Origin of the sequence: Pseudoalteromonas sp. MMG013 (assembly GCF_018100885.1) — a bacterium.
Lineage (GTDB): Bacteria > Pseudomonadota > Gammaproteobacteria > Enterobacterales > Alteromonadaceae > Pseudoalteromonas > Pseudoalteromonas aurantia.
On record NZ_JAGJEE010000003.1, the window covers coordinates 57672 to 173014 of the forward strand.

The following is a 115343-nucleotide window of genomic DNA, read 5'->3' on the forward strand; positions in this document are numbered from 1 at the left end:
CGTGCCATGCCTAAGCTTGAAAAGCCAGAAAATATCTTAGGTATGCAAGGGCAAGTGTGGAGCGAAACCATTCGAACTGAAGAGCAGGTATTAGCGATGATTTTCCCGCGTATTTTATCTGTAGCAGAGCGCGCTTGGCATAAAGCTAAATGGGAAGGGGATGAAATTGCAATTAAACCTTTTTCAAACGATTGGCAAAGTTTTTCCGCAGCATTGGCTATAAAGGAACTGCCTAAGTTGGTTGCGTCTGGTGTAAATGTGAATTTACCAGTACCAGGTGCAGTTAAAAAAGGAGCACTTGTTTATGCCAACAGCGCTTTCCCTTATTTAGATATCGAATATAGCTTAGATCGAGGAAAAACTTGGCTGCTTTATTCAGATCCGATCAGTCATAATGACGGTCAATCGGTTCAACTAAGGACGCGTGTAGGAGATAAAAATACGAGCCGTATCACAGAGTTAAAGTAATATTTTTGAGATGTTTGCTAAAAAGGGACCGTAAGGTCCTTTTTTAGTAAATTAACTGGTTAAATTCTAGCTAGTCAAAAGTTAAATTTTAACGTAAAGTTAAATGTCAGCGCTGTCATTTTTGAGTGATAGCCCTAACACTACATCAATACGCTTAAAAATGAGCGTGGGTGTCTAATAATTATACAGAAGTTATTCTGAATTTAGTCCTAGATCTGTGCAATCTACAGATCTTTAGTATATTAATTAGCAACAAGAAGAAACTTATGGAAGCGACAGTGGAAATTGAAGATAATGTAAAGCAGAGTATCTGGCTCCCTATGGTGCTCGCTGGGTCGATGTTTTTTATTTTAGGGTGTATTACTTGGCTCAACGGGGCTATTACACCTTTTTTACAACAAATGCTTGAATTAACGCCGTTGCAAGCGTCGTTCATCATATCCTCGTTTTATATTGCCGTGACAGTCGCAGGAATACCTTCGGCTATGCTAATTAAGCGTGTTGGCTATAAGAATGGCATGGCATTAGGGTGTGTCGTGATGGCTGCATCTGCGTTAATGTATATTCCTGCTGCAAAAATGCAGATGATTGAGATATTTTTGTTTGCGCAGCTAATGATAGGCGTTGGTCAAACGATATTACAAACAGCGGTTAACCCATACGTTGTTAAAATGGGATCTGAAAAGTCAGCAGCGGTCCGTGTGTGTATTATGGGGCTATTGAATAAGTCTGCTGGTGTGATTGTACCAATCATATTTGCAGCGGTCGTCGTCAGTGGTGTTGTAGAGCCGGGGTCACAATTATCACAAGAACAAAAAGATGCAATGGCGAACAGTCTAATTATGCCTTACATTGGGGTAGCTGGCCTTATTTTCTTGTTTGCTGTTTTCGCAAAAATCGCACCATTACCAGATCTGGTTTTTGAAGAGTCAGGTGGTAACGGTAAGGGTGAATTAAAAGAAGCATTGAGCCATCCTCACTTGGTACTGGGTGTTATTGGTATTGCATTGTATGTTGCCGTCGAGGTTATTGCAGCTGATACTATTGGTTCTTATGCATTACAGCTAGGCATAGCGGATTATTCCGTGATGACGTCTTACACTATGGCGTGTATGCTGATTGGCTATGCTATTGGTATTGCATTGATCCCGCGTTTTATGTCTCAACAAAATGCATTAGTGATGTCTGGTATTGCTGGTATCATTACAGTTTTAGCGGTTGTAATGGGTAGTAACGACTCATTTACGATATCTAACATTTTACTTGTTCCATTTGGTGGACCTCAATTACCAGATCCGCTATTGTGTATAGCATTACTTGGTTTTGCTAACGCTATGGTATGGCCAGCTATTTGGCCATTGGCATTAAATGGCCTCGGTCGCTTGACTGGTACTGCTTCGGGACTACTTATTATGGGTATTGCGGGCGGTGCGTTAGGGCCCTTACTGATTGGCCTTGGAAATGTAGCTGGCCTTGGTGCTCAAGGGGCGTATAGCTTAATGATACCAAGTTACCTATTTATTTTGTTCTATGCTCTGAAAGGTCACAAGATGACGAGCTGGAAGTAACTGAATTTCTATCTGTAAATAGAAATAATCCCGTGTGTAATGCCACCTTTAAGGTGGCATTTTTTTGTCTGCCATAAATAAGCTATGAGAGTGTAACGCCCTGTAAAGCGGCTTTTTTAAAAATCGATGAAGGCATGGTGGTTATCAATTTTAATGAGATTAATACAAGAATGATTCTCAAAAGAGAACATTCTAATTAAGTTTTTATAGCACAAATTGGATCAGTATTCTGAGAGCATGTAATGTACTTACTAGCATGATTTTGATAAATAAATTCGCTAAGTTTAGGCGTTCGAAAAGATGCTTTTCAGAAATAGTATTTTTGAAGGGATATTAAAGAGTTTTTCAACAATATAATGTTGGCATTGCATAAGAATACATAAAAGAAAGATGGGGCGACTGATGGGGCTCGAACCCACGACAACCGGAATCACAATCCAGGGCTCTACCAACTGAGCTACAGCCGCCACAACACACCTCGTTTGGTGTGGCGCGGATAATACATAATAATTCACGTCTTGCAAAGTAAAAAATGCAAATTTTTCTAAAAAAGGAAAAAAGTAAAAAAGTCATCCCATACAGCAAATATTCATATAACCTATGTAAGATCCAACAAAACTATTATAAGCGCTCACTAGGAGGCTCTATGGAAACCATCATCAATTGGGTAAACGATAATTCAGATATGTTACTGCGTTATGGGATTCAAGTTATTCTGGCAGTTGTGATTCTGTTGTTAGGAATTAAGGTTGCTAAACTCTGTAGTGGATTGACCGAAAAAGCATTCTCAAAGCGAAAAGTGGATAAAGCAGTTGGCGGGTTTGTTGCAAATATTATTTATGCACTTGTGTTTGCTGCAACGGTATTGATGGCGCTGTCGCAAGTCGGTATTGAAACAACATCGTTCATCGCTATTCTCGGTGCAGCAGGTTTAGCTGTGGGTTTAGCCTTGCAGGGGTCATTATCAAATTTTGCATCAGGCGTGTTGATTATTATGCTAAGGCCTTTCAAGTCGGGTGATTTCATTGAAGCTGGCGGGAAGTCAGGTAGTGTTGAGAAAATAGAGATATTTTCTACAGAGTTACGTACGCCTGATAACAAAGTTATTATTATGCCTAATTCGGCTATTATGTCTGGTGCAATCGTCAATTACTCAAGAGAGAAAACCCGCCGTATCGATTTGGTGATTGGTGTAAGTTATGACGCAGATTTAAAGCAAGCGAAGCAAGTATTGCAAAATGTATTAGACAAAGAAACACGACTTTTAACAGATCCAGCTTACACCGTTGCCGTATCTGAACTTGCTGACTCAAGTGTTAATTTTGTCGTGAGACCTTGGGTAAACACATCCGATTATTGGCCAACTTACTTTAGTTTGGTAGAAAATATAAAGATTTCTCTTGATGAAGCAGGAATTGGTATTCCATTTCCTCAAATGGATGTCCACCTTCATAAAGACTCTTAACAGAAAGGTTATAAAAGTAATGAAAGTTAAATTGTTATCTATGTGTGTATGTGCTGCTGTGATGTCAAATGCCTATGCTGAGGATATAAAAAGTGAACAAACATGGGAAGTGACCAGTGAAGTGGGCGCTATCATTACCAGCGGTAATACAGAAACAACGACTCTAAAAGGTAATTTGAAAGCAAAGCATCGGCTAGAAAATTGGCACAATGAATATAAAGTGAGTGGCATTTTCAAAGAAGATGAAATTGAAAATGACGATGGAAATAAAGTAAAAGAGCGTACTAACGAAAAATATTCTTTATCGATGCAAGGTAATTATAAGCTTGATAGCGATAGCAGTCACTTATTCGTGCTTGGTTCATATGTATCAGACTCTTTTGGCGCTTATCGTTCCGAAGCGGTTGCATCGGTTGGTTATGGTTTAAGATTATTAAAAAGTGATGACATGGAGTTGAGTTTTGAAGTTGGCCCAGGTATTAAGCGCTTTGAATATCAAGATGATAGTACAGAGGTCGATAACGGAATGCCTTTGGCCGGGACGTCAGAAAATGAATTCATCGGCGTTGCAAAAATGGATTACAGTTGGCAAATATCTGAAAATGCCAAGTTTACACAGCTTTTTTCTGTCGAAACCGGTAGCACAAATACGAAGAGTACGTCAGAGTCTGCTTTGTTAACTAAAATTAACGGTTCGCTGCAAATGAAAGTTGCTTACAATATTATAAACAATTCAGAAGTAGATGATGGCAAAGAAAGTACAGATACTGAAACGTCATTGACGTTAGTATATAGCTTTTAGTTATTACAATTTTCAACAAAAATGGGGCCTTTGGTCCCATTTTTTTTATGTTGAAAATACGATACAATACGCCGGTTAACTCACGCACTTAATTGATAAGGGTATATTTGTGAAGTTCAGTAAATTGGCGGTCATTGCGGCTTTATTATGTTTATTTTTCAGTGTGCTTATGGAACGTGCTATTGCAGCCACTCCATCCGCTCAGCAGATGGAGCAATTCAAAAAGCTGCCAAAAGCCCAGCAAGAGGCACTTGCAAAAAAATATGGCTTGAATCTAAAGGATTTGAAAGGAAAACAAAGCGATGATAAAAATACTGAGCTTCCTGAGTCTACAATTGAGCCGCGAAGTAAAGAAGAGATTGAAGCGGATGAATTAGAAGAAAAGTTTAAGCCAAAAGAAGATGAATTAAAACCATTTGGTTATGAGCTTTTTGAAGGTGAGCCGACCACGTTTATTCCGACTGAGCTTGCCGCGATCCCAGATACTTATTTAATTGGGGTTGGTGATGAAGTTAAAATTAATTTGTATGGTAAAACCAGTGAAGAGCATGAGGTTCAAGTCGATCGCGAAGGGCGTTTAGCTATTCCTAATTTATCGCCTGTACATGTAATTGGTTTATCATTTCGTGAGTTAAAAGAACTCGTAAAGAGCAAAATATCTGAAGAAATGATAGGTGTTAGAGCCTTTGTTAGTATGGGGCAGCTTAACGCCATGCGCATAATGGTTGTGGGTGAAGCATATAAGCCTGGCAGTTATACAGTATCTCCTTTGGCAACGGTAACTCATGCGTTGTTTGTCGCCGGTGGCGTTAATGAATTGGGTTCTTTGCGAAAGATTCAGGTTAAGCGTGCGGGCAAAGAGATCACGACATTTGATCTATATGATTTATTGTTGTTTGGGGATAGTTCAAAAGACGTAAGCTTGAAACCAGGGGATGTGGTATTTATCCCACCTGCTGCAAAAAAAATTAAGATCAAGGGAGAGGTAACGCGTAAAGCTATTTTCGAGCTTGTTGAGACGGATGACGCACAAAGTGTCATTGCGATGTCGGGCGGTTTTAAAGCGAGTGCAAACAGAAATAAAGTTGTTGTATCGCGTTTTAATGGGTTTGGCTCTCGAGTTACATTGAATGTGAACTTTAATAATGCAACACAGTATAAGCCAATGAATGGTGATGAGATTGTTGTTAATCCAGCTTCACAACGGATGAAAAATACCATCACGTTAATTGGTGCAGTAACAAGCCCTGGTAATTATGAGTGGCATAAAGGTAAAACAGTACGTGATGTATTTACCAGTCCAAGAGATGACATTTTACCGATAGCAGACTTCTCGTATGCGTTGGTTATTCGTGAAGTAAACCTTGAAGGGAATGTTGAGGTTTTACAGTTTTCCCCAGAAAGTGTATTGGTGAATAATGACTCTAATCTTGAGCTGAAAAGTAACGATACGATCATTGTATTTAGCCGATATGATCTAAAAGTCGATGAAGAAGCCACGTTGAAAAGTTTGGCTTATAGTCAAGAACAGCTAAAGCTAAAAGAAAATATAGAGTTATGGGAGCAATACGAACGTGACGAGTTCCTTAAGTTCATTGGCGTAAAAGAGGATGATAAATTTGACTTTTCCGAAGAGGAAGAAGAAGTCATAAGCAGTATAAATGCGTTGTTTGAAGAAGATGACGAAGTCAAAGAAGAAGAGTATGCCGTTTTTAGTCGTCATAACCTTTTAAAGCCTATTATTGCGAAGTTGCAAAAGCAAGCTACAGCTTCAGACCCTGCAAAATTGTTTGCAGTAAATGGCAGGGTTAAATTTCCTGGTGTGTATCCTTTACCAAATAATGCCAACTTTACCATGGCTGTTGCAGCCGGCGGTGGCTTTTTAGAATCAGCTTACTTAGAAAAGGTAGAGCTTACACGGGTTCACGCAAATGATCTGAAGCAAGTTGAGCATATCCAATTTAATGCACGTGCTGAGCTTAGTGCTGCCAATCACACATTACAAAGCAAAGATACTGTTAATATATTCCCTAAGCCAAATTGGCATGAGCGATTAGAAGTAGAAGTAGTTGGTGAAGTGATGTTCCCTGGTACTTACACAATTCAAAGAGGGGAAACGTTAGACAGCTTAGTCAAGCGTGCTGGCGGTTTCAGTGAATTTGCCCATAAAGAAGCGGCAATTTTTACGCGTGAATCAATCAAGCGTAAAGAGAAGTCACAAATCCAGAGATTAACTCAAGAGCTAAGACGAGATATTGTCACCAATAGCTTTCAACGTCAAAGTAGGACAGCTAGTGCAGAATTACCTTACGAAGATTTAGATCAAATTTTGAAAGATTTATCAAAACTAGAAGCCGTAGGACGACTGGTTATTGATTTAGATAATCCTTCGTCGCAAAGCTTACAGCTTGAAGGTCAAGATGCGCTTTATATTCCTGCTATTCAAGACTCGGTCAGCGTGATTGGTGAAGTTAACCTCGCATCAACTCATATTTTTGATGCGAATAAAGATGTGAGTGGCTATATCAAGGCCAGCGGTGGATTTAAGCAAAAAGCAGATGAAGAGCGCATTTATATCATTAAAGCCAATGGCTCTGTTGAGCTTCCAAATGATAGTGATTCATGGTTTGCGGTAAATCAAGCAGGAAGCCAGCTTTCACCAGGTGATACCATTGTTGTGCCGCTTGATTCTCAACATTTAGATAGCTTGACCTTGTGGAGTACGGCAACACAAATCATTTATCAGCTAGGTTTGGCCGCAGCATCAATTGCAACTCTGAATAAGTAAAAGGCGTATTTGTGGAAATTAAAGAGTCAGATATTGTGAAAAGCCATGAAGTGGATCTAACAGAGATTTTACGTGCTTTATGGCAAGGGAAAGTATGGATTGTGTTGCTGTCGGCAGTATTTTCAATTGGGGGCGTTTTTTACGCATTGTCGTTACCTAACGAGTATAAAGCCACGGTTATTTTATCACCAGTGGAAGATGGCCAAGGTGGGTTGTTAGGCGGGTTAAAGTCAGATCTGGGAGGCTTGGCTGCTATGGCAGGTGTTAACTTAGGCGGAGGCGGTGGAAATAAATCTGTGTTAGCGTTACAAATATTACAAAGTCGGGGCTTTTTAAACGAGTTTGTTGCGAAGTACGATTTAAAACCAATATTAATGGGAACGAAGGGTTGGGACCTCCCATCAAATACTTTGCTTTATGATAATAATATGTACGATATTGAAAATGAGAAGTGGGTACGTGAAGTCGATTTACCGATTAAACCAGAGCCTAGCTTACAAGAAGTTTATGAACATATATTAGAAGTTAACCTAAGCGTAATAGAGGATAAAAAAGATGGGTTAGTTTGGCTTTCTATTTCACACTATTCGCCGCATATCGCGAAAGATTTAGTTGAGAAATTAGTAGTTGAGATTAATGCAAGAATTCAAAATGACGATATTCAGCAAGCCACAACTAAAATAGAGTATTTGAAGAAAACGTTAGCTGAAACAAATGTTGCAGATATGCAGAAAATCTTTTATCAATTGATAGAACAACAAGAGCAAACTAAGATGCTGGCACTCACACAATCACAATATGTATTTAGAACCATTGACCCTGCAATTTTGCCTGAAATTAAAGATAGACCTAAGCGAGCGTTAATTTGTATTGGCTTTGCATTTGTGGGTCTTGTCCTTTCATTTGGTTTTGTTTTATTTCGCTATTTTGTAATAACAAAAAAAGCTTGAAGCTATCGCACAAGCAAAAGTGTTATTAAGTGTTACAAGTAATTTTTTTTGCATCGCAATTGCTATACAATAGCGTGTTTATAATTGTTAGCTGACGGAAATATGTGGATCTTTATGGTCATCTTTTTTGCTTTTATAGCATCTTATTGCTCTATTTTTATGATAAAGCCAGTGGCCGAAAAAGTAGGCTTAGTTGATACGCCTTGTAATAGGAAGCAGCATGTTGGAGCGATTCCTTTAATTGGCGGCGTATCTATATTTTTTGCTGTGTTGATTTCTATCATCGTCTTCCTACCCATGGAAAAGCGCTTGGTGGTGTACTTGGTGTGTGCGGCAGCTATTGTGCTTCTTGGCGTAATTGATGACTACCGTCAGCTCGGTGTTAAAATTCGTTTGTGTGTGCAGTCACTGGTTGCACTTTTAATGATGTGGGGCTCAGATACCTACATTCATAACTTGGGTAACGTATTTGGTTTAGGTGTAATAGACCTTGGTTTATGGGGAATTCCATTTACTGTAATTGCTGTTATAGCCGCAATTAATGCGTTCAATATGATCGATGGCATTGATGGTTTGGCGGGCGCTATGAGTATTATTACATTTACCGCTATTCTAATGTTGATGATGGTCAATGGCGCTGAATTAAGTGTTTTACCTTTGATTATTATTGCGACAATCGTCCCGTATTTGGCATTTAATCTGGGAGTGCTTGGCCATAAAAACCGTAAGATTTTTATGGGAGATGCAGGTTCAATGTTCATCGGCCTAAGTGTGATTTGGTTATTAATGATTGCAACTCAGTCAGATGGTAATAATGCCTTTAGTGCGGTAACTGCACTGTGGATCATCGCAGTGCCTTTGATGGATATGATGGCAATCATTATACGCCGTGTTAAAAAGCGTCAATCTCCTTTTATGGCTGATAGAGATCATTTACATCACGTGTTCATGCGTATCGGCTTTAGCTCTCGAAAAGCGCTAGCAAGCATCAGTGTATTTGCAATTTTCTTTGCATCAGTGGGTATTTTAGGGGAACTTTTAGAGGTACCAGAATCTCTGATGTTTACTCTGTTCGTTATTGTGTTTATTAGCTACTCAGCATGTATTCAACATGCTTGGAAAGTCGCTCGTTTTCTTCGCAAGAATATTTTAAAAAAGCAGGTTAAAAGGGTTTAATTGTATGCCACAGAGAAAGAATGAAAATAAAAATTGCCAGTTAGGCTTTACTATGATGGAACTGCTTATTGTTATTGTTATTTTAGGGTTGTTGATGTCTTTGGTTGCTCCTGATTTTTTTAAGCGTCTTGGATCATCTCAGAAGAAAATTGCTTCAGTTCAAATGTCGTCATTGGAAACTGCGATTGACACATATCGCTTAGATGTAGGCATTTACCCTAAATCTCTAGAAGAATTACGTAGTAGTGAAGTGCCTAGGTGGGATGGCCCTTATTTACCTAAAGCAGTGCCGTTAGACCCTTGGGATTCTCCATACTTCTATAAAACGCCAGGTGAAAATGGCGCGCCTTATATTTTATTGTCGTATGGGGCTGATAAAAAGGAAGGTGGTGAAGGGGATAATGCAGATATAGTGCATCAGTAATCATGACATTAGATGAGCTTATTACTACACGTTACAACGTATCTGATATTGACTTCGATAAGGCGAAATCTTACCAAGTTAAATTTGGTGGCCGATTAGAGCAAATATTAGTAAATATGGGAAGTTTACCTGAGGATCAGGTGCAACTTTTATTTTCTGAATATCTCGAGTTGCCACTCATTAATATAGAGAATGCGCTCGAAACTGTTACAAAAAATGAGTTTCCTAGCGAGGTTTTAAAAGTCTGCTTAGACAATAAATGGATCCCTATTGACTGCATTAGTGACACTTGGCACTTCGCTGTTGAAGACCCTCTTAATAGTATGATAGGTGAATGTTTATATAAAAATAATATAACCCCTTCATTGTTTATAGCGAGTCCGAGTGAAGTTCAGCTATTATCATCAAAGTTTGAATCAACCTCTGAGTCAATATTTGAAGCATCTTCAAGTGAAGAGGAAAGCAAGTTAAGGGAGTTGGCTTCAGAAGCGCCCATTGTTAACCTTTTAAACTCATTAATTAGCCGCGCGTTGCGACAAGGGGCTTCTGACATGCACTTGGAACCATTCGAAGGCCGTTATCGCGCGCGTTTTCGAGTTGATGGTGTGCTACATGAAGCTGAGTTACTAGCAGCATCAGTTCAATTGCCAATAGTGACCCGATTGAAAATTTTATCAGGCATGGATATCGCTGAAAAGCGCAGGCCTCAAGATGGTAAAATTGAAATGAAGATCGCCAATCAAGAAATTGATATACGTGTATCTGCCCTGCCTCTGAATGATGGTGAATCAATTGTCATGCGCTTTTTACGTAAAGAAAGCGTTCGCTACGATATGAATGTGCTAGGCCTTTCAGATGATATTCACACCTGTATTCAAGAAGATATAAAGAAAACCGCAGGGGTTGTATTGTTAACAGGACCGACAGGTTCTGGTAAAACAACGACTTTATACACGTTCTTGAATGCATTAAACAATGATGATGTAAAAATAGTAACATTAGAAGACCCTGTAGAATATCAGTTAGAAGGCATTAACCAAGTACAAGTTAACAGTGAAATAGGGTTTGATTTTTCAGCTGGTCTACGTTCAATAGTACGACAAGATCCCGATATTATTATGCTCGGTGAGATCAGAGATAAAGAAACCGCGCAAATTGCGTTGCAGTCAGCCTTAACTGGGCACTTAGTTTTCTCTACTGTACATACGAATGATGCAGCAAGTGCTTATACGCGTTTACTGGATTTAGGTGTTGATGAATTTTTGTTGAATGCAGCATTGATATCTGTTGTCGCACAACGTTTAGCGCGTAAGGTTTGTACTTCGTGTGCACAGCCTCGTTCGGACGCCAGTGAATTAATTGAAAAATATAACTTACATACTTTGAGTCAGGAGTTCTCGATTGACAAGGTAAACTTAGTCAAAGGTGTGGGCTGTGAACAATGCGGGTTTACTGGATACAAAGGACGTTTGGCCATTACAGAGTATCTTGCATGTGATGATGAGATCAAAGCGATACCTAAAGATGCTGACTTTATTACAAAAGCTAAATCTCATAGTAAGCAACAACGTAGACGAACTTTACTTGAGGATGGCTTTTATAAAGCAATTAAAGGTGAGACAACCATTGAAGAAGCTATTAGAGTTGCAGGATAATGCCCAGTTATCAATATAAAGCATATGATTCGTCTGGTGGTAAGAGTGATGGGGTGATTGAAGCGTTATCTAGCTCTGCTGCCCAAGCTGCGTTAGAGAGTGATGCTTTAATCCCTTATGAATTAAAAGAAGTAAAAAAAGAGGGTCACTTTTGGAAGTTTGAAAGTAATAAAGTATCACTTTCAGATTTGGAGTTTTTTACCTCTGAGCTTAGTTTATTACTAGCTACTGGCGTGAGAATAGATCGCGGCTTAGATATCATTAAACGAACTAAGGCAAAACCAGTACTGGCGCAGTTATTAGGCGATATAAGTGGATCGCTTAAGGCGGGAATGAGCTTGTCATCTGCGTGTAGAGCGCACCCAAAAGTGTTTGATGCCTTGTATTGTAATTTAGTTGAGCAAGGTGAAGCGACTGGTGATTTGACAAGTATATTTGAAGGCTTGGCGCTTGATTTAAAGTTTAAACGCGATCTAAGAACTAAGATTATTAGTGCATTGACCTATCCTCTAGTGATTTTATTCGTCTGTTTACTCAGTATATTCTTTATTTTTAATGTCATTATTCCAAAAATGGCTGATATGTTTAGTCAGGCACAAAACTTGCCTTGGTATACAGAACTCATGCTTAACACCAGCCGTTGGATGAATGATAATCAAGTATTGCTTTTACTTGCATTAGTCAGCTTTGTGGGCGGTATACTGTATTTAAGAAAAAAAGCGGTGTTTATCGTATGGTGGCAAAAAGTACTTTTACAATTACCTGTAACCTCAAATGCAGTAAAAACAGTTGAACGGATCCGTTTCAACACGGGCTTAACATTAATGCTAAAAGCGGGCTTAGCCATAGATAAAGCGCTTGAGCTGGCTACAGGGAATGTTGTCAATAAGGTTTTAAGGGATGAGATTAAAGTTGCTCAAAAGAAAGTCAAGCGAGGTGAGCAATTAACGCCTGCCTTAAAGCAAACATCTATTTACCCAGATTTTTATATTTCTCTACTTGAAGTCGGAGAAGAAACCGGAAACTTGGAGAAAGTATTTGAAGAAATAGCGGCCCGCTCCAAGCAAGACTTTGAATCATGGACAGACAGAATGACGTCCTTACTTGAGCCTTTAATGATTTTGTTCATGGGGGTATTTGTTGGCGGAGTTGTTGTTATTATGATGCTCAGCATGATGTCTCTGAATGATGTTGGGTTTTAATTAAACCTATGCTTAATTATCGTGGTGAAAATGGCTTTAGTTTAATGGAACTATTAATTGTAATGACAATTATGGGTTTATTAATGTCAATTGTTGCACCTTTATCACTAAGTGCAATATCTAAGTCAGAGGCCAGGGTTGAGTTGCAAGAGACAAAAAATTGGTTGAGAGTATTAAGAAACAAAGCGTTCCTTACTCAGACTGAATATAAAATTCAGGTTGCTAGAAACAATGCGATACTGATTGAGAGTGAAAGTGTAAAGTTAAATAAAACATTTGAACACCTTAATTTTGAACCTGTCGTGATTAAAATTAATAGTTTTGGCATCGCTACTCCTAGCACAATAATGGCGTTAAATGATGAGCAAGTTATGTCAATACAGCTTAGGTAATGACAATGAATAAAAACTCAGGCTTTACGCTCATTGAGATACTAATATCAGTTATTATTTTAGTTGTTGTGGTGACATCTGTTTCACTTGTTTATAGAGGTGCTTACATCAGTAGTGAGAAAGCGGCTACATATGTTCGATTATCATCAAGTATGCCAGGTGTTTTAGCTACAGTTCGAGAAAAAATCCGCAATAGTCAATTTAGTAATACTTCATTAAGTAATACAGGTATGAATGGAGAGGTTGAGTATGTTTGGAATGCCTCGGTTGTTTCTAGTAAAAATGTTAAAAGCTCGGTGCTGGATGGAGAAAGGGTCGGCTTAGGCTTTGGAAATGCATATAACCTGTGGGATGTATCTTTAACGTTAAGCTATAAGGGGATATCAAATACTTATCAATATCGCGAGGTGAGTTGGCGTGACAGGTAAACTGCGAGGCTTTACTTTAATTGAATTATTGATATCGCTAACTTTATTGAGCCTTATTGTTGTTACTGGTAGTTACACTTATGTGCAATTAGCGAGTCGTTGGGATAAGGAGCTTGGTGGGTTTCATAGTGAGATACTAAAATCTCAAAGACTCTATCAATTAGATAGGGTGATATCAGGCATTATACCGTATGTAATTAGAAGCAGCTCAAATAAGCCAACCTTTTTTTTTGTTGGAAGTGAAAGTAGTTTACTCGCTGTAACTTCTCAAGGGTTACAAAGTGGGCAGAGTGAGGTGTTTAAGCTTTCGATTATTAAGAATGAAAGCGCAAAGCTTGATCTTGTTTACCAATCAACGTCTTTGAATCACATGGTCTTAACCTCTGCGGAGCAGGTTATTGACTTTCAAGATACTATCATTTTATTGAAAGACATTAATACTGCAAAATTTGATTACTTTGGTTGGCCTGATCTGTCGACAAAAATAGCCAGGGTATCTAAAACTGGCCCTAGATGGTTTAGCGTTTATTCATCGTTAGAAAAAAGACTAACCCCTACAAAGCTTCGGTTTTCTATAGAGGATACGGCGATTTTAATTACTTTAGACCATAATGCAAACAGATGGTTGAGCTATTTTAAGAGTGGTATATGAAACAACGTGGGATCGCATTACTACAGGTTCTATTAATAGCCTCGATACTGAGTACTCTTGCTCTTTTTCTTACTCAAACCGCTCAACAACAAGTATATATTGCAACGCAATTTAACAACAAAACAGAGGCTTTAGTGAAAAATTACGATCTTGAAGCTAATGTGCTTTTTGGCTTACTCACTGAGAAAAAAGGTTTTCACTCAACATTGGGTAATAGTGTCAGAGAGAATATTTATTTACAGAATTTTCATGGTGATGAATTTCAGGTAAGTAAAGAACAGTATATTAGATTACAAGACCTTAGGGGGTTGTTAAGCATCCACTTTCCTAACGAGTCGCGTTGGTTCAAGGTTTTACAGCACATAGGAACTTCTGAGTATAATGCCATGAATTTTTTACGTAAAACCCAAGATTGGCAAGATGTTAATACGGTTTCCAGTTATAATTTACAAGAGAAAAGCTTTAAAAATGGCCCTATCCAAAGTTTAAATGAATGGGAGCATCTGGAGTATACAGCTGAACAGAAAAAACTATTAGCAAAAGTGGCGACTATTTATAAAGGAAGCACTTTTAATCCAATAACAGCCCCCTCAGTTTTGATCAAAGCGTTGTATAGCAAAGTGATTTCTGAACAAATACTCACCAGTAGAGAGAAAAACTTGCTATCACCATCATTATTTACTTCGATAACAGGTGAATTGGAACAGAATAAAGTGTACTTTTATCCATCAAATGATTATAAAATTGAGCTTAAAACTCAAGTGGGCGAAGCGAAAATAAAGCGAGTGTTATATTATCAATTAAACCCGAGAAAAGCGTCCCCTGTAAACTTAATGGCAACAGAAGGCTAGGTTGTGATAAATAAAGAAAAGCGTATTGATTTTAAAAAAAAGTTATTTGTTAGGTTTGTCAGTTACTATAGAGACAATCAACATTATGGCTTTATTGAGTCGAATGGTGAATTACAACTAGAAAAAGTTGACTCCACGAAATTAATACAAATTGTTGCTGCATGTCACTGTGAAGAAAGTATAAAAAAATTACCTACTGCAAATAAAACGGCACTAAAAGGTATAATCAAATTATTGCGTCTCAAAAGTGAAACTGCTAGTTCAGTTACTTCGGTTCGTCACCAGAGTGACTCTTCTACATTTGTTAATATTTGGCAACTTCAAAATAAGGGAGCATTCATTCAGATCCCAGAAAACATGCTATTGGCTGAGCAATTACAGGAAAAACAGGTTGCGATTATAAGAAATAAGTATTTTTTGGCCATGCATAATAATGTGATTTATTCGGCTTTGAAATTAGGCGTAATTAATAAGCCAGAGCGCTTTGCTAATAGTGTGGGAATTGCATTTGAAAAAACACTGAATGTGGAACATGATGCTCAATTAGCGAATGCATTTTTTACAGGTTATTGGTTCACGTTAGTCAATAATTTATCTCAATTATTACAACCTAAAGCTTTAAATAGCTATAAACATAGCATATCTCGCGGAGTTAAAGTTCTAGGTTTAACATTGTCAGGTTATTTGCTTGCTACGAGTGGCTACTTATTCTGGAAAAACCATAGTTTGACTAAGGAACTAGAGAATAATAAACAGGCTATTAATGAAGCGCTTTTTAAGTATGAAGAATATCAAAAAAATACTAACCATTTAAATGAGTTGAATGGCGTGTTTAACGAGCACTATAAAAAAAGCTTTATATTTTTTATCGTTAACAAGGTTCGAGCTTTTGCGAGCATAGAAAGAGTGAGCTTTTCGGGGGAAACAGTTTTATTCAAAGGTAAAAGTGGTAGCTCAATTGCTGTATTAGAGTTTATTAACAGCATACCAGGAGTCATAGAGGCTAAATTTCATCAGCCAGTACGAAGTTACCAAGGGGTTGAGGAGTTTGTGGTGAGCTTTCAATTTAATAACCACGATGAGGAAGTGAATCAAAGCTTGTTAAGTGAGGGAGGAGAGGGATGATGGAGGTAGTTCAACAGTTTAAGAAATATAAGTTACTGTTACTTGTTACATTACTGTTAGTAGTGATTAAATTTATTATCGTTCCTATTTTTAACTGGCAGTCAGTTCAAATCAGTAAAGCTGAGTCTCAGCAATTAAGACTCATTAAAGCAAATAGTATTATTGCGCAAAAAGAAAGCTTTATTCTAGCGGCTGATAGTGCTAGAGAAAGTTTGAGGCAATATAAAGACGCATTGTTTGATTCAGAAAAAATAAATGGTTTTAAGATTGATAAGCAAAAAGAAATATCTAGTTACCTTAAAGAAAATAACTTGACACTTTTAAATATTGGCTGGCAACCAGAATTACAATTTTTAAATGCGCAGCTTCATAGAGAGCAAGTACGTTTAAATATAGGAGGGGAAACCCACCGTGTGGCTCAGTTTATTTATTTTATCGAAAATCACAGCAAGTTGGTGTCTGTAGAGCAGCTTTCATTCAATATTAGAGGTTTAACTACTGATGAAAGCGGTACGGCAGAGGCAAGTTTGTTGATATCGTTCTATTTTAATCAATTTACAGGAGATACTCTGTGACGCTAAAGGCTTGGTACTTTATAGCATTAATTCTTCTATTTTTTAGTTTTGATTTTTTATCAAGGCTAAATATATCTGTTGTAGATAATAATAGCGAATTCAAGATTGAACCGATACCTGAGTCAGTTGTTAGAAAAAATAGTCAGCGATTTGATAAAGAAGTACTTTCAGCGATTCAGGAACTGAAAAATCCCGAGCCTGAATTGATTGTTAGAGAACCTTCACGAGTAACCTCTGGTTCAGGGGTTATGAGTAGTGTGCACACAAAAGACAGAGCATTTAAGTTAAAAGCGGTTTTTTTCACAAAATCTGAACAGTATGCTTTGATAAGTGCTCTGAACAAAGAGACGCAGATTTCAGAGTTATTGAAAGTGCAGGAAGGTGATTCACTCGGGGGGTTTTCTGTTATCATTAACTCCCGTACCCAGCTAAGTTTACAAAAAGCATCGCAAAATATTACCCTTGTGATGTATAAGAATACGCATACAAAGGCTAACTAGATTATTATGAAAAAAGCAAAACATATTTTACTCGGCTTTATTACAGTGGTTAGTCTTGCTGCATGTAGTACTATTTCAAAGCCATTACCGTTAAATAACTCTTATTTGGCTAAAAATAAATCAAAAAAACAGGTTGTTGCTGAACAGGTTGTTGCTAAAAATCAAACTCAAAATGTCGAAAGTGGTTTAGTGTATTTACCTGCATTAAATAGCAGTGATATTCAACAATCTCAGCAAGTGTCAATTGACTCTCATTTTTCAGAAAATGAAATGGTTCAATTAACCGCTGATAGTTTAAAAGTGAAAGACTATCTACATTATGTTTTTGGTGAGCTTTTAAGTGTAAATTATATTTTAGGCGATGAAATAGCGGATAGTGACGATGCCATCACTATAAACTTAAAAGACAAATTATCGAAGCGGAAGTTGTTCAATTTAAGTCAAGAGCTTCTTGATAAAAGAGGCATTATTATTCGTGAAAAAGGTGATATCTTTTACATCCATAGTTCAGGTAATTCAGCTGGCAGTAACTTAACGTATGGCTATGGTAATCAAGTTAAGGATATCCCTATTGCAGGTGGTGAAATTTTACAAATAGCACCCTTTAATAATGGTATGCAAACTTCGCTGGCACATTCTATTAAGCAACTAACGGGGGTTGAGGCTACGCCGTTATTTGAACAAAATGCAATCATGTTTAAAGGTAAACGCAATGATATAGTGAGAGCTATTGAGTTTATGCAAGTCATGGATAGCCCCGCTTTTAGAAATCGTCATATTGCTATATATAAGTCTGAATTTGTGCCAGCGAATGAATTAAGTAAAAAGCTTACTGAAGTTCTTAAACAAGAAGGCATTAGTAGTTCAACAACTGGAACTACTGAAAAAGCGATATCTATTGTGAATATTGAACGGACGAATAGTTTGATATTTTTTACCAACAATAAGAGTTTTCTTAATAGGTTACAATTTTGGGCATCGCATATTGATCAGCCAGCGGATGGAACTGAAAAACAATATTTCATCTTCGAACCTGAATTTGCACGCGCGATAGATTTAGGTGAAAGTTTACAGAACCTCATTAGCGGGGGCTCAGCGCTGACAAATCGTACTTCGGCGAGTTCAGAAGACAAAAAAGCAAACAATGCGACCGAAAAGAGTATATCAGCTAGTTCAGAGCACTTACGTATGGTCGTAGATGAAAGGTCTAATGCGTTGATTTTTCATACATCTGGGACTGAATATCGGAATATGTTACCGCTTATAAAGCGACTAGATGTTATGCCGAAGCAAGTTGTTTTAGAGGTTTTAATTGCAGAAGTCACTTTGACGGATGAATTTAGTCAAGGCGTTGAGTTTGCATTATCAAATAATCGTGCGTTGCAAACGGGTTACCACAGTTTTTCAGGAGGATCTAAAACGGGTTTAAGTTATGTGCTTGAAGGGGTGACTGGCAAACTTGATATTAGTCTCTTTGAAAAGAATCAAAATGTGGATGTTTTATCCAAACCTACAATTGCAGTTAGAGATGGCGTTGAGGCCAATATTACCGTTGGTAATGAAATACCGACTGTTGGTGAAATTGTATCTGATCCGACCAATGGCAATAGAACTTCTGTGGTTTACAGAAAAACGGGGATCATGCTGAATGTGACCCCAACAGTGAATGCTCAAGGTGTGATCCTGATGGAGATTGAGCAAGAAATAAGTAATGACGCATCGGGAGACGATGCAGTTGAAGGTCAGCCAACTATTTTTAAACGTAGTATCAAGACCGAAGTTATCGCCGCAGATGGGCAAACAGTAATGCTAGGAGGTTTGATCAGTGAAAATAAGAACCTAACAAACACCGGGGTGCCTGTATTTTCTGATATCCCCATTCTTGGCAGGCTATTTGATGGTAGAAAAGATACAACTGAGAAAACTGAGTTAATCGTAATGGTGACACCAAGAGTCATTGATTCAGCTGAGCAGTGGGATAGCGTTATCAATGTGTTCAAGGAAAACTTAAGCAACTTAAACTTTAACGATTAAACTTAAGTAACTTAAACTTTAAACTTTCGACATACTGACTTATTGTCATAATATTTGGTCATATTTAGAACTAAAGGCACTGGGTATAACACTTTTTTACAAAGCCCCATTACTTTTTATGTCGGAGTTAACATATCATTGACTTTGCTAAGTGATTGTATTGTTTTTATTTTTATTGCCTTTGAGTAGATATAAAAAAATAGCCTAGTTTACAATGCTCTAAGAGCGGGCTAAGTACTTGACAATACAAATACAATGTTTAGACTAAGCATAGATTTGATCGGAATGTCACTTTAGGTGACGGCCTAAATGAGTGATCAAACAATATAAAAATAGGAACAATCATTGTTCCCGTTTCATGAAACTTTGGAGAATGGAAAAAATGTTCAAAAAATCTCTTCTAGCGCTAGCGCTAACTACAGCAGCATCTTCAGTTTATGCTGTTCCGACTTCAGTTACATCTGCTACAACAGTTTCTGTTGAAGGTCAAGCTGCAACTACAACTGTAACGTCAAGTGTTTCTCCTGAAGTTACACTTACTTTAGGTGCTGAGTATACTGTTGGTGATATCATCACAGTAACAGCGACTGGTGCTGAGTTTTCTGACACAGCTTACCACCTTGTAGGCAGTGCAAACGTAACTTTCGGTTTGCTAAACGCAACTAAAACAGAGCTTACATTCCGTGTAACTTCTCGTACAGCTGCAACTGTAACGACTGGTGAGACACTAAACCTTAAAGACGCTGCAACTGGTGGTAATGATCTTAACTTCGCTATTCCTGACCTAGCTAAAGGCGCTACAGTTAAAGTGACAGCTGTAGCTAAAACGTCTACAGGTATCGTAATTGATACAGCTGGTACTGGTAAATCAGATTCTGCGACTATATTCCAAGGTGTTCAACAGTTCTCTATCGTTTCAAATAAAGACGATGCTACAGTTGATGTTGCAGAACTTCGTAAGAAGTTTGTGAACACAGCAGGTACTACAACTGAAGATGTTCCTGCTCCAAGCTTCACTGCGACTATAGCTACAGCAACTGTAGCAGCGTTTACTAATGCTGATGTAGAATTCAAGCTTGCTGGTAACTTTACAGGTATTGCTGGTATCACTATTGGTGGTAAAGCAGCTACTATCGCAGCAGATAAATTGTCAGCAACAGCAAAAACTGGTGCTGCTTTCGCTGCTGGTGCATATAATGTTGTATTCACAATGCCTGCAGATGCTAAGCGTGAAGTACTAACTGCACCGCAAAATATCACTGCAACTGTAAATGTTCTTAACTCAACTACTGCACCAACTGCAAGTGCAAACGTAGTAGCTGCTGGTACAAACATCTCAACTTGGTCACTAAACGGTGATTCTGAGTTTATTGAGTATGTACCTTTCCACGCTGACTTCAGACGTTCATTCGCTGTAACTAACAACGGTACTGTTGAAGGTGACATCATGGTTGAACTTTTCGCTGACGGCAAAATGGTTGCTGCGAGCACAGTTGGTACAGCTACAAAGTACACTGTAACTGATATTTCTGCTGCTGTTAACAAACTAGCTGCTGATAACTCAATTGAAGGTTTTGCTGGTGTTCGTGTAACTACAAACGCACCTTCAGCTAACATTGAAGTTACTGGTCTTTTCTACAGCGTAGAAGATGGTGACCGTGTTTTAGTTAAATAATATCTTATTATTATTTTTAAAAGCGAGCTTATGCTCGCTTTTTTATTACTTAATTAAAGTTATAAAAACCGCTTTATTTTTTCTACTAACGACTCCTACCTATGTTTTGATACACTAATACTAGATAACTGTTTAGGTAAAGTGTGTGAAATACCCCATAGTAAAACCTTTATTACCCCAGCTGGATAAATACCAGACTTATATAGAGCAAATTTTTGAGCGTAACTACCTGACCAATCAGGGTCCTTGTGTTGAAGCACTACAAAAAAAGCTCGCTGAATATTTAGAAGTAGATTATTTACTCCTTGTATCGAATGGTACTCAAGCATTACATGTTGCCTATGCTGTTATGGGCATTAAAAATGTGATAACGACCCCTTTTACATTTGCTGCAACACCTGGTTCATTGGCATTTCAGAACATTGACTTTCGATTTAGTGATATTGACGAAAGTACATTCAATTTATGCCCGCAGCAGATAAAACAGCAAGATTTGGTATGGGCTGATGCTATATTACCTGTCCATGTGTTTGGCAATCCGTGTGATGTTGAATCTATTCAGAGACTTGCTCAGTTACACAACTTAAAAGTCATTTACGATGCCGCACATTGCTTTGGTAGTAAATATGATATTGGGTCACTCTTAAAGTATGGTGACTGTGCGACTTTAAGCCTACATGCAACTAAACTTTTCCATTGTGTGGAAGGGGGCGCTGTCATATTTAAATGTAAGGCTGATTTTGAGCGAGCAAAACAATTGATAAACTTTGGGCAAAATACTCAAAATATCCCAGTCAGCGCAGGTACAAATGCAAAGCTTTCTGAAGTACATGGGGCAATGGGGTTGGCACTTTTTGAACATGTAAATGAAATTTTGGCACATAGGCAGCAGCTATTTGAATACTACTGCGGTAAGTTGGTAGGCGTTGTTAAATTACAGCAATGGCACCCGCTTGGTAAGCCTAACGGAGCATACATGCCGGTATTATTGGGTTCTGAAGCGCTTCTAGAGTCTGTACAGAAGTGTTTAAGTAATCAAGGGATCCAAACGAGGCGGTATTTCTACCCTAGCTTGAATAGCGTTACAAGTTACAGACATAATAGTAAAATGCCTATTAGTGACGACATTTCATCCAGAGTACTCTGCTTGCCCATGTATTATGATTTGACCAAAGTTGATGTGGATATTATTTGCGATGCATTACAAATAGCCATTAAAAATTATTAGAAGAAGCCTATGCACTATACATATAACGAATTAATTGAACTTGGGTTTGCTAAAGTAGGTAATGATTGCCTTATATCCAAAAAGGCTTCTTTTTATGGTATTAACCGAATTACATTAGGAAACAATGTTCGCATCGATGATTTTTGCGTGTTGTCTGCGGGGAAAGAGGGCATTGTTCTGGGGAACTTCGTTCATATTGCTGTTTTTTCGTCTCTAATAGGTCAATCCCTCATTAAATTAGATAGCTATACAAACATATCTTCAAGGGTGTCTATTTACTCTAGCTCAGACGACTATAGTGGTGACTACATGACTAACCCAATGGTGCCTGCAGAGTTTACGAATGTAACACATGGGCCAGTTTATATTGCTGAGCATGTAATTATCGGATCTGGCACGGTAATACTGCCCAATGTAACATGTCATATTGGCGCTGCTGTTGGCGCTTTAAGCTTAGTAGCTAGTGATGTTCCTGAGTTTACGATTGTTGCTGGTGTGCCAGTAAAAAAAATAAATCAAAGAAGTAAAGCCATGCTTGAACACCAGAAGCGACTAGAGTCGAGCTATAAATGATTGTCCATATATTTTCTGCTTCAGCGCATCATTATGCCCCGATGCGTTCATTTTTTTTACAGCATTGCACTGCTCAAGAGCAGCGTTTTTGGGCGCCTTATGAAGCTGGAGTAAATCATACGGGGGTTGAGTATTTTATTGATAATAGCGAGTTACTATCAAAAGTTAATGGGTTACCTAGTGATTGTCGCTTAGTTTTTCATGGCGTATTTGATCCAAGCTTGATCCGCTCATTGTGTTTAATTAAAAAGCTCAGAGACAGTGTGTGTGTTATTTGGGGTGGCGAGATGTATAGATATGAGGCTCAGCATGGAGTAAAAGCGTATATAAATTGGTTTTTCCACTGTTTATTGTTACGACGCTTTAGGCATGTCTACACGCTAAATCAGGGAGATAAGGAGAAGCTTCGGGAGTACCTTCTAATACGTAACGCAGGTGTTTTACCTTATCCATTGATAGGCTTTAATTTTGCTGATAAGAAAATAATGAAGCCATCAAAAAAATTACAGGTTTTAGTTGGCAATTCTGCCGACCCAAGTAATAACCACCTTACTATTTTTAAACAGCTTAAAGCGATTGAGCACTTAGAGTGTGAGGTTATTGTACCTCTAAATTATGGTGGTTCGGCATGCTATGTGGATACGGTTGTGAAAGAGGGCTTAAAGCTGTTTGGTAGTCGCTTTAAACCAATTCAAGCCATGCTGAGTAAAGCCGAGTATGATGCTTTATTACAAAATATTGATATAACAGTCTTTGCACATAAACGGCAGCAAGGGCTTTATGCTGTTTATGCTATGTTACTCATGGGCAAACCTATTTTCTTAGACTCAAAGACCTCTAGTTTTGTGAATTTATCTGAGCAAGGATTTGATGTCCAAGACTGCTGTCATTTGAGTAAATTATCTATGCTTGATCTGAAGGCACTGGTTGATAAACCCAATGAAAAAAACAAAGCGTTGATGACTTCAACTTATACAGAGCAAGCATTGGCGCCGCATTGGTCGAAAATGATGACTGAGTTAATAGTTAATGCTTAATGCTACAACGATTAAACAAGGGTTATCATGGAGTACGGTTGCTACCATACTAAAAGTGAGCCTGCAGCTGGTTCAGTTCATCATACTTGCTAAGTATTTGTCGTTATCTGAATTGGGCCTTATCGCTTTTATAGGTATATTAGTGAGCTTCTCACAGGTATTGGGTGATGCGGGGTTATCTAACGCAATCATATATTTTGATGAGTTGAATAAGGGAGTTAAAAAGCAATTATATACATTGAGTCTATTTTTTAGCTGTGTGATTGCCTTGGTGGTCTACTTACTAATTCCTGTACTCGGTAGCTTTTTTAATTTGATAAACTTGCAGTCATTTTCTTTATTAATTGCATTGATTGCGTTCTGTCGGGTCGCCATGTCTCAGCCTATCGCGATTATGGAAAAGGCACTTAAGTTTAAAGTGCTGGCGTATATAGAGATATTTGCACAATTACTATCACTTATTGTTATTTGTTTGCTACTACACCTTGATTACGGTGCAAGTAGTGCCGTTTATGGGCAACTTTTGCTTGTCATTTTATTGCTGGGCTCAGGCTTGGTTGTTGCTTTTCGTGATATAGGGATCATGCTCCCTCGTTTAAAAGAGATATCTGCTCCTGCAAAGTATGGCCTATATCAATCCCTTGAGGGTTTGGTGAGCATGTTGAGTCGTCAATGTGATCAGCTGATTATTTTAAAGTTTTTAGGTGCAGAAACACTTGGTATTTATAGTTATATCAAAGATTTAATTGGCAAGCCTTTATTGCAACTTATCAACCCTATCATTAACCGTTTATTGTTTCCGTTGTTAGTAAAGCTGCCCTTTTCAGAGCGAAGGGCATTTTATATGCGCTCACTTTTGTTGTTAAGTACGTTTACAATGCCTTTGTACTTGGGGTTAGCGTATTTCTCAGAGCCATTTTTGATATTTGTACTGAACAATAGTTGGGGAGAGCACCACTTGGTTGCGAGTTTACTCGCTTTGACCTATTTAATAATGGCGATGATCACGCCCTGTAGTTCATTATTGCAAGCAATGGGAGCGGTAAAAAGATCTTTTTATTGGAACGTGGTTGTGACCATCATCAGAGTAAGTGTGATCTTTGTTTCAGTGCCTTTTGGTATAGAAGTGATGTTAGGTGCTTTGCTCATATTACAAGCTTTGTTTCTGTTTGCGCATTGGTATGTACTTATACGCCCAATGATCCATACCAGCTTATTTAGTTTTTTTAAGATACCTAGCATTCCGTTAACACTCGCCGTGATCATTATTTTTATTTCGTCGATTCTACAGCCATTGATGAGTATTGATGAATTTTGGCAGGCAATACTTTATGCTTTCGTCGTGATTATTAGTTTGGTTATTTCAGTGTATTTGCTAAAATCCCGCATCCACATTATTGATAAGCTTGTACAGCGGTAAGCATGATGAAACCATTAGCAAAAAATACATCGCCATCGACCAAAGTCGTGATTGGTATTCCTACATGTAAACGCCCTGTTGGGTTGAATAATTTATTACAGTCTATTGCCGAGCTATATATTACCGATATCGAACTCATTATTCTGGTTGCAGACAATGATGCAGAGCTAAAACAAGGCACGAAAGTAGTCGCGGAGCTTAAACAAGAATACAAATATCACATCGAAGCCATATGCGTTGAGCAACGCGGTATTTCTTATGTCAGAAATAAGCTGCTATATGAATCTTTTGAAACACACCAAGCTGATTTTCTGGCCATGATAGATGATGACGAGTTGGTTGAAGCGCAGTGGCTCAATGAGTTATTAAAAACACAGAAGAATACTCAGTGTGACGTTGTCGGTGGTGTCGTAGTTCCTAAATTCCCATCAGTCGCGCCAGACTGGGTTAGTGAGCTATCTATTTATTATCCGCGTAACCCCAATGAATCGGTAGAAATATCTTTAATCGAAGGTGTTGGCAATGTTCTGTTGAATAAAGCGATTTATTTTGAATTTTCTAAACAACGCTTTGACCCTTTTTATGCGGTATATGGTGGTGGAGATAAAGAGTACTTTACACGTCTGAAAGCTGAGGGAGCTAGATTTGCGCTTGCCCATAAAGCTGTGAGTTATGAGCTATTTGACGAATCTCGTGTTACCAAGTCTTGGGCCGTAGAACGAGCCCATCGCATTGGGGCCGCTGATATGCGTATTATATTAAAGCACCACAAATCATTTTTAAAATTGTGCATTGAGAGCTGCAAAGTCATTTTTGCTACTTTGCTGGGGCTATTGATGTATATAACGCCAATAAATAGTGAACCCAAGAAAATGAAAGGTCGCTTACTGTTAGCGAGGCAAATTGGCAAAATTGCGGGCTTGTTTAATAAACAAAAAGCAGTATATAAAAAAGTACATGGAGGGTAGTCTGTAAAATGTTACAAAGCTCAATTTCAAATACGGCCCAAAGAATAGTGGTTACCGGTGGTGCTGGTTTTATTGGTAGTGCGTTAGCTGGTTATTTTATCGTAACCCGACGCTTCTAGTTAATATGTTTAGAAAAATCAAAGAAAATAAGTATCTACATTCTATTCTAATGCTTGTTAGTGGTAGTGCTTTTGGTCATATATTGACCTTTTTGGCTTTACCACTATTAACTCGATATTTTTCTCCTAGTGATTTTGAAGTACTTGCGGTATTTGTTGCCATCACTACATTAGTAAGTAGTGCTGCATGTTGTCGTTTTGAAATTGCGATACCCCTACCTAAGCATGACAAAAATGCATTGGCATTGTTGCTGATATCAGTGATGAGTGCCTCAATTGTTGCTCTTTTAGCATGTGTACTAATCATCACACTTGAACCTTGGCTGGTTCAATCGTTTTTATTGAGTAATACGGTGTTGTATTTAATACCTGCAGGTATTTTTTGTGCAGCATTGTTTAATGTTCTACAGTTTTGGGCAACAAGACAAAAAGCATTTCGCTTAGTTGCAAAAACTCGCATTTCACAGTCTGTATTTGGCAACTCAACACAATTGATTAGTGCATACTTTTCGATACCTTTGGGGTTGATTATTGGCCAACTGTTAAATTACTCATCTGGTATTTTTTCGATAGCACGATTTTTGGTTCGAGACAATTGGCGCTGTTTAAGGGCTTTGAGTTGCAAACGTTTATGGTTTATAGCAAAGAAATACGACCAATACCCAAAGCTTTCTACCTTAGAGGTACTCGCTAATAATGGAGGGATCCAACTTCCTATTGTCCTCATTGCATACTTTGTGGTGGGGCCTGAAGCTGGGTATTTATTCTTAGCTCTGAAGCTTATGCAAGTTCCGATGGCTTTAATTGGTGGCTCCATTGCGCAAGTTTTTTATGCAGAAATAGCAAAATCAGATGCGCATCAGATCTCTGAAATTACAGAAAAAAATATCTCATCCCTTATGCGCTTGGGTGTCGGCCCTATTATTTTCTTAGGCGGGACTCTTGAGATTTTTGCTATACATATTTTTGGAGATGCTTGGCAAAGAGTTGGTGAGATTATGGTGATACTTTTACCCTGGTTTGTACTTCAATTTCTTTCCTCACCTATTTCTATGATTATGCATGTAGCTGAAGCGCAAAGGCAGATGCTTTATCTAACTATCTTCGGGTTTGTTATTCGAATCGGTGGGTTATGCACTGTTTTTTGGCTTGGTGCTAATTCATATGTTGAAGTGTTAGGTGTAACATGTGGTATTTATTACGGTATTTGCTTATTTGTGTTTGCTAGAAAAGCGAAAGTAGATCACGCGAGGTTATTTACATTATTAAAACTTCCAGCTGCAATAGTCACTAGTAGTATAGTATTAGTATTAATTTTGAGAGGAGTTTTTTTATAAATGAAGATGTTTTTTGCTAAATATATTCTTTTACCTTTTTTAGGTATTTTTTTCGACCGAAAATATTTGAAAGGGCGGTTTTTCGACCACAGTATGCAAGGCTATGGTTATGCTTTTCGCGCATTTATAGGAAGGAATGTATTGAGGTTAGGCCCGTCATTTTCTTGCCCTGTAAGTATTCATTGTCACATTTCGAATCTAGAAAATATTACTTTTGATCCTGAAGACATTAACAACTTTAACTCTCCGGGTACGTATTTTCAAAATTTTAAAGGTCATATCACTATAGGGAAAGGTACATATATAGCGCCTAATGTCGGTATTATTACCTCAAATCATGATTTAAATAACTTAGAACTACATCTACCGGGAGAAAGTGTATTACTTGGCGAGAAGTGCTGGATAGGTATGAACAGTGTCATATTACCGGGAGTTGTATTAGGTAAAGGGACGGTTGTTGCTGCTGGCAGTGTAGTAACGAAAAGTTTTCCGAGTGGAAACCTGTTAATCGGAGGTTCTCCAGCTAGAGTGCTTAAGCAATTGGGGTGACTTTAGGCAGATTAGTGTTTATGTGAAAGTATGTGTGCGTTGCCTTATTATACTGGGTAATAAGACTAATCTGGATATTTTCAAACACAGCGCTTTACTGCGCAAACGATTGCTTACCCTCTTGTACAGACTTATGCCGTTGGTGTACAATCTCGGCCTATCGCATTTTTATTTTGATATATAACTAAATTGACTTGATGTATGTAAATAGGCCCAGATATTGTGCGTTTTTTGGTACTGTACGCGCAGAAACTAAGCTGATGAGCTATTACAAATATTAACAGTAAAGGGTTATATTAACTGTCACACTATGCCGCGATATAAATATTAAACATTTTTTATGACAAGCATGTTGCTCGCTACGAGGCGATGGCTTGTATTATTTTAGGAACGATCACCAAGTATATGAAAGTTGTAACTGTCATTGGCGCCAGGCCCCAATTTGTTAAAGCGGCGACATTTAGTCGTGCTGTTAGAGAACACAATAAGCAAAGTGAGCTCACAGTAGAAGAAGTGATTGTTCATACCGGGCAGCATTTTGATGTAAACATGAGTGATGTGTTTTTTGAAGAAATGGATATCCCAAAACCAAACTATAGCTTAGGTATTGGCGGGGGTAATCATGGTGCCATGACTGGCCGTCAGCTTGAACAAATCGAGACAGTACTACTTAAAGAACAACCTGACTGGGTGTTGGTGTATGGAGATACAAACTCTACCCTTGCCGGCGCCCTTGCTGCAGCGAAATTACACATGCCTATTGCGCATGTCGAAGCTGGCTTGCGTAGTTATAATATGCGTATGCCTGAAGAAATAAATAGGCTTCTAACAGACCAAATTAGCAGTATCTTGTTTTGCCCAACTGCGACTGCTGTAAGTAACTTACAAACTGAAGGCTTCAATACACGCGATTGCGATGTGGTGAATGTGGGTGACGTTATGCTTGATGCCGCTAAACATTATACTAAGTCATCAAAACGACCAAATATTCCTGAATTTTCGTCATTTCATTTATGTACAATTCACAGAGCTGAAAACACCGATGATGAGGCGCGCTTAAGATCCATTATCAGTGCTTTGAATACCTTGTCGGTAATTACGCCTGTTGTGTGCCCGTTGCACCCAAGAACTCGAAAGTTAATTGACAAATTGAATATTGAAGTTAACTTTACGGTTATTGAACCGGTCAGTTATTTTGAAATGATTTGGTTACTTGAGCACTGCTCTTTGGTGCTTACCGACAGCGGCGGTTTACAAAAAGAGGCATACTTTTTCTCAAAGCCTTGTGTAACGATGCGTGACCAAACAGAATGGGTAGAGCTCATTGAAGCAGGCGTTAACACGTTAGTTGGAGCAGATGAGCAATTGATCATTGAGTCAGCTAAAAGCATGCTAGAGAAGTCTGTGGCGGCTGACTCTGAACTATATGGTTCAGGCATCGCCAGTAAAGATATTTTAAGTACGTTAATTGCGAAGCATACCGCTTAAATGAAGGCGCGTATTGAATATATTGCTTTTGTTGATCAACAAAAGACGCCTGGGGTAGCTAAAAAAGTTATCAATACTGTAAAGTCGGCAGAAAACTTGGGGCATGATGTTTCTAGCAAGTTATTTGCACCAAGTTTTGCCAGTGTGTTTGGCTTTATAAAAGCCGTGTTTACCACACAGTGTGATGTACTGTTTATTCGTTTTTCAAGTTTGCTATTCCCATTTTTGTTTTTCCCATTATTGTTTGCCAGACTCAAAGGCGTAAAAATAGTGGTGGATGTGCCCACACCGAGAAAGTCGGTGTTGGTTGAGCTCAAAACCTCTGAAACGAATGTGTTTGTAAGAATTGTAAAGCAAAGCATTTCTATATTATCTAGTAGTTGGGTGTTATGGCCCGCAAGTGTTGTGGTGCAATATGCACAAGATTCGAGTTGGTATTTATGGGGGGTTCAGCGTCGTACTGTTATTATTGGTAATGGTATTAACATTCCTGATTCACTAGCAATTGCTAATAGCCGTTGGGATAAAGCCACACCGCTGAATTTGATTGCCGTTGCGCAGCTAGCACAGTGGCATGGTTACGACCGTTTAATTCATGCGATACATCAGTTCAAACAAAGCTCAGTAAATTATGATATTAAGTTGACCATAGTCGGTGAAGGGGATGCATATGCGCCTTTGCAGTCTTTGGTGAGTGAATTAAATTTACAAGGTAATGTCACCTTTACAGGCTTTTTGTCGGGTGCTGATTTGGATGCACATTTTTATGATGCACATATCGGTATTGCAAGCCTTGGATTATACCGCATTGGATTGCATGAGGCCTCAGTGCTAAAAACCCGTGAATATGTGGCACGTGGGCTAAGTGTGATAGGCGCTGCCGATGATCCTGATTTTGCTCATGACTCACAAGTTAGGCTGATGGTCAGTAATAGTGATTCAATAGAGGATATTGTTGTATTACTGAAACATTTGCCAAATAGCATGTTATTAGCACCTCAGGAATTAAGAGACTATGCTGAAAAAAATCTAACGATGGAAAGTAAATTGAAAGTCATTCTCGCACACGTTGATATTAAGTGAGTACCGTTAGTAGTGAAACATTGTAAAGCGTTAGATAAAAAAATTGGTAATAAGCTGTCGTTTGATCAGGTGCTCTTAAAACAGCGCCGAGGGTTGACTCAGAGTGTTGCGACCACTTTTGTAAACCCATTTTCTTACCCAATTGTTGGAGATGATGAATCGTTATTAACAGCGCTAGATCATATTTATTCTGATGGCGCATTACATACATATTTGCACAATATATTTAACACCAATCAGATTGAGCGGCTCAGCTTTGATTTTTCATCGGTCGCGCACGATGTACTGCAATTTGCACTAGAGAACACCTTGAAGGTCGCTCTGGTGGGCGCCAAACCAGGCTTAGTTGAGCAAGCTGCAAAAAACTATCAGCAAATGTACCCTGGATTGAATATTGCTTATCACCATCATGGTTACTTAAATGAACCCGGCATGGAAGACGGGGTAATTGATGAGCTAAATACGATATCTGCTGACATTGTTATTTGTGGTATGGGTACACCTAGACAAGAACAATTTATTTTGACGTTGAAACAGCGGTTAAGTAACCCAGCATTATTGTTCACCTGTGGTGGTTTTATAGAGCAGTCTGCAATTAAAGCCGATTATTACCATCCGCTTGTAAAAAGGTTTGGATTACGTTGGGTGCAGCGCGCCATCATGCATAAACACGTGAGAACACGTTTAATGCAAGATTATCCTAAGTTTATTTGCAACTATATATTTTCTCAGTTTAAAGCAAAGTGAGGCGAGTGAGTTAGTGCATTCACTAAGTTTAAATTTTAAAGTAGGTAACCATGTTTAACATACCCCCAGAATTAAAAATTGGCGTAATTGGCCTCGGCTATGTTGGCTTGCCGTTAGCTGCAGAGTTTGGCAAATCTAAAAATGTCATTGGCTTTGATATTAACAAAACGCGAGTCGATGAGCTTAAAGCGGGTATTGACGCGACGCTCGAGGTAACAGCTGAGCAATTACAAGCAGCTTCGCACCTTGATTTTAGCTGTGATAGCAATGCCTTAGCACAGTGTAATATTTATATTGTTACAGTACCGACGCCAATAGATGATAATCATGTACCAGATTTAACTCCACTTCGTAAAGCGTCTGAGTTGTTGGGCAAATATGTTGCGAAAAATGACATTGTGATTTATGAATCTACCGTATACCCAGGTGCGACAGAAGAAGTATGTATTCCGATCATTGAAAAAGTGTCGGGTCTTAAGTTTAATCAAGACTTTTATGCTGGCTATTCACCTGAGCGTATTAACCCGGGTGACAAGGTAAATACACTAACGAAGATTGTAAAAATAACCTCGGGTTCGACTCCTGAAGTGGCGCAATTTGTTGATGACTTATATGGCTCAATTGTGGAAGTGGGTACACATAAAGCGTCATCAATTCGCGTTGCAGAAGCGGCAAAAGTGATTGAAAACACTCAACGAGATTTAAATATTGCGGTTATTAATGAGTTTGCCAAAATCTTCAATCGCTTAGATATTGATACTGAAGAAGTACTTAACGCAGCTGGCACTAAATGGAACTTTTTAAAGTTTAAGCCGGGCTTAGTGGGCGGTCACTGTATTAGTGTTGACCCATATTATTTAACCTATAAAGCCGAAGAGGTGGGTTATCGCCCTGAAGTGATATTAGCAGGCCGACGTATCAACGACGGCATGGGGGAATATGTAGCCACCCAGTTGGTTAAAAAGCTATCAAGCAAAAAAATACACATTGATGAAGCAAGAGTGTTGGTTTTAGGTTTTACCTTTAAAGGTGATTGCCCTGATGTTCGAAATACAAAAATTATTGATATTGTCAAAGAGCTTGCTGATTTTAATATGTCGGTTGATGTGTACGATAGCTGGGCAAGCCCAGAAGAAGTTAAACATGAATATGGCATAGAGTTAATAAACACCATAGAGCAAGGTCAATATGATGGTATTGTGTTGGCTGTTGATCATCATGAATTTAAAGAATGGGGTGTTGATAAAGTCCGCTTTTATGGAAAAGCACAGCACATTTTATATGATGTAAAGCATGTATTAGACCCAAACCAAGCTGACATTAGACTATAAAACTGAATTGGATTAAAAAATGAAAAACTTTGCACTGATCGGCGCAGCAGGATATATCGCACCACGTCATATGAAAGCCATTAAAGAAACGGGTAATAATTTAGTTGCTGCTATGGATAAAAATGATTCTGTTGGGATCATAGATAGTTTCTTTCCCGAAGCTGATTTTTTTGTAGAATATGAGCGTTTTGATCGCCATATAGACTTATTGCGCAGAAAGGGCTCGAAGGTCGACTATGTTGCAGTTGCTTCTCCAAATTATTTACATGACTCTCATATTCGTTTTGCACTAAAAAATGGTGCTCATGCAATTTGTGAAAAACCGTTAGTTTTGAATCAGCATAATATTGATGCTCTTCAAGAAATAGAGAAAGAAACAGGAAAGAAAGTATATAATATTCTGCAATTGCGGCTGCACCCAAGTATTATTTCCTTAAAGAATAAAGTGGAAGAAAAACTTGCAACCGACCCTGATTCAATTTTTGAAATTGATTTAACTTATTTGACTAGTCGTGGGCATTGGTATTTTACATCTTGGAAAGGTGACGATGCAAAGTCCGGTGGTATAGCTACGAATATAGGCGTCCACTTTTATGATATGTTATCTTGGATTTTTGGCCCCGTCTTGGCAAGTGAAGTTCACCTACGAGAAGATAATGCGTCAGCCGGATATTTAGAGCTTAAAAATGCTCGAGTAAGGTGGTTTTTGTCTGTTGACAGTAACTATCTGCCTGAATCTGTAAAAAACTCAGGACAAAGGACTTACCGCTCAATAACTGTCAATGATGAGGAAATTGAGTTCTCAGGTGGATTCACTGATTTACACACCGCCAGTTATGAACACATACTCGAAGGGAAAGGATTTGGATTAGAAGAAGCGAGGCCTAGTATTGAGATTGTGAGTCATATACGTACGTGTGATGTAGTTAATGCTGAGCCTGAAAAGGGTCACTCATTCTTGGTTGGTAAATAATAATATGGGCTACCAAAAGCATGACAGTGCCATTGTAGATGACGGTGCGGTGATTGGTGAAAATAGCCGAGTTTGGCACTTTGCACATGTTTGCGGTGGTGCTGAAATTGGCGAAGGGTGCTCGTTAGGCCAAAATGTGTTTGTGGGTAACAAAGTGACGATTGGCGATAACGTTAAGATACAAAATAATGTGTCGGTTTACGATAACGTACACCTAGAAAGCGACGTGTTTTGCGGACCAAGTATGGTGTTTACCAATGTTTATAATCCGCGTGCTTTTATTGAAAGAAAAACAGAGTACAAAGACACCTTAGTAAAAAAAGGGGCAACACTCGGAGCCAATTGCACCATTGTATGCGGGGTAACCATTGGTGAATATGCTTTAATCGGCGCAGGGGCTGTGATCAACAAAGATGTTAAAGCATTTGCATTGATGGTGGGAGTGCCTGCAAAGCAAATAGGGTGGATCAGCAAATATGGCGAGCAGTTAGATTTACCACTCACCGGCACTGCAACTGCGTTGTGCCCAAATACCAATGAGCAGTACCATCTTAATCATGATGTTTTAACATTAGTAAAAGCTTAAACGGAACAAGTATGCAATTTATTGACTTAGCAGCGCAGTACCAACACTTAAAAACAAAAATAGACAAGCGAATTCAAACTGTGTTGGAGCATGGTCAATATATAATGGGGCCTGAGGTTAAAGAGCTTGAACAGAAATTAGCAGACTTTGTTGGCGTTAAACACGCCATCACCTGTGCTAATGGTACTGATGCACTAACTCTGTCATTAATGGCTTTGGAAGTGGGTGAAGGAGATGCGGTTTTTTGTCCAACCTTTACTTTTTTTGCAACGGCAGAGACCATAGCATTTGAAAAGGCGACGCCGGTATTTGTAGATTCAAACCCTGATACGTTTAATATTTGCCCGCAAGATTTAGAAGCCCGCATTTTGGCTGTGTTAGCAGAAGGTAAGTTAAAACCTAAAGCCATTATCGCTGTTGATTTATTTGGCTTACCAGCAGAGTATGAAAAGCTAGAAGCACTGGCTAAAAAGTATGATTTAACGCTGATAGAAGATGCTGCACAAGGCTTTGGCGGCTCAATAACGAATGCCAATGGCCAAGTACGCCAAGCTGGCGCATTTGGTGATATTGCCACCACAAGCTTCTTTCCGGCAAAGCCATTAGGGTGTTATGGTGATGGCGGTGCTATTTTTACAAATGATGATGATTATGCTGAATTGATCCGCTCATACAGAGTACATGGTAAAGGCAAAGATAAATACGACAATGTACGTATTGGTATGAATAGCCGATTAGACACGCTTCAAGCCGCGATTTTACTTGAGAAGTTAGCTGAATTCCCTACAGAGTTAGAAAACAGAAATAAAGCAGCGCAGCAATATACACATGAACTAAGCAGTACTTACAAAACCCCACGCGTTCCAAAGGGTTATGTGAGCTCATGGGCGCAATATACACTGCAAAGTGATGACCGAGACAGTGCAATGGCTAAGTACAAAGCACAGGGCATTCCTACCGTGATTTACTATGGCACTTGCATGCATGAACAAACGGCATTTGCAGATCTAGGCCATAAATTAGGGGATTTCCCCATTGCTGAAAAGTTAGCGCGTTCTGTATTTAGCTTACCTATGCATGGCTATTTATAATATGTTTTTTTGCATGCAGCCATTTAGAACAGATAGGTAGCTAATAGATAAAATGGATATTTCGGTCGTTATCCCGCTTTATAATAAAGCTGCTTTTATTGAGAGAGCGGTTCGCTCTGTGTTGTCGCAATCTGTGCCTGTGGCAGAAGTCATTATTGTTGACGATGGTTCAACTGATAATGGCGCTGAGCTTGTTACAGCATTAAGCAATAACAAGGTGACGTTACATAGCCAGTCAAATAATGGAGTGTCGTCAGCCAGAAATATAGGCGTGTCACTGTGTTCTAGCCCATTTGTGGCATTTTTAGATGCAGATGATTACTGGCATGAGCATTTTATAGCTGAAATTAAGGCGCTAAATAATGCTCAGCCGGATGCCAAGTTACTCTGCACTGGCTATGAGTTTAGTACACAGCACAGTCGTGCTAACGCAGTTAATACGTTTATGTCTGAGCAGTATGGAATATTGGCAGATTATTTTGCAGCGTGTAGTTTACAAGACTTACCGATCACCTCATCATCTGTTTGTATTGAAAAAAGCAGTTTGCTAGAAATAGGAGGGTTTCCTGAGGATTTAAGCTTAGGAGAAGATCAAGTTGTTTGGGCAAAAATGGCTTGTAAGTGGCCGGTTGCGTATGCAAATAAGGTGAGTGCTGTGTACGATTTAGCTGCATCGGTTTCTGAAAAGCCACAAGTTGACTATGTAAAACCTTCTCCACATTTAAAGGCATTTGAACAATTATTAGTGCAAGGGGTTGTGCCGAGTAAAATGCAGCCTACGTTAAAGTACTTAATGCATTTAACGGTGATGAGCAGTGTAAAGCGTAATTTGCTAAAAGGGCGTAAGAAAGAAGCATTTAATTTATTGGTGCATGCTCCCTTGCTACAGTGGGACTGGTATCGTGCTTTTGCATTTTTGCTTGTACCTTTACCTCAATGCTGTACCCGCTGGTTACTCAGCTCAAATAAGTTGCGTCGCTTTAATAACAATTAACTCAGTGCGAACCATACTATGGTAAAACAGCAATATTTAGTCTTATTTTTACTCCTTTCTTTGGTTGGGATTGTATCCTATAGCCAATATAACTTATTGCCGGCCAATGCGATTTTTGAGTTGTTGGTGCTGGTAAGCTTATTGTTTATTGGTAAAAGAATGCAACCCAGCGCATGGGCTTTATTCTTATTATCATTGGGTTATTTACTGGTGACATTGGCTTTGGCTAAACTCAGAGCTGTGCACCCGGTTGATTATTTTATTGCTTATAAAACATTTTTTTACTTATGTATTTTGAGCTTTTTCTCGTCAAAAGTATTATTTGGTCATGCGTTTGTTCGTAAAGCTTGGTACGCCTTACTTGGGTTATTCTTTTTTAAATATATTGTATGGACCGTATTAGGTGCTGAAGGCCGCCCTGGCTTATTTACTGAAAACAATTTTGAAATTATGTTTTTGCTACTGATAGGGTGTGCTGTTTGGAGTATAAGAAACCATTTAACCTTGTACGAGTGGATGGCGCTAGGAGGCGTTACGTTTTTGTCGGGCTCCCGCTCTGGGGTGATCTGTTTTTTAGCGATGTTTGTATTGCTGTATATAAAAGAAATGAATTGGAAAACTATTCTACAACTGGGCTTGGTGGGTGGCGTTGGTGCCGGGGTTGCAGCTATATTTATCAGTCGATTGGCTGGTGGCGGCATCGAACAAATAGATAGGGTGGTATTCTTTCAAGGCTTTTTATTGGGTATTGCTGATTGGGGTTGGTGGGAGTATTTATTGGGCTCACAAACACTCACGGCGTTACCACCAGAAGTATGCGACAGGCTAACGTATTATCAATCATTGTTTAGTGCTAAAGACCCGAGTATATGTTACTCGGTGATTTTACATACTTACATCACGCGAACGATTTTTGACCATGGTTTTATTGGCCTATTTTTTATCTTTTTTGCTTTAAACTACTTGTTAAAGTTAAGTCATGTGGTGACTAAGGCTCGCTTGGCTGTATTGGCCATTTTGTTTTTAAATGGCGCGTCGGTCAGCTCGATTAACAGTGTATATGCCGTGGTAGGGGTGATGGTGATTTTAACCACGTTTTACCCTCATCGATATGGTTTTGAAAAAGCACGTTTGATTTTACAGCGTAAAGCTATGATAGATAGTCAGTAGATTGATTGGATGGAGGTAGAAATGCCAAAAATTTCGGTTGTAGGTACTGGATATGTTGGTCTTTCTAATGCATTGCTATTGTCGTAGCATAACGATGTGATTGCTTATGATATTGATAAGGCCAAAATAGCTCAGCTCAACGCGAGACAATCGCCTATTGTTGATAGTGAAATAAGCACTTTCTTATCTAGAGATGACATACAGTTTGAGGCTACCACGGATAAAGCCGCTGCATACACAGACAGTGATTTTATTATTATATCAACACCAACTGACTACGACCCTGAAACGAACTACTTTGATACCTCATCGGTAGAGTCTGTACTTTAAAGATATATCACCCAGCAGTGTTGTCATCATAAAATCAACAGTGCCAGTTGGTTTTACGGCAGATATACAACAACGATACCCTGAATTAACGATATACTTTTCACCTGAGTTTTTACGTGAAGGACGCGCATTACATGATAATTTGTATCCGTCACGTATTGTGGTTGGCGGTAAATCGGCGCAGGCTGAGCAATTTGCCCAGCTGTTAAAACAAAGTGCTAAAACACCAGATGTAGCCATTCTCCTCACCGACTCGACGGAAGCTGAAGCGATTAAGTTATTCTCTAATACTTATTTAGCAATGCGTGTTACGTATTTTAACGAGTTAGATAGCTACGCAGAAGCTCACAACCTTGATAGCCGACAGATCATCGAAGGGGTAGGGCTTGATCCGCGTATTGGTGACCATTATAACAACCCGTCATTCGGTTATGGTGGCTATTGTTTGCCAAAAGATACAAAACAACTATTGGCTAACTATCAAAATGTACCTAACAATATGATCACCGCGATTGTAAATGCCAATACAACGCGTAAAGATTTTATTTCGAATGTTATTTGGGCGAAAAACCCAAATATTGTAGGCATTTACCGACTTGTGATGAAAGTGGGCTCTGACAATTTTAGAGCTTCTGCTATTCAAGGGGTCATGAAGCGTTTAAAAGCCAAAGGGGTGACGGTCATTGTGTATGAACCTAGCTATAGTGAACCACACTTTTTTAATTCTAAAGTGGTGCATGATTTAGCTGAGCTTAAACATAGTAGCGATATTATTGTGTCAAATAGAATGGTCGATGAGCTACTTGATGTGTCAGAAAAGGTATATACTCGCGATATATTCGGCATCGACTGATTGATAGGTTAGTTGAGTGCCAATTAACCTATATAAAATCAGATATTGGCGATGACACACGAAAAAGTTCTTCCTATTATTATGGCGGGTGGTTCAGGCGAGCGCTTATGGCCGCTTTCTCGGGCGCATTACCCCAAACAGTTTTTATCACTGACGGGCAATGAACATACCATGCTCCAGCAGACTCTATTACGTTTGCAAGGTATTGAACATCAGCCCCCGCTTATCATCTGCAATGAAGCACATCGCTTTATTGCAGCGGAGCAAGTGCGGCAATTAAATATTCCCCATAGTGGTATTTTACTCGAACCAGAAGGTAAGAATACCGCACCAGCCATTGCTTTAGCGGCGTTTACAGCAATGCAAAAAGGGAGTGACCCTTTATTATTAGTACTTGCTGCAGATCATGCCATCAAAGATGTTTGTGCATTTCAAACCGCAGTGCAACGTGCTTTAAAGCACGTAGAGGGTGATAAATTAGTCACCTTTGGTATTGCCGCTGACAAAGCAGAGACAGGTTTTGGTTATATAAAGCAAGGCAAGGCGGTGGATGATGGCTTTGTCATTGAACAATTTATTGAAAAGCCGAATAAACCATTGGCTGAACAGCTCATATCATCAGGCGAGTATTGTTGGAATAGCGGTATGTTTTTATTCAGAGCAAGCTGTTATTTAAATGCATTAAAGAGTGACCGACCCGATATTTACGGTGCTTGTGAAAAAGCAACACACATTCGCAATCATGATTTAGACTTTATTCGCGTTGACCAATCAGCGTTTTTGGCATGTCCGTCTGAGTCTATTGATTATGCGGTGATGGAAAAAGCTGACAATGCGGTGTTGATCCCCATGGATGCTGGCTGGAGTGATTTAGGGAGTTTTGAAGCCCTTTGGCAAGAAGCTGATAAAGATTGTAGTAATAATGCATTACTGGGTGATGTAATTGCCAATAATACCTCTGGCTCTTTAATACACTCAGAAGGTGCATTGGTAACAACTATTGGTGTTAAAAACTTGGTGGTGGTTGCAACGAAAGACGCGGTATTAGTGGCGGATAAACAGTACGCAAGTAATGTAAAAAATATTGTTGAGCGCTTAAAGCAACAGGCGCGCAAAGAAGTCACTGAACACCGAGAAGTGTATCGCCCATGGGGTAAGTACGATTTAATTGATGTTGGCGAACGTTTTCAAGTAAAACGCATAACAGTAACACCCGGTGCCAAATTGAGTAAGCAGATGCATCATCATCGAGCCGAGCATTGGGTGGTGGTATCGGGTACGGCTAAGGTGGTTATTGATGATGTTACGCAGTATTTAACCGAAAATGAGTCAGTTTATATTCCCATTACGGTAGTGCACTCTCTAGAGAACCCCGGGAAAGTGGCACTAGAGCTTATAGAGGTACAATCTGGGGGCTATTTAGGGGAAGATGACATAATACGTTTTGAAGATAAGTATAGCAGGCCATAAAACGTATGCTTGCAAGTGCTGAGGTAATAAAAAATAGTACTGTTGTATTTGGTACCAGTGGCGCCCGAGGCCTAGTTAGTAAGTTAACGGCTAATGTATGCGGCGCTTTTACGGCTAATTTTATTACTGCAATGCGTGAGTTGTTTGAGTTTGACCAACTAGCAATCGGGGTTGATAACAGGCCCAGTAGTTACGTAATGGCACAAGCTTGTGCACAAATATGCGCGCAGTTGAACACTCGGGTTATTTATTACGGTGTAATACCCACTCCAGCACTGGCCTATAGTGCGATGCAAGACAAAATCCCGGCGATTATGGTAACGGGTAGCCATATTCCATTTGATAGAAATGGGTTAAAGTTTTATCGGCCTGACGGCGAAATAACCAAGCAAGACGAGTTGAGTATAGTCACACTCAATACCCTATTTGAGCCCGCTACGCGCTTACCTGAACTCACAATGAATAAAGTTGCAATTGAGCGTTATATTTTACGTTATACGGGTTTATTTGAAGAAAATAACTCAGCAAAGCCTGGCTCGCTAATTTTAGCTGGTAAACGCATTGGTATTTATGAGCATTCAAGTGCTGGTCGAGATATTTACCGTCAAATATTTAAGCAGTTAGGTGCTAATGTTATATCACTTGGTAGAAGCAATGAGTTTGTACCGATTGATACCGAGGCGGTATCAGCGGATGATATACGCCGAGCCCGTGATTGGGTTAAAGAATATCAGCTTGATGCGCTATTTTCTACTGATGGTGATGGAGACAGGCCATTACTTGCAGATGAGCAAGGCGAATGGTTACGAGGTGATATATTAGGTTTGTTGTGTGCCAAAGCGTTACATCTCGACGCGTTAGCTGTGCCAATTAACTGCAATACTGCCATTGAGCTATGCGGTGCGTTTAATCGCGTTATTCGAACAAAAATTGGTTCACCCTATGTGATAGAGGTGCTCAATGGCTTAGGAAAAGACGAAGCCAATAAAGGGTTGAATACTCGTCATTCAAGTGAAGCTCATTTAGTAAGCTCAGTTTTGTATGATAGTCAACGCGCACTTGAGCGTGCAGTTTGTAATAAAAAGAGAGTCACTCAAGCCTATGTTGCTGGTTTTGAAGCAAATGGTGGCTTTTTACTAGGCTCAACGTTGTATTACAACGGAAAATTACTTGAGGCTTTACCAACACGCGATGCTTTACTACCTGCACTGATTGTTTTAGCTAATACAACGACCAAAGGTTTGCTTTTATCGGCATTCGTCGCAGCATTACCCAAACGTTACACCAGTAGTGATCGACTGAAAAACATACCTGCTTTGCTCAGTCAGCAGTTGTTAGAAGATGCAAAACAAAACCCACAGGCATTTTTAAAAAAGCTTGGAATAAGTATACCGAAGCGTACGAACACTTCAATGAACGAGCAGTTAAATAGTGCAGAACTCAATAGCATAAAAATAAATACACTTGATGGCCTCAGAATGCATTTTAATAATGATGAGTATGTACACATTAGACCGTCTGGTAATGCCCCAGAACTACGCTGCTATGTTGAAGCCAGCTCAAAACAACGAGCACAAAACCTGTTATCCATAGTCATACAAGGCTTAAAAAAGACCCTATCGCCGTAGGCGAGGCTTTACGCCTCGCATGTTTTCACGTGTCACAATTTACCTTTGGCCATACGCATCGCTGGCTTAGGTTTTTAACTATCTCTTCAGGCATTGCCCCATATTCAATGCTACTCCTATTCCTGAAAGCAAAACCACCATTATGGAATTTACAAAAATCAATCAACCGCCTTACAACACAAGCGAGCAATAAATGCTCGCCTACCATTACCACAATCACCAACCCCACCGCCGTAGGCGAGGCTTCATGCTTCGCATTTTTAAACGTCTCGCATGATTAGGCTTCACACCCAACATTATTTCAGGCTCTGCCTACAACGCATTCCACCCAACATCTAAATCCACTTAAAGCGCCACATAATTCCAACAAACAACCCAAGGTTTAATTCAATCACATATCATTATTTTAATTTTATGCACACTAGGCCTTTACAACTCAACTTAGCGGACTATAATGTGCGTCAATTAAATTGTGTTCTTTTTGGCAGGCTATGGATTGCTGCAATATTATAAACCTTTTGCTACGTGCTAGGCTTAGTTTTACGCCATTTAAAGCAAGTTTGCTTTAAATTCCATATTTCTTCCATATTTTATTGTTTTAATTTATTAAATAAAAGCCAGCAGGTAAATAAAGCTGTTGTAATGTTTAATTAACATATGTGCGTGTTGTGCTTGCTGTCTGCCGGTGCTCGTGTTCTAATTTGGTAGATAACTGTCTTTAAAAAGCTATATGGAATAAAAATGGCTAAATGTTGTATTAAACTTCTTTCATCACTCGCTCTTATTTCACTTTCTGGTTGTAATATTATCCCTGGTAGCCACTTTGAAGGGCTAAGTGGTGGACAAGATTATAATAATGCCCAACAAGAATTAGAGCACGTTAATGTTAAAATGATTGACTCTCACCTCATACGCGCACAAAAAGAAAACTTACAACAGAGTGCGTTAGCAACTCAAAAGTTACCTTCTCAAGGTGTTGATGTTTCTGGTTATGAATATAAGCTAGGCATTGGCGATGTGCTTAGTGTGGGTGTTTGGGACCACCCTGAATTAACTATACCCGCAGCAGTACAAAGAACTGCTGAGTTTGATGGTTTTAGAGTACGAGCCGATGGTAGCTTCAACTTTGCTTATGCGCCTGGTATTAAGGCTGTAGGTCAAACCGTCAATCAAGTGCGTGCAGAATTAGTTAAACGCTTGAGCCGCGTAATAGAAGACCCACAAGTTGATGTAAAAGTAGTGGGTTTTAAAAGTCAGCGAACTTATGTGACAGGCGAAGTTAAAAAACCAGGTATATATGCTATTACAGAAACACCACTAACGTTAATTGATGCAGTAAGTCAAGCTGGTGGTTTAACTGGCGATGCAGACTGGCAACAAGTGAATTTCACGCGAGGTGATGTAACTGAAAATATAGAGCTAAATGCGTTTTATACAGCGGGTGACATTTCACAAAATCGCCTATTACAACATGGTGATATCATTCATGTATCACGTAATGATAAACAAAATGTATTTGTTTTAGGTGATGTAAAACGCGCGGGTACCGTACAAGTTACCCGTTATGGTTTGAATTTGGCACAAGCGCTCAGTGAAACTGGTGGTTTAAATGAAACGACAGCGAATGCTAGTGGTGTATTTGTATTACGCAAGCGTGACTTTGAGCGCGATGGCGTACTTGCCGATGTGTACCAATTAGATGCTAAAAGTATTGCTGCGCTTGTTATGGCAGAACAGTTTGAATTGCAGCCAAGCGATATCGTGTATGTAACCAGTGCGCCATTGGCTCGTTGGAACCGCGTAATTAGCTTACTATTACCATCACTTTCTACCGTCGATGCATTACAAGATATCGAAAACCAGTAAGGGCACAATATGTTTGATAGTATTTTAGTGGTCTGCGCTGGTAATATCTGCCGTAGTCCCACCGCGGAGTATATTTTAAAAGACAAGTTACAAGGCAAGTCTATTCTAGTCTCCTCAGCAGGGTTAACTGCGCTTGAAGGAAAAAGTGCTGATGCTACTGCCGTTGAAATTGCTCAGCAGCAAAATATCGATATGTCAGCTCATAAAGGTCGACAGTTAAGCTCATCACTTGTCGCTGATAATAGCGTGATTTTAGTAATGGAACAACGGCACTTATCTGACCTATGCAACCGGTACCCACAAGCGCGGGGTAAAACCTTTTTGTTGGGTAAGTGGCTTGATGAAAAAGAAGTACCCGATCCATACCGCCAGTCGCGAGAAGCGTTTGAGCATGTTTATGAGTTAATCGAGAGCGCTTGTGGCGCTTGGCAAAAGTATTTATAAGGATAAAGGTGCGTTTATGAATGCTCAGCCTAATTTTGTTGCAAACCAACAATCAAAACCATTGCGAGAACAATCTCAACATGGCTCTCAAGAAATAGACTTAATAGCGTTGTTTGGTACGCTACTTGATAGAAAGCTATTTATTATTTCGGTTACTACGTTATTTATGCTTGTAGGTATTGCTCACGCATTATTGAGCACACCGATTTATCAAGCAACTGCTATGATTCAGGTAGAAGAAAAGGGGGGCTCAGTCCCTGGTTTTGATGACATGGCAGGCATGTTTGAAAGCACATCAGCGGCAGTGACTGAAATAGAACTCCTTAAATCGCGCAGTATGATTGGTGAAGCGGTTGAAGCCTTAAAACTTGATATTGCAATTGAGTATAAACTTTTCCCTTTTATTGGTGGAAGAATATTTCGTTCATTTTCACCAAGTCAATATGGCGATCTCGCTGCGCCAAGTTTTGGCGCCAATAGTTATGCTTGGGGTGGTGAGCGGTTAGAGGTTTTTCGATTTGACGTACCAGCTAATGCGACTGGTCAGCAATTTGCGCTAGTAGCAAAAGGGCAAAATCAAATTGAGTTACAAGATGCTAATGGCAATGTCATTTTAAGTGGTGCGGTAGGTAGCGAGCTAACTAATGGTATGTTTACGCTAACAATTAAAACATTAGTGGCTAGAGTTGGTACTGAGTTTTTTATTTCAAAAAAAGACAGGTTAAGTACAGTACTTGATTTACAAGCTGCAATCGGTGCAAATGAAAAAGGCAAAGATTCAGGGATCATCAGTTTAAGTTTACAACATGCCAATTCAGTTTATGCTGAGCAAGTACTTGATAAAGTCGCTAGCGTTTATGTGCGCAGAAACGTTGAGCGCAATAGTGCAGAGGCCCAAAAGTCTTTAGAGTTTTTAAACGTACAATTACCAGAAGTTAAAAAGCAACTTGAAGAAGCTGAACAGTTATTCAATGAATACCAAGTGAAACGTGAATCAGTTAATATTTCATTAGAAACTCAGGCGGTACTTGAGCAAATAGTAAAACTTGATACAAAGCTCCAAGAACTAGATTTAAAACGTTTAGAGCTTAGTCGCAAGTTTAAAAGAGAGCACCCATCTTATAGAGGTGTGATTGAGCAAATTGATGTAGTAAAAGAGCAAAAGCTTAAATTAGCAGGTGAAGTAAAGGTTTTACCAGAAATTCAACAAGAATTATTGCGCTTAACGCGCGACGTTGAAGTGAATAACGAAATTTACACATTATTACTCGCCAAAACCCAAGAGCTTGATATAGTACGCGCAGGCACTGTGGGTAGCGTGCGTATCATTGATTATGCTGAAGTAAATCGCTCAAAACCAGTTAAACCGAAAAAAGCATTAATCGTAGTATTGGCAACTTTACTGGGCGGTATGCTTGCTGTTGTTGTTGTACTGGTGCAAAAAGCAATGCACAAAGGTATTGAGGATCCAAGTGAAATTGAGGCGTTAGGCTTACCTGTATATGCAAGCGTTCCTTACTCAGAATACCAAGTTAAACTTACTGGTTTTGCAAGGGCACGTAAAGGTAAAACCCAAAAAGCCAAGTCAATTCTCGCAGTTGACAACCCTGCAGATCTATCTATTGAAGCGATGCGAAGTTTACGTACCAGTCTTCACTTTGCGATGTTGGAAGCAAAGAATAATGTAATCGCAATTTCAGGACCAAGTCCAGGTGTGGGTAAATCATTTATCTCAGTAAACTTAGCAACAGTTCTGGCTCAAAGTGATAAAAAGGTCCTGATCATAGATGCCGATATGCGCAAGGGTTATCTTCAAACTCAATTTGGTATGCAGTGGGATAACGGTTTAAGTGATTTCCTTTCAGGTCGTATTAATTTAGAGCAAGTCACCAAAGCAAGTCAAGTTGAGGGCTTAGACGTAATTACACGGGGACAAATACCACCAAACCCTTCGGAGTTATTAATGCACGAAAACTTCTCAAAACTTGTTGAGGAAGTCTGTGCTAAATATGACCTTGTTATTATAGACACACCACCAATACTAGCAGTAACAGACCCCGCAATTGTAAGTGCGCATGCAGGCAGCACACTACTAGTCACACGTTTTGGTCAGAACCATGTTAAAGAACTAGAGTTAACACTAAACCGCTTCGAGCAGAATGGTATAGATGTTAAAGGTGTTGTATTCAACGGCGTATTAAAAAAAGCAAGTAACACATACGGCTATTACGGTTATTACAACTATGAGTATAAGTCAGATAAGTAATTTTAAGTTTTAGAAAAGAGAATGAGTATGCAAGAGTTATTAAAAGGGAAAAAAATAGCCATTATCGGTTTAGGCTATGTAGGTTTACCATTAGCTGTTGAATTTGGTAAACAATATCAGACTCTTGGCTTCGATATAAATCAAGGTCGAATTTCAGGATTGTTGAATGGTCATGATACTACTTTAGAAGTAAGTGACCAGGAGCTTCAACAGGCTCCGTTACTTAGCTATTCATATAATTTAGAAGACTTAAGAACTTGTAATGTTTATATTGTAACGGTCCCTACTCCAATTGATCAGCACAATCAACCTGATTTAACACCGTTGATAAAAGCGAGTGACATGTTGGGTAAAGTGGTAAGCAAAGGCGATATTATAATTTATGAGTCGACAGTCTATCCAGGTGCAACTGAAGAAGATTGTATTCCTGTTGTAGAGCGTGTTTCAGGGCTCAAATTTAATAAAGATTTTTTTGCTGGTTACTCACCTGAGCGAATTAATCCAGGCGATAAAGAGCATAGAGTTACTAATATATTAAAAGTCACGTCAGGTTCAACGGATGAAATTGCCGAAGTGGTTGATGAGTTATATCAGTCAATTATTACCGCGGGTACTCACAAAGCCTCAAGCATCAAAGTAGCTGAAGCTGCAAAGGTGATTGAAAATACGCAGCGCGATGTGAATATTGCGTTGATCAATGAACTTTCTATTATCTTTAACAAACTTGGTATAGATACCTTGGAAGTTTTAGAGGCTGCTGGTACAAAATGGAACTTCTTGCCGTTCCGCCCGGGTCTGGTGGGGGGTCACTGCATTGGTGTTGACCCATATTACCTAACACATAAAGCGCAAAGTGTTGGTTATCACCCCGAAATGATTTTAGCAGGTCGCCGACTAAATGATGGCATGGGCCAATATGTTGTTTCTCAATTAGTCAAAAAAATGTTAAAGCAACGCATCCATGTTGAAGGTGCAAATGTACTCGTTATGGGTTTTACGTTTAAAGAAAACTGCCCAGACCTTCGTAACACTAGAGTTATTGATATTGTTGAAGAGCTTAAAGAATACAATGTGAATGTTGATGTGGTAGATCCATGGTGCTCTTGTGAAGAAGCTGAATATGAATATGGTCTGAAGTTGGCTGCTGAAGTCAAACAAGGTCACTATGATGCAATTATTCTGGCTGTTGGTCATAATGAGTTCAAACAGTTAGGTAGTGAAACTATCCGCAAGTTTGGTAAAGATGAACATATCTTATATGATTTGAAATATGTACTTGAAAAAAATACCGTGGATATGCGCTTATAAGACTAAATTACTAAATAGGCTTAGTTTGTGAACTGATTCTACTTTTTTCATGGAAAAATAATGATACGCTTCAACGAAATTCAAAATGATTTAATCGCTTCACCTAAAGTATGGCTAGTAACAGGGGTAGCTGGTTTTATAGGATCAAACTTATTAGAAACCCTTTTGAAACTTGGGCAAAAAGTTATTGGATTGGATAACTTTGCGACAGGACACCAACATAATCTTGATGAAGTACAGGGCTTAGTTAGTGACACTCAATGGAATAACTTCGCTTTTATCGAGGGAGATATCCGAGATTACCCTACGTGTGAAAAAGCTGTAGACGGGGTTGATTATGTGCTCCATCAAGCAGCTCTTGGTTCAGTGCCTCGTTCGATAGCTGATCCTATCACTAGTAATACTGCAAATATTACTGGCTTTCTTAATATGCTACAGGCAGCGAAGGAAGCGAAAGTACACAGCTTTACTTATGCGGCAAGTAGTTCTACATATGGTGATCATCCCGCTTTACCTAAAGTAGAAGAGAATATTGGTAATCCTCTATCCCCTTATGCAGTAACAAAGTACGTAAACGAGTTATATGCGAGTGTATTTGCAAGAACATATGGTTTCAAAACAATTGGCTTGCGATACTTTAATGTATTTGGAAAACGTCAAGATCCTAATGGTGCCTATGCAGCAGTTATCCCAAAATGGATTGCTGCGATGATCGAGGGTGAAGAAGTTTTCATCAATGGCGACGGGGAAACCAGTCGTGATTTTTGCTTTATAGAAAATACAGTTCAGATGAATATTCTCGCTGCGACTGCAAAAGATGAAGCGAAGGATAACGTTTATAATGTTGCCGTTGGCGATCGTACAACGTTAAATCAGCTTTATAGTGCTATTTCGGAAGTACTGAATGAGAATGGTATTGAGGTTAATGGAAAACCGATATATCGAGATTTTAGAGCTGGCGATGTTCGTCATTCTCAGGCTAATGTTGATAAAGCTAACAATTTATTAGGATATGAACCTCAGTATCATATTTTAGAAGGGATCAGCAAAGCGATGCCTTGGTACAAGGAGTTTTTATCTTGAAGCGCAGAGTACTGTTAACAGGTGGTGCAGGTTTTATCGGCTCAGCTGTAGTTAGGTATATTATTAAGGATACGCAAGACAGCGTAATCAATGTAGACAAGCTGACCTATGCTGGAAACTTAGACTCTGTAATTGATGTTTCTGAGAGCGAGAGATATCAGTTCGAACAGGTTGATATTTGTGACAGAGCTGAGTTAGACAAACTGTTTGAAATACATCGTCCAACCGCTGTCATGCATTTAGCAGCTGAGTCACATGTAGATCGCTCAATTGATGGGCCGTCTGAGTTTATTCAAACGAATATCATAGGTACATATAATTTACTTGAAGCTGCAAAAGCGTACTACCTGACATTACCGCCTCAAGAGCAGTCAGCGTTCAGATTTCATCATATTTCTACAGATGAAGTTTATGGTGACCTTGAAGGGACTGATACGCTCTTTACAGAGGATACATCATATGCACCTAGCTCCCCATATTCAGCTTCGAAGGCATCAAGCGATCACCTTGTCAGGGCATGGCAAAGAACTTATGGGTTACCAACAGTCATTACTAATTGTTCTAATAATTATGGCCCTTACCATTTCCCAGAGAAGCTTATTCCGCACATGATCCTAAACGCGTTAGATGGGAAAGCCTTACCTGTCTATGGAGATGGTCAACAAATACGGGATTGGCTTTATGTGGAAGATCACGCAAGTGCACTTTATCAAGTCGTTACACAAGGTGTTGTCGGTGAGACTTACAATATTGGTGGCCATAATGAAAAGGCAAACCTAGACGTTGTTCATTATATTTGTGAACTGCTAGAAGAATTTGTTCCATCAAAACCAGATGGGGTTACAAATTATAAAGATCTGATTACGTTTGTAAAAGATAGACCGGGCCATGACGTTAGATATGCAATTGATGCCTCCAAAATCGACAATGAATTAGGCTGGACACCGTCAGAGACATTTGAGTCTGGAATGAGGAAAACTGTCCTCTGGTATTTAGAAAATCAAGCATGGTGGCAACGTGTATTAGATGGAAGCTACAGCTTAAAAAGAATAGGGAATAAATAATATGAAAGGGATTATCTTAGCTGGCGGTTCAGGTACTCGTTTGTACCCGATAACTGAAGGTGTTTCTAAGCAATTACTACCTGTTTATGATAAACCAATGATTTATTATCCTTTATCTGTACTTATGCTAGCAGGGATAAGAGAGATACTTATCATTACAACACCGGATGATCTCGACTCTTTCAAAAGGTTGCTTGGTGATGGCAGACAATTTGGGATACGTTTAGAGTACCAAGTTCAGCCTTCACCAGATGGATTGGCTCAAGCCTTTATCTTAGGGGAAGAGTTTATAGGTGAAGATAGCGTTTGCTTGGTACTTGGTGACAATATATTTTACGGGCCATCCTTCTCGCCTAAATTGCTAAAAGCTGCGGAAAAAACTTCAGGTGCAACTGTTTTTGGTTATGAGGTGAAAGATCCTGAAAGGTTTGGTGTCGTCGAGTTCGATGAAAATCAGTGCGCGGTGTCAATTGAAGAGAAACCTGTTAATCCAAAGTCAACATTTGCGGTAACAGGGCTTTATTTCTATGACAATGAAGTTGTAAATTTTGCTAAAGATGTTCGGCCATCTGAGCGTGGAGAATTAGAAATTACAAGTATCAATCAGGCTTATTTAGAGCGTGGTATGCTTGATGTGGAAGTCCTTGGCCGAGGATATGCTTGGCTTGACACTGGTACTCATGAAAGTTTGCTCGAAGCTGCACAATTTGTAGAAACAATTGAAAATAGGCAAGGGTTTAAGATAGCTTGCTTGGAAGAGGTTGGATACGCTCAAGGTTGGTTGTCAAAAGATGAACTAATAGAGCGTGGTAATAAGTTAAAGAAAACAGGCTATGGTCAGTATTTACTAGATCTTATGAAGGGAAAGTGATGAGTTTGATTACAGTTATCGATTTTCCTAGTTTAGGGGATCATCGTGGAGGGCTTATAGTTCTTGAAGCTGACGATCACAATTCTGTACCCTTCGAAATTAAAAGAGTGTATTACATTTTCGATGTAACACACGGAGAAAGCCGAGGCTTTCACGCTCATAAAAACTTAACTCAAGTTGCAATCTGCGTTGCAGGAAGTTGCAAGTTTAAGCTAGATGACGGTAAGGCAGTCGAGTACATCACTTTAGACTCACCTTCAAAAGGTCTGCTAATCAGTAGCATGACTTGGCGAGAAATGCATGATTTTAGCGATGACTGTGTATTGCTTGTTTTGGCGAGTGAGCATTATGACGAATCGGATTATATTCGTAATTATGATGAATTTATTACAGCTGCGAGGGAAACAAAATGAAAGATAAGAAGCTCGTTATTATAGGTGCCGGTGAATTAGCACAAATAGCTTATGAGTATTTTACTTACGACTCTGATTATGAAGTTGTAGCTTTTTCTGTTCATGCTGAATACATTAATGAACAAGAGATTAATTCAGTACCAGTTGTAGAATTAGAAACCTTAGAAAAGACTTATCCACCCGAAGAGTTTGAAGCATTTGTAGCTATCCCTGCCACTAAGTTGAACAGAGTGCGTACTCAACTGTTCGAAGAGGCAAAATCTAAAGGTTATAAACTAGCATCGTATATCAGTTCGCATGCTTTCGTTTGGCGTAATGCCCAAATTGGTGAAAATTGTTTTGTTTTTGAAGACAATACAATTCAGCCATTCGTGATAATCGAAGATAATGTGATCTTGTGGAGTGGTAACCATGTCGGTCATAGAACAATTATTCGAGCGAACAGCTTTATAACGTCTCACGCTGTTATTTCAGGGTTTTGTGAAATTGGACAAGGCAGTTTTGTAGGTGTGAACTCAACGTTTAACGATAAAACATCCCTCGCTGCAAACTCTATTGTGGGCTCAGGCGCAGTCGTTACTAAAAGTCTAAAGGAAGAGAATAGTGTTTATGTTGGCAATCCAGCAAAACTTCTTCCTCGTAAATCCGCTTTTGACGTAGAACTTTAATATGCAGTGGAAAAAATTGGGGCTAGTTTATAGTCCCAGAGGGCAGCAGGCTTGGAATAAGAAGTATGCCATTTTACCTGTACCTGAATTACTTGAAGAAGAAAATCGTATACGCATTTACTTTGGTTCAACCGATGAATTAAATTTTGGTCGAATTTCTTATATAGAAGTTGATGCTGATAATCCCACAAAAATATTGTATGAACACTCAGATGTCGTACTTGATTTAGGTGACGAAGGTACTTTTGATGATTGTGGAGTCGTACCTTCATGTATGATCCATAAAGGCGAGCAAAGTTTACTTTATACCGTCGGTTTTCAAAGATGTGTAAAAGTACCTTATATGTTATTTGCTGGTTTAGCTACAAGCGAAGTCAATCAGCCTTTATCAATGAAAAGACACTCCCAGGCACCTATCTTACCGAGAACGCCACAAAGGCCAATATCCCAAGGCGCTCCATGGGTTATTTTTGAGAATGGTACTTATAGAATGTGGCATTGGTATGGTACCAAGTGGATTGAGGTGGACGGAAAGCCTTTCATTGACTATCACATCGGTTATGCAGAGTCTCAAGATGGCTTTTCATGGAATATGCATGAAAGGGCATGCTTAGCGCCAATTTCTGAACTTGGAGAGTTTGCTGTCGCTAGACCCTGTGTCATTAAATTAGGTGAAACATATCACATGTGGTACTCCGTACGTCTGAAAGAAAAGATGTATAGAATTGCCTATGCAACATCTAACGATGGCTTTGAATGGGATAGGCAAACTGGAGATTTTGGGCTGGACGTGTCGGAAAGCGGTTGGGATAGTGAAATGACCTGTTACCCAGCAGTCATTGAGCTCAATAATCGCTTACTTATGTTTTACAACGGAAATAATAATGGTGAAACTGGTTTTGGTGTTGCGGAGTTTAATCTAGATGACTGATTTTTCTGTACGCTACTTTGAAGATAATGATTCCAGCAACTGGGATTTGTTTATTGTTAATTCTCATAAAGGGACATTTCAACATACGAGAAAGTTTTTGAGCTACCATGGAGAGCGATTCTTAGATCGCTCAGTAATAGTAGAAGATGGTGGCAAAATTATTGCAGTAATGCCCGCTGCGCAATCACCTAGCGATGACAAAGTAGTAGTTAGCCATGTTGGTGCTACGTATGGAGGGGTTATTACATCAACCTCAGTATACGGTGAAGAACTTATTGATATATTGGATAAAGTATGCAGGTTTTATAACCAACAGGGCTTTGTAGAGTTAGAATACAAGGTAACACCGAGTATTTATCATGATACTACTGATGAAGATGAGCTTTACACATTATTTAGGCTCAATGCGCAGCTTAGAAGATGTGACATCAGCGCAGTGGTTTATCCAGATAGCCGCCTAAAAGTGAGCAGTCAACGCAAGCGTTCTTTTAAAAAGGCTATCAAAGCAGGATTAACCTTAGATAATAACTTCGAGAGTATTACAGAGTTCCATGCTGTATTAAGTGATAATTTGGCTCAAAAACATGATGCTAAGCCTGTACATACTGTAGCTGAACTGCTTGATTTGAAATCACGTTTTGAAAAAAATCTAGAGCTTGTCGTTGCGAGAAACGAAGAGGGTGTAGTTATTTCAGGTGTGCTGTTTTTTCATATTAACAATGTATTACATGCTCAATATATAGCGTCATCGGCAGAAGGTTATGATAAAGGTGGTTTAGATTTTATTTTCGAATCACAAATTGCAGAACTAGAAACGCTTGGTAAAACATCCTTAGCATTTGGCACGTCTAACGAAGAGAGTGGTAAGGTGTTGAATCAGAATCTTTACCGTTTCAAGCGACAGTTTGGTTCTGGTTCTATTGCTCACCAGTTCTATTTAATAAAGTTGTAAATATGATTCAGTTTTTAAATTTAAAAGAAATAAATGCGCAGTATAAGAAAGATATGCTTGCAGCTTGTGAGGCAGTAATTGATTCTGGGTGGTACATTCAGGGCCAATCGGTATCATCATTTGAATCTAATTTTGCTAATTATTGCGGTGCTGAACATGCTATTGGCGTTGCGAATGGCTTAGACGCACTGACTTTGACTTTACGAGCTTGGAAAGAGCTAGGGAAACTTAAAGATGGTGATGAAGTCATCGTTCAAGCTAATACTTACATTGCTTCAGTTTTATCGATTACAGAGAACAACCTTGTGCCTGTTTTAGTTGAGCCAAATCCAACTACATTTAATTTGGATGCTGAAGGTATCAGAACAGCCCTTACTGATAAAACGAAGGTCATTCTTCCTGTGCACTTGTATGGCCTAATCAGCCCAATGCATGAAATCATGTCCATCGCACAACAACATGACTTATTAGTCCTAGAAGATTGTGCACAATCTCATGGGGCTATTACTAAAGGGAAGAAAGCTGGCTCTTGGGGTCATGCTGGAGCATTTAGTTTCTACCCTGGGAAAAACCTTGGTGCATTGGGTGATGGCGGTGCAGTCACAACTAGTTGCGACAAATTGGCTGACGTTGTTCGTTGTTTAGGTAACTATGGTAGTAAAAAGAAATACGAAAATGAGCTAGTTGGTGTCAACTCTCGACTTGATGAAATACAAGCGGCAATGTTAGATGTAAAGCTAAAGCATTTAGACAAAGAAGTGAGTGCAAGAAAGGCAATTGCATGCAGGTATCTAAATGAAATCAAAAATAACTTAGTGTGCTTGCCTAAATGGGAAGACATTGAAGAGCACGTATTCCACTTGTTTGTTGTAAAAGTAGATGAAAGAGAGAAGTTTGCTAATCATTTAAAGGAAAATGGCATACAAACGTTGATTCACTATCCATTACCACCTCACAAACAGGCAGCATATAAGAAACTTAATGGATTAAGCTTACCTGTTACAGAGTCTATTCATGAGCAAGTAATTAGCTTGCCGATTGGAAGCCACTTAACTTATGATGATATCTCGGTAGTTATCAACTCAATTAATACCTTCTCATGAGCTTATTGAAAACATCATTTTGGAGTGCAGTTGCAACTGCATTTAAGTTTTTGTCTGGGCTGGTAATAAATAAAGCGCTTGCATTATTTGTTGGCCCAGCAGGGCTTGCTGTTGTTGGCCAATTTCAAAATTTTATTCAAATTGCAATGACGATGGCTCAAGGTGCGATCAATACTGGAGTTACAAAGTATACTGCAGAGTATAAAGATGATCCTGAAAAGTTAAAATCCTTACTTAGTTCATCTTTTATGATGAGTATGGCATCCTCAGTGGTCGTTTCGGTTATTGTTGCTATCTTTGCTGAACCTATCTCCGTAAAAGTAACTGGTAGTACTGAATACCAGTATGTTTTTTATTTGTTTAGCGTGGGGTTGTTTTTATTTGTTTTTAATAACCTCTATATCTCTATTGTTAATGGTTTTAAAGATATAGGGCAGTTTGTTAAGGTTAATGTTACGCAAAGTGTAGTTTCACTATTTGTAACATCAATATTAGTTTATTTATATGGTTTATTAGGCGCTTTAATAGCAATGGCAATAAATCAATCGGTTGTCTTCTTTTTGATCATTCCATTTTTTAAAAAGCAAAACCATGTCTCTGCTGTTGATTTTAAAGGGAAGTTAGATAAAGGGCAGGTAAAGAAATTATTGAGTTATAGTGCCGTAGGTATCGCAACAGCGGTATGTGGGCCTTTGGCACATATGTTAGTCCGTGAAGAACTTATGTCTAGTGCTGGAATGGATGTAGCAGGTCAATGGCAAGCTGTTTGGTATATATCTACTATGTACTTAATGATGATATCCACGATTTTGAGTGTATATTATCTACCGAGACTGTCAGAAATTAAGCAATTAGACGAACTAAAAAGTGAAGTCGCAAAGTCTTTTGCAGTCATTATTCCGATAGTTTCTATACTGTCTTTTGTGATTTATCTATTAAGAGATTTAGTGATTGTTATTCTTTTCAGTGAAGAGTTTACTCAGGCCAGCGACTTAATGTTGTTTCAGCTTATGGGAGATGTTATGCGAGTGGGGTGTATATTATTTACTTACTTGCTACTAGCACGGGCAAAAACGAAGTCTTTTTTTGTTTTAGAAGTAATGTCCGCAGTGTCTTTCGTCTTATTAAGCTATTGGCTTATACTTGAGCGAGGAGCTAGCGGTGTAACATTAGCTTTTTTCGTCAACTCGACGTTGATGTTTACTATATTTTTTATATTGTACTCAATCTCATTTAAAAAACGGTTAGATTAATGGAAGAAAAACCACTGGTTAGTGCGACGGTTGTATCATACAACCAAGAGCATTTTATTGCTGAATGTCTTGAATCTATTTTAGCGCAAGACTATGAAAACTTTGAAATCGTTGTTTCAGATGATGCATCGACAGATAGAACTCCAGAGATCTTAAAGGGGTATCAAGCAAAATATCCGGAAAAAATAAGAATCAATCTTAATGAAAATAATTTAGGTATTACAAAAAATAGTAATAAATCTTTGTTGATGGCTAAAGGGGACTTTATAACTTTCACCGCTGGAGATGACCTGATGTTACCTGGAAAAATCAGTAAACAGGTAAAACATATGTTGGCTCATCCTCAATGTCATATTTCTTATCATAATTCAGAAGTATTTCAAAGCGAGACCAAAGAAGTTTTAGGGTATTCAAAAAACTTGTCCTTCTCTGGGAACGGTAGTTTTATTGACCTTATAGAAAAAGGGTGTTTTGTAGGCGGCTGTGAAGCGATGGTAAGACGCAGCAAGGTACCAGAATATGGCTACGATGAGAGACTAATAATAGGTTCTGATTGGAAGTTAATGTTGGATGTTTTAGAGAGTGGCGGGGAAGTTCGATACCTTGATGAAGTACTAGCTGGTCACAGAAGACATAAAAGTAATGTTACCAGCGATACTAATAAGACCATTAGACTAAATAGCTATCAAGATTTACTGACAACTTGTTCTATTATTCTAAATAAGTCGCCAAAGCTTCGTAAAGCTGTATCAAAACGAGAATCCTTAATATATCGCTCTATGCGCCATTTAAATGATGGACAGTATTATAGAGACTATTTATTCATTTCTATGAAAAAGCGTTTTACTATTACAGCTTTAGGCTTGGTAGTTTTGTCACTTTTTGGGGCTAAGAAATGAGTGAACAGAAATCAATACTATTGTGTTTGAAAAAAGACTTAGAAGTGATAACAAATGATGGAAATTGGAAAGCGAAGTTTAAAGTTTGTCTTTTGAGCCACAGCTTCCACATGACATTGTTGATCCGTATGGGTTCGTACTCGAGAAAAATACCTATTGTGGGCAGTGTTCTGAGCTTTATATTTGAGTACCTCATTAGAGTTATTTATGCCAGTGATATCTCATGTAAAGCGGAATTTGGTGAGGGGTTAAATATTATGCATGGGCACGATATAGTAATTGGCTCAGGCGCAAAAGTAGGGAAAAACAATAAAATATTTAATGGTGTAACATTAGGAAATAAAAATACGGAGTCAACCAAAATTGAGCAACCAGATTTGGGGAATAATGTTGTGTTGTCCACGGGAGTAAAAGTATTAGGTAAGGTAAAAATTGGCGACAATTCGATAGTTGGTGCCAATAGTGTTGTAACGAAAGATATACCGGGCAATTCTATTTGGGCAGGGGTACCTGCAAGGGAAATAAGGAAAGTAACTTGTGACTAGTCCAACTCTCTCGATTGTTACACCAACCTTTAACAGAGAAGGTGTTGTTTCTCGGGCACTTGACTCTTCATTAGAGTTGATAAAGCAAGGTTTCGCACAGGAAATCATATTAGTTGATGATGCATCTACTGACAATACTGTTTCTTTCATTAAAAATAAATATCGTAATGAACTTGAGTCTGGAAAAATTAAGTTTATTGAGCTGGAACAAAATGTAGGTGTAACTGGAGCTAAGAATGCTGGTGCACGACTTGCTCAAGGTGACTGGATTGCTTTCATGGACTCTGATGATATATTTCTTAAAAATAGTGGAGAAGTTCTTGTTTCTGAACTGATTGCAAATTCTGGGTTTTCATTATTTTATTTCAGGTGTTCGGATTTAGATTCAGGCAAATTAATTGGTCAACAGCAGAAGGCGCAAGAAATTTCCATAAGTGAATTACTCAATGGAGGTACGCCAGGTGAGTGTTTACCAGTAATGAAAAGCGAAGTCGCAAAGCAGTTTCCATACAATGAATCACTCAGGGGGTGTGAGAGTTTATCGTATTTAAAACTCGCATCAGAAGGCTACAACATTTTCTTGAGTGATAAAATAGTTAGAGGTTATGACTCAAGCGGTGATGACAGACTTAGTACTAAAAAAGCGATAAAAAACCGTGCAGATAAACTTTTAAAGTACCATTTTAAAACGCTGCAATTTGCTAAATATGCAACGCTTACTACTTTCTTTGGTATTTTATTTAGAATTGCCTATTATTCAGGGGTTAAAATTTTGAAATGAAGTTTTTAACTGTTGATAAAAATGGATTGTTTTTTTCGTTCATCGCTGTTTTTTTATTTGCATGTAACTCTACAGGGTTCGATTTTTATTCCCATAGTGTGTCTTACTATTTTTATGACTCTGTAATAAATAGTTCGGATCTTTTATTTGGTCATGTGGTTTTGCCCAGGTATCTGATGCTTAGTTATATTTATGAGTTTTTTTCTAGGCTGGGTATTCCTCTAGGCTGGGTTTCAATGATTTTAATTGTTTACCCTGTAAATAAAATTGCCGTTGGGCTGATTAATAATGCAACAAATGTATGTGGGAAAAGTTACTCTGTTTATGTTTGTGTCCTTATGGGATTTTCATTTCTACTTTGTTTTTTCTATTCTGGACTATCTTTAGTCCTGTTATGGTTTTTAGCATACTTAATTACAAAGAAAAGAGTATTCCTATTTGGTGGCGTATTACACCCAGTTGGTATTGTAATTTTCCTAGCTGGGTTAATATTTTTAAAGAGGGATTTGCTTAAGTTTTTTGCAATTTTATTGTGTACATTACTGCTTTTTTACGTGTGTAGCCAGCTTTCGTTATTCACCGCATCTGCAAATACAACGTACCGTTATGACTTGAATTTCAAAACGGTTAGTATTGTATTGACACATGTATATGAACGAAAAGCAAACGAGTTAATGGGACTTGCGGTACTGCTTGGATTCAGTGTGTTAGCAAAAGCCAAATTACTTGAAAGTGTAAATGTTTTTAATCGAGTTTATATTCCTAGTATTTTGTTAAAAACGGGCTCTATTGGTATTTGCTTGATATTTTTCTTCTTGATGATAGATCGCCCATCGCTAATAAACAGCTTAATTTTCTTTGATTATAATGATGTAATATATGCCTCTTGGTTTGATTGGGGGGCGAAAGATCTCAGAGTTGAACATGGAGAACTTTATATGCGAAGGTACCAGCCACTTTAGGAGTATTTACTTTGAAAAAGATAGTACATGTGATCACTAACTTTTCTGAGTTAGGTGGTGCTGAAAGTATGTTAATAAGAGTGCTTAATAGCTCTCCACAGGACCAAAATATTAAAGTCATTTCATTAATGCAAATTACTCCTGATATGCAGAGCCGCCTTCCTGAGCATATTCAATCGACTGCGCTTGGAGCTTCAGGGCCGGTGAGCATGCTTATGACAAGCTTAAAATTAATCAGAGAACTTTCATATGTAGATACAGTATTTTCTTGGATGTATCATGCAAATTTTGTAACTGCACTTTCTAAAGTAATTTCATTTAAACGTTTTCATTTATGTTGGGGAGTAAGGCATTCATTAGATGATTATGCCTCAGAGTCTGTAAGCACAAAGGTAGCAATTAGAGCTGGTAAACTGTTAGGTAAAGTACCTGATAAGGTTGTATATTGTGCGCAAAGAGCATTAAAACAGCATGTTCAATTTGGCTATTCCCCACAAAAAACAGCCGTATATATTCCTAATGGGTATTATTTTTCTGATTTTGAGACTAAATATTTTAGCGGTGAAAAGTTAGTTATTGGTGGGGCAGGCCGATTGCATGAAGCAAAGGACTTCAAGACTTTTTTTCGAATAGCTGCCCAGTTACAAAGTACGCACTCCAATATTGAATTTGTGATTGTTGGCCGCGGTATGGACAGCCAAAGCGAGATATTAAATAGATGGATTGATGAATTAAACATAGATAAAAATCGATTCAATTTAAGAGGCCCAACCGATGATATGGCCTCATTTTATAAAGAATGTGATTTCTTTTTATTATCGTCTATCACGGAGGGCTTCCCTAATGTATTGGCTGAGGCGGCGTCTCATGGGTGTATCTGTTTTTCTACCGATGTGGGAGATGCGAGGCTCATTGTCAACGATACAAACAGGGTCTTTTTACCAAAGGAGGTTAATAAGGGCGTGTCAATCATTGCTAATTATTTGCTTCTCAGCGCGGATGAACTCACAGAAGTCTCTTTAAAATCAGCTGAAGAAGTGAGAAGTAGGTATTCTATTCAAAAGGTTACAAAAGAATTTATGTCAGTAGGGAATGTCTAGTGTGTGGATTAGCAGGAGGTGTTTCGGCTTTAGGTGCTGAAACGTTACATATTGAAGTGGAAAAAATGTCCCAAGCTATAGTGCATAGAGGGCCGGATCAAAGTGGTGTTTGGTTTGATGGTAAGGTAGCACTTGCGCACAGAAGATTATCAATTATGGATCTTTCTGATGCTGGCAAGCAGCCTATGGCATCCCATAATGATAGGTATATTATTGCTTATAATGGCGAAGTTTATAATTTTTCCGAATTAAAAAGAGAGCTGGATGCTCAATTTGATATACAATGGCGCGGTCACTCTGATACTGAAATTATTTTAGAGGCAATCTCACACTGGGGATTAGAAGTGTCTTTGCAGAAGTTTAATGGAATGTTCGCTTTTGCTTTATGGGATACACAAGAATCTAAGTTATACCTCGCTAGAGATAGATTTGGTGAAAAGCCCTTGTACTATTATTGGGACAAAAAGCAGTTCTTTTTTGCGTCTGAAATCACCTGTTTTGAGCAGCTTCCTCATTTAAACCTTTCAGTCGATCAACGTGCCATTTCAAAGCAACTCCAAACTGGGTATATTCCTGCCCCGTATTCAATTTACACCTCAATTTCAAAGGTGATGCCTGGGTGTTATATAGAGTTTTCGCCTTCAGGTAATATGGAAAAGCGACAATATTGGTCCTCGCGAAGTGCAATTTTAAATGCAAAGAGCAACGCCTATCAGTCAACAGACGAGGGCTTATTTCATTTGGAGGAAGTACTTTCAAATGCGGTGAAGCTCAGAATGCATGCTGATGTCCCGCTTGGTGCTTTTTTATCTGGTGGTGTCGACTCCAGCCTTGTAACGGCACTGATGCAAAAAAATTCATCTGAGCCCATTAATACCTTCTCTATAGGGTTTGATGTAGAAGGGTATAATGAGGCCGACTTTGCAAAAATGGTTGCAGAGCATTTGGGGACTCGCCATCATGAAAGGTATCTTACACAAAAAGATGCTTTAGATGTCATTCCTAAGCTCGGTGAGATGTTTGATGAGCCATTTGCTGATGCATCTCAAATCCCTATGTATCTAGTAAGTAAAGTTGCAAAAGAAAAAGTGACAGTTTGTTTAAGTGGTGATGGCGGAGATGAGTTTTTTTGCGGTTACAAACGCTACGAAGCCGCTGAAGTGATGTGGAATAAGGTTGGTAAAGTACCTTGCAGGAAAACCATTGCTGCAATGTTAAAAATGCTACCTCCTTCAATGCTAGAGTATGCATTTTTCTTTCTGAAGCCTTATGCGGAGAAGTTTGGGCGTAAGGGTCATTTAGGTTTAAAAATTAAAAAGTTTGCAGATTGGATAACGGCGCAAAGTGTCGATGAACTCTATCAGTTAAGTATGAGGCATTGGGCAGACGCGAGTGTCATGCGTAATAGCAGTCACTTTTTAACTGATGTATCACAGATGTGGGGCGAAGAAGAGGGATTGGCACCTGCTGAACGAATGATGGCGTATGATACGGAGCAGTATTTGCCTGGGGATATCTTAACCAAGGTGGATAGAGCGGCGATGCAGGTTTCTCTCGAAGGTCGCATACCTCTATTAGACCCGAATGTTTTTGATGCTGCTTGGCGATTTAAATTGTCTGATAAACATCGTTCTGGAGATGCGAAATGGCCTCTGAAGCAAGTGCTACATAAATATGTTCCTAAAGAAGCGTTTGATAGGCCAAAGCTTGGTTTTGGTGTGCCAATTCATTTGTGGCTGAAATCGGAGCTTAAAGAGTGGGCTGGGGACCTTTTGTCCAAAGAAATGTTATTAAAGCATGGCATATTTAACCCAAATACCGTGATACCTGCATTTGAGAATCATATTGCTGGTAAACAAAATAACGCATCAGCATTATGGGGAGTTTTGATGTCACAGGCTTGGTTTGATGCAAAACAAGATAGAGTAGGCAGAATAAAGTGAAGATAATAGTAATTGGTACCTTACCCTCTTCGCTTTACAATTTTAGAGGTGACTTACTTCGAAAAATGGTGGCTGAGGGACATGACGTAATTGCCATGGCTTCTAATGCAAGTAAGGAAGATATATCGAAAATTGAGCAGTTGGGTGTAAGTTATCTTGATTACGATGTTCAAAGAAGTGGCTTAAACCCATTGAAAGATATTCGAACATTTATCCAGTTGAATAAGGTAATTAAGCTGCATAATCCGCACATAATTCTGTCGTACACTATCAAACCTGTTATATGGGGAGGGATTGCTGCGAGAGTCAATGGTGTTGAAGGGTTTATTGCGCTAATAACGGGCCTCGGTTTTGCCTTTCAGGAAGGGGGGGTCAAGAGACGATTATTAACTTCAATGGTCAAAAAGCTTTATAGGTTTTCCCTTAAAAAAGCACAGAGTGTCATTTTTCAAAATGAGGATAATCGAACAACGTTTATCGAAAATACTATTGTTGACAAAAGTAAGTGCTATCGAGTGAATGGATCGGGAGTTAACCTATCCCATTATCAAAAATGTGCGTTACCAAAATCTCCAAGCTTTTTACTTATTGCTCGTTTATTGGGAGAAAAAGGAATTAGGGAGTATTTTCATGCTGCAGAACAGGTAAAACGTACTCACCCTGAAGCTGTGTTTGGTTTAGTTGGCCCTGTTGACCCTTCTCCTGATGGTATTTCTGAAGAGGAAGTTTCCACTTGGCATAACAAAGGGGTAATAGATTACAAAGGCGCGACGAGTGACGTTAGACAGTTTATTGCCGAGTGTAACACCTTTGTGCTGCCTTCATATCACGAGGGTATGCCGAGAACCGTGCTTGAAGCTATGGCGATGTCCAGACCCATACTGACGACTAATGTACCTGGATGCAAAGAAACAGTTGTAAATGGAGAAAATGGATTCTTGGTACCAAAAGGTAACGTCAATGATTTAGCGGTTCGAATGAGCTGGCTAATTGATAACGCCGATAAGCTTGAAGAGATGGGTGAAAAAAGCTATCAGATGGCACTAGATAAATTTGATGTTAAAAAAGTCAATGACGATTTGTTTGAAATAATGGAGCTGAAAAGGTGAAGCGACTATTTGACTTCTTTTGTTCTGCTTTTGGCTTAATGGTTTTGTTACCGGTGATCTTGCTGGTTGCAATACTGATAAGGTTAAAACTTGGTGGACCAATCTTGTTCACTCAATCTCGCCCAGGGTTAAATGGGAAGATATTTAAAATGATGAAGTTCCGAACTATGTTAGATACGCAAGACAAAGACGGAAATTTATTACCTGATGAGCAGCGTATGACGCCGTTTGGTGCATTGTTAAGAGCTACTAGCTTAGATGAGTTACCGGGGCTTCTGAATGTCTTAAAAGGAGATATGAGTCTTGTAGGCCCTCGTCCTTTACTCGTGCAATATCTTCCTCTTTACAGCGAAGAGCAAGTGCGTAGACATAATGTCAGGCCAGGTATAACTGGTTGGGCACAAGTGAATGGCCGCAATGCAATTAGTTGGGAAGAAAAATTTAAGTATGATGTTTGGTATGTTGATAATCAAAGTTTTGGGTTGGATATAAAAATATTGTTTTTAACGGTTAAAAAAGTACTACTAAGGGATGGTATAACAGGCCATGGTGAAGTGACTACCAAGTTTTTTGAGGGTAATGATAAATGAATCTTAAAACGGAACTGGGCAATTTATTGTTTTACTTTGAAAGAGGTCGTAATACATATGCAAGGTATTTAGAGTGTGGTTCTACATATCTATATGCAAGAATTTTAAAGGATAATAATGATAGGATTATCGAGATTCTATCAAATGTTTATAGTGTTTGCCCTACTGATATTCAAAGAGACATACTAGAACTTACGCACCATATTGATGTTTGGATTTCTCATTGGAACTGTCTAGAAAATCAATTAAACCCAGATCCTAATGATGAGTTTATTTTTCAGAATACTGTTAGGTATCCAAGAGGCGCAGAAAGCAATATTGTATCTTACTACGAAGGTTTAATTTGATGAAAAAAGTAAAAGTTTTATTTATGGGTCGTAAGCCAGTGGCAGGCGATTCTTTAAAATGGCTATTGTCTAAAGAATGCGTAGAAGTTGTAGGCGTAGTTACTGATTCTCATTTGTCTCAATCAATATGTGCTGACATAGCTACTGATAATGGTGTTTCTCTATTCAGTTTTGAAGAGGCATTAGACAAGGTAAACTCAAGAGAGTTATTATTTGATTTAGGTTTGTCTATGTTATTTTGGCGAAAGTTAAAAGAGGGTCTAGTTCATTTACCTGAGCTAAAGACAATTAATTTTCACCCTGCACCCTTACCTGAATATAAAGGAACTGCAGGCTATAATCTAGCTATTTTACATGGGTTAGATGAATGGGCGATGACTGCGCACTACGTAGATGAAGAAATCGATACTGGTGAGATCATTAAAGTTCAGAAGTTTCCGATTTGCAAAAATACAGAAACGGCTAAATCTTTGGAAAAAATTTCGCAAGAATACTTGTTTAAACTATTTGTAAATGTAGTTGATTGTGTCTTACAAAAAAGAAGTGTTTTACCTACAACTCCAAACCGCGGTGGAAGATATGTTACCAGAGCTGAAATGGAGTTAATGAAGGAAATTAAGGATGGGGATGATATCCATAGAAAAATTAGAGCTTTTTGGTTCCCCCCTTATGACGGTGCTTATGTAAATATTAATGGTAATAAGTTTACCTTAGTTGATGAATATATTTTAAATAGCTTAGCTGATTCTTCAGTTAGTAAGGTTTTTTAATGTTAAACACTCCTTTTTCTCCATGGCCTAGTTTTACTCAGCAAGAAGCTGATGCTGTTAGCTGTGTTGTATTATCAAATAAAGTTAATTATTGGACTGGTACTGAAGGTCGTGAATTTGAAAAAGAATTTGCGGCTTGGGCTGGTAGTGAATATGCAGTTGCACTAGGTAATGGTACACTTGCGCTCGATATTGCATTAAAAGCATTAGGAGTGAGTGAAGGCGACGAAGTAATTACGACTCCTCGTACTTTCTTAGCTTCTGCAAGTAGTATTGTTACAGCGGGAGCTGCCCCCGTTTTTGCCGACGTTGACTTAAATAGCCAGGCAATAACTGCTGAATCAATCAAGGCGGTACTTACACCCAAAACAAAAGCTGTTATTGTTGTACATTTAGCGGGTATGCCTGCAGAAATGGATGACATTATGGCTTTAAGCAAAAAGCATGGTTTTTATGTTATTGAAGACTGCGCGCAGGCACACGGTGCTAAATATAAAGGGCATTCAGTAGGTTCTATTGGTCACATTGGTGCTTGGAGTTTTTGCCAAGACAAAATTATGACTACTGGTGGTGAAGGTGGCATGGTGACCACTAACTCAAAAGAGCTGTGGTCAAAAATGTGGAGCTATAAAGATCACGGCAAGAGCTTTGATGCTATTTATAATCGTGAGCACCCTCCTGGCTTTAGGTGGTTACATGAAAGCTTTGGTACTAACTGGCGTATGACTGAAATGCAGGCTGCAATTGGTCGAATTCAATTGAGTCGTATGAGTGGTTGGACTGCAAAACGGCAAGCTTTTGGGGCTGAACTTGATGAAGCTGCAAGAGCTTTTGATTTTATTCGTTTAGTCGAAGTACCTGATTATATAGAGCATGCAGAGTATAAGCATTACATGTTCGTTAAGCCTGAGCTATTAGCCGAAGGTTGGGATCGAGATTGTATAGTTAATGAAATTGTTGAACGTGGTGTACCGTGCTTTCAAGGTAGTTGTTCAGAAGTGTATTTAGAAAAAGCTTTTGACAACACGCAATGGAGACCCCGAGCGCGTTTAAAGAATGCAGTAACGCTGGGTGAAACGTCATTAATGTTTTTAGTGCATCCCACTTTACTTGAGTCAGAAATGCAAAAAGCTTGTAATGTTATTCGAGAAGTATATACCCTTGCGCGTGCTCGTTAAATTGTGAGCCATACTTTTAAATATGTGCCTCAACGTTATTTATATATTGAAGCCATAATAGTATATATTTGACTACATTCAATTGAGGTTGGGTATAGAAACTTAAATAGGAAACTTCATGGAACGTTTGTTTCACTCGCTATTAGATTTGTCTCGCTCGCATAAACGACTTGTTACGCTACTAATAGACTCAATGTTTATATTTTTGGCATTTTGGCTTGCGTTATTTGTACGGCTTGATAGCGTTTCGTCACTGTTTAATTTAGATAACTGGTTAATATTGGGAATTATCCTCCCTGTAAGTTTAGCTGCGTTTATTAAATTAGGGTTATATCGAGCTGTATTACGCTATGTCGGTGCAAATGCGGTAGGAGCGGTATTGCTAGGTACACTGATAAGTACCATTGTTATGGTATTTAGCGCTTTTTTTATGCAGATAAACATTCCAAGAACAATGCCTGTGATATATGCGATATTGTTGGTTATGTCTATCGGTGGTTCTAGGATCATGGTACGCGCAATGATTGGGCGGTTAGTTTCCGTGGGTAAAACGCCAGTTGTTATTTATGGTGCAGGAGATGCAGGCAGGCAGTTAGCAATCGCGTTAGTGACAGGCCCTGATTATTATGTAACTGCATATATTGATGATGATGAAACTAAGCATAATTCGGTAATTCAAGGGGTGCCTGTTTTTGGTTTCAATGCAATTTTTAATTTGATTGATCAGAACAAAGTAAAAAAAGTACTATTAGCTATGCCGAGTTCTAGCCGCGCAAAACGAAAAGAAATATTGCTTAAGTTAGAAAAGCTACCTGTCGAAGTTATGACTGTTCCTGGGATGGCTGATGTCGTAGAAGGAAAAGCTAGTATCAATGAAGTTAAAGCTGTTGAAATTGAAGATTTGTTAGGTCGAGATTCAGTTGCACCTAAAGCTGAACTATTAGTTGAGAATATAGCCGAAAAAGTTGTCATGGTGACCGGGGCTGGTGGTTCAATTGGCTCTGAATTATGCAGGCAAATAATTCAGTTAAAACCGGCTAAACTAGTTTTATTTGAAATCTCTGAGTTTGCTTTATATAACATTGAGAAAGAACTTTCTGAGTTTAATAATAAAAATAGGCTTGATGTTGAGTTGATCCCGCTAATGGGGTCAGTACAAAGGATTAACCGCATTGAAACGTGTATGAAGTCATTCGGTGTACAAACTGTATATCATGCAGCTGCTTATAAACATGTTCCGCTTGTTGAGCAGAATGTAGTAGAGGGGGTTAGGAACAATGTTTTTGGTACCTATTATGCAGCTAAAGCTGCTGTGAATGCAGGCGTTGATACATTTGTTCTAATTTCAACTGATAAAGCCGTTAGGCCTACCAATGTTATGGGAGCGACTAAACGAATGGCTGAGCTTGTATTGCAAGGTTTAGCACAAGATTCGGCTAAGCATAAAACACGCTTTTGCATGGTGCGCTTTGGCAATGTATTGGGCTCTTCTGGTTCAGTTGTTCCTTTATTTAGGCGTCAAATACAAGAAGGCGGGCCAATTACTTTAACGCACCCTGAGATTACTCGTTTTTTCATGACGATCCCAGAAGCTGCGCAATTAGTGATCCAAGCAGGCGCAATGGGGCGCGGCGGAGATGTGTTTGTGTTAGATATGGGAGAGTCTGTAAAAATAAAAGATTTGGCGACTAAAATGGTGCATTTATCAGGCTTGGAAGTACAGTCAGACACTAACCCTCATGGCGATATTGAGATTAAATGTACAGGTTTAAGACCCGGTGAAAAGCTTTATGAGGAATTGTTAATTGGAGACAACGTAGAGCTAACAGATCATGAAAGGATCATGACCGCTAAAGAAGTGATGCTGCCGATAGCAGAGTTAACGGTATTTCTAGATGCAATGGACATTGCGTGTCATAACTTTGATCATGAAACAATACGTCAATTATTGTTAGACGCACCTACAGGCTTTAATCCAACCGATGGAATCGGTGATCTCGTTTGGAACAACCGTGGGGTAGGGAGCATTCCTAAAAGTGGATTTGGCGATACCAAAGTTGTGAAGTTTAGATAATAAGTATCACTGATACTTTATGAGCTTACAAAGCTGCTAGAAAAAGGCTAGCAGCTTTTCTTTACACAAACATTACTTGTTAAACGTTTTGTACGCTTCTCTTAATCGAGGTAAATGATGCTGAATGTAGCTTTCAGACAAGCGACTCTGATTAAATAGCTCGGTTTCAATTGATGTATCATTAAATGGCAATTGACCTAACCCAAAAGCAATAGTGTTAGCGTCGTTTCCTACTCTTGTTTGTATACGCTCTCTCCAGTTGCTTTTACCTTTTATAACTCCGTACGGGGTTGTATAGTCTTTACGTGGGGTTAATGGCACAGTTAAGCCAATGCCGACAAATCGACCTTTGGTGTCGAGGTAATACACGTCTAGTGATGTATCGCCAAACCAGAACTTACTGCTGAGTTTATAACCGCTGTCTTTGTTGAAAAACTTACCAATGCTTGCTGATAGGCTGATATCGTACTCTGATAAGTTGTATTGATAACTGGTATTGTAAACCGTTTTGTCACCATCATAGTCTTGATAGTCAAAATAGCCTAATTGCGCACTAATTTGATGTCGGCCATCTTCGCTCATCCACATACTTTGATGTTTAAAACCTAAATAGTCTGTAAAGTCATAGTAGTAGCCAATTTGTGTTTGATTGTAGATATTGAACGACAGCTGCCAATTTTGTTTGTAGGTTAAACTGGTAAGGCCATCTTTATGCCTAAATCGCGTAAAAGACTTGTTATCTTTGAAATCATCGGAAGTGGCAACACCTTGTGTGCCTGTAGCGACGAAAGAACCGCCTTGCCAAACTGGCACCTCTAGTTGTGCTTGTAAAGCGAGGGAATAATCAAGTACGCCAAGCTCAGTAGCAACGCCTTTAACAATATCAGGGCTTAATGTGAGGCGTGGTTTGTAATACGGGCTATTAGTCGAGCCAAAGTTAACCCAAGTTAACCCACCATGTTGTATATTTACACGGTTGGTGATCGCCAAGTTAGGTGCACTACCAGATTGTATAAAATCTCTGTATTCATCTAATTGACCTGATATTTGGATTTGCGGCACTTCAAGTTTTTGTAGCACCAAATTGAAGTCCATACCTGGGTAGTTAAAGTGCGCTTGTAAGCGACCTAATATTAAGCCAATAGCATCCAGTTCATTTTGGTTGAAGACATGGTTTTCAATAATGATGTGTACACTTGATAGGCTATAACCAACATGGATGTTTTCGAACCCATCAGCAAGTAATGCTGCTTTAAAGGCCATGGCTGTTTGTTCTAACTCTGAATCTGTGGCATTGTGTGTCACTAGTTTTGATTTTAGTAGTGAGGGCTTACCTTTTCTAACTGTGTTTTCAGCTTGTTGAGAGCGCTGACTTGTGAGTGCAGCGGCATTTACTTTTGGGTTGTTTGAGTCAGAAGTGATGCTCACCATTTGCGGTGCTGGTTTCACAGGTCTATAACTTGTATGCTCAGGCTTATTGAGTTGGTATATAAGGTTTACCCCAAAATAAATGTCGTCTTCACTTAGCTTATGGTCATAATAGTTTGCTGCCAAACTGATGGCTAAATTATTACTTAACCATTTTTTAGGTACGTGCACTTTAACCCCTGAGCTTGCAGCTTCACCATCGTGTTCTGCGGTAATACTTAGCCAATCAGTCGCATGCCACTGTACACCTGCAAATGCCCCGTCTAGTCGATTTGTTAAATTATCAGTTGAGCCAGCACCCAAAGTTAAATCGAAATCACCTAAACGTTTTGTGGCTACTGCATAATAAGCTTTATAGTTGTTTGCCGCGCCGCCAATATCTTGCGCACCAATGGCAAGTGAAAACCAGTTATGAGGAATGAATGGAAGCTGGTACTTCGCGTTGAATGATAAATCACGAATTTGTTCTTCACCTCTTGCTCTTTCATGAAATAGGTTGTCGTGAATACTCACACTCGCTATTTTTCCACCGACTTCAAGACCATCAAAAACGCCCGCATTTATAGTAAAATTATGGCCATCAACGATATCTTGCCTAAATTCAAGTTGGTTATTATATTGTGTGTGTAGACTGCCAAAATCAGCAGTATAGGCATTAGGAATGTTAATTAACCCAGTGTAGCCATAAAAAGATTGATTATCTGTTATTGCAGCCATCGCTGGGGAGCTTGCTATAAAGCAAGACCATATCATGGTGTTGGTTTTTTTGCGCATGAGTCAACCGTATTGTTGTGTTATTCCGTGTCGCAACAACTCAAAAAAGAGTTTATATGCGTTAAAATATGATTGTATCGAGGTTAATTAAAAATACCAATGAGTTGCGACTAAAGATGTGTAAATTAAGAAGGAAAATTCAAAGTATTAACTGAAATTTATGACTTATGACAAATGTTTATCACTTTCATACTGTAAAGCACACTCTCGCGCTGCATATGGTCATTATTCTGTTGGAACTTTGAGCTTCATATGCTACATTTGTAACGCTATAAGTTAAAATCAGTTGCTTATATAAGCTTTAGGTATAACTTAAATTTGGCAGAAGTTCAGGGAGTGAAAAAAGTCCCTGTTTAACTTTATTAAATTTTAATGTCTAAATTGCCATTAACTGCTGCTATGCATATAGTAGTAGTTGAATTTAATGTATTGTTAACAGCGCACTTAAAAGTAGTTGTTAATTTTGAAAGGAACACAAGGATCAACCATGTTTGCTAATAAAAAATCACTTCTCGCTCTATCTGTTGCTTCTGCACTAACCCTTACTGGTTGTTTTAGTGACGACGATAATAATGTGGTTGTAGAACCACCAGTAACACCTACAGACCCAGTTGTTGTAGCGCCAACGACACCAGATGCGCTGTCACTTGTAGTGAATGGTAGTGTTGTAGATACAGCTAACACGAATGTTATTACAACGGCAAAAATTTCATTTTTAGAAAACGGCGCAGCTACTGAGAATTTAGTTGATGCAAATGGAGCTGTTCTTGCGCCAAGCATTGACACTACCGATGGCGCATTTGTATTCACAAATAAAGAAGGTGCAACGTTAACGTCAGTGACTGCGACGGTATCAGCTGAAGGGTATATTTCTAAAAGTTTTATTATGGACCTAACGGGTGCATCAGGTGTAGTACCTGTGCAACTGGCTTTAACATCAGCAGATGATCCTGCTGTTGTAGCAGACACAGTTTCAGAAACAGTTGCTGGTGGAACGACTGATAAAGAAATTAAAGCAACAGTTGAAAAAGGCAAAGCAGGTGCGGAAGTAAAAATTCCAGCAGATACTGTACTGCGAGATGCAGCTGGTAATGCCATAACAGGTACCCAAGTTTCTTTAAATGTTAGCTCGGCAGATACGAGTTCTAATGTTGCGGGTGCAATCATCCCTGAGGGCTTAAACGCAGGTAGCACGACAACGGTAGCGCAGCCAGTCGGTGTTGCAAACGTTGTAATGACAGATGACCAAGGCAACAAAATTAAGAGCTTTAGTCAAGATATTGAAATCACGGTTGCGATTCCTGCATCGACAGTGTTAAGCACTGGTGAAACGGTTAAGACTGGCGATAAGTTAAAACTGGCTTCACATAATGAAGACACGGGTAAGTGGACTAACGAAACGAACGAAGTTACAGTTGGTGCGCAAACAGGTGATACATTTGCTGGTAGCTTCATGACTGACCACTTAACATTCTTTGCTGCTAATGATGTAGCAGCAATTTGTGCTAACACAATTACTCTTACAACCACTGGTGATGATGTGCCAGCATCTGGCTTATTTGCGTTTATTCAATCACCTAAGCGCTCTGAAACAGTACGTATTACTGGTAACTCAACCGCGCTGAGCTTAAGCGGTGTTGCTGCAACAGAAAATGCAACTGTCACAGTACGAGATGGCAATGGTAACCAATGGGGTACTACAACAGGTAACATCTGTGGTACTACCGAGGTTGCATTATCAAACCCAGTTACATTTGTGGCAGAGTCATTTGCTGTAACGGCAACGTGTGCAAACGATACTAACGTTAGTGCACCACTTGGTGGCGCGGTAGTGTCTTATGCTTTAGCTAATAAAGCACCAGCGGTTGCGTTAGAAACAACAGCGGGTACTTATGCTCTTCCAAATATTGTTGAAGGTACTACTGCTACTTATACAGTAAATGTTATTCCTCGTGGTGTAGTAGTGGCTGATGGTGCGACTACGTCATTCACAATAACGCCAGACGGTACAGATGAGACTGGTGATGTACGTGTAACGTGTGAAACATCAACAACAGGTGCTAACTAATTTAATTAGTTAATACCTTAGTTAAAAAAGCCGCTTTTTAGCGGCTTTTTTGCGCGTGTTTATTTGTATACGTTTAGTGATATGAGCTTAGTGATACGCACTTACTTATACGTGTTTTAATCGTTATCTGGCTGCATTGCCATATGACAGGGAAAAGGGGTCCTGTTTTTTGTGTGGGCCTGTAAGCCACAAAAGGTAATACGGTGTCACTGAGAGAGAGGTTTGGAAAGAGGTTGCCTTTTTATGGCATATCAGTGGTGTCGGGCTAAAAATCGCTGCCAATGTACGTTGTTATTAATCACCCGAATAGGGGCGACGACTTGCTTTAAGATAGCGAATGGCGGTGGCGCTGTTAACACCTCATCTTTTAACCCCAATAAATAATAAAAAGCCGATTTATTGGCTCTTTGTAGCGCTGCAATCCGTATCTGTTGTTCAAAGTTGAGTCTTAAGCTGCTGATTGCGGTTTTTTGGCCTTGTTGATCAATGGAAGGCAAGTCACACTTTTGTAAATAGCCTAACCGTTCACCTTCACCAGAAAACCATATTCTGACCTTTTCACTATAACGACCCGACTTACTGGGTAAGTCATACAGTAACCGAGCGTGTTGTTCATCGGTTACATGTTTGATGTAATCTTCAAGACCAGCTTGCCACAAGGCGGTATGAATGGGAATGAGTCGGTGGCGGATTTTCCCGTGTGTGGTAAAGCTAAAGCAATGTACGCCGTCTTTTTTAATGATATCAGATAAGTTAAGACTGCCAATCTCATCGCTATAAGCACCTGTATAGTAAGCAATTAATGGTAGCCAAAAGTGCCAATGTTTAGGTTGTTCGCGTTTCTGCCTTTCATCAGCGTAAATATAACCATTAAAAAGCGTGTGTAGTTCCATAGCTGAAAATGCTCGGCGGCCTAAATGCGACTTCATGTAAACTATTTACCTACTTAATACCTAAGTCGCTAGTTTATATTGTATTTGTACGCTGGAAAAGAGGCTTGGCAAATATGCAGGCAACTTTACATGGCAATTGGCCGCTTAGTTAACCAGCCTTTACTTACATGTGCTGATAATACCAGCCCAACCAAGTTACTTGGCGTAAGTAATACCGAGGTGTGAATACATGCAGTTTTAAGGGGGATAGTGTATACTGCCGCTCCTAATTTATGCGCTGTTATGATTGGCTTATGGTATGTTTGCCTCGTAATATGATCGCGGTTTAATATCGTTTCTGGATGGGGTTGTCAATGAGCCAAATGAATCAAGTCAAAAGCAATGATCACTTAATAACACAATCAGGTGATTTTAGACGCTTTTCCGTGGCCCCGATGTTGGATTGGACTGACAAACATTGCCGCACTTTCCACCGAAAGTTAAGTAAACATGCGGTACTATATACCGAAATGATCACAACGGGTGCGATTTTGTTTGGCAAGGGCGATTACTTGGCATTTGGTGCACATGAAATGCCAGTGGCGCTTCAGCTTGGTGGGTCTGACCCTAAAGCGCTGGCAGAATGCGCCAAGCGTGCAGGTGAATACGGTTACAATGAAATTAATCTAAATGTGGGTTGTCCATCAGACCGAGTTCAAAATGGCCGTTTTGGCGCGTGTTTAATGGCTGAACCTCAGCTGGTTGCAGAATGTGTGGCTGCTATGAAAGCAGAGGTAGATATACCGGTAACGGTTAAAACTCGTATTGGTATTGATGAGCAAGATTCTTATGCATTTTTAACTGCGCTTATTGATGCATCGAAAAAAGCTGGGTGTGATGATTTTATTATTCATGCACGTAAAGCATGGTTGAAAGGGTTGAGCCCCAAAGAAAATCGAGAGGTGCCACCGCTTGATTATCCACGTGTATATCAGCTGAAACAAGATTTTCCAGAGTTACATATTAGTATAAATGGTGGCGTTAAAACATTGGAAGACTGTCAAAAACACTTGGTGCATCTTGACGGGGTGATGATTGGCCGAGAAGCGTATAGCAACCCGTATATGCTGAGCCAAGTTGATGCACTTTTATATGGCGAACCCGCTTTTACACTAAGTCGGCACGATGTTGTACGCAGTATGTATGATTATTTTGAAGCCCAAATGACGCAAGGGGCTAATTTTTGGCACATTGCGCGTCATATGCTGGGTATTTTTCAAAGTCAGCCTGGAGGCCGCGCGTTTAGGCGTCATTTGTCTGAAAATGGCCATAAACAAGGGGCGGATATCCGCGTGATGGAAAAAGCGTTGGAATGCGTGCCTGAGTAATTACTAGGCTACATTTATTTAATACAGCCATGCAATTAAATTGTGTGGCTTTTTAGTTTAAAACACCACTTTTTAGTCAAAATCATCAATTATCTTTTCTCATAATTTTATTTCTTTCATGTTAACTGGCTGATTTTTAGTTTCTTTTTATCTTTGGCATAAAGATTGGAGTGTATTGTTTATACATTAAGTCATTATTTTATTTACGCCAATGCAAAGGAGCCGACCATGGCCTTAATTAATCGAATTGAAGATATTATTAAATCAGAAGTGTCTGCGTTTTTAGATAAAGCTGAAGATCCACAGAAAATGACATCTCACATTAAAACCGAGTTACGAGATGCCTTGGCTGAGTGTCGATCTATGGCAGCGACCATTATTTGTGAACAAAAGGCACTCACACGGCAAATTGAAACAAAACAAAAGCAAGCTGATGATTGGCAGCAAAAAGCCGAGCACGCATTAACTAAAGCACGGGATGATTTAGCAAAAGCAGCGCTAAATCATAAATATACATTGATTGGACAGATTGATGAACTACAGCCTCAGCAATTAAAGTTAGCTCAAGCGCTTGAACAGTTAAATGCTGATGCAGACCGCTTAATAACTAAAATTAATGCGTTAAGTCATACCGAACAACAGTTGTTGCGACGTGAGCGCGTGGTATCAGCACAAGTACGAGTGAGACAAGCGCTCGCATCAGATAATGTTGACAATGTATTGGCTAGGTTTGAGCATTTAGAACGAAAAGTTGAGCGGATTGAATCTGAAGTTGAAAGCTATGATGTTGGTCAACAGAGTACACAAGCACAATTTGATGCGTTAGATAAAGAGGAAAAGTTGAGCAGTGAATTGGCGTTATTGAAACAGCAAATAGCGGCACGTACATCTCAGGTTAGCGCTTAACTAAAGCCCGTTTTTTTGCAAGTCAGTACATAGCAATAAAGCAACAACATCAGTTATTTTGGAGTTATTATGTATACACAATCTAAATCGAATTTTAAACAGCAGTGTTTTCGTCATATAAAAAATAAGAAGTTGGGCGGTGTGTGTGCTGGGCTTGCAGAGCGGTTTAATATGCCGCGTTGGCTGACCAGAGTTGTCGTCTTGTTTTTATTCTTAAAGTTTCCGGTATTAACCCTGATTGCCTACGGTGTTGCTTATTATACACTGCCAACAAAGAGCCATTAAGGAGGGCGCCATGAAAACTGTTTTCTTAATTCTGATTGCACTTTTTCTTTATTCAACGATTTCATGGCTAAACGCGCCACTTGCATGGCTGGGTATCTCGAATTTTATGGGTGAACTGAGCTGGGTTGGTATGGAATTAGCGGGATTGCTTGTTGGTATTGTCGCGGTTATCGCTTTGTTCGCGTTGGCAAGTATTGGTGTAGTTGGCCTTGGTTTAGTGTTACTAGTTGGAGGCATACTGGCTTTATTATTTAACTCTGTGGTTATTGCGATCCCGCTATTGATGCTGGTGGGGGTCGGTTGGTTACTGAGCGAGGGGGTGTCGACATGATTTTACACGCTATCATAGGCTAATTAGCACGAAATAGCTGACTTCATGGTATGATTTGAACTGTGGCTGTTTTATTTAAGGAAAGCATATGATTGCTAAGTATATTATGTTGAGTTCGAGTTTATTTTTTACAACGTTCGCTTTTTCTAATCAAAATCATGAGCATGTATCTGCTGGTGCACAAAAGCATCATCACAGTGAGATGTATGTATCGATTGATGATGCAAAAATACGGGCTTTTCTTCCTGCTGCAAAATCAACTGCAGCCTACTTTACTTTAGAGAATAAGAAAGATACCAAACTGACTTTGGTTAAGGCAACCATTTCAGGCCTTGGCCGCGTAGAGATCCATGAGCATGTGCACCACAATGGTATGATGAAAATGCAGCAAGTGGACAAACTTGTTATCAAAGCAAAAACGCAAGTGAAATTTCAACCTGGAGGTTATCATTTAATGGCTTTTGAGCCAAAATCAGCGTTAACGACAGGTGAAAAACGCAAATTAACATTACACTTTGCAAATGGCGAACAAGCCTTTACACAAATACACGTTGTTTCTTTAAAAGACTCATTTAAGAAAGTTAAAAACGCACACCATCATCATGAGGAGTGATCATGCAGCAACATTTAAATAAAGTAATAGCAGGCTTCGTCACCTTGTTGTTAGGTGGCTATATACTTGCTATTTATTGGAGCTCTGAGCCAGCGTTGTTTGATGTTATCGCAGCAGCTGAGCAGCAATCACAGCAAGGAACACAGCAGCGAGTGGTTGGCTATGTGACGGCAAACACATTGGTTGAAGTGAGCACGACGTTGTTAGACAAACCCGGTGGGTATTTGTCGAATGATGTGCTGCCGCCAAGTGTGTTTATGGATAATATGCCAGCATGGGAGTACGGCGCACTGGAAATGGTACGTGATTTGGCCTTGTCTATGCGCAAAGACTTTAGTCGTTCTCAGTCACAATCTACAGAGCATTTGGCACTTAAAAAAGCACAACCTCAGTTCAATATTAGTTCTACAGCGTGGGCTTGGCCGAGCGCTGAAGGCGAATACCGAGTGGGTATTGAGTATTTAGTGGCGTATCGCGATCAGATTGCTGATCCGAATAACAGAGACAGTCAGTTTTATGCCAGAGCCGATAATTTACGAGGGTGGTTAAAAGAGGCTGAAAAGCGTTTAGGGAGCTTAAGTCAGCGATTGAGTGCCAGTGTTGGCCAAGATAGAGTAAATACAGACTTAGCTGGGGACAGCGCAGCTCATCAAGCAACCTATGCACCGAGTAGTACCCAAGTTAAAACATCTTGGTGGAAAATTGATGATGTATTTTACGAATCGCGTGGCGCGAGTTGGGCGTTGTTACATTTTTTAAAAGCCGTTGAACACGATTTTGCAGATGTATTGGAAAAGAAAAATGCTCGAGTGAGTTTACAGCAGATCATTCGTGAATTAGAAGCGACTCAAGAAACCGTGTGGAGCCCGATGATCTTAAATGGCAGTGGCTTCGGCTTTGTGGCGAATCATTCATTGGTGATGGCAAACTATATTTCGCGCGCGAATGCAGCACTGATAGAGTTAAGTGAGTTGCTGGCTCAAGGGTAAGCTAGTTTTGCAGTATATTCTGTCGACAAATCAAGTTTATCGTCAATTGATGACGAGTATGCTTTACAGGAGTTCTTAGCAGTAATGGGGTACCAATGTATGGCGACTTATCAAGGAAAATTACCTCACCTTAGCGCCCTAAAAGTGTGCTATTACCGGCCTTAAGCCATCGTAATGTTATGTAAAAAGGCACGTATAGCGCCTTTTTTATGAAGGTTATGAAGTAGTGGCGTATTAAGTAGTAGCGTATTAAGTAGTGCCGTGCTTGTGGTTAACTTAAAGGCGTGATATTTGGCTTTAACGCCTTACAATAAACTACAAAAAATACTCTTAATTCTCTCATATCTTCATATTTTTTCTGTATAGTTAGCCTAAGTTTGGAATAATTACGGCACGCTTCAATTCATAGCTGAAACAGCTGGCATTGAACTTAGTGAACTCTTAGCGCAAGGATCAAAAATGAAAAAGTATTGTTTAGTCGCAGCTTTGTCTATGGCAAGCTTAGCACCATTAGCACAAGCGGATACACTGCTTGGTTTATATTTAGGAGCTGAAGGTTGGCAGGCCGATAGCTCGGGCAGTTACCAGGAAAAAGGTAATGCACAAACATTTGATTTTGAAGATGAAACTTTTACAAGTTTTTATGCTGCGTTGGAACATCCGGTTCCACTGGTCCCTAATATAAAGCTCAGGTACACAGAGCTTGAGCTGAATGGCTCGGCAACGCTTACAGAAACCTTTGAGTTTAATGGCAAGAACTATACCGTTGGTACTCAGGCTAATACCATAACTGACTTAAACCATATCGATTACACTTTGTATTATGAATTGTTTGATAATGACTTAGTGTCATTTGACTTTGGTGTTAACTTTAAGCAGTTTGATGGCTCGATTAAATTGACCGGTACAGCCGATGGACAGTCAGTGACTGAAAGTAAAGACTTCTCTGGTGTGGTCCCTTTGGGCTACGCGCGGGCAGAAGTTGGACTACCTATGACTGGATTGAGCTTATTTGCTGAAGGAAGCATGCTTGCCATTGACGATAGTAAGATCAGAGATTATCAAGTGGGTATTGCGTGGGAGTTTATTGATAATTTAGCGGTAGATGTCGCTGTACGTGCGGGATATCGTTCAATGAAACTTGAACTAGATGATGTTGATGACATTAGTACAGATATTGAATCATCAGGGCCATTCGCTGGTATTCAGCTGCATTTCTAAGCAATATTATCTTTAAGGTATTGTAAAAAACCCTGAGTGTTCAGGGTTTTTTTATGTCCATTGACACTCAAACTCTTCACTGAATATGTGCTCTAGCTGGTTTTTATATTGCTTATTGATGGGCATTGTGATCAGTTTTTTAAGCTCATCACCAGTTTGTGTTAACTTGTAATAGCTGAGTACAAGTTCGTTGCTTTTGGGGGCTAATATAAGTTTTTTTCCTTGAAAAGACAGCGTAAATGGGGTTTCGGGCTTTAGGTTTGATGATTCTATTTCTTTTCTATAAAGTAAACCAATATCCATTAAAGTCAGAATATTAGGAAAGCTTAACCCCGCTTTACTTAAATTAATCGACTCCTTATTACCTTTTTTCAGCAAGTCAAAAAATGATGGTTTTTTGTAATAGCCAATCAAAATTAAGTAGCTGTCTTCTTTTTCTAAATAGCCGCAAAGTGGCGCACACTTTTGTAGCGCAGTGGCTTCTCTTTGCGTCATCAGTTTCAATGTTTGCAAGCTTTTTATTGAAAAAGTACCAGGCGAGACAGTTTCCCCAACGAGAATTTTGGCCCACAGTTTTTGCATGGCTTGGTTCGCAATGTCCTCAGCTAATCCAATAAAGTGTTCTAACCAGTCAGGGTCGGGCCGACCTCGGCTTGTGACATCGGGGCACAGTGCTAATGCTTGACCCATAATGGTTTCGATATTTAACTGTCTTTGAATTTTACTGAGCTGTTGACGCTTTAGCGCGCGTTTCAGCGGACTTTGATTACTTTGCACAACGTAATCAATTTGTGTTTTTCCTTTAGCACTATAACTATCATCAGAGCCACTATGACTGCCCCTAAAAGGCTTTTTAATCATGGTGATCCCAAGTTTTTCTTCGATTAATAATGCCAGACTGGATTTAACTTGTGCATTTTTTACGGTCATGGGTCTGCCTGTAATTTTAACTGTGAGTTTAGGTTGTTTGTAGCTGAGATAATCATTTGTTTTAAAAAGAATTCACAGTAAAGTGCCATATACCCTCCGAGTATGCTCGAATGAATGGTTCCGTTCAAGTACCATTCAATTTTTGTACTAGATCCTGTAGGCGTAATGGTGAGTTTTCCGTATCCTGTGTGCTCGTCATTAATGAGCACAGAAAACGCCATTCGGTTTGTGGTTTGCTCTACAATGGTTATTTCTAAATAGCCAATGGTATGTTCAAGTTTTATATGTGCGCCTATACCTGTACTAGGAGTAGATATTTTGGGAGACGTTAACCCCGAGTAGGTATGCCAAGCCATGATTTCAGGCCAATTTTTAAGGTCTAACAACAAGTTAACATCTGAAGTGTTTTGAGTTTGGATTGTTCTGCTTTGAGTAACTTGATATTGATGTGGCAGTATTAGCCCAAAGATTATGGCTAATAGCACAACAGATAGCAGTGCTTTCACAGCAGATATGAATAGTTTAATAATTAACTCCTAGCTTTATTTATCAACTTACTTCACGCAAGTGTTTGAACATCGTCTATAATATTTCTTGGGTGTTAATAAATTCTGAACGTGGTAGTAAAAATGTACCACATTTCGTAGTATGGTAAACAAGCGATTAAGCGCAAAGCTTTAACTTTAAAGCGGTAAGTGAGTTGAAGGATAGAGAATGGCGTCTGAGCAAGATGATTTTTTGTTTTTAGATCATGATGAAGATACGTACGAACAAGTGACAACCAGTGACTTTTGGGATGTACTTGTTGTAGATGACGATCCTGAAATTCATTCAGTGACGAAATTGGCTCTCTCTGGAGTTGAATTTTGGGGCCGTGCACTTCGTTTTCATCATGCTTATTCAGGAACTGAGGCGATTGATGCTTTAGTACATAATCCTGAAATATGCATTCTGTTACTTGATGTAGTAATGGAAAGCGATGATGCGGGGCTTACCGTAGTTAGACGTGTGCGCGATGAGTTACAAAATCATAATGTTCGTATTATTTTGAGAACGGGACAACCAGGATATGCGCCTGAAGAGCAAGTGATCCGTGAATACGATATTAATGACTATAAAATGAAAACAGAGCTTACTCGCAGCAAACTTGTCACTTCTTTAATGACAGCGATCCGTTCCTATCAACAAATCTGTGAGCTGGAGGCACAAAGCACAGCATTAACTCGTATTCTTGAAGCGTCTCATGCCATTTTAGGGCATAGCGATATGAAAACGTTTGGTTTAGCTGTGGTTATGCAGTTAGCTAAAATATTGGGCAGTGAGCCCAATGGTATTGTCAGTGGTAATCATGGAGATGATAAACGCATTGTGGTGCTCGGTGGTACATCGGATTATCAAGCTTTTTTTGGTCAAGGGTTAGAGCAGCTAGACAATGGCAGAGTTATTATGCAGGTTCAGAACTGCTTTGACTTTGCCAAGCATCAACAAACAGAGCACGATATTACGGTGTTGCTGCAAGGAAAAAACCGCCGTGCAGCAGTCTATCTAGAGCTCGATGTTAAACCAAATGCAGCGCAGCTGCAGTTTATGGAAATCTTTCTGGCGAATGTGAGTGTTGGTTTAGATAACATAAAATTATTCAATGAATTACGAGACGTAGCTTATAAAGATCCTTTAACAAAATTACCAAATCGAAGTAGTTTTTCTCAACAAGTTGAACGTTATTATATCGAAGATAGTACGACACCGTCGGCAGTAAAGAGTGAACTGCTTTTTGTTATTATTGATATAGCGCAATTCTCAGATATTAATAATGGTTTAGGGCAAGAAGTCGGTAATCAGTTGCTATTAGCTGTGATGCAACGGTTACAGCAAGAGTTTATCGATGCGGAGCTTATCGCAAGAATTGGTGCCGATGTATTCGGTTTGCTACTACCTAAAAGCAGCTTTGATGAGCAACATTTTATTGAAGCGTTAATGATCCCCTATCAAGTTAACGAGCATATTTTAACGATGCATTTTCATGTAGGGATTTGCGAGCAAAGTGATTTCAGTAAACTGGGTATCGATACTTTAAAGCTTGCGTATATTGCGTTGAATCAAGCGAAACAAGGTAAAAAGTTTATCGACTGGTATTCACCAGATTTAGAAGAAAAAATGGCGTGGCGGTTAGGACTCATTCGACAGTTACGACAAGATTTCGAACAAGGTAAACTTGAAGTGTGGTATCAGCCCCAATTATCTCTTGATACGTTAGCGGTAATAGGGTGCGAAGCTTTATTACGCTGGCCTTCGGGTAATGGCCGCTATATTTCGCCGGCCATCTTTGTACCACTTGCAGAAGATGCTGGGTTAATTGTGGATATTGGACAGTGGGTTTTAGAACAAGCCTGTCAACAGCAAAAGCAGCTTGTGAGTGTTGGGCTAGATATCAGTGTTGCAGTGAACGTGTCGGTCCCACAGTTTAAAGTTGCAAATTATGCTCAAGGTGTAAAGAATACATTATTGGCACATCAAGTTGATCCAAAAAAGATAGAGTTAGAGGTTACTGAAAGTGTGGTTATGGACGAAATCGGGGTTGTTATTGACACTTTGCAAGAGCTTCAAGAGTTTGGTGTTGAAGTCGCAATTGACGATTTTGGTACTGGGTTTTCATCATTAAGCTACTTACAGAAGTTGCCTCTGGCACGGTTGAAAATTGACCGTGCATTCATTAAAGATATTCCAGACAATGACAGCGGTGCAATTGCAGATCTTGTGGTTTCATTAGGGCGTCACTTAGGGCTAAAAACGATAGCTGAAGGGGTCGAGACACAAGCCCAAGCAGACTTACTCAAGCAATTAGGGTGCGATGAAGTGCAAGGCTTCATGTATGCTAAGCCAATGCCGAGCCACGAACTCATGGATTTTTTGAAAAACTATAAACCTTAACCGTAATCAAAGTGACGTATCAAAAGGTGTATGTTGCTTGTTCCTATAGCGCATTTGTTTATCCTGTTCGTTGGAATATTCTATAGTATGAGCATGCAGATAATTAAGTTATAATTCGACTCTTTTTTCCTGCAGGTACTACTATGAGCGCACTCAAAGCAGAACGATCGTTATTTTCTTACCCAAAATATTGGGCTGAGTGTTATGGCGTAGCCCCATTCCTACCGACGACACGTCAAGAAATGGATGAATTAGGTTGGGATAGCTGTGATATCGTACTTGTAACGGGCGATGCTTATGTTGACCACCCTAGTTTTGGTATGGCGGTTATTGGCCGAGTATTAGAGGCTCAAGGGTTTCGGGTGGGTATTATTGCCCAGCCAGATTGGTCAAGCAAAGATGCATTTATGACATTGGGTCAGCCAAACCTATTTTTTGGGGTAACGGCCGGTAATATGGACTCGATGATCAATCGTTATACTGCTGAAAAGCGTATGCGCCATGATGATGCTTATACACCAGGTAATGTAGGGGGAATGCGTCCCGATAGAGCTGTTGTTGTTTATAGTCAGCGTTGCAGAGAAGCATATAAAGAAGTGCCTTTGATCATTGGCGGTATTGAAGCCAGCCTTCGTCGAATAGCACATTATGATTACTGGCAGGAAAAAGTACGCAGAAGTATTATCTTTGATGCAAAAGCAGATATTCTAATTTATGGCAATGCAGAACGGCCTCTGGTTGAAGTTGCACATCGTATTGCCAAAGGGGATCCGGTAGCCTCCATCCAAAATATTCGTGGTACAGCAGTGATCCGTAAGGAGCCTTTGCCACAATGGAGAGGAAGTGACTCTACCGCGATTGATAAAGTGGGTAAAATAGATCCTATCCCAAATCCTTACGGTGCGGATGATGTGGGTTGTAGTAAATCAGAGTTTGCCAAAGCAGGTGTAAACCTAGCAGAAGAAGCAGCAAAACCGATAACGGTTCAGCCACCAAGATTAAAGCCTTGGGAAAAAGTGTATGTAAAATTACCTGCTTTCGAACAAGTTAGTGTTAACAAACCTCTGTATGCACATGCATCTCGCATTTTACACCAAGAAACGAACCCCGGTTGTGCTAGAGCGTTGTTTCAACGCCACGGCAATCGATCAGTATGGGTAAACCCGCCTGCATTCCCTTTAGAAACGGAAGAAATGGATATGGTGTTTGGCCTGCCATATCAACGTATACCACATCCGAGTTATGGAGATGCGAAAATTCCAGCGTATGACATGATAAAAACATCAGTCAATATTATGCGTGGGTGCTTTGGTGGCTGTAGCTTTTGTTCTATCACCGAACATGAAGGGCGTATTATTCAAAGTCGCTCTGAAGAGTCTATTATTGAAGAAATAGAGCAGATCAGAGATAAAGTACCTGGGTTTACAGGGGTGATATCTGATCTTGGCGGTCCGACGGCAAATATGTATAAGTTGCGCTGTAAAAGTAAGAAAGCAGAAAGTACATGTCGCAGGTTATCTTGCGTTTACCCTGACATATGTAAGCATATGGATACTGATCACACGCCTACAATTGATTTATATCGAAAAGCCAGAGATGTGGAAGGGATTAAAAAAATCCTCATTGCATCAGGGGTTCGTTATGATTTAGCGATTGAAGACCCTAGATATGTTAAAGAGCTCGTCAGTCATCACGTGGGGGGCTATTTGAAAATTGCGCCAGAGCATACAGAGCAAGGGCCGTTATCTAAGATGATGAAGCCTGGTATGGGAACATATGACAAATTTAAAGCGCTATTTGACAAGTACTCAAAAGAAGCGGGCAAAAAGCAATATTTGATCCCTTATTTTATCTCAGCTCACCCAGGTACCACTGATGAAGATATGGTAAATATGGCGCTGTGGTTAAAAAGTAATGATTTCAAACTTGATCAAGTACAAAATTTTTATCCATCTCCTATGGCAAATGCAACTACGATTTATCACACCGAAATGAATTCATTACGGAATATTAAAAATAATAAGGAATCAGTTGCTGTGCCTAAAGGCGCGCGGCAGCGTCGTTTACATAAAGCGATATTACGTTACCATGATGCATCAGGCTGGCCTATGATCCGTGAAGCACTGCGTAAAATGGGTAAAGCAAACTTAATTGGTAAAGGGCCTAATTGTCTCGTCCCTGAAGAAGGGCGCAATGAAAAAGCAGCCTCTAATAAAAGGGGATCTCGTCCAGCTTTAACAAGACACAGTGGGTTCAGCCAGTTTAAAAAAGCGAATACCAAGCCAAAAGTGACAAGTAATAGACAAAGAAATAATGCAAGATAATAGGTATTATTCCCATAAAAAACCTCGCTAATGCGAGGTTTTTTATTTTTTGACCTTTTGGTAAGTGGTACTTAATTATTCAGTGCTAATTGCAGTTCTCTATGGCGCTGTAGCTGAGCCAGTCGTGTTTTTGCAGCGGGTTTAAATTTAGCTAACTCATTTTTTGGTAAAGATTGAGATTTTGGTAGTTTTACTGTTTTTGGATTCTTATGTACGCCATTCACCAGAAACTCGTAGTGTAGATGCGCGCCAGTGACACGGCCTGTAGCACCAACGGTCCCAATTTTTTGACCTTGCTTAACTTTTTGACCACTACGTACGTGTCGTTTATTTAAATGTAGATATTTGGTGACGTACTTACTGCCATGTTGAATGAACACGTAATTACCATTGAGGTGATTGCGGCCTGATTTTATGACCTTACCGTCACCAGACGAGACGACAGGGGTACCTGTTCTCGCTGCATAATCAATTCCTCTATGTGCAGAACGTTTTCCTGTGACAGGGTGAAGGCGACGAGGGTTAAAGCTCGAACTGATATACTTAAAGTTGACAGGGGCGCGTAAAAAAGCTTTTCGCATACTGCGTCCCTGTGCGGTATAAAAGTTATCATCTGTGTGGCGAATTGCGGTATAGCGCTCGCCTTGATTAATGAACTCAGCAGCGATTATTTTTCCATTGCCTATTTCTTCACCATCAACAAAGTGGGACTCGTACACGATGGAGAATTGATCGCCTTTACGAATATCATTTGCAAAGTCTACATCCCAGCCGAAAATATCGGCAAAGTTCATTATTTGGCGTTCGCTTAATCCCGCAGCAATACCAGCGGTCCAAAAGCTAGATGATATAGCACCACCCGCTGACTTTTCTACCGTCTCAATTTCCTTGCTTTGTATGGCTGTATCATAACGGCCCTCAGTATTGCGAGTGACGAGCAAAGTATCTGTTTTTGATAATATGTACTTAAGCTGAGCGAGGTTGCCTTCAGGGCTGGTTGCAAAGCTTAACACTTCTCCTGGGTGGATTTTTTTAAGTTTTAGTGTTTCAGCATTGGTATTAACTAAGGTATGCAGGGTTTTTGCTGAAAAGCCTGCCCGTTTAAATATTGTTGCTAAACTGTCACCCGATTTAACTGCGTGATCTTCAAAATCAAATATAACCTGTGACTCAACATTTTCTGTAGTCACTGAATTTAATTCAGTTAACTGCTCAGGTGATTCACTGACTTTAACCGGCAATTCATAGCGCTTGCCAATTTCGAGTGCTTTCTTATCATGATCTTTGGATGCGGTTGCTTTCTCTGATGGGATCAGAGCAATAATAGCCATTGCCGATGCAACGCCCAGAATTAGCAGTTTGTGTTTTTTAGGGAGCTTGTGCACCACGTTAACCATAAAGCGCCTTTTCTGATGTCAAGAAATATTATAGATATTAATGCAGGATATACGCAATAAAGCGCTAATACCAGTATTTTGTGCATTTAAACTGATCCCAATATAGGCTAGAATCGACAGATAAACTGAAATTTTTGGAGCGATGAATGGTGGACTTAGATACTGCATTTGCAGAGATAAAGCGCGGTGCAGAGGAAATCCTGATTGAGGACGAATTAAAAGAAAGGCTCAAGTCAGGTAAAAAGTTAAAGATCAAGGCAGGTTTTGACCCAACAGCCCCTGATTTGCATTTAGGCCACACTGTTCTAATCAATAAGTTAAAGACCTTTCAGGACTTAGGTCATGAGGTGATTTTCTTAATTGGCGATTTTACAGGGATGATAGGAGATCCAACCGGCAAAAATGTAACACGAAAGCCATTGACTCGTGATGATGTGCTAGCCAATGCAGAAACCTATAAAGAGCAAGTATTTAAAATATTAGATCCTGCAAAAACGACAGTTGCGTTTAACTCTACTTGGATGGAACAATTGGGCAGTGCAGGCATGATTAAGCTTGCAGCTAGCCAAACTGTTGCTCGTATGCTTGAGCGTGATGATTTTAAAAAGCGTTATGCTAATGGTCAATCAATTGCAATCCATGAGTTTCTATACCCTCTAGTTCAAGGTTGGGATTCGGTTGCATTGAAAGCTGATGTTGAATTAGGTGGAACAGATCAGCGTTTTAATTTGCTGATGGGCCGAGAGTTGCAAAAATCAGAAGGCCAAAAGCCACAAACGGTATTAATGATGCCGTTATTAGAAGGGACCGATGGCGTTCAAAAAATGTCTAAGTCTTTAGGTAACTATATTGGGATCACCGATGCACCAACGGAAATGTTTGGTAAGGTGATGTCTATTTCAGACGATTTGATGTGGCGTTACTATGAATTATTAAGTGCCTTGTCACTTGAAGAAATAGCGAGCTTGAAAGAAGAAGTTACGAATGGCCGTAATCCACGAGACATCAAAATCGAATTTGCAAAGGAAATGATTGCACGTTTTCACAGTGAAGATGATGCACAAGCAGCGCATCAAGACTTTATTCAGCGCTTTCAAAAAAATGCGCTACCAGATGATATTCCAGAACTGACCATTGAAATTGCAGACGCCACAACGTTTATTACAGCTTTGCTAAAAGAAGCTGGTTTAGTTGCAAGTACTTCTGAAGCCATGCGTATGATAAAACAAGGTGCGGTTAAGCTAAATGGTGAAGAAAAAGTGACGGATACCAAGCTAGTTATTGAAAAAGGCAGTACGGCTATTTATCAGGTCGGCAAACGTAAATTTGCTAAAATAACCGTAAGCTAAATAGCGCGTCCCTTCGTTTAGGGTAAAGTAAAAATGGTCAGCAGTGCTGGCCATTTTTGTTTGCGTATTTTGAACTCACGTGTCAGCTAAGTATGGATTTGTCAGCCAGAATGATTGCGTTAAGAGTAGTTAACTAGAGTTTGATACACTATCCAAACTAGGATTAATACTAACGCACTAAATAGGCGAACGCGGTTCAATAAGGTAAGTAACTGTATTAAGTCATCAGGCTCAGGTGATCTGCCACTGCCAATACGCATTTTATTAAACCGTTTAGCTTGATACATACAAGGACCGCCTAGTTGGGTGTGTAGATTTGCTGCAAAGAAGCATAAAATCCAACCTGAGTTTTGTTGGTAAAAAAAGCGTGCGTAATGCTTTAAGTAATGGCGAACTTTTTTATAATTGAGACTGAGTGAGATCAAGAACACAAAACCACGAATAGGAAACCACTCAATAACTGTAATAATGGTATTTAGTGGCTTCATATAATGTATGTTGGGGGCAAGGTGCGCTCGCCATGCGTGATTACAGATCAGCAGTAGTTTGTATATGAGAGCCAGTACAGGCCCACCAAGTAAATAGAATATAACCATTACGTAGTAATGTCTTATGGTCCGTAACGCGGTACTATCAATGCAGGCTTTAGCAATCCCCATGCTTGAAAGGTTTGCCACGTCCCGTGCAACGATAGTGGCCAAAAGTTGCCTTGCTGTGGCTTTTTGGCCCAGCTTTAATAAAGTGGCAATCCGTTTAGTACGATTTGTTGTTTGAGTGTCAAGGCACAAATACAGTGCGACACCTCCTAACCATTGAGGATGAAATGCAAGTACGCTTATACCGACGGATAAAAGTAAAAATACAAGAATTGGAAGGCAGCAAGCCAGTGTGCCTGATAAATATTGATGTGCTTTGTTGTTTGATGGTTGGTAGACGCGCTCAGCAATACCTTTAAAAACCAATTCTAAAAGAGTAAATGGGTGATAGTTATAGTGCATAGGAAACAGATGAGCACATGCTATAGCCATCACAAAAATAAGCAAGCCCTGCTGGGCTTGCAGTAGCTCGAGTATCACGCTAAAGGGTTACGGTTGTTAGTTGCTCAAGCAGTTCGTTAACCAGCTTTGATGAGTTAATAGAAGCAACTTCCAAGTATTCTTCAAAGGACTGTGGCGACTCTTTTCCTGCAATATCAGATAATGAGCGTATCACAACAAAAGGAGTATGCAGGACGTGACAGGCTTGGGCAATGGCTGCTCCTTCCATCTCAACCGCGAGCATCGTAGGGAAATCAGTACGGGCTTGTTCAATGCGTGTCGGTTCACACATAAATGAATCACCAGTACAGATCAAACCAATCATAGTTTGTGTATTGGACAAGGTTGCAACACTTTTTTGAGCTGCTTCAATTAAAGCTGGATGTGCCGCAAAGCCAGCAGGCATCTGGGGTACTTGACCAATCTCATAACCAAACGCTGTAACATCAACATCGTGGTGACGTACTTCGCTTGATATAACCACATCACCGACATTCAATGAAGGCTCAAAGCCACCTGCTGAGCCGGTGTTAATAATACAGTCCGGTTCGAAATTATCGATGAGTAAAGTTGTTGCAACGGTAGCAGCAACTTTACCAATGCCCGACTGAACTAGCGTCACGGTATGACCAGAGAGTTCGCCAGTATAAAATGTAAAGCCACCTTTGCTGGTTTGTGTTTTGTTGGCAATAGCATCTCGCAATATGGCTACTTCCGGCTCCATGGCACCAATAATACCTATTTTCATGATTTAGTTCCTAAACAAAGTTATTGAATATTATACCTAAGGTTGGCTTAAATGCGAGTTTGTAAAATATGCGTTTGCACAACAGAAAATAGCAGGAGATTACCTGCTATTTTATTCTAAGTGTTAAATTTCTGCTAAATTAGTTGAATGGGCTTTTGCTTGTGAAGGCGACATAACCGCAGGTTTCTCGACTCGAGATCGTGACTTTTTAGGGGGTTGTGGGGTTTTACCTAGTTTAAATAAAATGGCGTTGCGTACTTCACTTGCTTTGTACCCGGCTTTAACTTTCATACGAATATGGGGGATATTGGCAGATTCAAGGGCCCCATTGACGAACCAATCTCGTTGCGCTTTGTGCCCACCTTTATTACTGTTGTTTACGAGATCAACGGCAGCGACAATATTCAATGTTTCTTTATCGACAAGTACGTAATCGAGTTGTTTGTTTTTTGCTTTTGTGAGAGCTGCTCTGCGTGCTTTTTTTGATAAGCCGGGTTTGCATTCAATTAAGTCAATCAGCTTTACCCGGCTCACAATTTTGAATTTATCACCAACAGCGCGCTCTAATAAAGTAAGAAATGATGCTTCAACAGTACTAAAAACAGATTCTTTACGGCTAAACGGATAGGGGTTGCCACCGGCATCACTATATTTTGCCGCAACAATCGACGCAACAACAACCAAAGCTAAAATAGATAATAAAGCGAATTCCATAGAACACTCCACAACAACAATTTGACACTTAGTATCATTAAGCAAATGCTGTGCCGAGTTGCAGAGTGGTTCTAGTTTATTTTTAGATTGGCTACGATTAAGCTTTGTAGCCTTGATCTATGCCTTTGACTGCGTAGGCAACCGCATCGTGCGCATGCAGTGATTCATAATGGTTAATTTTCACAAAAAAATCTTGGTAGTTGGTCTGGTTGAACAGCGCTTTAAGTTTTCTGGCCGCGTCTTCGCAAAACATGAGATTTTGACCGTTTAAACGTGCAAACTCTTGCTCGTCTTCACGCTTTACGGCTGCTTGGACTGGGGTCTTTAGTTCATCTTCAACTTGATTTATGAGGGTCAATATATCGAATTCTTCGCAATCTGATGCTAGTAAAACCTTTATATTGGCGATACTTCTTTGTGAGTGAGGTGTAGCAAGAACCCCTTCAGTGGTACCTAACCATGCATGGACTTGCTTAGTATCAACGGTTTGTTGTTGAAACTTGTCTGCAAAAGCATTTTGAATTAGCTGTCTAGCTAATGCTGCTGAACACGGGCAAGTGGATGAATAAGTAACGTCAACACCGAGCTCAATACGCGCAACACCATCGTTGAGTGTTGCGGTTACTGTCACGGGGTAACTTTTCCAACCTTGCTTTTGACTTAATAATGACTGACGGCGTAACGGTAATTCGAAGTGAATTGAGACTTTAGCCGCATTGCTTAAATCTTGGTGACTTGAGATAAAGCTATCAAGAACTTGTGTGAGCGTTTTAGGTGTAAGATTTTGTTCACACGATAACGTGTCTAAAGCCAAAAACAGCCGTGACATATGAATGCCTTTAGCATCTTCTTTTTGTAAGTTTACAAATGCATCGGCTTTTGCTGTAACATGCGTATCGCTTAGACCTTTACTGGCAAAAAGTAGTGGTAGTTCGATATTGCCCATGCCTACCCAGTCTAGCTTGCCTGTTTGCAAAGCGTCGGCTGAATGTGCGATGTCTGGCATTGTTGTTTGCATGTATACCCTCATTGTCACGACAATTAAAGTCGCGCATATTACACTAAAACTTGACCATTTGCCTATGAATGTAAAAGAAATGGTATCGATAAAGTGCCATTTCGTGCAGTTGGCTATACAGTATAGAAACAAGCGATACGAATAACAGGGATAATTAGCTTCTTATTAGTGCTTAGGTATAATGGGCAGGTTAATAGGGTAAGTGGTAACTATGATTGAATCTTCTTTTGGCCCATGGGGCCGTGTATTGGTAAGCCTTCTCAATAAGTTTGGTGATAAAGCAGCTGGATTATTTTGCTATGCATTTTTGTTGCTCGTATCCCTTATTTTATCTTGCATGTTTTATTACATTGCATTGGGTGAAATAATCATTGTTGATGTGTTAGCCGTACTATTTTTTGCAGGTGTAACGTCCCCAGTACTGATTTCGATAACCATTTATGCAATGCGGCAGCTGGAAGCATCGAAAATTTATTTAGAATCTGCCACTCAGCAAGAAAAGCTATTAAACCAAACACTCAAAGACAATATTAATCGTTTAAATAATGAGGTTGATGAGAGGAAAATGGCATTGCACGCAAAGCATCGTGCAATCGAAGAGCTGCGTAAAGAAATAGCTGAACGCAAGAAAACGCAGCAAGAGCTTGCACAGCAAAGTATGCTATTACGCTCAATAGTCGACTCTTCTCCTGATTTATTTTATTACCGAGACCAACATGGCATATTTGCTGGGTGTAATAAGATGTTTGAACTGGTTATTGGTAAAAGTAGTGGAGAATTAATTGGTCAGTCGGTTGAGAGCATTTACCCTCAGGATTACTTACCAGAGGTACTTCGTACTGATACTGAAGTGGCGACAACACAACAACCCATGACCTTAGATGTAGAGTACCCAGTTGATGGTGAAAGTCGTTGGTTCGAAATGCGAAAACTTCCTTTTATTAATGATAAAGGGGAGTACATCGGATTACTCGCGTTTGGCCGTGATATTACAAGCCGTAAAGAAGCTGAGCAAGCATTGGAAACCGCTTATAAAGACAAAGGTAAATTTATTGCAACCTTAAGCCATGAATTACGAACTCCACTGAATGGTATTGTTGGTCTTACTCGTATGATGCTGGACTCCGAGCTCACCCAGCAGCAGAAAAGTTGGTGTAATACTATTTTTTCTAGTGCGGAAACACTTGGCAATATTTTTAATGACATCATTGATTTGGATAAAATTGACAGAGAGCAGCTTGATATTGCAACCGACAGTATTAATGTCTCTGATTTTATTAATGACGTGGTCAATTTTACCGGTCTTATAGCGGATCAAAAAGGTTTAGAGTTTTTAATTCATCGCACAGGAATTTTGGACATTTACGCATTGTTAGATCCAACTCGTTTAAGGCAAGTATTATGGAATTTGATTAATAATGCGGTGAAGTTCACTCATCGAGGCAGTGTGACATTAGAGTTTAAAAGAGAGAACCGAGAGTCGGGTCAGTGGTTATCATTTAGTGTTATCGATACTGGAATGGGCATACCCAGTGACCAACAAGCGCGTATCTTTGACATGTATTATAAAGCGCCAGATACAACTGGTGCGAATGCGATTGGATCGGGGATTGGTCTGGCCGTAACAAAAGCGCTGGTTAGCGCTATGAACGGACAAATACATGTTAGCAGTATCGAGGGGCAGGGCAGTCGATTTGATGTTGAAATACCACTGACACTCTGCAGTGCACCTAAGGTGCAAAGCTATGCAGGTAGAAGCCTATATATTTTGCTGGTGGAAGATGTGCCATTAAATGCTGAAATAGCAACTAATTTATTAGAACAGCGCGGGCATGAAGTGATCTGGGCTGAAACGGGTGAAGATGCTTTATCGCTGGTCGCAACAGAAGATGAACTTGATTTAATTCTACTGGATATGCAACTCCCAGATATTAATGGTGATGTAGTAGCAAGGGAAGTGAGGGCAGATAGTCACTATGATAATTTGCCAATTGTTGCCCTGACCGCAAATGTGCGAAGTGCAGAGCAGGAGTTGCAAGGGATTAGTATTCAAGGCGCATTGGCGAAGCCAATTAATACAACACGTTTAGATAAAATGTTGGCAGAGTTATTTGGAATTGACTCAAATAAAGCGCATACAGGAGGCGACGAACAGTCAGTGATAGTGCTCAATAGTGAAGACTACCATTTGCTTGATGTAGAAACGATCATCGACTTTGTCTCCTCTATGGGTGTTAAGCCTTTTAAGCGCAGTAGTGATTTATTTGAAACGTTAAACCCTAAATATTGTGAAGAATTACGCAGTGCATTAAGTGCTGGTGATATTGAAGAGTATAGTTCGGTTGCTCATAAGCTTAAAGGAGCCGCAGGCTCTGTGGGTTTACAGGAAGTGCAGTTACATGCCAAAGTCATGGAACTCGATGCAGATAACGTTGGTGCTGACAAGTTAAGTCAGTGGGTTGTTGAACTCGAAGAGAAAATAAAAGACGGTCAAGCATCGTTAAAAGACGCAATTAGCGTACTCGGTTCTAATGAAGAGAGTTAGTGTTTCTTTAGCATGTTCGTATGTAGCAATAAGAATAAATAAAGGGGCTAAATAAGCCCCTTAATATAACTGCAAAACAGCCAGTATAATTAACCGTCAATTTTACCGATAAAACGATAACCTTCACCATGAATCGTGCTGATCAGTTCGCTGGTATTGCTGTCACTTTCAAAGTGCTTACGTATACGACGTATCGTTACATCAACGGTACGGTCATTGGCACGAAGTTCGCGACCTGTCATATGCTTAATTAATTGCTCACGGCTAAAAATTCTACCCGGTGAATCTAGCATTAAACGAAGTGCTCGATACTCACCTTTAGGCAAGCGCTTTGCTTCTCCCGCAGGAGACGTTAAGCAACGACTATTTTCATCTAATTCCCAACCATTAAACGTGATCACACCATTACTCTCGATGGCTGACTCTTCACCTGCTGAACCAGTTCTAGAGATCAAGTTACGAGCACGAATAGTTAACTCTCGTGGGTTAAATGGTTTTGTGATGTAATCATCAGCACCAATTTCCAGCCCAAGGATGCGATCAACATCGTTATCGCGACCAGTTAGGAAAATTAAGCCGATATTTCTTTTTTGGCGTAGTTCACGCGCTAAGATTAAGCCGTTTTTACCTGGAAGATTGATGTCCATAACAACAAGATTGACGTCGTCATGCGTTGTCAGTTTGTCATGCATGTCATCGCCATCAATGGCTTCAATTACTTTGTAACCTTCTGCTTCAAATAAACTAACGAGGTTCAGGCGAGTTACGTCTTCATCCTCTACAATCAGAATGACTGGCGTTTGCATTATAAATTAACCTTTTCGGAATATATTATTTACATGTTATTCGGTGCTATCTAATAAAACCGAATATTTACGATTATAGGAGTATATCCAATTGTTAACAAGTAAAATCAGTTGGGATGAAACTTAGAAACTGCAAGTAATCTAGATAACACAGTAAAATTATGCTGTGTGACCTGTTGCTTATTTATATACAGTCGGATTTTACTCCCTTCTTGGACCAATGAAGCGACACCACCATCTTCTAGAAACTCTATGCTATCTCCAACCAAAACCATATTTAAAGAGGTTGTATCGGTCCAAGTAGACAGTATATCATTTTCATTCGTTTCATCAATGTATGTGATATCACACTGTTGAGAAAGTTCCATTATATTTGAACTATTTGCTATTTTAATAACTTCGATTGGCCGTTTTCTTATTTTTAGTTTTTTATTTTTAGCTAAAATAGCACCAGGTCCGGTATTTATTTGATAAAAACAAAAACGAGTCGATATTTTTGTTTGTTGATTAGGGAACTCAATAAACTTAGCCATTTGATATAAAAAAGCAGAACGTACCTCATTTGGGCTTTTTGCACAAGCAGGATATGCAAAAAGTACCAGTATAATAAATATACTTCGCATTACCCTATCTCTACCAAAGGCAATGTAATGATGAATCGAGTGCCATTGTCATATGCTTCATCTAACGCGATATTACCATTCAAAGCTTGCGTCACTAAGTTATAGACTAAATGCATACCAAGGCCGCTGCCCCCTTCACCTCTTTTCGTGGTGACAAAGGGGTCAAAAATTCGTTTACGAATGGAAACGGGTACTCCATCGCCATTGTCAGTATAAATAATGGAAAGCTGTCCACTAGTGCGTGTAATATTTATATGAATTATGTTGTTTTCGATGCTTTTAAAAGCGTGGAGCAACGAATTAGAAATGAGTTGCTCGAAGACTTGTTGTAAAGGGCCTGCTTTACTACTAATGGTTAAGTCGGTGGAGCATTGAACATCTATAACTGGGTTTTTGGTTACAATATCAGCTTTCATTGCTGTCATAATATTGTTCAGTAAGCTGGTTACGTTTACATCAGAGCTGAGCTCTAGATCTTGGCTAACTGCAACGCGTTTAAAGCTAGAGATAAGATCGGCAGCTCGATTTAAGTTTCTATAGATTAAATCAAGGTTTTCTATACCATCACCAATGAATCGCTCGAGCTGTTTGGATGTTAAACTTTTTTGTTCGAACGCTGTTTTTATATCAGATAACTTGTCGCGTAATAGAGTAGAGCCGGTAACGCCTAAACCGATAGGGGTATTTACTTCGTGAGCAACGCCTGCAACCATTTGTCCAAGCGAGGCCATTTTCTCATTTTCAACAATTTGATTCTGGTATTGGTGCATTCTTTCGAGGGTATTGAGAAGTTCTTGATTTGCTTCTCTTAACGCGATAGTTCGCTGATTTACTTTTTCTTCTAGGCTTTGATTGAGTTGTTTTATTTCTTGTTTATCAGCTTTATGGCGCTCTAATTGGTTTTGAGTTCGCGCTAGCATAACGTTTAAATTGGTGGCGAGAGTATTAACTTCTTCTATATTACTTCGCTCTGCACGTGCATTGTAATTATGGTTTTTGGAAACATCTTGTAATAATAGAGATAGTTCCTCTATTGGGGTTGCGATGCGTTTTTGTATCCCTCTAGCAACCAATAACACTAACAATAAAACGAATAAAGTTAACATTATATCAACGAGTATTTTTGTATTAATATACTTATTTAACCTTTCCAACCCTCCTCGAATATAAACATAGCCTTCTATTTTCCCTTCATAAACAACTGGTTTAACAAGTTCAATATAATCTGCTGTTATTCTAGGGACTTTTAAGTCTTCTACACTATTTACTTTTAATGGAACAGGGGGGGTTTTGCTGGCGTTATAACTCGTGAAAAAAACGGGTTTATTGGTGACATCGTCAATGTCATAAATATGAATATTTTTTACTAGTTCAACTTTATTGAAAGATTTTAAGCGTTTTTCTTCTGTTTTTCTATCTTCAAATATCAAGGTGATTTGCGCATTAAAAGCGATGATTTCTGCAATCATATCAAGCTTATTGATAACCAGTTGCTTTTGTTCTTTGACATCAAGGTAGGTAGAGATTGAAATTGATAACGATAAACATAACGCAGTGACTAACATCACAGCGCTGACTAGGACTTTTCTTATACTTGTTTTTGGTGTCTGCTTAGCCATTAAGGACCTTTATTCAGCGTTTGAAAAACTTGATCCAAATGTGTTGATATGAATACATAACGCTTATCAATTGTGCTGTAGGTATTAGCTGTATTTGGAACACATACAACATCAATATTTGATTCAATGATTGTAAACTATTCACAAGTGTAGCAAAGAGAATGGATAAAATAACAATAAAATCCCTGATTATTCGTGTTATTTTATCCAGTAGGGTGAGAAGTCGGCCAGTTTGATTAGTTTTTATTAGCCTCATAGACAGTGAATTTGGTATTTCTTGCTAAGGTAGAAAAAGAACCAAATTGTTGTTCAAGTATTGGGGTGTACTTTAAGAAGTTATTGGCAACAATTTGTATTTTCCCTTTTGACTTTAAAAAACCTCGACTGTCGCTTAAAAAGCGGTCGGCAATCCCGTAGTCGGTTGCGATGCCCGTATGAAATGGTGGGTTGCTAATTACTAAGTTGAATTGCCCCGTTACATCCATCAGGCCGTCACTGAGAATCAATTTTGCTGATAGGCCATTTACCTTTAAGGTATGCTCGGTAGCATACAATGCTAGGGCATTTACATCTAGACAGTTAAGCGTGAGAGCAGCTTGCTTAATACCCATAAATGTCGCAATCAATCCAGCACCACAACCAAAGTCTAAAATAGCTCCTTTGTATGGCACATCAATATTCTCGAGTAAAAGTTTAGTCCCCACGTCAAGTTTTCCGTGATTGAATACGCCAGGTACGCTGACAGCGGTAAACTCTAATTCACCTACTTGTACTTGAAATTCAGACTGGTATTGTGCGATATCAAATTTAGGTAATAGGTGAAGGTCAGAGAATTCATACAAAACACAGTGTTTTGCGCTATCTAATTTGCAAAATAGATCAGCGTGTGGTTTGAGTTGTTTCTCAATTGATTTCACACCGCCTTTGTTATGTCCTACAACTAATAAGCGGGTGTTACTGGTCGCAATAGCTCTAATATTATCGAGCATCATTACCGCTTCCGGCTTGGATTTAGGGTAGAAGTAGATGATGAGATCTAAGCTGTCAATTGATGGCAAGCTATGGTCAACAGAACTCAATATACCAGAGTGTTTTTCTGCAGCTTGATGATCTGCAATATTATAACTAAAAGCATGTACATCACTATTTGGGTTTAGTTGTTGTAATTGCAATAGGAAGCCATCCCTGTTTGCATTGATCACAAGAATCTTGTTTGCTTGCAACTCATCATCATTGCGCATTAACAACAAACTAGGGTTTGATAACTGACTCATAAGGCCTCATTAGGTTAGAAAGGGCAGGTGCTTTCAATTAATTACTGCGTTTAAACATGAGATCCCAGACCCCATGTCCAAGGCGGTGACCGCGTTGCTCAAATTTAGTCAGAGGCCGGTTATCAGGGCGGGGCATATAATCAGATGTTTTTGATAAGTTTTCGTACCCGGGTGCTGCATTCATTATCTCAAGCATATGTTCAGCATAGTTTTCCCAATCAGTTGCCATGTGAAATACACCACTGATTTTTAATTTACTTCTAAGGCTTTCAACAAACTCTAGTTGCACTATACGGCGTTTGTGGTGACGCTTTTTGTGCCATGGGTCAGGGAAAAACAGTTGCATTGTGGTTAAGCTTGCATCTTTGATGCAATCAGCCAGTACTTCTACCGCGTCATGCTCAAATACACGTAAGTTGGTAATACCCGCTTCATCCGCTTCCATCAGGCACGCCCCAACTCCAGGTTTATGAACTTCAATGCCAATAAAGTTTAAATGAGGTGCATTTTTTGCCATCTCAACCAATGATTTACCCATACCAAAGCCAATCTCTAGTACCACGTCGTTGTCATTGCCAAAGACTTCTGATAAATCTAGTAAACCTTGGCTATGCTCTAGGCCCATAGTTGGCCAGCATTTTTCAATTGCAGCCGTTTGGCCTTTGGTTAAACGACCTTCGCGCTTTACAAAGCTGCGTATTCTGCGGATATATTTGCCTTCTTGCTGAGCTTGCTCAAGCCTAGTTTTACTCGAATCGTTCATAGTCATTCTGCACAGTGAAAAGTGGGCGCATATTATCCCTGTTCGACGCGATAAGTACAATAGCTTGACTGTTTTTAAAAGCTCCTTACACTGGCGGCCAAGTTGAATTAGTAAAGTTGCACCGTCAATGCAAGTATCAAATAGTCAGAGTTCGTGGTTTGCTGAGCAAGTAGTTAGTTGGTATCACCTTCATGGTAGAAAAACACTGCCTTGGCAATTAGAAAAAACAGCATATAAAGTATGGGTGTCAGAAGTGATGCTGCAACAAACTCAAGTTGTGACTGTTATTCCTTATTTTAATCGCTTTATGGCACGGTTTCCAACCATTATTGATTTAGCTGATGCACCTGAGGATGAAGTATTACATCATTGGACTGGGTTGGGGTATTACGCCAGAGCACGAAATTTACATAAAACCGCTAAAATTGTGCGTGATAAGTATAAAGGTTTGTTCCCAGAAACCATGGAGCAAGTAGTCGCTTTACCCGGTATTGGCCGCTCTACCGCTGGCGCCATTTTATCATTGGCTTTAGGGCAACATCATCCTATTTTGGATGGCAATGTGAAGCGCGTACTAGCAAGGTTCTTTATGGTTGAAGGTTGGTATGGTGTTAAGAAAGTAGAAAATAACCTTTGGGAGTTGATTGAAAAAATAACCCCGCAAGATAATGTGACTGAGTTTAATCAGGCCATGATGGATTTAGGTGCGAGTCTGTGTTCTAGAGCTAACTTTGATTGTCAGGCTTGTCCACTAATGACGGACTGCTCAGCGCATAAATATAACCAAGTAAGAGATTTCCCTAACTCAAAGCCAAAAAAAGCGAAACCGAAGAAAACGGTGTACCATTTAATTATTAAAGCAGAAAATAAACTGTTGATGGAAAAAAGGCCAAGCTCGGGTATTTGGGGCGGATTGTTTGGCTTTTTTGAATTTGAAGCTCATGAACTGGTAGAGCTATTTATAGCGCAACAGGGCATTGACGGTAATATACAATCATTAGCGCCTGTTGTGCATATATTTACTCACTTTGAACTTACTATCAATCCAATAATCCTGCACCTAGATAGTGTACCTGATTGCGTGCATGAACAGCCATTATTATGGTATGACTTACATGACCCTGCACAAGTTGGTTTAGCTGCACCGACCAAAAAGTTAGTTAAAGTCATAGGCACAATGAGTTAAACTAACAGTATCTTCCTTAAGTAGGTAATAAGTTATGGCTCGTACTGTATTTTGTCAAAAATTACAAAAAGACGCACCTGGATTAGATTTCCAGTTTTACCCGGGTGAATTAGGTGAAAAAATATTTAATAACATCTCAAAAGAAGTGTGGCAGCAATGGCAGCATAAACAGACTATGTTGATCAATGAAAAACACTTAAATATGATGGACCCAGCACATCGAGAGTTACTTGAAGAACAGATGGTTGGTTTTTTATTCGAGAATAAAGAAGTGGAAATAGAGGGTTATCGCCCACCAGAGCAAAAGTAAGTACGGTGATACTCTAAATCGTTTTAAAAAAGCCGCACTGCGGCTTTCTTGTTACGTAGACGTTGTTTGGATTAGTGATCTCTTGAGACTGATATTTCGGCTAACCCAATTAATGCCTGCTTATACGGCGAATCAGGCAGAATATTGAGCATTTGAATGGCTTTATTAGCTTCAACTCTCGCTTTATCCATAGCAAATTCTAGGGCATTCGTTTCTGTTAGAGTGATTAGTATATCATCTAAATACTCTAACCCGTTGCCTTGCTCTATAGCATTACGTATTTGTGTAATTTGTTCAGCTTTTCCATGCTGCATAGCATATATAAGAGGTAGAGTCGGCTTCCCTTCAGCAAGGTCGTCACCTAAGTTCTTGCCCATTTGCTCAGCATTTGCACTGTAATCCAATACATCATCAACAAGTTGGAACGCTGTGCCTAAATGCATTCCATAATACTTTAGAGCGTTTTGCACATCGGTTGATTGCTCAAGTACAACAGCAGGGAGTAGCGTTGCAGCTTCAAATAATTTTGCTGTTTTACTATATATAACCTGCATATAGCTTTCTTCTGTGGTGTCTGGGTCATTACAATTCATTAATTGCAACACTTCCCCTTCAGCGATTACATTTGTCGCATCAGCTAAAATTTGCATCACTTGCATATTTTGTAAGCCAACCATCAATTGGAACGACCGAGTGTATATAAAGTCGCCAACCAATACACTGGCTGCATTACCAAACTCAGCGTTTGCGGTTGGTTCACCTCGACGTAATGCTGATTCGTCAACTACGTCATCGTGCAATAATGTAGCAGTGTGAATAAATTCAACGATAGTTGCTAAAGTGACGTGTTTTTCACCTTGATGACCAAGCGCTTTAGCAGCCAGTAGTGTCAACATGGGTCTTATTCTTTTTCCACCACTGTTAACAATATACAGACCAAGCTGGTTAACTAATGCAACGTCAGATTGCATTTGTGCGTGTATTAATTCATTGACGTTAAGCATATCGGTTTCGATTAACGCCTGGATAGCCTTAATATCCATCTTACTCCAAGCCAGGTTAAATAGATAAACGAGGCGAGTGTACTACAAAATTCCATTTAGCTCGATATTTTGTCAAAGAACAATAAAAAAAAACCTCTTAGCAGGCCATGCTGTTGAAAATACGTTCAAATACAGTTGTTTTTTTGACTTATAGAAGGTTGTCGTAAAAGAAGAAAAAAGCGCTTTGGTTTATGGCTTTTTTTGGATAGACTAGCAGAAAATAATGATTCGCTCTCTTAGCCGCTATTTTTTATTCAGTTTATAGGAAAATGGGCTTGCACGTAGGTTCGCATTAGCGTAAACTTCGCGCCCTATTGAAGAATATTAAGTTGCGTCGATTTGAGGGCGCACAAGCGGAGTTAATTATGTACGCGGTTTTCCAAAGTGGTGGTAAACAGCACCGTGTGACTGAAGGTCAAACGATTCGTCTAGAAAAATTAGACGTTGAGACTGGTGCAGCAGTTGAATTTGATTCAGTACTTTTAGTTGCTGATGGTGAGAAAATCGAGATCGGTGCACCGTTCGTAAACGGTGGCAAAGTGACAGCTGAGGTTGTTTCACACGGTCGCGGTGAGAAGATTAAGGTCGTTAAATTTAGACGTCGTAAGCATTCTCGTAAGCAGATGGGCCATCGTCAATGGTTCACTGAAGTTAAAATCACTGGCATTAGCGCTTAATTTAGAGGTACAGAAAGATGGCACATAAGAAGGCAGCTGGTAGTACTCGTAACGGTCGCGATTCAGAAAGTAAACGCTTAGGTGTGAAACGTTTTGGTGGCGAATCAGTTTTAGCGGGTAACATCATCGTACGTCAACGTGGTACTCGTTTCCACGCTGGTTCTAACGCAGGTATCGGTAAAGACCATACAATTTTTGCAAAAGCAGACGGTAAAGTTGTTTTTGAACAAAAAGGTCCATTAAACCGTAAATACGTTAGCATCGTTGCTGAGTAATCGGTAAAGATTAAAAAAAACCCCGCTACGGCGGGGTTTTTTGTTTTTATAGAACCTCCTAACGAAGTGATATGCAGTGGCAAAGTGAAGCAAACTGCAATAATGACTAAAGATTTTGTCTTATTAGTATTATACTTCGGGAATCAGAACCCCCCAGTCAAAAGAGAGTAACCATGAAGTTTGTCGATGAAGTTGAAATTCGTGCAGAAGCGGGCGATGGCGGTAGTGGCATTGTGTCATTTCGTCGTGAGAAATACGTCCCTGATGGCGGCCCTGATGGCGGTGATGGTGGTGATGGTGCAAGTGTATACTTACTAGCAGATGAAAACTGGAATACATTGGTTGATTACCAATTTGAACGTTTTCACCGTGCGGAGCGTGGAACGAATGGACAGTCACGTAATTGTACGGGTAAAAAGGGTGTTGACCTTTACCTGAAAGTACCTGTAGGAACGCGTGTAAGCGATGTTGATACGGAAGAGTCACTTGGTGATTTAACACAGCATGGACAAAAATTACTTGTTGCAAAAGGGGGTTTTCATGGATTGGGGAATGCGCGCTTTAAGTCAAGTGTAAACCGTGCACCTAGACAGAAGACATTAGGTACTAAAGGTGAAGTTCGTAACTTAAAATTAGAATTACTACTACTCGCTGATGTTGGTTTGCTTGGCCTACCTAATGCTGGTAAGTCGACATTTATTCGCAGCGTTTCAGCAGCAAAACCTAAAGTGGCAGATTACCCATTTACTACCTTGATCCCAAATTTAGGTGTTGTTCGCCCTGAGGCAAGTAAGTCGTTCGTAATCGCTGACATCCCAGGCCTTATTGAAGGTGCCTCGGATGGTGCTGGCTTAGGCATTCGCTTTTTGAAGCATTTAGAGCGCTGTCGTGTACTTTTACATATTATCGATGTGATGCCTGTTGATGGCACCGATCCAGTAGATAATGCATTCTCAATTATTAATGAGTTACACCAATATAGCCCTAAACTAGCAGAAAAGCCTCGCTGGTTAGTATTGAATAAAATAGATCTATTGCCCGAGGACGAAGCTGAGGCCATTTGTGAACGTATTGCACAAGAGCTTGATGCAGAGAAGGTGTATCAGGTCTCAGCTATTAATAAATTAAATACCCAGCCATTATGCTACGACATTATGACATTGCTAGACAGCATGCCTAAAGACAAGTTTGAGGTAGAGCAAGAGCAAGAAGAGGTCGAGTTTAAGTGGGACACCTATCATCGTAAAGCGGCTCAAGAAGCACAAGACGATGATGACTGGGATGATGATTGGGATGAAGATGACTACGATGTAGAAGTTGTCTACGAACGATAACCTGAGATGGTAATATTAAAAAAGGGCTGTAAGCCCTTTTTTAATACTTAATAAGTATAGGAGTGAATGTGATAATTTCAATGATTGCAGCAATGGCGGATAATCGAGTGATTGGACAAGGTAATAAAATGCCTTGGCACCTACCGGCAGACTTACAACACTTCAAACGAGTTACGTTGAATAAACCAGTCATTATGGGTCGGAAGACTTTTGAGTCTATAGGACGCCCTCTTCCCAATAGACGGAATATAATTATTAGTCGTAATTTAGATTATAATGCGCAAGGAACGGAGGTTGTTACATCTGCTGACGCTGCACTTGCGTTGGTTGAGGGGGAAGCAGAGGTTATGATAATAGGAGGGGGCTTGGTATATGAACAATTCCTTCCTTTATGTGAACGACTTTATTTGACTTTCATTGACTTAACGGTTGAAGGAGATACCTGCTTTCCAGATTATGAGAAGATAGGCGAGTGGCAGGTGATGGAAACGCAACATAATGAAGCGGATGATAAAAATATATATAGTCATAAATTCGTAACCTTACAGAAAAAATTATGAGTTTGTTGCTAACAATTATATAGATTGCTACAATTATATAAGTATTGGGGTACGAATAAAGTATTATTGAAGGGTCTAAAATGAAATTAACTACCGTGCTAGTGTCAGCTTCTTTATGTGCTGCGTCTTTGTCTTTTAGTCAAAATGCACATGCAGATGCACAGCTTGCAGCATCTTTGTGTGAATATGTTGCCGCTGATGACAAAGGGCGTTTACGTAAAAAGCTAAAAAGCTCACGAGTGAAAATTCGTAATATCTACGATGCGATTCAATGTAATGGTAATAACTTGTTACGCCATGCAATTGCGAGCAATGCTGCAGGTGCAGGTGAATACATAGTTAAAAATTTACCGAAAAGTGCGCTAGTTGATGGTGCTGATATTTCATGGGCTGAAGGTAATGGTCACAGTGGTTCGCCACTTATCGCTGTTATTAAAGCGCGTGCAGGCCTATAAATTATTAAACGCGGATTTCGTGTTTATGTAAGATAGGTTGAAAACCTTGGAAGTATCCAAGGTTTTTTTTGACTAAGGTAGTTCCCTTTTTTAAAACTTAGTCGCTATTAATAATTGCATCCAGATGTTGTACATCACACTACTAGCGGCTACGTGTAAGCTATAAAAGGATTTTGGGTTTACTTGTTATTTTTTACTGCTGCTACGATAGAGACCTCAACGAGTAACTCAGGTCTGGCCATTGCAGCTTGCACACATGCTCTAGCTGGTGCGTGCCCTTGAGGCACCCACGAGTCCCATACGGCGTTCATTTCTTTAAAATATGTCATGTCACTAATATACACGGTAGCGCTGAGTAAGTGGTATTTGTCACTATTAGCTTCAGTGAGTAATATATCTACTTTGTCTAACATGGTTTGTGTTTGTTCTGTTATCCCTTTGGTTGCATCACTACATACTTGGCCACATAGATAAATTGTATTGTTATGGATGACAGTCCGACTCATTCTTTGATTGGTTTGTTTGCGCTCAATATTCATTCAAGATCCTAACAGTAATAGTTACTCTAATTATAAACCGGTAACTAGCCGATATGTATCCAAATTATATAGTCTTTTTACGTATATATAATGGATAAGTACTATGACTGAGGCCGAAGTATCCTGTCCTATTTTGATGTACACTGAAGGTAAAAATGTTACACCATTATAAATAGTGAGCTAAACAGGGATTATGATTAAGACTAAAGACTCTACAGAGACTGTATTGATAATTTCACTTATTATCGCAATGTTGTTATGGGGGACAAGTTGGGTTTCTGGGAAAATTATTGCTGATATGGCACCGACCAAAGTAACAACATTTTACCGCCTGGCGATAGCCACTTTGAGTATGCTACCGATATTGTTTGTTGTACGCAGGTTTCAACTTGTGACGCTAAAGTTTTCTCGTAACGCTTTGCTGTGGTCGTTACCTGCAGGGGCATTGCTTGCTGGATACAATCAATTATTTTTTCTCGGACTCCATAATGGCTTACCTGGTAAGGGTGGCATGCTTGTGACGACGATAAACCCGTTATTTACGTTTTTATTAACGAGCCTTGTATTTCAACAGAAGCTAAAAGTAGTACAAGGTATGGGCCTAACGTTTGGGCTAATTGGTGGGTTGTTTATGATTGAAATATGGAGTTTCAACTTAGACCAATTACTTGCATCAGGTAATCTCTACTTTATTCTCGCGGCTTTCACGTGGGCCATTTTAACAATTATTAGTCAAATAGGCGGCCGATACGCCGATTTCTTACTGTTTAGTACGTTTATGTATGGGTTCGCGAGCTTAATCAGTTATGGATTTGCGTATAGCTACTCACCACTGAAGTCGATGGTAATATATTCTTTAGAGTACTGGTTACATATGGCTTTTTTATCAACTGTCGTGGTAAGTGTTGCTACGAGTATTTTTTTCTTGGCGACACAGCAGCTAGGCTCTAGTCGCTCTAGCTCTTTTATTTTTGTCGTACCTACTTCAGCGATGGGGTTGTCTGCGTTGTATTTTGGTGAAACATTGTCTGCACCAGTAGCTTGTGGTGGCGTGTTGGCTATTTCGGCTGTTTATTTACTGAATTTTAATAAAGAAAAAGCGAGCAGTAATTGATTGCTGGGAAGGGGGATATTGTTTACTTGTGCTTTAAAGGTGCTCCAAACAGTGTTTTTATTATGTTTCGTACATTTTTTTGTTTTTTTAAATTATTAAAAAGTATGCCCCATGGTGTAAAAACAACGTCTAAAAATGACATCGAGTAGCGATGTTCATTAACACCAAATACGAGTACCTCATTAGGGCTATGAGTTTGAAAGGTACCGAATAGTTTATCCCAAATAATAAGTACTCCTGCGTAGTTCTTATCAATGCAATGTGGATTCGTTGCATGGTGAATACAGTGGTGGCGGGGGGTATTAAAAATGCTCCCAATGTATTTTAATTCAGGCACTATTTCGGTATGAATAAAAAATTGAAAAGCTAAGTTCAATGCAACTAAACTGAAAACGAATTGTGGCGGGTAACCAATTAAGATCAATGGTATCCAGAACAGCCACATCCCCGTTAGAGGATAAAATAAGCTTTGCCTTAAAGCGGTTGAAAAATTCATGTGGAGTGAGCTGTGGTGGACAACGTGTGCACTCCACAACCAAGCACATTGATGGCTAGCTCGATGAAACCAATAATAAAGAAAATCCTGTAATACAAAGGCTGGGAGTACCGCTAAAAATGAGACTTCAAATGAAAATAAAGAAAAGTTTAAGTGTAGCCAGATTAATACTGGCATAAGCAATATCATGACAAGCATATCTACTATTTGATGCGACAGAGCCAAAGAAACATTTAAACATAGCTCTTTGAGTGAATATTTATTTTTGAGCTTTAACCGCTCTAGCACAATCGCAGTTATAAACACTGGACTAAGAAGTATGAGTATGTATTCAACTTTCATTGAGTACGCTCCACAAGCGTTTACCAGCCCGTTTGAAATCGTAATATAGCACAGCTTTTAATAACCACGAGGGTAGCCAGGTATTGCTGGTTCCTGAAATTTTATAGTGCAAAAAATGTTGCGTATTTGAATTGGTGTAATTAATTTCACCGAGGTGCAGCTTAATTGGACCGTTACCTTCTATCTGATAAGTTAGGGACGTATCTGAAAGTTGAATAACACGCTCTGTAAATTGATGTCCACGCATTGAAACAAGTCGACGCTCTGTCAGCTCTTTGTTGTCGAGAGCTGTAATTTGGGCGCGAAAAATATGACTTAAAAACTGACAATCAGTCAGCTGATAAAAGTTGAATTCACCTTCTTTAGGTAGTTCTATGATTATATCAAGTAAAGTCATTTGCGTTCTTTCTGCAATAAAGTCAAAGCTAGCATATTGTATTTAAGGTGGATATACTTGACTGAAGAAGCCATTAATTTGTCATTAGGCGCCAAAGTGTCAGATGTTAGTCAAGAATATTGTAAAGTCGTTGCGCACTATTTACCTGAACGGTATTGCGATTGTAGGCGCGTTCCTATGGCTGCTTATTTACAAGCAATCGATACAGCCGTAAAAATACAAGGTGATAGTTTATGGGGGTTTAATACCGGAAAAACGATTACGAGTGCAGAGTATGGCTTATTGGGGTATTTGGTAGAAACCAGTGATACCATCGGATGCGCAATAGATTGGCTACTGCAATTTGACAAAACGGTTGCTAATATTGGTGATATACAATTCACGGTTTGCGATAGCAGTGCAACACTTGTGTGGCGACCTTACTTTCATAACCGTCATGCAGTACTGAGAAACATGACTGCATGGGTTGCAACAGTTAGACGGATATCAGGACAAGCCTTAACACCGAGTGAAATGCATTTTAGTGATGCGTTTACGCATGAACAGCTGCGTTTGATGGAAGTGTGGTTTAATTGTCCAGTTAAAGATAAGCAAACATCGAATAGAATTGAATTCCCAGTTTCATTGTTAGCTGTGAAATTAATCACCCGTAATGAGGTAATTCAAGCTCATTTATTAATATCGATAAACGAGCTTGCTAGTGGCTCTGCTGGTGAGCATCAATGGCTCTCTCAACTACAACTTGTTTTACATAGTTGTGATTTACATACTCTCACGTTAGGCGTATTAGCCCAACACTTGAACGTGTCGACACGGACTTTACAACGAAAACTAACAGCACAAAAACTGAGTTTTAGCCAACTAAAAGATAAAGAACGGTTACGGCGTTTTGGGCAATTTGGGTATGTTATGCGAAAACAGGAATTAAGTGATTTATTGGGTTATAAAGAGCAGGCGTCATTAAATCGAGCTGTGCGGCGTTGGTATGGGATGTCGCCAAGTGCATACTTAAATGAGACTAAAAATCAGATATAAAAAACGCGGTGTATGGACACCGCGTTTTTCAGTAGTATATTTTAGGCTAGATTATAACCCAGCGGCAGCTCGCAGAGCATTTGCTTTGTCAGTTGCTTCCCATGGGAACTCTTCACGACCAAAGTGGCCATATGCCGCTGTTGGTTGATAAATAGGGCGTTCAAGGTCAAGCATCGTTAACAGCCCGTATGGACGCAGATCAAAGTGTTCACGAACAAGTTCAACTAAGCGAGATTCTTCGAGTTTACCGGTGCCGAAAGTTTCAATACTGATAGAGGTTGGTTCAGCAACACCAATGGCATAAGAAACTTGCAGCTCACATTTATCAGCCAAACCAGCCGCTACAATGTTTTTAGCAACATAACGAGCGGCATAAGCAGCTGAGCGGTCAACCTTTGATGGGTCTTTACCAGAGAAAGCACCACCACCATGGCGCGCCATACCACCATATGTATCTACGATGATTTTACGGCCAGTTAAACCACAGTCACCCATAGGACCACCGATCACGAAACGGCCAGTAGGATTGATGAAAAACTTAGTTGCTTTAGAAATAAGCTCAGCAGGCAATACTGGTTTGATAATTGTTTCCATTACAGCTTCAACTAAATCAGTTTGCGAAACAGTGTCACAATGCTGAGTTGAAAGAACAACAGCGTCAATACCAACGGCTTTGCCATTTTCGTATGCGAATGTCACTTGAGACTTTGCATCAGGGCGCAACCAGCTAAGCTCACCGCTTTTACGTACTTGCGCTTGACGTTGTACAAGGCGGTGAGAATAAGTAATTGGTGCGGGCATGAGTACGTCAGTTTCATTACATGCGTAACCGAACATTAGACCTTGGTCACCTGCACCTTGCTCTTCAGCTCGTGCACGGTCTACACCTTGGTTGATGTCAGGAGACTGTTTACCAATTGTGTTTAAGATGGCACATGAATCAGCGTCAAATCCCATATCTGAGTGAGTATAACCGATATCACGAACGGTCTTACGTGTTAGTTCTTCAATGTCTACCCATGCGCTAGTAGTGACTTCACCACCAACCATGACCATACCAGTTTTGACGTAAGTCTCACACGCCACACGTGCTTTTGGGTCTTGCTCAAGAATTGCATCAAGTACCGCATCGGAAATTTGATCGGCGATTTTATCCGGATGGCCTTCAGACACAGACTCAGAAGTAAATAAATGTTTTGCCATTGTATGTATGCTCACAAATATGCGCTTCACAAACAACAGGGATAGCGCAGGAAATAAAAATGTATACTCACTATTCTAACCAAAACAAGCAGCTCTGCATAGTTTTTTTACGCCTAGACGTCTAAATAGCTTCTCTAAAAAGAATGTGAATATAAAATTCATCTTGTACCTGTTTTTTCTAAGAAATGTCATTGCAGTCAACCATTGAAATGAGTAAGAATGGGGTACTTAACAATTATACCCGCGAATTTTAAGGTAGGAGAATTCATGCCATCTCGCAAAGAACTAGCAAATGCAATCCGCGCCCTGTCAATGGACGCAGTTCAACAGGCCAAATCTGGTCACCCCGGTGCCCCTATGGGTATGGCGGATATCGCCGAGGTACTTTGGCGCGATTATTTAAAACATAATCCAAACAACCCTGAATGGGCTGATCGTGACCGTTTTGTATTGTCAAATGGTCATGGTTCAATGCTCATTTATTCTTTGCTACATTTAAGTGGTTATGATCTATCAATTGATGACTTAAAGAATTTCCGTCAGATGCATTCGAAAACACCGGGTCACCCAGAATATGGTTATGCGCCAGGTATTGAAACAACGACGGGGCCATTAGGCCAAGGTATTACTAATGCTGTAGGTATGGCGATTGCCGAGAAGTCATTGGCAGCACAGTTTAACCGTGATGAACACGATATTGTTAACCACTTCACTTACGCATTTTTAGGTGATGGCTGCTTGATGGAAGGTATTTCACATGAAGCTTGTTCACTTGCTGGTACGTTAGGGCTGGGTAAACTTGTCGCTTTTTGGGATGACAATGGCATCTCAATTGATGGGGAAGTGGAAGGCTGGTTCAGTGATGACACTCCTAAACGCTTTGAAGCCTATGGCTGGCATGTTATTGCTGATGTTGATGGGCATGATAGTGATGCCATTAAAGCCGCAATCGACGCTGCGCGAGCTGAAACAGGAAAACCAACATTAATTTGTTGTAAAACGATTATTGGTTACGGCTCACCAAACAAATCAGGCAGCCATGACTGTCACGGTGCTCCACTTGGTGACGAAGAAATCAAAGCGGCACGTGAGTTTCTTGGTTGGCAACATGGTGCATTTGAAGTACCTGATGATGTATATGCAAAATGGGATGCATCTGCACGAGGTCAGCAAGCCCAGAGCCATTGGCTGATTAAATTTACTGAGTATCAAATTGAATACCCAGAATTAGCGGCGGAATTTGAACGTAGAATGAAAGGTGAGTTGCCGCAAAGTTGGACTGAACAGTCAGAAGCTTATATTGCACAACTTCAAGCGAACCCTGCAAACCCAGCAACTCGTAAAGCATCGCAAAATGCGTTAAATACTTATGGTCCTTTGTTACCAGAGTTTATGGGTGGCTCAGCAGATTTAGCCGGATCAAACTTAACAATTTGGGATGGCTCAAAAGGATTGACTGCTGAGGACGCTTCAGGTAATTACATTTATTATGGCGTACGTGAGTTTGGGATGTCGGCTATTATGAATGGTATCGTGCTTCATAAAGGTTTTATTCCATACGGTGCTACGTTCTTAATGTTTATGGAGTATGCACGCAATGCTGTTCGTATGGCTGCACTCATGAAGCAACCGAGTATTTTTGTTTATACGCATGATTCGATTGGTCTTGGTGAAGATGGGCCGACGCATCAACCTGTAGAGCAAATTGCAAGTATGCGTTTGACTCCTAACCTTGTTAACTGGCGTCCGTGTGACCAAGTTGAATCAGCCGTATCTTGGCAACAAGCCGTTGAGCGTAAAGATGGTCCTACGTCGTTGATATTTACTCGACAAGGTTTACAACAGCAAAGTAGGGATGAAGCGCAAGTGCAAGCCATTAAGCAAGGCGGCTATGTATTAAGCTGTGATGGTAATCCTGAGCTAATCATTATTGCGACGGGTTCTGAAGTGCAGCTGGCAGTTGATTCAGCTCGTGCGTTACGTTTAACAGGAAAGAAGGTGCGCGTAGTATCTATGCCATCAACGGATGTATTCGATGCCCAGTCAGCTGAATATAAAGAAAGCGTTTTGCCTGCTGCCGTAACACGTCGTGTTGCAGTAGAAGCGGGAATAGCAGACTACTGGTACAAATATGTTGGTTTAAACGGTGTTGTTATTGGCATGACAACATTTGGTGAATCAGCGCCTGCTAGTGAACTATTTGAACACTTTGGTTTCACTGTAGACAACATAGTTACCAAAGCTGAATCATTATTCTTAGCTTAAGATGTGACAAGTATTGAGGTAGATTGACACTTACTTCATATTAAAACGCCTGATGAGTTTTCATTGGGCGTTTTGTATTTTACTCCCGTATGTGGCATCGTGGATTGCCTTAGTTGGAGCTACTATCGTTTGGATTTCCTACCTTAATAAGATACTTTTTTCGTTAGATAGTGCTACTGGCGACTATTGTATCTGTCGCTCATTGAGTGCAGTAGCAAGTGAAGCTTATTAATGTATCGATATATAGAGGGGGACTAAGTAACCTGATTAAAATGAGCGGGCAAACAAACCTCGTTTGGCTATGGAGGAGGTCGGCCAATTTATGCTAAAGGCGATATAGACTCGTCGGCTTTGCGTATTCGATTGAATATTACAGCGACAATTGAAGTGCAGCTTATGCACTCGAGACAGCACAACGTCAGACAAAATACGACTCAGCAGAAGCTCGCTGCATTCTATTTAATTCCCCTTTTACAGCATGACACTCTTATATGAATGTTGGACGCAAGCGTGCTTACATATCCGTTGGTGCTGCCATTTACTGCTCCTCGATGATAACGAGAGAGGTATTTGAGTATTATAAATAAGTGAGAAATGAATCAAGTTATCTAAAATTAGGTTACCCAATAAAAAAACCTGCAATAGCAGGTTTTTTTATTGTTTTTATCTTTAAAAATAGACGTTTAATACTATGTTTTATCTATATTTATTAAACTTTAAATTGGTCTACTGACAAGCGGAGCTCTTCTGCAAGCTTGGCCACTTCAGTACTTGAAATAGAAGTTTGATTTGCCCCTTCCGCAGTTTGTTCAGCAATCGATACGATGGACTCGAGTCGCTCACTGATTTCCTGTGAAACTTGTTGTTGTTCATTGGCAGCAGTGGAAATCTCTTCGCTCACATCATGCGCTTGAGAAACCGCCTGAGTGATACTGTTCAATGCTTCATTTGCTAAATCACTTTTATCCACACATGATTCAGCTTGTTGTTTACCCTTTGACATAGCTGTTACAGCTTCTTCAGCCCCTGCTTGTAAGGACTCAATCATTGATTGTATCTCTTGAGTCGACTCTTGTGTTTTACTTGCAAGAGAGCGGACTTCATCAGCAACAACAGCAAACCCTCGGCCCTGTTCCCCAGCCCTAGCTGCTTCAATGGCCGCATTTAGTGCTAATAAATTGGTTTGTTCCGCAATGCCGCGGATCACATCTAGAATGCCTCCAATTGAAGCACTATCTTGATGCAATTTGTTGATAACTCTGGAAGCTTCGTCAACTTCTTTCGCTAACTGTTCAATGGTATGTTTATTATCGTGAGAAATACCCTTAACACGCTCAGCTTCTTTATCAGCATTTTTGATTTCAAGTAATGCTTGATTAGCACTGTTACTTACGCCGTGAGATGTACTACTCATTTCTGTTGTAGCGGTAGCTGCTTGTTCAACTTGTGCTTGCTGGTTTCTAATTGCTTGACTTGATTCTGTGGTAATCATTGAAGTTTGTTCTGAGGCCGCAGCTAACTGTGTCGAGCGTGACACAATTCCGGTTATTAACTCCCTCAAACTACTAATTAATGCATTACAGCTGCGAGAAAGATCACCAAACTCATCTTTAGCGCTATCATCTAGTCGTTGTGTCATATCGCCGCGGGCAACGATAGTCAGAACACGGTTGACTTCAGCAAGAGGTTTGGTGATCAAATTAACTGTGACGAACGCGACAACAATAGCGATAATCGTCGCAATTACCATCCCAACCCATGTCCACAAGTTTGCTGCACTGACATCTTCGCTAACACCTTTCTGTAGATTAAATGCCACTTTACTCGCTTCATTGAGTAATTGATCAAGTTGCTCTAACGCCGCCTTGGTAGCTTGCTCAGCTTCTGCTAATTCACTTCTTGTCATACTGGTGGCGTTTATCAAGCGTTTTTTGTTAGCTGAAAGACTATTTGACCCTGAGGCTTCGGTTTTTAACGTACTAAAGTAAGACTCTAAGTCTGAAAACAAGCTGTCATCAATTGCAATAACTGCTGGTTTCATTAGCTCTATGTTTCTTTGCAACTCTTCGAGCAAGTAATCTTGATCTTTTTTGACAATATCTAGGGTATTTAAATTATCAACGGTCAGCATGTCAGCACTATTTGTCACCAAAGCAGAAAAGTTATTTTCCATACTATTGGCTGCTTGATATGCTCGGTTGCTGGATTCTTTTAATCCGTCTAAATCAATAATATCAAGTACTGCTGTTGTTGCATCTTCTGCATTGAGTTCAATATCTTCCAATTGCGATGAGGTCGTTCTCTTAAGCTGTAACTCGAGGGCTTTGTCACGAAGTAGATTGTTAACCGATTTCAGGAAATCAGAGTATGAGTTGCCAACACTTTGAGAGTTGCGCGCTAAGCTTTGGTTGCTACTGACAATATCTTGTAGTTGCGCATAAGTTTTATCAAATACAACTTGTCGCTCATTAAACTGTGCCTTAAGCGCATTTAATTCTGCAGGTGTTTGCGCATAAAAGCTACCTTGCGCGACCTTGCTCATTAATGAAAACTCAACTTGCAGCTCTGAACTTTTATTTAGAGCCGGAAGAGATAAGCTATTCACTTGTTGTGTAGAGCTATCTATGTTTGCAATCCTTAGCAAAGAGTTTCCACCTATCATTAGGAGTAGTGAGGTGATAAGAATAAAACCACCCCAAATTCGTTGGCTTACAGTCAAGTTCATACAATTTCCATCAATTTTACTAGCAGGATTGAGTACTTATCGGTTTTATTGCGGATAAGTTAAGTATTTTATAGCAGATGTGACTAAAAAATTCAGTAAAAAGGGGCGAGAATAGATTATTTGCTTAAATATTGTTCGTTAGTTGCAATATTCAGCATACTCATCGGTCCACCCCAGACACATCCAGTATCCAACGCAATCACGTTTTT

Annotated in this window: 105 protein-coding genes, 1 tRNA gene and 1 pseudogene (2 of these 107 cut by a window edge); 85 read left to right on the forward strand and 22 right to left on the reverse strand. The window is 39.5% G+C overall.

From position 1 onward, the window contains the following. A protein-coding gene (locus tag J8L98_RS03805) for a family 20 glycosylhydrolase (protein WP_210995369.1) crosses the window boundary here: on the forward strand, positions 1–468 show its final stretch. The gene continues 2112 nt to the left of window position 1, outside the view; 468 of the gene's 2580 nt are visible here — the last part of the coding sequence; its start codon lies beyond the left edge, outside the window; its stop codon occupies positions 466–468. A 266-nt stretch (positions 469–734) separates the two neighbouring features. Next, positions 735–2036, forward strand: a complete 1302-nt coding sequence (locus J8L98_RS03810; RefSeq protein ID WP_192508457.1) for an MFS transporter — start codon at positions 735–737, stop codon at positions 2034–2036. 391 nt (positions 2037–2427) lie between these two features. Here J8L98_RS03810 and J8L98_RS03815 read toward each other — a convergent pair. Then, positions 2428–2503: transfer RNA gene (locus J8L98_RS03815), tRNA-His, on the reverse strand. Positions 2504–2682: 179 nt separating this feature from the next. On the opposite strand from J8L98_RS03815, the gene J8L98_RS03820 reads away from it, so the two are divergent. From J8L98_RS03820 to J8L98_RS04120, 61 genes and pseudogenes are all read left to right on the forward strand, one after another. Further along, complete coding sequence (locus tag J8L98_RS03820; RefSeq protein WP_210995370.1) at positions 2683–3501, forward strand: mechanosensitive ion channel domain-containing protein; 819 nt, start codon at positions 2683–2685, stop codon at positions 3499–3501. Between the two features lie 19 nt (positions 3502–3520). Continuing rightward, complete coding sequence (locus J8L98_RS03825) at positions 3521–4303, forward strand: DUF481 domain-containing protein (RefSeq protein WP_210995371.1); 783 nt, start codon at positions 3521–3523, stop codon at positions 4301–4303. A 169-nt stretch (positions 4304–4472) separates the two neighbouring features. After that, the gene (locus tag J8L98_RS03830) at positions 4473–7091 is read left to right on the forward strand and encodes an SLBB domain-containing protein (RefSeq protein WP_210995579.1); all 2619 of its coding nucleotides are present in this window, start codon (positions 4473–4475) and stop codon (positions 7089–7091) included. Positions 7092–7102: 11 nt separating this feature from the next. Next, on the forward strand, positions 7103–8041 hold the full coding sequence (locus J8L98_RS25150) for a Wzz/FepE/Etk N-terminal domain-containing protein (protein ID WP_210995372.1): 939 nt from the start codon (positions 7103–7105) through the stop codon (positions 8039–8041). Between the two features lie 114 nt (positions 8042–8155). Further along, entirely contained in the window at positions 8156–9217 is a 1062-nt protein-coding gene (gene wecA / locus J8L98_RS03840; RefSeq protein ID WP_348771887.1) for a UDP-N-acetylglucosamine--undecaprenyl-phosphate N-acetylglucosaminephosphotransferase, read from the forward strand. A 4-nt stretch (positions 9218–9221) separates the two neighbouring features. Continuing rightward, positions 9222–9641: a type II secretion system major pseudopilin GspG gene (gspG, locus tag J8L98_RS03845; RefSeq protein ID WP_210995374.1), complete on the forward strand. Its 420-nt coding sequence runs from the start codon at positions 9222–9224 to the stop codon at positions 9639–9641. Between the two features lie 2 nt (positions 9642–9643). After that, complete coding sequence (locus J8L98_RS03850) at positions 9644–11296, forward strand: type II/IV secretion system protein (RefSeq protein WP_210995375.1); 1653 nt, start codon at positions 9644–9646, stop codon at positions 11294–11296. Further along, positions 11296–12498, forward strand: coding sequence for a type II secretion system F family protein (locus tag J8L98_RS03855; RefSeq protein WP_210995376.1), 1203 nt, complete (start codon positions 11296–11298; stop codon positions 12496–12498). Before J8L98_RS03850 ends, J8L98_RS03855 begins: the two co-directional genes overlap by 1 nt. 8 nt (positions 12499–12506) lie before the next feature. Next, positions 12507–12890, forward strand: coding sequence for a prepilin-type N-terminal cleavage/methylation domain-containing protein (locus J8L98_RS03860; RefSeq protein ID WP_210995377.1), 384 nt, complete (start codon positions 12507–12509; stop codon positions 12888–12890). A 5-nt stretch (positions 12891–12895) separates the two neighbouring features. Then, complete coding sequence (locus tag J8L98_RS03865; protein WP_210995378.1) at positions 12896–13318, forward strand: prepilin-type N-terminal cleavage/methylation domain-containing protein; 423 nt, start codon at positions 12896–12898, stop codon at positions 13316–13318. After that, positions 13308–13970, forward strand: a complete 663-nt coding sequence (locus tag J8L98_RS03870) for a prepilin-type N-terminal cleavage/methylation domain-containing protein (protein ID WP_210995379.1) — start codon at positions 13308–13310, stop codon at positions 13968–13970. Before J8L98_RS03865 ends, J8L98_RS03870 begins: the two co-directional genes overlap by 11 nt. After that, a complete protein-coding gene (locus J8L98_RS03875; protein WP_210995380.1) occupies positions 13967–14821 on the forward strand; it encodes a general secretion pathway protein GspK in 855 nt (284 codons plus the stop codon). The genes J8L98_RS03870 and J8L98_RS03875 overlap by 4 nt, the downstream gene beginning before the upstream one ends. A gap of 3 nt (positions 14822–14824) precedes the next feature. Beyond that, on the forward strand, positions 14825–15946 hold the full coding sequence (locus J8L98_RS03880; protein ID WP_210995381.1) for a hypothetical protein: 1122 nt from the start codon (positions 14825–14827) through the stop codon (positions 15944–15946). Beyond that, entirely contained in the window at positions 15943–16521 is a 579-nt protein-coding gene (locus tag J8L98_RS03885; protein WP_210995382.1) for a hypothetical protein, read from the forward strand. Before J8L98_RS03880 ends, J8L98_RS03885 begins: the two co-directional genes overlap by 4 nt. Next, positions 16518–17021, forward strand: coding sequence for a hypothetical protein (locus J8L98_RS03890; RefSeq protein ID WP_210995383.1), 504 nt, complete (start codon positions 16518–16520; stop codon positions 17019–17021). Before J8L98_RS03885 ends, J8L98_RS03890 begins: the two co-directional genes overlap by 4 nt. 6 nt (positions 17022–17027) lie before the next feature. Further along, positions 17028–19055, forward strand: a complete 2028-nt coding sequence (locus tag J8L98_RS03895; protein WP_210995384.1) for a secretin N-terminal domain-containing protein — start codon at positions 17028–17030, stop codon at positions 19053–19055. Positions 19056–19368: 313 nt separating this feature from the next. Then, complete coding sequence (locus J8L98_RS03900; RefSeq protein ID WP_210995385.1) at positions 19369–20730, forward strand: hypothetical protein; 1362 nt, start codon at positions 19369–19371, stop codon at positions 20728–20730. A gap of 145 nt (positions 20731–20875) precedes the next feature. Then, positions 20876–21958, forward strand: a complete 1083-nt coding sequence (locus tag J8L98_RS03905) for a DegT/DnrJ/EryC1/StrS family aminotransferase (RefSeq protein ID WP_210995386.1) — start codon at positions 20876–20878, stop codon at positions 21956–21958. A gap of 9 nt (positions 21959–21967) precedes the next feature. Continuing rightward, a complete protein-coding gene (locus J8L98_RS03910) occupies positions 21968–22531 on the forward strand; it encodes an acyltransferase (protein ID WP_210995387.1) in 564 nt (187 codons plus the stop codon). Beyond that, complete coding sequence (locus tag J8L98_RS03915) at positions 22528–23568, forward strand: TDP-N-acetylfucosamine:lipid II N-acetylfucosaminyltransferase (protein WP_210995388.1); 1041 nt, start codon at positions 22528–22530, stop codon at positions 23566–23568. Before J8L98_RS03910 ends, J8L98_RS03915 begins: the two co-directional genes overlap by 4 nt. Beyond that, positions 23561–24988 carry an oligosaccharide flippase family protein gene (locus tag J8L98_RS03920; protein WP_210995389.1) on the forward strand — a complete coding sequence of 476 codons (1428 nt, stop codon included), beginning with the start codon at positions 23561–23563 and terminating at the stop codon, positions 24986–24988. The genes J8L98_RS03915 and J8L98_RS03920 overlap by 8 nt, the downstream gene beginning before the upstream one ends. Positions 24989–24990: 2 nt before the next feature. Further along, positions 24991–25956 (forward strand): glycosyltransferase family 2 protein, encoded by a 966-nt coding sequence (locus tag J8L98_RS03925; protein WP_210995390.1) that lies wholly within the window; start codon positions 24991–24993, stop codon positions 25954–25956. A gap of 124 nt (positions 25957–26080) precedes the next feature. Next, positions 26081–27412, forward strand: a complete 1332-nt coding sequence (locus tag J8L98_RS03930) for a hypothetical protein (protein ID WP_210995391.1) — start codon at positions 26081–26083, stop codon at positions 27410–27412. Further along, positions 27413–27961 (forward strand): acyltransferase, encoded by a 549-nt coding sequence (locus tag J8L98_RS03935; RefSeq protein WP_210995392.1) that lies wholly within the window; start codon positions 27413–27415, stop codon positions 27959–27961. Between the two features lie 405 nt (positions 27962–28366). Further along, positions 28367–29449, forward strand: coding sequence for a UDP-N-acetylglucosamine 2-epimerase (non-hydrolyzing) (gene wecB / locus J8L98_RS03940; RefSeq protein ID WP_210995393.1), 1083 nt, complete (start codon positions 28367–28369; stop codon positions 29447–29449). After that, positions 29450–30532: a glycosyltransferase gene (locus J8L98_RS03945; protein WP_210995394.1), complete on the forward strand. Its 1083-nt coding sequence runs from the start codon at positions 29450–29452 to the stop codon at positions 30530–30532. A gap of 12 nt (positions 30533–30544) precedes the next feature. Then, positions 30545–31279 carry a WecB/TagA/CpsF family glycosyltransferase gene (locus tag J8L98_RS03950; protein ID WP_210995395.1) on the forward strand — a complete coding sequence of 245 codons (735 nt, stop codon included), beginning with the start codon at positions 30545–30547 and terminating at the stop codon, positions 31277–31279. 50 nt (positions 31280–31329) lie between these two features. Further along, positions 31330–32610: a Vi polysaccharide biosynthesis UDP-N-acetylglucosamine C-6 dehydrogenase TviB gene (gene tviB, locus J8L98_RS03955; protein WP_210995396.1), complete on the forward strand. Its 1281-nt coding sequence runs from the start codon at positions 31330–31332 to the stop codon at positions 32608–32610. Between the two features lie 19 nt (positions 32611–32629). After that, positions 32630–33583 carry a Gfo/Idh/MocA family oxidoreductase gene (locus J8L98_RS03960; protein WP_210995397.1) on the forward strand — a complete coding sequence of 318 codons (954 nt, stop codon included), beginning with the start codon at positions 32630–32632 and terminating at the stop codon, positions 33581–33583. Between the two features lie 4 nt (positions 33584–33587). Then, entirely contained in the window at positions 33588–34169 is a 582-nt protein-coding gene (locus J8L98_RS03965) for an acyltransferase (protein WP_210995398.1), read from the forward strand. Positions 34170–34180: 11 nt separating this feature from the next. Further along, the gene (locus J8L98_RS03970; protein ID WP_210995399.1) at positions 34181–35260 is read left to right on the forward strand and encodes a DegT/DnrJ/EryC1/StrS family aminotransferase; all 1080 of its coding nucleotides are present in this window, start codon (positions 34181–34183) and stop codon (positions 35258–35260) included. A gap of 52 nt (positions 35261–35312) precedes the next feature. Next, positions 35313–36254: a glycosyltransferase family 2 protein gene (locus tag J8L98_RS03975; protein ID WP_210995400.1), complete on the forward strand. Its 942-nt coding sequence runs from the start codon at positions 35313–35315 to the stop codon at positions 36252–36254. 18 nt (positions 36255–36272) lie between these two features. Continuing rightward, positions 36273–37424, forward strand: a complete 1152-nt coding sequence (locus J8L98_RS03980) for a hypothetical protein (protein WP_210995401.1) — start codon at positions 36273–36275, stop codon at positions 37422–37424. 21 nt (positions 37425–37445) lie between these two features. Beyond that, positions 37446–38607, forward strand: a pseudogene (locus J8L98_RS03985) (nucleotide sugar dehydrogenase). A gap of 51 nt (positions 38608–38658) precedes the next feature. Further along, positions 38659–40077 carry a mannose-1-phosphate guanylyltransferase/mannose-6-phosphate isomerase gene (locus J8L98_RS03990; protein ID WP_210995402.1) on the forward strand — a complete coding sequence of 473 codons (1419 nt, stop codon included), beginning with the start codon at positions 38659–38661 and terminating at the stop codon, positions 40075–40077. A gap of 5 nt (positions 40078–40082) precedes the next feature. Next, complete coding sequence (locus tag J8L98_RS03995; RefSeq protein WP_210995403.1) at positions 40083–41705, forward strand: phosphomannomutase; 1623 nt, start codon at positions 40083–40085, stop codon at positions 41703–41705. Positions 41706–42446: 741 nt separating this feature from the next. After that, positions 42447–43571: a polysaccharide export protein gene (locus J8L98_RS04000; protein WP_210995404.1), complete on the forward strand. Its 1125-nt coding sequence runs from the start codon at positions 42447–42449 to the stop codon at positions 43569–43571. 9 nt (positions 43572–43580) lie between these two features. Further along, entirely contained in the window at positions 43581–44015 is a 435-nt protein-coding gene (locus J8L98_RS04005; protein ID WP_210995405.1) for a low molecular weight protein-tyrosine-phosphatase, read from the forward strand. 16 nt (positions 44016–44031) lie between these two features. Next, positions 44032–46281, forward strand: coding sequence for a polysaccharide biosynthesis tyrosine autokinase (locus J8L98_RS04010; protein WP_210995406.1), 2250 nt, complete (start codon positions 44032–44034; stop codon positions 46279–46281). A gap of 27 nt (positions 46282–46308) precedes the next feature. Beyond that, entirely contained in the window at positions 46309–47589 is a 1281-nt protein-coding gene (gene tviB / locus J8L98_RS04015) for a Vi polysaccharide biosynthesis UDP-N-acetylglucosamine C-6 dehydrogenase TviB (protein WP_210995407.1), read from the forward strand. A 60-nt stretch (positions 47590–47649) separates the two neighbouring features. After that, on the forward strand, positions 47650–48672 hold the full coding sequence (locus J8L98_RS04020) for an NAD-dependent epimerase/dehydratase family protein (RefSeq protein WP_210995408.1): 1023 nt from the start codon (positions 47650–47652) through the stop codon (positions 48670–48672). Then, a complete protein-coding gene (gene rfbB, locus J8L98_RS04025) occupies positions 48669–49736 on the forward strand; it encodes a dTDP-glucose 4,6-dehydratase (RefSeq protein ID WP_210995409.1) in 1068 nt (355 codons plus the stop codon). Before J8L98_RS04020 ends, rfbB begins: the two co-directional genes overlap by 4 nt. A 1-nt stretch (position 49737) precedes the next feature. Further along, positions 49738–50607 (forward strand): glucose-1-phosphate thymidylyltransferase RfbA, encoded by an 870-nt coding sequence (gene rfbA / locus J8L98_RS04030; protein WP_210995410.1) that lies wholly within the window; start codon positions 49738–49740, stop codon positions 50605–50607. Further along, on the forward strand, positions 50607–51020 hold the full coding sequence (locus tag J8L98_RS04035; RefSeq protein WP_210995411.1) for an FdtA/QdtA family cupin domain-containing protein: 414 nt from the start codon (positions 50607–50609) through the stop codon (positions 51018–51020). The genes rfbA and J8L98_RS04035 overlap by 1 nt, the downstream gene beginning before the upstream one ends. After that, entirely contained in the window at positions 51017–51688 is a 672-nt protein-coding gene (locus tag J8L98_RS04040; protein ID WP_210995412.1) for an acetyltransferase, read from the forward strand. The genes J8L98_RS04035 and J8L98_RS04040 overlap by 4 nt, the downstream gene beginning before the upstream one ends. A 1-nt stretch (position 51689) precedes the next feature. Then, the gene (locus tag J8L98_RS04045; RefSeq protein ID WP_210995413.1) at positions 51690–52619 is read left to right on the forward strand and encodes a hypothetical protein; all 930 of its coding nucleotides are present in this window, start codon (positions 51690–51692) and stop codon (positions 52617–52619) included. Next, on the forward strand, positions 52612–53571 hold the full coding sequence (locus tag J8L98_RS04050; protein WP_210995414.1) for a GNAT family N-acetyltransferase: 960 nt from the start codon (positions 52612–52614) through the stop codon (positions 53569–53571). The genes J8L98_RS04045 and J8L98_RS04050 overlap by 8 nt, the downstream gene beginning before the upstream one ends. Before the next feature lie 2 nt (positions 53572–53573). Continuing rightward, positions 53574–54674: a DegT/DnrJ/EryC1/StrS family aminotransferase gene (locus tag J8L98_RS04055; protein ID WP_210995415.1), complete on the forward strand. Its 1101-nt coding sequence runs from the start codon at positions 53574–53576 to the stop codon at positions 54672–54674. Positions 54675–54679: 5 nt separating this feature from the next. Beyond that, positions 54680–55927 carry an O-antigen translocase gene (locus tag J8L98_RS04060; RefSeq protein ID WP_210995416.1) on the forward strand — a complete coding sequence of 416 codons (1248 nt, stop codon included), beginning with the start codon at positions 54680–54682 and terminating at the stop codon, positions 55925–55927. Beyond that, on the forward strand, positions 55927–56826 hold the full coding sequence (locus J8L98_RS04065; protein WP_210995417.1) for a glycosyltransferase: 900 nt from the start codon (positions 55927–55929) through the stop codon (positions 56824–56826). Before J8L98_RS04060 ends, J8L98_RS04065 begins: the two co-directional genes overlap by 1 nt. After that, the gene (locus J8L98_RS04070) at positions 56823–57371 is read left to right on the forward strand and encodes a serine acetyltransferase (RefSeq protein ID WP_210995418.1); all 549 of its coding nucleotides are present in this window, start codon (positions 56823–56825) and stop codon (positions 57369–57371) included. Before J8L98_RS04065 ends, J8L98_RS04070 begins: the two co-directional genes overlap by 4 nt. Beyond that, positions 57364–58152: a glycosyltransferase family 2 protein gene (locus J8L98_RS04075; protein ID WP_210995419.1), complete on the forward strand. Its 789-nt coding sequence runs from the start codon at positions 57364–57366 to the stop codon at positions 58150–58152. The genes J8L98_RS04070 and J8L98_RS04075 overlap by 8 nt, the downstream gene beginning before the upstream one ends. Then, the gene (locus tag J8L98_RS04080; protein WP_210995420.1) at positions 58149–59114 is read left to right on the forward strand and encodes a hypothetical protein; all 966 of its coding nucleotides are present in this window, start codon (positions 58149–58151) and stop codon (positions 59112–59114) included. Before J8L98_RS04075 ends, J8L98_RS04080 begins: the two co-directional genes overlap by 4 nt. Before the next feature lie 11 nt (positions 59115–59125). After that, positions 59126–60214: a glycosyltransferase gene (locus J8L98_RS04085; RefSeq protein ID WP_210995421.1), complete on the forward strand. Its 1089-nt coding sequence runs from the start codon at positions 59126–59128 to the stop codon at positions 60212–60214. After that, complete coding sequence (asnB, locus tag J8L98_RS04090) at positions 60214–62157, forward strand: asparagine synthase (glutamine-hydrolyzing) (RefSeq protein ID WP_210995422.1); 1944 nt, start codon at positions 60214–60216, stop codon at positions 62155–62157. The genes J8L98_RS04085 and asnB overlap by 1 nt, the downstream gene beginning before the upstream one ends. Beyond that, complete coding sequence (locus J8L98_RS24810; protein ID WP_210995423.1) at positions 62154–63266, forward strand: glycosyltransferase family 4 protein; 1113 nt, start codon at positions 62154–62156, stop codon at positions 63264–63266. The genes asnB and J8L98_RS24810 overlap by 4 nt, the downstream gene beginning before the upstream one ends. Continuing rightward, positions 63263–63856 (forward strand): sugar transferase, encoded by a 594-nt coding sequence (locus J8L98_RS04100; protein WP_210995424.1) that lies wholly within the window; start codon positions 63263–63265, stop codon positions 63854–63856. The genes J8L98_RS24810 and J8L98_RS04100 overlap by 4 nt, the downstream gene beginning before the upstream one ends. Then, complete coding sequence (locus J8L98_RS04105) at positions 63853–64203, forward strand: hypothetical protein (RefSeq protein WP_210995425.1); 351 nt, start codon at positions 63853–63855, stop codon at positions 64201–64203. The genes J8L98_RS04100 and J8L98_RS04105 overlap by 4 nt, the downstream gene beginning before the upstream one ends. After that, complete coding sequence (locus J8L98_RS04110) at positions 64203–64973, forward strand: formyltransferase family protein (RefSeq protein WP_210995426.1); 771 nt, start codon at positions 64203–64205, stop codon at positions 64971–64973. The genes J8L98_RS04105 and J8L98_RS04110 overlap by 1 nt, the downstream gene beginning before the upstream one ends. Next, a complete protein-coding gene (locus J8L98_RS04115) occupies positions 64973–66151 on the forward strand; it encodes a DegT/DnrJ/EryC1/StrS aminotransferase family protein (RefSeq protein ID WP_210995427.1) in 1179 nt (392 codons plus the stop codon). The genes J8L98_RS04110 and J8L98_RS04115 overlap by 1 nt, the downstream gene beginning before the upstream one ends. A 118-nt stretch (positions 66152–66269) precedes the next feature. Next, positions 66270–68225, forward strand: coding sequence for a nucleoside-diphosphate sugar epimerase/dehydratase (locus tag J8L98_RS04120; RefSeq protein ID WP_210995428.1), 1956 nt, complete (start codon positions 66270–66272; stop codon positions 68223–68225). Positions 68226–68297: 72 nt separating this feature from the next. On the opposite strand, the gene J8L98_RS04125 is transcribed toward J8L98_RS04120, so the two are convergent. Beyond that, positions 68298–70427 (reverse strand): YjbH domain-containing protein, encoded by a 2130-nt coding sequence (locus tag J8L98_RS04125; RefSeq protein WP_247682428.1) that lies wholly within the window; start codon positions 70425–70427, stop codon positions 68298–68300. Between the two features lie 487 nt (positions 70428–70914). On the opposite strand from J8L98_RS04125, the gene J8L98_RS04130 reads away from it, so the two are divergent. Next, positions 70915–72495, forward strand: coding sequence for a hypothetical protein (locus J8L98_RS04130; protein ID WP_210995429.1), 1581 nt, complete (start codon positions 70915–70917; stop codon positions 72493–72495). Positions 72496–72746: 251 nt separating this feature from the next. Here J8L98_RS04130 and J8L98_RS04135 read toward each other — a convergent pair whose 3' ends face one another. Next, positions 72747–73424 carry a hypothetical protein gene (locus J8L98_RS04135; protein ID WP_210995430.1) on the reverse strand — a complete coding sequence of 226 codons (678 nt, stop codon included), beginning with the start codon at positions 73422–73424 and terminating at the stop codon, positions 72747–72749. 317 nt (positions 73425–73741) lie between these two features. On the opposite strand from J8L98_RS04135, the gene dusA reads away from it, so the two are divergent. The 7 genes from dusA (at position 73742) to J8L98_RS04170 (ending at position 79100) form a co-directional block, all read left to right on the forward strand. Then, on the forward strand, positions 73742–74755 hold the full coding sequence (gene dusA / locus J8L98_RS04140; RefSeq protein WP_210995431.1) for a tRNA dihydrouridine(20/20a) synthase DusA: 1014 nt from the start codon (positions 73742–73744) through the stop codon (positions 74753–74755). 228 nt (positions 74756–74983) lie between these two features. After that, positions 74984–75661 (forward strand): PspA/IM30 family protein, encoded by a 678-nt coding sequence (locus J8L98_RS04145; RefSeq protein ID WP_210995432.1) that lies wholly within the window; start codon positions 74984–74986, stop codon positions 75659–75661. A gap of 69 nt (positions 75662–75730) precedes the next feature. Beyond that, on the forward strand, positions 75731–75946 hold the full coding sequence (locus tag J8L98_RS04150) for a PspC domain-containing protein (RefSeq protein WP_210995433.1): 216 nt from the start codon (positions 75731–75733) through the stop codon (positions 75944–75946). A gap of 10 nt (positions 75947–75956) precedes the next feature. Beyond that, a complete protein-coding gene (locus tag J8L98_RS04155) occupies positions 75957–76277 on the forward strand; it encodes a hypothetical protein (protein WP_210995434.1) in 321 nt (106 codons plus the stop codon). Positions 76278–76365: 88 nt separating this feature from the next. Continuing rightward, positions 76366–76890, forward strand: a complete 525-nt coding sequence (locus J8L98_RS04160; protein WP_210995435.1) for a copper chaperone PCu(A)C — start codon at positions 76366–76368, stop codon at positions 76888–76890. Positions 76891–76892: 2 nt separating this feature from the next. Next, on the forward strand, positions 76893–77879 hold the full coding sequence (locus J8L98_RS04165) for a DUF2333 family protein (protein WP_210995436.1): 987 nt from the start codon (positions 76893–76895) through the stop codon (positions 77877–77879). A gap of 459 nt (positions 77880–78338) precedes the next feature. Next, positions 78339–79100: a TIGR04219 family outer membrane beta-barrel protein gene (locus J8L98_RS04170; RefSeq protein WP_210995437.1), complete on the forward strand. Its 762-nt coding sequence runs from the start codon at positions 78339–78341 to the stop codon at positions 79098–79100. 51 nt (positions 79101–79151) lie between these two features. Here J8L98_RS04170 and J8L98_RS04175 read toward each other — a convergent pair whose 3' ends face one another. Further along, entirely contained in the window at positions 79152–80030 is an 879-nt protein-coding gene (locus J8L98_RS04175; protein WP_210995438.1) for a TIGR03899 family protein, read from the reverse strand. Beyond that, positions 80027–80536 carry a hypothetical protein gene (locus J8L98_RS04180; protein WP_210995439.1) on the reverse strand — a complete coding sequence of 170 codons (510 nt, stop codon included), beginning with the start codon at positions 80534–80536 and terminating at the stop codon, positions 80027–80029. The genes J8L98_RS04175 and J8L98_RS04180 overlap by 4 nt, the downstream gene beginning before the upstream one ends. Before the next feature lie 208 nt (positions 80537–80744). Here J8L98_RS04180 and J8L98_RS04185 point away from each other — a divergent pair, with 208 nt between their 5' ends. Both J8L98_RS04185 and J8L98_RS04190 read left to right on the forward strand, forming a co-directional pair. Next, entirely contained in the window at positions 80745–82961 is a 2217-nt protein-coding gene (locus tag J8L98_RS04185) for an EAL domain-containing protein (RefSeq protein WP_210995440.1), read from the forward strand. A 143-nt stretch (positions 82962–83104) separates the two neighbouring features. Further along, complete coding sequence (locus tag J8L98_RS04190) at positions 83105–85285, forward strand: YgiQ family radical SAM protein (protein WP_192508370.1); 2181 nt, start codon at positions 83105–83107, stop codon at positions 85283–85285. Positions 85286–85356: 71 nt separating this feature from the next. Here J8L98_RS04190 and J8L98_RS04195 read toward each other — a convergent pair whose 3' ends face one another. Beyond that, positions 85357–86682, reverse strand: a complete 1326-nt coding sequence (locus J8L98_RS04195) for a peptidoglycan DD-metalloendopeptidase family protein (protein WP_210995441.1) — start codon at positions 86680–86682, stop codon at positions 85357–85359. 149 nt (positions 86683–86831) lie between these two features. Between J8L98_RS04195 and tyrS the strand changes: the two genes are divergently transcribed. After that, positions 86832–88031 carry a tyrosine--tRNA ligase gene (gene tyrS, locus J8L98_RS04200; protein ID WP_210995581.1) on the forward strand — a complete coding sequence of 400 codons (1200 nt, stop codon included), beginning with the start codon at positions 86832–86834 and terminating at the stop codon, positions 88029–88031. 119 nt (positions 88032–88150) lie between these two features. Here the strand turns inward: tyrS and J8L98_RS04205 are convergent, their stop codons facing one another. The 4 genes from J8L98_RS04205 to folE2 all read right to left on the reverse strand — a co-directional run bounded on the left by J8L98_RS04205 (position 88151) and on the right by folE2 (position 91548). Further along, positions 88151–89059, reverse strand: coding sequence for a cobalamin biosynthesis protein (locus J8L98_RS04205; protein ID WP_282098753.1), 909 nt, complete (start codon positions 89057–89059; stop codon positions 88151–88153). 49 nt (positions 89060–89108) lie between these two features. Further along, complete coding sequence (gene mtnN, locus J8L98_RS04210; RefSeq protein WP_192508368.1) at positions 89109–89816, reverse strand: 5'-methylthioadenosine/S-adenosylhomocysteine nucleosidase; 708 nt, start codon at positions 89814–89816, stop codon at positions 89109–89111. Between the two features lie 123 nt (positions 89817–89939). Continuing rightward, entirely contained in the window at positions 89940–90530 is a 591-nt protein-coding gene (locus tag J8L98_RS04215) for a DUF2726 domain-containing protein (RefSeq protein WP_210995442.1), read from the reverse strand. Between the two features lie 97 nt (positions 90531–90627). Next, on the reverse strand, positions 90628–91548 hold the full coding sequence (gene folE2, locus J8L98_RS04220) for a GTP cyclohydrolase FolE2 (RefSeq protein WP_210995443.1): 921 nt from the start codon (positions 91546–91548) through the stop codon (positions 90628–90630). A 211-nt stretch (positions 91549–91759) separates the two neighbouring features. Here folE2 and arcB point away from each other — a divergent pair, with 211 nt between their 5' ends. Further along, positions 91760–94093, forward strand: a complete 2334-nt coding sequence (gene arcB, locus J8L98_RS04225; protein WP_210995444.1) for an aerobic respiration two-component sensor histidine kinase ArcB — start codon at positions 91760–91762, stop codon at positions 94091–94093. 89 nt (positions 94094–94182) lie between these two features. Here arcB and arcA read toward each other — a convergent pair whose 3' ends face one another. The 5 genes from arcA to trmB form a co-directional block, all read right to left on the reverse strand. Next, positions 94183–94899 (reverse strand): two-component system response regulator ArcA, encoded by a 717-nt coding sequence (arcA, locus tag J8L98_RS04230; protein WP_192508364.1) that lies wholly within the window; start codon positions 94897–94899, stop codon positions 94183–94185. A gap of 107 nt (positions 94900–95006) precedes the next feature. Further along, positions 95007–95522 carry a YfiR family protein gene (locus tag J8L98_RS04235; protein WP_210995445.1) on the reverse strand — a complete coding sequence of 172 codons (516 nt, stop codon included), beginning with the start codon at positions 95520–95522 and terminating at the stop codon, positions 95007–95009. Further along, entirely contained in the window at positions 95522–97141 is a 1620-nt protein-coding gene (locus tag J8L98_RS04240; RefSeq protein ID WP_210995446.1) for an ATP-binding protein, read from the reverse strand. Before J8L98_RS04240 ends, J8L98_RS04235 begins: the two co-directional genes overlap by 1 nt. A gap of 236 nt (positions 97142–97377) precedes the next feature. Continuing rightward, positions 97378–98415, reverse strand: a complete 1038-nt coding sequence (locus tag J8L98_RS04245; protein WP_210995447.1) for a methyltransferase — start codon at positions 98413–98415, stop codon at positions 97378–97380. Positions 98416–98452: 37 nt separating this feature from the next. Further along, positions 98453–99178, reverse strand: a complete 726-nt coding sequence (trmB, locus tag J8L98_RS04250) for a tRNA (guanosine(46)-N7)-methyltransferase TrmB (RefSeq protein WP_210995448.1) — start codon at positions 99176–99178, stop codon at positions 98453–98455. Positions 99179–99305: 127 nt separating this feature from the next. Between trmB and mutY the strand changes: the two genes are divergently transcribed. Together mutY and J8L98_RS04260 are read left to right on the forward strand one after the other, a co-directional pair. Then, entirely contained in the window at positions 99306–100364 is a 1059-nt protein-coding gene (gene mutY / locus J8L98_RS04255; protein WP_210995449.1) for an A/G-specific adenine glycosylase, read from the forward strand. Between the two features lie 34 nt (positions 100365–100398). Further along, a complete protein-coding gene (locus J8L98_RS04260) occupies positions 100399–100674 on the forward strand; it encodes an oxidative damage protection protein (protein WP_010361512.1) in 276 nt (91 codons plus the stop codon). Between the two features lie 71 nt (positions 100675–100745). Here the strand turns inward: J8L98_RS04260 and ispB are convergent, their stop codons facing one another. Continuing rightward, the gene (ispB, locus tag J8L98_RS04265) at positions 100746–101717 is read right to left on the reverse strand and encodes an octaprenyl diphosphate synthase (RefSeq protein ID WP_210995450.1); all 972 of its coding nucleotides are present in this window, start codon (positions 101715–101717) and stop codon (positions 100746–100748) included. A gap of 365 nt (positions 101718–102082) precedes the next feature. Between ispB and rplU the strand changes: the two genes are divergently transcribed. The 5 genes from rplU (at position 102083) to J8L98_RS04290 (ending at position 105018) form a co-directional block, all read left to right on the forward strand. Then, on the forward strand, positions 102083–102394 hold the full coding sequence (rplU, locus tag J8L98_RS04270) for a 50S ribosomal protein L21 (RefSeq protein ID WP_010361515.1): 312 nt from the start codon (positions 102083–102085) through the stop codon (positions 102392–102394). Between the two features lie 17 nt (positions 102395–102411). Next, positions 102412–102669 (forward strand): 50S ribosomal protein L27, encoded by a 258-nt coding sequence (rpmA, locus tag J8L98_RS04275; RefSeq protein ID WP_010361516.1) that lies wholly within the window; start codon positions 102412–102414, stop codon positions 102667–102669. 173 nt (positions 102670–102842) lie between these two features. Then, a complete protein-coding gene (cgtA, locus tag J8L98_RS04280) occupies positions 102843–104003 on the forward strand; it encodes an Obg family GTPase CgtA (RefSeq protein WP_010361517.1) in 1161 nt (386 codons plus the stop codon). 68 nt (positions 104004–104071) lie between these two features. Further along, positions 104072–104563, forward strand: a complete 492-nt coding sequence (gene folA, locus J8L98_RS04285; RefSeq protein WP_348771888.1) for a type 3 dihydrofolate reductase — start codon at positions 104072–104074, stop codon at positions 104561–104563. A gap of 80 nt (positions 104564–104643) precedes the next feature. After that, the gene (locus tag J8L98_RS04290) at positions 104644–105018 is read left to right on the forward strand and encodes a DUF3718 domain-containing protein (RefSeq protein WP_192508356.1); all 375 of its coding nucleotides are present in this window, start codon (positions 104644–104646) and stop codon (positions 105016–105018) included. Between the two features lie 179 nt (positions 105019–105197). On the opposite strand, the gene J8L98_RS04295 is transcribed toward J8L98_RS04290, so the two are convergent. Beyond that, positions 105198–105557: a RidA family protein gene (locus J8L98_RS04295; protein WP_210995451.1), complete on the reverse strand. Its 360-nt coding sequence runs from the start codon at positions 105555–105557 to the stop codon at positions 105198–105200. A 193-nt stretch (positions 105558–105750) separates the two neighbouring features. Between J8L98_RS04295 and J8L98_RS04300 the strand changes: the two genes are divergently transcribed. Continuing rightward, a complete protein-coding gene (locus J8L98_RS04300) occupies positions 105751–106671 on the forward strand; it encodes a DMT family transporter (protein WP_210995452.1) in 921 nt (306 codons plus the stop codon). A gap of 22 nt (positions 106672–106693) precedes the next feature. Here the strand turns inward: J8L98_RS04300 and J8L98_RS04305 are convergent, their stop codons facing one another. Both J8L98_RS04305 and J8L98_RS04310 read right to left on the reverse strand, forming a co-directional pair. Then, a complete protein-coding gene (locus J8L98_RS04305) occupies positions 106694–107509 on the reverse strand; it encodes a sterol desaturase family protein (protein ID WP_210995453.1) in 816 nt (271 codons plus the stop codon). Beyond that, a complete protein-coding gene (locus J8L98_RS04310; protein WP_210995454.1) occupies positions 107499–107906 on the reverse strand; it encodes a hypothetical protein in 408 nt (135 codons plus the stop codon). Before J8L98_RS04310 ends, J8L98_RS04305 begins: the two co-directional genes overlap by 11 nt. Before the next feature lie 57 nt (positions 107907–107963). Here J8L98_RS04310 and J8L98_RS04315 point away from each other — a divergent pair, with 57 nt between their 5' ends. Next, a complete protein-coding gene (locus tag J8L98_RS04315; RefSeq protein WP_210995455.1) occupies positions 107964–108941 on the forward strand; it encodes an AraC family transcriptional regulator ligand-binding domain-containing protein in 978 nt (325 codons plus the stop codon). Between the two features lie 51 nt (positions 108942–108992). Here J8L98_RS04315 and metK read toward each other — a convergent pair whose 3' ends face one another. Further along, the gene (gene metK / locus J8L98_RS04320; RefSeq protein WP_192508350.1) at positions 108993–110144 is read right to left on the reverse strand and encodes a methionine adenosyltransferase; all 1152 of its coding nucleotides are present in this window, start codon (positions 110142–110144) and stop codon (positions 108993–108995) included. 267 nt (positions 110145–110411) lie between these two features. Between metK and tkt the strand changes: the two genes are divergently transcribed. Further along, on the forward strand, positions 110412–112409 hold the full coding sequence (tkt, locus tag J8L98_RS04325; RefSeq protein ID WP_192508349.1) for a transketolase: 1998 nt from the start codon (positions 110412–110414) through the stop codon (positions 112407–112409). Between the two features lie 709 nt (positions 112410–113118). Here tkt and J8L98_RS04330 read toward each other — a convergent pair. Further along, positions 113119–115134, reverse strand: a complete 2016-nt coding sequence (locus J8L98_RS04330) for a methyl-accepting chemotaxis protein (protein ID WP_210995456.1) — start codon at positions 115132–115134, stop codon at positions 113119–113121. Positions 115135–115250: 116 nt separating this feature from the next. Next, positions 115251–115343, reverse strand: the 3' portion of a protein-coding gene (locus J8L98_RS04335) for a symmetrical bis(5'-nucleosyl)-tetraphosphatase (RefSeq protein ID WP_210995457.1). Its footprint extends 708 nt past the window's final position; the window shows 93 of its 801 coding nt (coding positions 709–801); its start codon lies off the right edge, out of view; the stop codon is at positions 115251–115253.

Excerpts from the sequence above, each read along its gene's own strand:
- J8L98_RS03810 (WP_192508457.1), top strand. The coding sequence starts at position 735 with ATGGAAGCGACAGTGGAAATTGAAGATAATGTAAAGCAGAGTATCTGG.
- J8L98_RS03820 (WP_210995370.1), top strand. The coding sequence starts at position 2,683 with ATGGAAACCATCATCAATTGGGTAAACGATAATTCAGATATGTTACTG.
- J8L98_RS03825 (WP_210995371.1), top strand. The coding sequence starts at position 3,521 with ATGAAAGTTAAATTGTTATCTATGTGTGTATGTGCTGCTGTGATGTCA.
- J8L98_RS03830 (WP_210995579.1), top strand. The coding sequence starts at position 4,473 with ATGGAACGTGCTATTGCAGCCACTCCATCCGCTCAGCAGATGGAGCAA.
- wecA (WP_348771887.1), top strand. The coding sequence starts at position 8,156 with ATGGTCATCTTTTTTGCTTTTATAGCATCTTATTGCTCTATTTTTATG.
- gspG (WP_210995374.1), top strand. The coding sequence starts at position 9,222 with ATGCCACAGAGAAAGAATGAAAATAAAAATTGCCAGTTAGGCTTTACT.
- J8L98_RS03850 (WP_210995375.1), top strand. The coding sequence starts at position 9,644 with ATGACATTAGATGAGCTTATTACTACACGTTACAACGTATCTGATATT.
- J8L98_RS03855 (WP_210995376.1), top strand. The coding sequence starts at position 11,296 with ATGCCCAGTTATCAATATAAAGCATATGATTCGTCTGGTGGTAAGAGT.
- J8L98_RS03860 (WP_210995377.1), top strand. The coding sequence starts at position 12,507 with ATGCTTAATTATCGTGGTGAAAATGGCTTTAGTTTAATGGAACTATTA.
- J8L98_RS03865 (WP_210995378.1), top strand. The coding sequence starts at position 12,896 with ATGAATAAAAACTCAGGCTTTACGCTCATTGAGATACTAATATCAGTT.
- J8L98_RS03875 (WP_210995380.1), top strand. The coding sequence starts at position 13,967 with ATGAAACAACGTGGGATCGCATTACTACAGGTTCTATTAATAGCCTCG.
- J8L98_RS03885 (WP_210995382.1), top strand. The coding sequence starts at position 15,943 with ATGATGGAGGTAGTTCAACAGTTTAAGAAATATAAGTTACTGTTACTT.
- J8L98_RS03895 (WP_210995384.1), top strand. The coding sequence starts at position 17,028 with ATGAAAAAAGCAAAACATATTTTACTCGGCTTTATTACAGTGGTTAGT.
- J8L98_RS03910 (WP_210995387.1), top strand. The coding sequence starts at position 21,968 with ATGCACTATACATATAACGAATTAATTGAACTTGGGTTTGCTAAAGTA.
- J8L98_RS03915 (WP_210995388.1), top strand. The coding sequence starts at position 22,528 with ATGATTGTCCATATATTTTCTGCTTCAGCGCATCATTATGCCCCGATG.
- J8L98_RS03920 (WP_210995389.1), top strand. The coding sequence starts at position 23,561 with ATGCTTAATGCTACAACGATTAAACAAGGGTTATCATGGAGTACGGTT.
- J8L98_RS03925 (WP_210995390.1), top strand. The coding sequence starts at position 24,991 with ATGATGAAACCATTAGCAAAAAATACATCGCCATCGACCAAAGTCGTG.
- J8L98_RS03930 (WP_210995391.1), top strand. The coding sequence starts at position 26,081 with ATGTTTAGAAAAATCAAAGAAAATAAGTATCTACATTCTATTCTAATG.
- J8L98_RS03935 (WP_210995392.1), top strand. The coding sequence starts at position 27,413 with ATGAAGATGTTTTTTGCTAAATATATTCTTTTACCTTTTTTAGGTATT.
- wecB (WP_210995393.1), top strand. The coding sequence starts at position 28,367 with ATGAAAGTTGTAACTGTCATTGGCGCCAGGCCCCAATTTGTTAAAGCG.
- J8L98_RS03945 (WP_210995394.1), top strand. The coding sequence starts at position 29,450 with ATGAAGGCGCGTATTGAATATATTGCTTTTGTTGATCAACAAAAGACG.
- tviB (WP_210995396.1), top strand. The coding sequence starts at position 31,330 with ATGTTTAACATACCCCCAGAATTAAAAATTGGCGTAATTGGCCTCGGC.
- J8L98_RS03960 (WP_210995397.1), top strand. The coding sequence starts at position 32,630 with ATGAAAAACTTTGCACTGATCGGCGCAGCAGGATATATCGCACCACGT.
- J8L98_RS03965 (WP_210995398.1), top strand. The coding sequence starts at position 33,588 with ATGGGCTACCAAAAGCATGACAGTGCCATTGTAGATGACGGTGCGGTG.
- J8L98_RS03970 (WP_210995399.1), top strand. The coding sequence starts at position 34,181 with ATGCAATTTATTGACTTAGCAGCGCAGTACCAACACTTAAAAACAAAA.
- J8L98_RS03975 (WP_210995400.1), top strand. The coding sequence starts at position 35,313 with ATGGATATTTCGGTCGTTATCCCGCTTTATAATAAAGCTGCTTTTATT.
- J8L98_RS03980 (WP_210995401.1), top strand. The coding sequence starts at position 36,273 with ATGGTAAAACAGCAATATTTAGTCTTATTTTTACTCCTTTCTTTGGTT.
- J8L98_RS03990 (WP_210995402.1), top strand. The coding sequence starts at position 38,659 with ATGACACACGAAAAAGTTCTTCCTATTATTATGGCGGGTGGTTCAGGC.
- J8L98_RS03995 (WP_210995403.1), top strand. The coding sequence starts at position 40,083 with ATGCTTGCAAGTGCTGAGGTAATAAAAAATAGTACTGTTGTATTTGGT.
- J8L98_RS04000 (WP_210995404.1), top strand. The coding sequence starts at position 42,447 with ATGGCTAAATGTTGTATTAAACTTCTTTCATCACTCGCTCTTATTTCA.
- J8L98_RS04005 (WP_210995405.1), top strand. The coding sequence starts at position 43,581 with ATGTTTGATAGTATTTTAGTGGTCTGCGCTGGTAATATCTGCCGTAGT.
- J8L98_RS04010 (WP_210995406.1), top strand. The coding sequence starts at position 44,032 with ATGAATGCTCAGCCTAATTTTGTTGCAAACCAACAATCAAAACCATTG.
- tviB (WP_210995407.1), top strand. The coding sequence starts at position 46,309 with ATGCAAGAGTTATTAAAAGGGAAAAAAATAGCCATTATCGGTTTAGGC.
- J8L98_RS04020 (WP_210995408.1), top strand. The coding sequence starts at position 47,650 with ATGATACGCTTCAACGAAATTCAAAATGATTTAATCGCTTCACCTAAA.
- rfbA (WP_210995410.1), top strand. The coding sequence starts at position 49,738 with ATGAAAGGGATTATCTTAGCTGGCGGTTCAGGTACTCGTTTGTACCCG.
- J8L98_RS04035 (WP_210995411.1), top strand. The coding sequence starts at position 50,607 with ATGAGTTTGATTACAGTTATCGATTTTCCTAGTTTAGGGGATCATCGT.
- J8L98_RS04040 (WP_210995412.1), top strand. The coding sequence starts at position 51,017 with ATGAAAGATAAGAAGCTCGTTATTATAGGTGCCGGTGAATTAGCACAA.
- J8L98_RS04045 (WP_210995413.1), top strand. The coding sequence starts at position 51,690 with ATGCAGTGGAAAAAATTGGGGCTAGTTTATAGTCCCAGAGGGCAGCAG.
- J8L98_RS04050 (WP_210995414.1), top strand. The coding sequence starts at position 52,612 with ATGACTGATTTTTCTGTACGCTACTTTGAAGATAATGATTCCAGCAAC.
- J8L98_RS04055 (WP_210995415.1), top strand. The coding sequence starts at position 53,574 with ATGATTCAGTTTTTAAATTTAAAAGAAATAAATGCGCAGTATAAGAAA.
- J8L98_RS04065 (WP_210995417.1), top strand. The coding sequence starts at position 55,927 with ATGGAAGAAAAACCACTGGTTAGTGCGACGGTTGTATCATACAACCAA.
- J8L98_RS04070 (WP_210995418.1), top strand. The coding sequence starts at position 56,823 with ATGAGTGAACAGAAATCAATACTATTGTGTTTGAAAAAAGACTTAGAA.
- J8L98_RS04080 (WP_210995420.1), top strand. The coding sequence starts at position 58,149 with ATGAAGTTTTTAACTGTTGATAAAAATGGATTGTTTTTTTCGTTCATC.
- J8L98_RS04105 (WP_210995425.1), top strand. The coding sequence starts at position 63,853 with ATGAATCTTAAAACGGAACTGGGCAATTTATTGTTTTACTTTGAAAGA.
- J8L98_RS04110 (WP_210995426.1), top strand. The coding sequence starts at position 64,203 with ATGAAAAAAGTAAAAGTTTTATTTATGGGTCGTAAGCCAGTGGCAGGC.
- J8L98_RS04115 (WP_210995427.1), top strand. The coding sequence starts at position 64,973 with ATGTTAAACACTCCTTTTTCTCCATGGCCTAGTTTTACTCAGCAAGAA.
- J8L98_RS04120 (WP_210995428.1), top strand. The coding sequence starts at position 66,270 with ATGGAACGTTTGTTTCACTCGCTATTAGATTTGTCTCGCTCGCATAAA.
- J8L98_RS04125 (WP_247682428.1), bottom strand. The coding sequence starts at position 70,427 with ATGCGCAAAAAAACCAACACCATGATATGGTCTTGCTTTATAGCAAGC.
- J8L98_RS04130 (WP_210995429.1), top strand. The coding sequence starts at position 70,915 with ATGTTTGCTAATAAAAAATCACTTCTCGCTCTATCTGTTGCTTCTGCA.
- J8L98_RS04135 (WP_210995430.1), bottom strand. The coding sequence starts at position 73,424 with ATGAAGTCGCATTTAGGCCGCCGAGCATTTTCAGCTATGGAACTACAC.
- dusA (WP_210995431.1), top strand. The coding sequence starts at position 73,742 with ATGAGCCAAATGAATCAAGTCAAAAGCAATGATCACTTAATAACACAA.
- J8L98_RS04145 (WP_210995432.1), top strand. The coding sequence starts at position 74,984 with ATGGCCTTAATTAATCGAATTGAAGATATTATTAAATCAGAAGTGTCT.
- J8L98_RS04150 (WP_210995433.1), top strand. The coding sequence starts at position 75,731 with ATGTATACACAATCTAAATCGAATTTTAAACAGCAGTGTTTTCGTCAT.
- J8L98_RS04155 (WP_210995434.1), top strand. The coding sequence starts at position 75,957 with ATGAAAACTGTTTTCTTAATTCTGATTGCACTTTTTCTTTATTCAACG.
- J8L98_RS04160 (WP_210995435.1), top strand. The coding sequence starts at position 76,366 with ATGATTGCTAAGTATATTATGTTGAGTTCGAGTTTATTTTTTACAACG.
- J8L98_RS04165 (WP_210995436.1), top strand. The coding sequence starts at position 76,893 with ATGCAGCAACATTTAAATAAAGTAATAGCAGGCTTCGTCACCTTGTTG.
- J8L98_RS04170 (WP_210995437.1), top strand. The coding sequence starts at position 78,339 with ATGAAAAAGTATTGTTTAGTCGCAGCTTTGTCTATGGCAAGCTTAGCA.
- J8L98_RS04175 (WP_210995438.1), bottom strand. The coding sequence starts at position 80,030 with ATGACCGTAAAAAATGCACAAGTTAAATCCAGTCTGGCATTATTAATC.
- J8L98_RS04185 (WP_210995440.1), top strand. The coding sequence starts at position 80,745 with ATGGCGTCTGAGCAAGATGATTTTTTGTTTTTAGATCATGATGAAGAT.
- J8L98_RS04190 (WP_192508370.1), top strand. The coding sequence starts at position 83,105 with ATGAGCGCACTCAAAGCAGAACGATCGTTATTTTCTTACCCAAAATAT.
- J8L98_RS04195 (WP_210995441.1), bottom strand. The coding sequence starts at position 86,682 with ATGGTTAACGTGGTGCACAAGCTCCCTAAAAAACACAAACTGCTAATT.
- J8L98_RS04205 (WP_282098753.1), bottom strand. The coding sequence starts at position 89,059 with ATGGCTATAGCATGTGCTCATCTGTTTCCTATGCACTATAACTATCAC.
- mtnN (WP_192508368.1), bottom strand. The coding sequence starts at position 89,816 with ATGAAAATAGGTATTATTGGTGCCATGGAGCCGGAAGTAGCCATATTG.
- J8L98_RS04215 (WP_210995442.1), bottom strand. The coding sequence starts at position 90,530 with ATGGAATTCGCTTTATTATCTATTTTAGCTTTGGTTGTTGTTGCGTCG.
- folE2 (WP_210995443.1), bottom strand. The coding sequence starts at position 91,548 with ATGCAAACAACAATGCCAGACATCGCACATTCAGCCGACGCTTTGCAA.
- arcB (WP_210995444.1), top strand. The coding sequence starts at position 91,760 with ATGATTGAATCTTCTTTTGGCCCATGGGGCCGTGTATTGGTAAGCCTT.
- arcA (WP_192508364.1), bottom strand. The coding sequence starts at position 94,899 with ATGCAAACGCCAGTCATTCTGATTGTAGAGGATGAAGACGTAACTCGC.
- J8L98_RS04235 (WP_210995445.1), bottom strand. The coding sequence starts at position 95,522 with ATGCGAAGTATATTTATTATACTGGTACTTTTTGCATATCCTGCTTGT.
- J8L98_RS04240 (WP_210995446.1), bottom strand. The coding sequence starts at position 97,141 with ATGGCTAAGCAGACACCAAAAACAAGTATAAGAAAAGTCCTAGTCAGC.
- J8L98_RS04245 (WP_210995447.1), bottom strand. The coding sequence starts at position 98,415 with ATGAGTCAGTTATCAAACCCTAGTTTGTTGTTAATGCGCAATGATGAT.
- trmB (WP_210995448.1), bottom strand. The coding sequence starts at position 99,178 with ATGAACGATTCGAGTAAAACTAGGCTTGAGCAAGCTCAGCAAGAAGGC.
- mutY (WP_210995449.1), top strand. The coding sequence starts at position 99,306 with ATGCAAGTATCAAATAGTCAGAGTTCGTGGTTTGCTGAGCAAGTAGTT.
- J8L98_RS04260 (WP_010361512.1), top strand. The coding sequence starts at position 100,399 with ATGGCTCGTACTGTATTTTGTCAAAAATTACAAAAAGACGCACCTGGA.
- ispB (WP_210995450.1), bottom strand. The coding sequence starts at position 101,717 with ATGGATATTAAGGCTATCCAGGCGTTAATCGAAACCGATATGCTTAAC.
- rplU (WP_010361515.1), top strand. The coding sequence starts at position 102,083 with ATGTACGCGGTTTTCCAAAGTGGTGGTAAACAGCACCGTGTGACTGAA.
- rpmA (WP_010361516.1), top strand. The coding sequence starts at position 102,412 with ATGGCACATAAGAAGGCAGCTGGTAGTACTCGTAACGGTCGCGATTCA.
- cgtA (WP_010361517.1), top strand. The coding sequence starts at position 102,843 with ATGAAGTTTGTCGATGAAGTTGAAATTCGTGCAGAAGCGGGCGATGGC.
- J8L98_RS04290 (WP_192508356.1), top strand. The coding sequence starts at position 104,644 with ATGAAATTAACTACCGTGCTAGTGTCAGCTTCTTTATGTGCTGCGTCT.
- J8L98_RS04295 (WP_210995451.1), bottom strand. The coding sequence starts at position 105,557 with ATGAATATTGAGCGCAAACAAACCAATCAAAGAATGAGTCGGACTGTC.
- J8L98_RS04300 (WP_210995452.1), top strand. The coding sequence starts at position 105,751 with ATGATTAAGACTAAAGACTCTACAGAGACTGTATTGATAATTTCACTT.
- J8L98_RS04305 (WP_210995453.1), bottom strand. The coding sequence starts at position 107,509 with ATGAAAGTTGAATACATACTCATACTTCTTAGTCCAGTGTTTATAACT.
- J8L98_RS04310 (WP_210995454.1), bottom strand. The coding sequence starts at position 107,906 with ATGACTTTACTTGATATAATCATAGAACTACCTAAAGAAGGTGAATTC.
- metK (WP_192508350.1), bottom strand. The coding sequence starts at position 110,144 with ATGGCAAAACATTTATTTACTTCTGAGTCTGTGTCTGAAGGCCATCCG.
- tkt (WP_192508349.1), top strand. The coding sequence starts at position 110,412 with ATGCCATCTCGCAAAGAACTAGCAAATGCAATCCGCGCCCTGTCAATG.
- J8L98_RS04330 (WP_210995456.1), bottom strand. The coding sequence starts at position 115,134 with ATGAACTTGACTGTAAGCCAACGAATTTGGGGTGGTTTTATTCTTATC.